Raw genomic sequence first — 115,343 nt, forward strand, 5'->3', positions numbered from 1 at the left:
ACGACTTCCCCAGCGCCGACGTCGCCGACCTCTTACTCACTGACAAAAAGGTCAAAGACGGAAAGGTACGCTTTATCTTACCCACTAAAATCGGTGCCGTGACGATCACAGATCAGGTGCCCAAAGCCGCAATTAAGAAATCCCTGGAGCCAATGCTGTCAGGTGCTTAAAGCCTTTTCTTCTCAAGGATGGAATGATACTAACCCCAGTGCGGCCCTAATTCTAGATCGTGTTTTCTAACCGGCCAACTCAGAACTCAAGTGCTGATCCTGGCGAAGAAACGCCAGCAGCTCACGATTAACGATCCGAGGGGCTTCTTGCTGGATCCAGTGGCCGCATTCCGGCACGAACTTGAGCCGGAACGGCGCTTGAATCAGGCGCTCAAATCCCGTCGCAAAGTTAGGGCTCAACACCGTATCATCTTCACCCCACAGCACTAAAGTCGGGATATTGATCGGCAACAGCGATCGATCTCGCTTCAGCAACGATTCTGGGGCTAGCAATTGCCGGTAGTGATTGATGGCCGAAGACAGGGCACCCGTCTTCTCTAAAGCGGCCTGATAAATCTTCAAGGTCTCACTCGAAAAAGGCGTTTTTCGGATTGCCTGCTTTTGGAACCAATTTTGCAAAAACTGCTGCAGGTTAACCTTAATCAACCATTCCGGCAACCCCGGCACCTGAAAGGCCAGCATGTACCAGCTTCTTCTGAGCTGATCCAAGTTGCTTGACAGCTCCCGAAACAGCTTTTGGGGATGCGGCGTATTCAAGAGCACCAATCGTTTTAGATGCTGCGGAAACTTTTCGGCCAGGTTCCAAGCAATCATGCCGCCGCAATCGTGGCCGACAACGTGAGCACACTGATAGCCCAAATTTTGAATCAGACCTACAATATCTTGGCTGAGGGTATCGATATCGTAGCCATTCTCTGGCTTATCTGAGTCGTTATATCCCCTCAGATCTGGGACCACCACCTTAAAGTGACGAGCTAGGGCCGGAAGCTGATAGCGCCACGAGTACCAGAACTCAGGAAAACCGTGGAGTAAAATAACAAGATCCCCCTCACCTTGGGTGACGTAGTGCAACCGGATCTTATTGGTTTGGATAAATTGATGTTGCCAGCAATCACGAGATTGGAACATAATTTCGGTGTGCGATACCTCGTCGCGTGTAGAAATCCTGGCCTACCCACGTTGGCCAGATTTGTAAATGAGCATCCTTAAATCCCCCGTTCCGTTACTCAGCCTAGCACCCACCGGATAGCGTTGAGCATCTTCGGCTAAAAGTCGCTCTCAGATTCTTCTCTACTTAAGAAAGTCCTAATGACGAGCGGCCGCTAGTTCAGAAGCTGGAACTGTTTTAACCTTGAGCAGGTTTGCCAGCTCCTGCAGCTGGCAAATTGCCTCTGCGCCCTCTAATTTCATGAGTTCTCGGTCATCACGCATTTCAGTCCAGGTAATACCGTAGTCCGAAACTAAAAAGCGAATGAGATGATCTTCCCCTAAGCTGACCATAAAAGAGGCACTTTCCATCTTGCCTCCACAGGTATAGCAAGAGGCCAGGTATCCTCTGCGCTCTAGCACAATCGCTAGAGCCTGCAAATTCATGACCAGATCTTGGACAAATTGGCGATGTTGATCAGCTAATCGAAGAAACACAGGGTCCTCCTAAGTTTCGCACTTAGTATTGTAACGACTTTAAATATATTTAACTTTTGTCGCGTTTACTCCGACAAAGCTGTTGAGAGCGCAACTACAGCTCATAAAAGTTTATTTATTGGTGAAATATAAACTCAAAACTGCAATCAAAGTAGTTTAATCTACTCAACCACAGCGTAGCCTGCAGCACAAACTTAAGATTTAAGGGCGCTGACGACTGAAGGAACAAGCCAAAGTGATGGGGTGGACACCTTTCCTTATGCTGCCCATTGATCAAGCCGAAGTTATCAAATATTGCAGTGACATTGCCATAACTTTATAAAGCGGAACCTATTCCTACAAAAGGAATAGGTTCCATAAGTCTGATTCAGCCTGTAACTTTGGGAGCTGGGAGAATAGAGATGTTGATATCTACTACTTCATCTCTTCTTTTAGGAAGCCACTATAGGCCTCCATGCCATGCTCGCCAATATCTAAGCCGCGCAGCTCTTCTTCTTGAGGCACCCGGATGCCCGCGACAGCCTTGATGATGCTCCAGACAATACCGCTAACAATCAGCGTGAAGGCTGCGACTGCTAGAATCCCAACAATTTGGGGGATGAGCTGCACAGTACCGCCCCCCAAGAACAAACCTGCTGCTGGACCTGCACCATCGCCATAGATTGTTCCATCAGGCCCCTGAGAGAACAGGCCCACAGCCAAGGTTCCCCAAACACCGCAGACACCGTGAACAGAGACAGCACCAACCGGGTCATCAATTCTGAGGCCATCAATGATGGTGACAGAAAAAACAACGATGATGCCCGCGACTAAACCAATCACCGCAGCCCAAGGGATAGAGACAAAGGCACAAGGGGCAGTAATGCCCACAAGTCCGGCTAAGACGCCGTTGATAATCATTGAAAGGTCTGGCTTACCCAGATAGAACCAGGCGGTGAATGTTGCAGAGACTCCACCAAATGCGGCGGCAATATTCGTGGTCGTAGCAATGTGGGCAATATCGCTGGCGGCAACACCCATTGTTGAGCCGGGATTAAAGCCAAACCACCCTAGCCACAGAATCAGACAGCCCAGCGTTGCTAAGCTCATGCTGTGCCCAGGAAGGGCCAGCGGGCCGGATTCAGAATACTTGCCAATCCGTGGGCCGAGGATAACCGCTCCCATTAGAGCAGCCCAGCCGCCCACAGAGTGAACCACGGTAGAACCGGCGAAGTCCCAGAAGTTGAAGCCGCCGAGCCAGCCGCCACCCCAAATCCAATGGCCGGTGATCGGGTACATGATGCCCGTTAGAACAACACTAAAGATAATGAACGAGACAAATTTAATTCGTTCTGCAACTGCACCAGAGACAATCGTCGCCGCTGTACCGGCAAACACGAGCTGGAACAGAAATTTCGCCGTCAAAGGCACACCGGTCCAGTTCAAGGCACTAAAAATACCTTGATAGTCATCTCCGGTGAGTGGGCTATTATCAGCACCCGCGAGAAAGAAGCCACCGGTTCCAAAGATTGGGGTGCCGTCGCCAAACATAAGGCCAAAGCCAATGGCCCAGTAGGCAATTGTGGCTAGGGCGAAGACGACTAGATTTTTCGCTAGAATATTGACAGCATTCTTCTGACGGCAAAATCCGGTCTCTAACATACCGAAGCCTGCGTTCATGAAGAACACGAGAAAGGCACAGAACAACACCCACATGGTGTCAAGTCCCACTCTCAGTTCTGCAGCGACTTCAGCCGCATCAGGAGGAGCATCCTGAGCCGTTGCGGCAAAGCCCCAGAACAAAATAATGATTGCTGCGAAGGGCAGACAGGCCTGCCAAAGAGGCGACAGGCGAATAACTGATTTGAGGTTAGACCTCTTTGGTTTCGGCTTAGACATCACCACTGTAATGTTCCTTAGATAAGCGAAGGACAAAGTAGACGGTAAACAACTACACGATGGCAGTACAACCCACAAAGCTTAAACAGCTATCTATGAGAAGGGCGTCAAGAGTTTACCTTGGTGAGGGACCGAACTGCAGAAAATACAGCTTTAGATGACCTCACAGTCAGGAGTGAACGGTAGTTGAACCGATTCCAGCAGGTCTAGTGCCGCCATTCTGTATCAATTAATACATTTTGTTGAGGGCTGGAGAGTTGATTGTGGTCGGTGATTGTGAAACGCTTAGGGATGGGCTTGAGCTCGTTGATAAGCTGCGCCGCTGGGCGCAGGCTAACCAAGGTACGGCGGCGGAATGACCAAGGTTTGGGAAATTGATTTCTATTCACGGCCCATCTTAGATGAGCAGCAAAAGAAAATTTGGGAACTCCTGGTTTGTGATACCCAACGCTCTTTTGAATACACTCAACAATGCTCAGGAGCTGAAGCGAATGCGCGTTGGCTGCAGAATGCTTTGACTGAGGCGATGGAGCAATGGCGACAGTCTCAGGGGGTGGCCGTATCGGAGCAGCCGGAGAAGATTCGTTTTTTCCGGCGTCAGATGAGCAGCATTATTACCCGTGCCTGCAAGGGGATAGGGATTCCGGCACAGGCCAGCCGCCGGACCTTCGCGATTTATCAATGGCTGCAGGAGCGTTCTTTACAGGTCTATCCACAGCATCCAGGCTATCAGCCGCTGATGGCTCCCCCGGCGCAATTTGATCCGATGCCGCCTCAGTCGCTACCGGATGCGTTGGTGGGTCAGAGCTGGAGTATCGCAACGCTGCCTTTGAGCGCCTTTTCAGAGATGCAGGACTGGGAGATTGCCTTTAACGACCCATTCCCGCTGGAGCTAGTAAAGCTACCGGCAGATACGAATATTCCTGGGCTGATCATTTTTTCAGAGCGGGCGGTCCCTTTGGCGGGCTGGATGTCCGGTTTGGAGCTAGCTTTTCTCAAGTTTTCTCCCACGCCCAAGCCGCAGCTGCTGCTAGAGACTGGGCTAGTGGAACGCTGGGTTCTTTCTAATCTGCAGGATCCGACACTGGCGACTGAAGTTGAGGCGTTTGAGCGGACGAAGCAAGAGGCTCAGCAGCTCCACTTCTTGGCTATTCAGTCTAGCCCGGAGGCGCAGGATTTTGCTGGTTTTTGGCTACTGCAAGAGCTGCTGCCGGATTGAGAAGCACTGACTGTAGCCCTTTGCTAGCGAGGCCAAAAGAGGCTGCCCAATGTCAGGATGATGATGCCGAGGGCAAACCAGACAAAGCCATTGTCTTTGGTTTCAACTTGGCTGGGATCTGCGGGAGGCTGAATCACACGTTTGGGTTGGGGGGGCTTGGCAAGGGGGCGAGCGGTAATCCGGGAGTTGCGATCGCGTTCTTCCACTTGCTCTAAATCAGGAATCTGCGTGAGCCATTCGGGCCGCATCTCCAGCTTGGGCGCTTCCAGAATATACAACAAGCGCTTGCTTTGCTTGCGTGTCTCAGCGTAAGGATGGGTATTGAGCTGCCGACAGAGGGTGAGGGCTTCTTCGCGCTGTCCTGCTGCTTCATAGGCCGTCACGAGAGACATCTGAATCTCGCCGCCGATGCGGGAGTTAGGTAATCCCAGATTGTTGGCTTGACTTAACCACTCAACGGCCTCTCGATACTGACCGCGTTCAAAAAGGGACTGACCGGTCCGGTAAGCCGCCATCATTTTCTGCTGTTTTGGATCTAGTTCTGAGTTCACTGAGCTTGATGTTCTGGCATTCGTATCAAGCATTTTAAATGCTTTTACCGATCAAAGACGATTGCGGGCCTTAAGCAGTAGATAGCTATCAACCAGCCGTTCGCTAATGGTATTGGCTGGGGCATCTAAAACCATGACGCCCTGCTGTTTAAGTCTGGCGAAAGCCACTCTCCGCTGCTGCATTAAATCAAGCGCAACGGACTGCGTGTAGAGTCCCTGGACCTGGTCTGCAAGCCGCTGGTCCGTGGTCGCTAAGGGCTGCTGCGCCAGAGCATCCACTTGGGGATCGCGCAGGGCAACGCAGAAAGGCAAAAAACGGGGAGACAGCCGAGCCATCGCTGCCAGCAGCTCAGAGGAGGCAATATCATCAACGATATCGGTCAGTAAAACCACTAAGGCTCGCCGTGTGTATTGATTGAGAACGCGGCTGACGACGGCCACATAGTCTGATTCCGTCATTACCGGCTCTAGGTTATAGACCTGTCCGAGAATATGAGAGAGATGAGACTGACCGGGCTGCGGTCCAACCCAGGTGTGGATGTCGTTGTCGAAGACGCAGACGCCCACGCGATCGCCTCGACGCAAGCCCGCTAAGGCCAATGATAAAGTGGCATTCAGCGCCCAATCAAATCGTTGAAGGCCCGCGACCTGAGCCGTCATTAATCGACCTCTATCGAGCAAAATAATCAGGGGCTGATCTCGCTCTGGCTCCAGCAGGCGCACAAGGGGACGACCTCGACGGGCAGTAGCTTTCCAGTCCAGCAGTCTAAGGTCGTCACCGACGTTATAGTCTCGCAGCTCTGAGAATTCTGTACCCCCTAGAGCATGACGCCGCCGTCGTAGGCTTCCGCTCGCTTCAAGGCTAAGGCGCACCGACAGCAGCCGGAGGCCAATTAGATCAGGATAAACGTCAACGTCTGTATGCACGGGAAGTCGCCAAGAACGACAGAGAAGCCCCCAAGGGCTATCCTGTCGCAGGGCGATGCCTGTCCATTTGTAGGCTCCTCTCCGGGGGGGGAAGACGTGATAGGTCAGCTCGGTCAGGGTATGTGTTCCGATCGGAACGGTGAGGGTTTCCTGATCGGCTCGAAAGTCTTGCGGATACAGGTCGCGGATTTGGAGCTGGCTTTTGGGGCTGTTTTTGGGTCCGCTGCCCACTGTGATTTTGAGGTGAATGGGATTCTCGCGACCAATGGAAAGGCGGGGGTCACAGCTACGCTCAATCTGGATCTGCCAGCGAGCCGTGCGGCGGTGATCTAGGGTTGCGATCGCAACCACCAAAACATCATACAAAAACACCAAAACCCAAGACACCCACAGCGGCAAACTCGGCATCAGCGCCATCACCAGCGGAATCAGCAACCCCAACAGCAAAAGCAGATAGAACCGTCCAGTCGGGATCGGACGCACTTTATGCGCTTTCATGGGCCTGGGGGCCTCAGGTCCAGCCATGATAGGGTTTGTTGAAGCAGCAGCCGTCATCGCGGTACCGGAATACGAGTTAATAGATTCTGAATCACTTGATCAATCGAAACCCCATCAAGCTGCGCCTCTGGCTTCAAGATCAAGCGATGCTGCAGCAACGGCAGCGCCATCGACTTCACATCATCAGGGGTGACAAAATCTCGATCGGTCAGCCAAGCCTGGGCCTGGGCGGCTCGCAGCCATCCCACTGCCGAACGCGGCGACGCACCCAGGAGTAGCTCGGGCTGTTGCCGACTGGCACTTACTAACGCCAAGAGGTAATCCACCAAGTTCTCTTCGACGCGTACCTGACGCATCAACTGACGGGCCTGCAGCACTTCATCCACCGTAATCACCGGCTGCAAATTCATCTGCTTTAGATCACGGTGCTCAAAGCCGCCCAAAACATTCTGCAGCATTTGCTTCTCCGCCTTGGCCTCAGGGTAAGTGACCACCAGCTTGAACAGAAATCGGTCAAGCTGCGCCTCCGGAAGTGGATAGGTGCCCTCAAACTCCAAAGGGTTTTGGGTGGCAATCGTCCAAAACAGCGGCGACAGCGGCATCGTTGTGCCGTCCAGCGTTACCTGGCGCTCCTCCATCGCCTCCAGCAGAGCCGCCTGCGTTTTAGGAGGGGTGCGGTTAATCTCATCTGCCAGCAAAATCTGCGTGAAAATGGGCCCTTTTCGCAGGGAAAAACTGCGGCTGTTGAAGTCAAAAATACTGGTGCCCAAAACATCCGCAGGCAGCACATCCGGCGTCAACTGGACCCGCCGAAACTCAGCCTGCATCAAATTGGCTAAAAGCCGTACCAAGAGTGTCTTGGCCGTACCCGGCACCCCTTCTAGAATGACGTGACCTTCCGCCAGTAACGCAATCAGCAAGCCTTTGATCACGGCGTCTTGACCAATTACGATCTGGCTTAGCTGTTGATGGAGGCGTTCGAATGCTGTACTCAAGGTAGTTCTCGCAGTAGGGATTCAACATTTGCAACCCAGGCTAGCAGTTCTCGGTCACTTCGCACATTCGGCTCTAGTAACTTTAATAACTCCGGTGCTGAGCGCCCCGTCGCCTCGGCCCAGTGGTCCGAGAGCCGCTCCGCGTCAGGAAGATTATGGCTGTAGGGAGAGATCAGCCCCAATTGAGTCGCTAAAGTCCTGCGGAACTGCTGCCCCAGTGCTTGAGTTGCAAACTTTGTCTGTCTAGCCGCATTCATTGTGCTGGCTAACGCCTGGATGTATTGTTCACTGGTATCTTGTCTTTCAGGTTTAAGCTTCACTAAATTGCCAAAGCGATGATTGTGGCCCCAGATGAGCAGCAACAACACAAAGCCAAGCTGAGCGGCCATAATTGCCACCGGGGTACGCATTAGGTACTCCACAAAATCTTGCGGCTTCGATGCCGCGGCCTTCGCCTCTGGTGAGGGATCGCGATAGCCATGAATCCATTCATCGATCCAGATGGTTCCTCCCTGACGCTGGGATAAAGTCGCGAGAAAGCGATAGTTATCCGCCTGGTCCGCCAGAGCATTCGAGGCCAGCCAAGGGTAGGCACAGCTAATCAGCATCCCCTTGCCCACTGGCTGAGACCAAACAACTGACCCAAACCGATCCTGTAGTTCCACTGCTACGTCATCGGAAGCATCTGCGCGCGATGACCCCGATGATGTTCCCTGATTGGTGTAGCGTCGCGTCGTTTCAATCTTGACTTGATCCGTACCGGCTTTTAGACGAGAGGTAAAGGGAGCCTCGGTAACGCTGCCCTGCTGCTGCAGCTTGATTAGGGTATTGCCGTTCGCCAGCCAAGTTTGGATTCCTTCTTCTCGGGAAGAAGCGCTCACATCGATACCAAAAGCAGACTGGCCACCAACCTGAATCAAGGTTTGCCCTGTACCGCTGAGCTGATCGTAACTTTTCCGCCATCGCTTCACGGGCTGCTGTTGCTGCTCCATGTAGTCATACCAGCCTCGGTAACCCGTTAGCGCTCTTGAGTAGCTCGACCCTTTCTGGGCACCAGGTGCCGCCAACAGAATCAAGCCAAAGAGCACCAGCACTGCTAGCAATATCGCCACAATCCAAACCGGAGGCCGACGGCGACGGGAAGGATCAGCGCTTTGTACGCCAGGAGAAGTATTGACCATTACGGCACCACCGGACGACAGGGCGCCAATTCAGAGGCTAGTCGCTGATAAGCTTGCTGACAGCGTTGAAACCGCTCAAGTGATGCATCTTGAGCACCGTAGCAAATCAGCTCGTGGGTTTGAAAAAGCTGACTCCAGGCTTGAGGTAGCTCTGCGGCCTGAGGATATAGGACCCAAAGCGAGTCTAATCGGCGGAGATATTCTTGATCCGTTAGGGCTGGATTCTGAGCAAGCCACTCCGTCTTTTCGAGCTGAACCAAAAGGGCCATGTAGAGGGCACGGCAAGCAGTGGCGTAATCTTGCTGTGATTGGGCTGCTGCCGCTTGCGCGAGCCAATCTTGCAGCGTTTGAGTTTCTATTGAGGTCTGCTGAGTTGCGGTGATAGAGGACTGCCGACGCCTTCGTCGATTGAATAGACTGATAACGGCCTTAATGCCCCAGTAAAGAAGACTGCAGACGATTACAACTGCAGCCGCTCGAAGGAGCCACATTAGTAACGGGCCTAGCCAGTCAGGTGCGTCTTGAAACGTTGAATCTGAACCTTGCAGCCAATCCAATAGCCGCCTGAGTTGTAGCTCACCTCTTTCTGCGATTTGTCGCCTAAGACTTTTAAACTGCCATCTTGACCGTTCAATGGGAGTGAGGGCACCGAGAATGATCGACATTAATTGCATAGGGGCTTAACCCAGTGATATAGCGGTACATGTGTTGATTAGGATATGAAAAGGGCTGAAACCTGCCTGTACCTAAAGAAGGGGTGCCCTAACTCAGCCAAGTACTGCTACATAGACTTCGACCTATTGATTAGGATATTAGGGCAATTGAAACGCCCGTCGAAGTAGTGCTGCCCTAACTCAGCTAGCGCCGGCTATCGAAGCACTGTGTTTGAGTGTAGGGGGTTAGTCCCCACTGGGCCGTAATTTTCACAAAAACCCAAAAATGTTAAGCTTTTTTTAGTCATTAAGGCTTCTATGCAGCGTACCCTCCTCGCCACCAAGATTCACAACTGCACCCTCACGGCAGCTAATATTGCCTACGTTGGCAGCATTAGCATTGATTCCGTGCTGCTAGAGGCCGCGGGAATGGTGCCCTATGAACAAGTGCATGTCGTCAACGTTAATAACGGTGAGCGGCTGATTACCTATACGATTCCGGCTGTTGCTCATTCAGGTGCCATTGAGCTAAATGGAGCTGCAGCTCGCCTCGGTGCCCCTGGCGATCGCATCATTATTATGGCCTATGCTCAGTTCTCGACCCAAGAGCTAGACGGATTTAGCCCTACAGTCGTTTTTGTCGATCATGACAATCAAATTACTGAGGTGCGGCCTGCCCAGCATGAACGGTCTAAAGCCCTTTGTGCGACCTAGCATTTTCCTGTTGTTCTACATATTAGCGATCCTCAATCTATGAAATCTTCGAACGTTGTTTGGCACGAAAGTACCATTACCCGGCAGCAGCGGGAAGCGCTCAATAATCACCAGAGCACCATCCTTTGGTTTACTGGACTATCAGGTGCGGGGAAATCGACGCTAGCCCATGCAGTGGAAGCCAAGCTGCATGAGCGGGGGTGTCGCACTTTTGTTGTAGATGGCGACAATGTCCGCCACGGTCTCTGCGCAGATTTAGGGTTTTCAGACGAGGACCGAGAAGAGAATATTCGTCGGGTCGGAGAAATTGCCAAGCTATTCAACGAAGCCGGTATTATTACGCTGACGGCCTTTATCTCACCCTTTCGGGCCGATCGCGAAAAGGTGAGACAGCTTGTACCAGAGGGAGATTTTATCGAGGTCTATTGTCAGGCCAGTTTAGATGTTTGCGAAGAGCGGGACGTCAAAGGTCTCTATAAAAAAGCCAGATCGGGGGAAATTGCCCATTTCACCGGCATTTCGTCCCCCTACGAAGCACCGGAAAAGGCAGAGCTTGAGGTTGATACGGGCAGCAAATCTTTAGAGGATTGCGCGGCTCAGGTTATCGACTATCTATCGACTAAAGGCGTGTTGAAGTAGGCGAGTCCCAACGAGCCACAGGCAAAATATTAAAAAAGCATCGGGCATAGCCTTTCTCAATTTCTTCGGGGTTTTATGTTCTGTCAGTCGATGTATTTGCTTTGACTGCAATCTCTGAGTCCATTGGTCGCAGATGGTTTGGCGTATTTATAGCAATACCTAAAATGTCGTTTTTTCACCGCTAGAAGCGGCCCTCTTTTAAGGTAGTGTTATGAGTGTGGGCCTATTAAAGACGGTAGAGAGCAGGCATGAAGATTGTTGTTTTGGGTGGTGATGGTTTTTGCGGTTGGCCGACGGCGCTGCATCTATCAAACCTTGGACACGACATTGTCATTGTCGATAACTTGTCGAGACGCAACATCGACAACGAGTTAGAAGTTTACTCTCTAACCCCCATTAGCTCTATGACAGTGCGCCTGCAGGCTTGGAAAGAGGTCTCAGGCAAAACACTGGAGTTTCGGAATTTTGATATTGCTAAGGAGTACGATCAGCTCCTGAATCTGTTTACGACTGAGCGACCTGATGCGGTGGTGCATTTTGCCGAACAACGAGCGGCTCCCTACTCCATGAAGTCGTCTAAGCACAAGCGCTATACCGTTGATAATAATCTCAATGCCACAAATAACGTTCTCTGTGCGGTGGTGGAGTCAGGACTCGATATCCATGTGGTTCATCTGGGTACGATGGGGGTCTACGGCTACGGCACGGCGGGGATGAAGATTCCCGAAGGCTATCTCGATATTCAGGTGGTGACGGATACTGGAGCGGTGATTACAAAGGAGATTCTGCATCCGGCGAATCCAGGCAGTATTTACCACATGACCAAAACTCAGGATCAGCTTTTCTTTGCTTACTACAATAAGAATGATCAGGTTCGCGTCACGGATCTGCATCAGGGTATTGTTTGGGGCACGAATACGGCTGAAACGAAGAAGGATGAGCGGCTGGTTAATCGATTTGACTATGATGGCGATTATGGAACAGTCCTCAATCGCTTTTTGATGCAGGCGGCGATTGGTTACCCTTTGACCGTTCACGGCACTGGGGGACAAACCCGTGCTTTTATTCACATTCAAGATACGGTGCGGTGCGTGCAGTTGGCGATTGAGAATCCGCCGCCGGTTGGGGATCGGGTCCAGATTCTAAATCAGATGACGGAGACTCACCGGGTCCGGGCTTTGGCTGAGCTTGTTTCTAAGATTACCGGAGCTGAGATTGAGTATTTAGAGAATCCTAGAAATGAAGCGGCTGAGAATGAGCTGTATGTAGATAATCAGTGCTTTTTAGATCTAGGGCTAGAGCCCACGAAGCTTAATGAAGGGCTGCTTAAAGAAGTAACTGAGGTGGCGGCGAAGTATGTGGATCGTTGCGATCGCAACAAGATCCTCTGCACCTCAAAATGGCGTCAGAAGAAGTAGGCTAAACAATCATCTCTTCTAAAGACGTCTGCAGTTCTCGCGTCAGCGCTTCAACTTCTTGACGGGCGTGGCGACGGTCTTTTTGATAGGTCGGGAATCGTTCTGTCACCGATAGCGGTTTACCCACCGTAATGCGTAGTGACTTGAGACCCAAATCTGGCGGACTGTGGGGATCGCCACCCTTTAGATGTTCAACAATCTTCCAGACAATTAGAATGGTCTCTGCAAACCGATCAATGCTGGGCTTCTGCAAAATATAGTGGCCCGTAACCGAAGACAGTCGCTCCACAATTCTCATGTGGTTGAGCTTGAGGCTGGCCTCCTCTGCTGTCCAGTCCGCTAAGCCCTGCTCCAAGGGTGAAAGTTCCTCGATATCTCGATAAATGTGTGACCAACCGGCCTGCTCAATCTTTCGGCAGCGATCAGATAGGCTACCTTTAGGCTCTAGCCCAAAGTACTCTTCCGCGACCTGTAGCACCACCTCTAAACGAGATTTTAGACGCTTCGTCAAATACTGATTGCGATGGCAGCCGTTCACTTCTGGCTCAGCCGTCGCTATCTCAGGGAAGGTGCGATGGTAGTAGCGGGCATAGAAGCCCTCCATGATCTCTAAGAGATGATCGCTTAAGCGCAACAACCGACCATAAAGTGCATCCGCCTGCGCATCGGCAAGATGTCCCTTCGGTATGCTCATCTCTGGAGAAATACCTGCTGTCGTCTCCATTTCAGTCAGCAGATCTTCGAGTGGTGACCAGGACAGATCCCGATAGGAATACTGAATCCCGATTGGGACAACGTAGACAGACTCAGGCCGGTTTGCCTTGTGCAAATCATCCGCACACCAAAACCCAAGCTGAGCGGCACCAGGCTCTAGCGAGCCTACCATCTCACTATGCTCATTTGCGCCGCCCTCGGGCGCTAATGAAAGCGGAATCACGCCGTTGGCCATTAAATCTCTCGCCGCCTTCAATCCCTGGCGATCGGCCTTACCCCGAAAAATGGGGGTGCCGCCCAGCCGAGGGAACAGCCAAGTCACAAATTCCCCCGCCCACAGAGGAATCCCTCGGTCGTACATGAAATGACTACGGACCGGTTCTTTAAACTTGACGCCCATTCGCCTTGCTGCTTTGGGGACCGCATACCACAGCAAATAAGCCATCACAAACGGATCTGCCGTACCCGGATGCCGAAACGTTAGCAGCATCCTGACCTTATCGGCCTGAAATTTCTGATAAAGCTCTACTAAGACTTCAGTATTCTCTGTCTGAATTGAGGCAATGGAGAGCTTGTATCGCATCCATGCCGGGAGCAAGAACTTAACGACCCTAATGACCAGCGGATCCAGCCTTTGCGGCAGAAATTTGAGAGGCGGCTGAACTTTACGGACGGGCTGCGGCAAAATCTGACGGCTCCGGGCATTTGTGGTTATCTTTAAGTTTAATGAATCACTTGCTAGCTTAACGACCCCACTGGTGCGCTTTATGAACCGTCCGCTCCTTGATCGACCCTACGCAACCGTTGTCTTTGCCATGAGTGCCGATGGCAAGATTGCCGCTGACGATGCCCAGCCGTCTTTCGGCTCGGATGCTGACTATAAACATCTCGAATGTCAGGTGGCAGCGGCTGATGCCGTTTTAGTCGGTGCTGGCACGATGCGAGCGGGTGGCTCTGCCATGCGAGTGCAGGATTCTGAACTGATTCAGGCTCGACAGCAAGAGGGTAAATCAGAGCAGCCTGCGCAAATTGTCTGCACTCGCTCAGGCAAGATTGATTCTGACTTGCCATTTTTTAGCCAAGCCGTTCCTCGTTGGCTGCTGACGACACAGAAGGGCGCTCAGAAATGGCAAGAAAACTCTCATTTTGATCAAGTTCTGATCCACGAGACTTCAGAACAGTCGGTGGATTGGCAACCTGCTTTCAAGCAACTTAAGGCGCTGGGTGTCGAGAAATTAGCGGTTCTAGGTGGCGGCGCAATTGTGGCAGCCCTGCTAAAAGCCGGACTGATTGACGAATTTCATCTAACCGTTTGCCCTTTGTTCTTAGGTGGGGCAGAGCGGCCTACACCTGTCGGAGGGCCAGGTTTTTCAGAGGACGATGCGCCTAAATTGACGCTACTGAAGCTACAGCAGGTTGAGCAGGAGATTTTCTTGCATTACAAAGTAGAACATTGACATCTGTGTTCCTAAGAGATTCTATGCAGCATTGACACAGTACTAAGGAAGTAGAGATCTCTCACAGGCATCAGTTCTATGGCTTTAAAGCTCAGAAAATCCTTTGTTCTCATGGGTTCCGCCAGCATTTGGCTGATGATTGTTGGCGTTGCTCGGCCCGTGAGTGGAGAACAGAAACCAGGCACAGATGGCTCTCAGGTTGTTCAGTCTACATCGCGCCAAAATTCTGATTCATCCATTGCTGTTGAGTGGTTAAGAATCAAGGTTGATCCGGCACGGCGGCAGGAGTATTTACAGAAAGATGCTGAGATCTGGACGCCAGCGCTCAAGCGTTATCCAGGATTTATCGATAAAACGGTCTGGCTCAATCCCGATAACAATGCGGAGATTATCATCGTGGTGCGCTGGGCATCGCGGGAGCAGTGGTTTTCAATCCCCAAGGCTGATTTGGAAGCTATTCAGGCGCAGTTTGATCAAGCCTTCCCCTTTGAACACCGCATCAAGGAAGTGCAGGAATATCAGGCTTTATAGGTTGCAGGCTGGCACAACGCTGGCATTTTCTCTGGTCTGAAAAAATTTTGACTGCATTATTGGAACAGATGATTTACCTTAAAAAGAGTTTTCGGGTCTGGCAATGGTCAATCAAGTGCAGCTCTCTCTGGCCTGGGTCGATAAGATCCGTGATATTTCGCAGGCAGAATGGGATGCGCTGGCGCTGCCTCTGGCGACTCCGTTTCTGGAGTGGCAGTGGCTCAATAATTTAGAAACGTCCGGTAGTGCGACGTCGAAGACCGGCTGGCTACCGAATCACCTAACCGTGTGGCGAGACCGCAACCTGATCGCGGCGGCCCCGCTTTATATCAAGGGCCACAGCTATGGCGAATTTGTTTTCGATCATCAATGGGCGGATCTATCGCATCGGTTAGGGGTCAATTACTATCCCAAGCTTTTGGGCATGACACCCTTCACTCCGGCAGAGGGCTATCGGTTTTTAATCGCGCCGGGTGAAGATGAGGAGCTACTAACGGGGCTGATGGTGGAGGCGATTGATCAGTTTTGCGATCGCAACCAGCTCTCCGGCTGCAATTTTCTCTTTGTTGACCCGGAGTGGCGTCCTGTCATCGAACGCCACGGTTTTACAAGCTGGCTCCACCACAGCTATATCTGGCAGAATCAAGACTTTGGCTGCTTTGACGATTATCTAGGGGTTTTCAACGCCAACCAACGCCGCAACATTAAACGAGAGCGTAAAGCCGTTAGTAAGGCCGAACTCAAGCTCCAGACCTTTACTGGAGATGCGATACCCACAGAGCTTTATAAGCTCATGCACCACTTTTATCGCGATACCTGCGAGAAGTTTATGTGGGGCAGCAAGTATCTGACACAACGCTTTTTTGAACAGCTTGAAGAGAGTTATCGCGATCGCATCCTCTTCGTTGCTGCTTACGATATACAAGGTATACAACAACAGCCAGTGGGCATGTCCTTTTGTTTAACTAAGGGCGATCAGCTCTATGGCCGCTACTGGGGGGCCTTTCAAGATATTGACTGCCTCCATTTTGATGCCTGCTACTATACGCCGATTGAATGGGCGATTGACAACGGCATTCGTCGATTTGATCCAGGGGCGGGGGGACGCCACAAAAAGCGACGGGGGTTCAAAGCTACACCCAATCACAGCGTCCATAAGTTCTACAATCCTCGGCTACAGCGGATTTTGCTGAACTATATTGGCGAAGTGAATGAAATGGAGCAGCAAGAGATTGATCACATCAACCAAGATCTGCCGCTCAAGTCGTAGCTTTCGCGTCGATGGTCATGGTTCCCCGCCCGGAACCTCCGTAAAATTACGCAAATAAGTGAGTGGATCTGCGGTCTTGATGGGCATCCTGGCGATAAGCAGGCTCCTATGTCAGTCTATGTCCTGCAATGCAGTGATTGAATAAGCCCTCAGTACAGGGTTTGGATCACAGTGCCTTCAGGATCAAAAAACTAAGCTAGAGCTAGCCAACAATCGATTCAATGGGTGTAGACATGACGACTTGGTATTTCAGTTACGGTGCAGACCGGATTGGCCCTCTAGAAGAGCAGCAAGCCATTGCTCAAGCCCAACAAAATCCCAACGGCCACTGCTGGAAACAGGGATTCACCGACTGGCTCCCCATTGGGCAAGTGCCTGAACTTAATCCGAGCGCACGCGCGATGCCCTCGACTCCGCCGCCGCCGACCCCAGGGACGGATCATGAAATTGACTACAAGCTCTACGGCGAAGATATGCAGTTCGTTGAGATTGAGTTAGACCCGGGGGAAAGTGCGATCGCAGAAGCCGGAGCCATGATGTATAAAGATGCATCGGTTCAGCTTGAGACGATCTTTGGTGACGGCTCCAACAAAGCAGCAGGCGGTGGCTTAATGGATAAGCTCGTCGGAGCCGGTAAGCGCCTCGTCACTGGTGAGAGTCTATTCACCACCGTCTTTACCCACACAGGTCGAGGCAAAGCCCACGTTGCGTTCGCTGCACCCTACCCCGGAACCATTATCCCAGCGAAGCTCAGCGACTATGGCGGACGGCTGATCTGTCAAAAAGACAGCTTTCTTTGTGCAGCTAAAGGTGTCCAGATTGGCATCCATTTTCAGAAAAAGATTCTCACGGGCTTGTTCGGCGGCGAGGGCTTCATCATGCAAAAGCTTGAGGGCAATGGCATGACGTTCTTACATGCAGGCGGCACTATCGTTGAACGAGAGTTGAAAGCCGGTGAAACGCTCCACGTCGATACCGGCTGTCTTGTGGCCCTGACCGATTCAGTGAACTACACCATCGAGCAGGTGGGCAGTATCAAGTCAGCGCTTTTTGCTGGAGAAGGCTTATTCTTAGTCCATCTCACCGGACCGGGCAAAATCTGGCTACAGTCTTTGCCCTTCTCGCGGATGGCAGGCCGGATGTTAGCCGCATCGCCGGAGCGCGGTGGCCGCCGTGGCGAAGGATCAGAGCTGGGGGCTATTGGGGCGCTGGGAGCCTTGGGCAATCTCTTAGACGGAGATTAATCAAGCTGCATTCTAACGGCGGACGCAGAATCTAAGACTCTCTTCTTTTTCTGTGGCTATACCGTCTCCCAAAAGAGGCGGTATACTGTCTTAGTGCTGAAAAGCACGTTTAGGGCATGTAGCTCAGATGGATAGAGCATCAGATTCCGGTTCTGAGGGTCGGGGGTTCGAATCCCTCCATGCTCGTTAGAGGCAAAGGCTTCAAATAGTTATCACAATAGGAATGTCTGTATTCTTGGAAATCCTTATGCTGACCTGAAATTTTGGGCTGTCGAGACACCCATCGGGTGAGACAATACGATATGTGTCGGATACGCACGACCCTCAATAACCAGGTAAGGAATAAATGTTTAAACGGATTGCTGCGATCGCAATAGTCATGCTCATGCTGACGGGCTGTGTCAGTCCCGATGCGGGTTTGAAAAGTTTTTCAGACAACATTGACGGCTACAACTTTCTCTACCCCAATGGCTGGGTGTCAGTGCAGGTGTCAGGAGGGGCTGATGTTGTCTATCGTGATCTCATTGAAGAGACAGAGAATGTCAGCGTCGTCGTTAGTCCGGTTTCTGGAGAGCGCAACTTAACCGATTTGGGTGACCCTACTGCAGTCGCTAACGGTATTCTGAATGCCGTCATCGCTCCACCCGATTCAGGTGTTAAAGCCTCTCTGGTCTCAGCAGCCTCTCGCGAAGAGGAAGACAAGACTTATTACAAGCTGGATTACAAGGTAGAGCTACCCATCGGCAATCGCCATAACCTATCGAGCGTTGTCGTGCGTCGGGGTAAGCTATTCACCCTGAATATCTCAGCTCCAGAGGCGCGTTGGGAAACAGTGGAACCTCTCTTTCAGGAAGTGGTCGATTCATTCTCGGTGTACTAATATTTGGCTAGGGTCCCAACTCGGGACCCTTTTATCCTTGTATATGGCATCTCTGTATATTTAGGGGAATTAGCTCAGCTGGTAGAGTGCTGCGATCGCACCGCAGAGGTCAGGGGTTCGAATCCCCTATTCTCCATTTTCCTAGAAGAACGAACCTCGGTTTTACAAAATCAGAGATTCCATCACGAAAGGCTTGAGCTAAGTTAGGCGAGTGAGCGGCCCATGTAGACTTGAATGATTGCAATCCAGCCCCCCGCCTGCAAATGGATTCTCACGATCAATCCCTATCCCCCACGAAACGAGCGCTCCAGGCGATCCAACTTTTACAGGCCAAGGTGGAGGCGTTGGAAAAAGCTAGGGATCAGCCTATTGCTGTTATTGGTCTTGGCTGCCGCTTCCCCGGAGCCAGTAATCCTTCTGAATTCTGGGAACTCCTTCAAGGTGGCAAGGATGCCATTTCAGAAATTCCCCGCGATCGATGGGATATCAATCGCTACTACAGTCCTGATCCCGGCAGCCCTGGCAAAATGACCACCCGTTATGGTGGGTTTGTCTCAGATCTCTTGGACTTCGACGCCAAGTTCTTCCGGGTTTCCCCCCGAGAAGCAATGAGTTTAGACCCCCAGCAGCGACTGCTCCTAGAAGTCAGTTGGGAAGCTCTAGAGAATGCGGGATTGGCGCCCGACTCACTGGCAGACCGTCAGGTCGGTGTCTTTGTTGGCATCAGCGCTATTGACTACTGGCACCAGCTTCTCAAGCGCGATGCTGACGATATTGATGCTTATTTAATTACCGGCAATACCCATAGCGTGGCCTCCGGTCGCATTTCTTATCTCCTAGGGCTGACGGGACCGAGTTTGTCTGTTGATACGGCCTGCTCCTCTTCGCTGAGCGCGATGCATCTGGCTTGTCAAAGCCTACGTCATGACGAGTGCAGCGTTGCGATTGCGGGTGGGGTGAATGGCATTCTCAATCCAGAGGCCACGATCAACTTTTCCAAGGCCCAAATGTTGTCCGCCGATGGGCGCTGTAAGTCTTTTGATCAAGCGGCGGATGGTTTTGGTCGGGCTGAGGGATGTGGTGTCGTAGTGCTCAGGCGACTCAGCGATGCCGTTGCCGATGGCGACAATATCCGGGCGGTGATTTTAGGATCAGCGCTCAACCATACGGGGCGCACCAGTGGTTTGACGGTGCCCAAGGGACCGGCTCAGCAACAGGTGATTAGAGATGCGATCGCAACCACTAAACTCACCCCCAGCCAGATCAGCTACATTGAAGCCCACGGCACCGGCACTGCTCTGGGCGACCCCATCGAACTCGGAGCCTTGCGCGAAGTCTTTGGTCCGCATCGCAGTGAACCGCTCCTCGTTGGATCGGTCAAGACCAACATTGGCCATCTCGAAGCCGCCTCCGGTATGGCCGGATTGATTAAGGTGGTTCTGTCCCTGCAGCACAGCGCGATTCCCGCCAACCTTCACTTCAAAACGCCGACCCCTCACTTTGACTGGAGCCAGCCGCTGCAGGTACCTACGCAGTTGACCCCCTGGCCCTCTTCCGACTCGCCACGGACTGCCGGAGTGAGTGCCTTTGGCTTCAACGGTACCAATGCCCATCTGATCGTCTCCGAGCCACCCGATATCTCCATCTCCCAGGTGCCTCCTCTTCCCTATCAGCTCCTCACCCTCTCTGCCCGCAGCGCCCTTGCCCTACAGCAGCTTATCAATCGCTATATCAACTTTCTCAAGCATCGACCCCAGCTTTCCTCGCTGGGTGAATTGTGCTGGACCGCGAATACCGGACGATCTCATTTTCCCCACCGCTTAGCTGTCATTGCCGCCTCAGTCTCAGAGCTGCAAAAGCATTTGCTGGCCGTCAGTCAAGGCACAACTCCCACGGGCGTGATTCAGGGACAGGGGAACAATGCGAGCACTTCCACAGTCCAATTGAGCCATCAACAGATCCAAGTCTCTGGACTCTCAAACAAGGTGCAGAAGATTCCACTACCGCCGCCCTCTGAGCAGTGGTTGCTTGTTTTGAAGGCTCTTGCTGAGCAGTATGTGATGGGTGCTTCTATCCATTGGCAGACGTCAGGGTTTCAACCGTATCGTAAAATTGAGTTGCCGACCTATCCCTTTCAGAGACAGCATTACGGCCTGTGAAGATAGCTGTTAAGAGCGTTTATTCCCTTGCTATAATTGGAGAAGTTTGTAATGACAAACCCCATGCCTAAATCTATGATTGCCGACTCGTTAAAAACTGGACAACGCCTAACTGCTGGCCTCCTCGGACTAGGGTTAGTGTTAGGGGCCAGTCAAGCGCTTGCGGCCAAGACTCATCCATTCGATGCTCAATCAGGTGAGCGGTTTTCGTCAACTGCAGCTCAGCAGTTAGTCGCAGTTCAGCCGGGTCAAGTTTCAGTAACCGGTCAAAATGGGCAGTACAGGGGAGAGGTCTTGGTGCAGGCGCCCGCCGATATGGCTTGGAAGGTGCTGACGGACTATGAGAACTTTAAAAACTTTCTGCCTAATGTGTCTGAAAGTCGCGTGATCTCCGCTGAAGGCAATCAAAAAGTCTTTGAGCAGGTCAACGTTTTCCGGGTCCTTACTTTTACGAAACAGGCTCGGGTCAAGATGGCTTCTACAGAGAGCTATCCCAAGCAGGTCTCTTTTCAAGTCATGGAAGGCGATGTCAAAGATCTGAAGGGAACCTGGACGATTTCATCGCCTGCGCCGAATCAAGTCCTGATCAGCCATGAGGTGACCGTTGTTCCCAAGGATTCAGACAACAAGACGATGTTTTTTGGCATCTATAAAAATTCACTAAAGAAGACGATCGCAGCCGTGGGCAAAGAGGTTGAGCGTCGCGCACAGTAGTCCCTTACCCAGCGATACCCACGCCATTATTACCGGTGGCTCAAGCGGTATTGGTCGAGCCACGGCAGCGGTGCTCGCCCAGCAGGGTGCGAGTCTAACGCTGATTGCCCGCACCGCATCAAAATTAGAGGAGACCCGTCAAGCTATTGAACGGCAGGGCCTGCAGAACTCGCAGCAGGTTTTGACGCTCACGGCGGATGTGTCAGATCGCGCCCAGGTAGAGAAGGCGATTGGAGATGCGATCGCAACCCTAGGTCCGCCCGATCTATTAATTACCTGTGCTGGCATCGCCCACTGCGACTACTTTCAGAACCTATCCCTCGAAATGTGTGAGCAGGCGATGGCCGTCAACTATTTCGGGTCGCTGTACTGCATTCGCGCTGTCTTACCGGCGATGGAACAGCGGCGTCAGGGTCACATTGTCGTAGTTTCCTCCGGCGTGGGCTTGATTGGACTGTACGGATACAGCGCCTACAGCCCGACCAAATTTGCTCTGCGGGGACTGGCTGAATCCCTGAGAGGGGAGCTTAAACCTTTAGGGATTGGCATCTCTATTGTCTATCCCCCCGATACCGATACGCCCCAACTCGCCCAAGAGAATCTGACTAAGCCTTTAGAAACGCAGCGCATTAGCAGCACCGCCAAAACTTGGACGGCAGAACAGGTAGCCCACACCATTCTTTCCGGTCTCAAAAACAAAAAATTTATGATTGCTCCCGGTCAAGAGATGACGGTACTCGCGCGATTACACAGTCTCATTTCTCCTTTGCTGCATCGCTACTTTGACGGCATCGTGGCTAAAACGCGCCGAGAACGGCAGTCCCATGACTAGTTGGCAGCATTTTCTTGATCGAAGCCAGCGCCTGTTTACGCCCAATAACCGCACCTTCTGGTTCCGGCTTAGTTTTATCGCTCCCCTTTACTTTGGCTTGATTGCCCTTGGCTACCAGATGTTGGGGCCTGAATATGTTGTTCAAGACGATGCCCGCCAGCATGTGGTGTGGATGCAGCGGTTTGTTGACCCGCAGGTGTTTGCAGGAGATGCGATCGCAAACTACTATCTCGCCATTGCTCCCCCTGGCTATAAAGGTTTCTATTGGATACTTGCTCAGCTCGGCATTGAACCCCTGCTCACGGCCAAATTTCTGCCCCTGATTTTGGCGCTGATCACCACATATTTTGCCTATAAACTGGCCCTGAAAATCTTGCCGGTTCACCTCTGCGGCTTCTTGACCACCCTCATTCTCAATCAACAAATTTGGCTAGATGATGAACTGATCTCAGCCACACCCCGCGCTTTCTACTATCCGCTATTCACGACTTTTCTCTACTGTGTGACCCAGCGCGCGCTGATCCCTTGTCTTGCCATTATTGCCTTGCAGGGACTTTTTTACGCTCCGGTAATGCTGCTCAGCGTTGCGATCTTGAGCCTCCGGCTATTGACCTGGAGACAGCGCTGGCCCCGATTGACGCAGGATCGGAGCCGCTATCTTTTCTGGTTCGCAGGTTGCTCAGTCGCCGCCCTGGTTATTCTTTTCCTACTCCGTAGTCAGGGTGTCGGTCCCACCGTGACCGCTTTGCAAATGAGAGATCTGCCTGAGTTTGGCCTCCACGGACGCCACGAATATTTTGACGTCAACCCCCTCTACTTTTTGTTTCAAGGTAGAAGCGGCCTCAACATTTCTTGGTTTCCCGCCAGTATTCTCATGGGCTTGGCGCTGCCCTTCCTCGCCATCGGTCGCTTCACTCAAAAAATGACGCCTAATGTTGCCGTCATTTACCAGTCCTTTGCTGCCGCTCTCGGCCTGTATATCCTGGCTCATTTACTGTTGTTTAAGCTCTACTACCCTAGCCGATATACCTACCACAGCCTCCGGGTAATCCTCGCGCTCGCTGCTGGCATCGCACTGACGATCCTGCTAGAAGCTGGCTGGTCTTGGATGCAGCACAAACGGCAAACGCAGGCTCCCTTCCACCGTCGAGAGCAGCTTTTGATTACATTCATTGGTTTATTGATCGCCATTGAATTGCTTGTCCCGGCCCTGCCACCGGTCTTTTTAGCAATGGAAGTCTGGATTGAGGGCCAAGCACCCGAACTTTACACCTTTCTTGCCCAGCAGCCACGCGATACGGTTGTCGCCACCCTCGCTCCAGAAAGTGATAATTTGGGTGCCTTTGCCCAGCGATCGACGCTCATGGGCCATGAATTCGCCCTCGCCTTGCATCCTCAATTCCACCGGGTTGTGCAGCAGCGGATTGCTGCTTTGCTGGACGCACAGTACAGCTCAGATCCAGCCGTTGTGCAGCAAATTATTGATCAATACAGCATTGATTTCTTTTTGGTTGAGCATTCTGCCTTTACCCCCGAGTATCTCCTGAGTCAGGATTGGCTTGTTAATCGCTCAGACACGGCTTCAGTCACGAAAGCGATTCAGCAGATGCGCACAAAGCCTACGAGTTTGCTCTTTCCCAAGGCCCTCACGCCCTGTGGTATTCGTTCGACCCAAGACTGGACTTTACTGGAAACGCAGTGTCTCAGCCGGTTTCTTGCGACATCTCCGATTACGGACCGCAGCGGGAGAGAAACAGATGATCCACGGGCTAGCTAGGCTGGAAAGATCGATGCTTCTGCAGCTTTTGTCGTTTCTCGTAGAGATGACGTTCTGCAAACTCCAAGATGGTCAGATTAGAGTCATCCAAGTACAAGTTGTAAAAAATTGAGTCATAAAGGACGACTCCCGATAGATCCATGTGGCAAAAATCCTTTTGACCTGCAAGGTATTTCTCCCAAAACTGCAGGGTTTTCCCAGAGCCAACATGTTCTTTAGAGGTAGATATTGTGGGTCGCTATCAAAAGGAAACAGAAAGAATCGTCGTTATAAACGGACGGTCACTTTAGCAAAACAATAAGCATTGCTAAAGTGACCGCCTGAACTATACCCCCCGAATAATCAGTACAGGTCTTTATCAAATCTGCACTGATATACAGTTCCTAAGCGTCAACGTGAGTGAGGTCAACTTACGACTCAGTATTTATTCCTAAGAAGTAATTTTCAAGAACTGCATGTGTCTTTATGATTCACTAATTTTGGGGTTGATTAACTCCTCCAGGTGGGTGGTATTGCCCCTATCTTCTGGGTGATACTTTCGGTTAAGTTAGTGTCAGAGCACTGTACTGGCTTCATCTGTCACTTTGGTTGAATGGCTTTTGTTAGCGAGGTTTTATTCGCTCTGAAATGGAGACTGGGTACACTTCTCCTTACTTTTTTGATTGCTCTCTAAGGTGCTAAGTATTTTGCTATGAGTAAAGCTATTCAGCTCCCTAAGTGGCGTGTATTAATCGTCGAAGATGATCCACTGGTACAGCTTGGTCTTGAACAGGCACTGGTAGACTACGTCGAGCTAACAGTTGTGGGACTGGTTGATGATGGCTATTTGGCGGTAGAGGCAATTTTGGAAAAACGACCTGATTTGGTCTTAATGGATCTCGGACTGCCGGGCTTAGATGGTATTGAAATCACTCAGCGCGTCAAGGAAAAACTGCCTGATTTAAAGGTCGTCATTCTAACGTCGCACACCTCTGATGAAGAGGTATTTGCGGCTCTCTCTAGCGGTGCAGATGCCTACTGTGTGAAAGGCGGGGGGATTGAGCTGTTACTCACTGCGATCGCATCTGTTTCTCAGGGTTCTTTATACTTAGACGTTAAGATTGCCCATACCATTCTGCAAGAGATGCGTTCAAGCCCCACCGTAAAGCTTGAACATCCCTTAACTGAGCGAGAGTTTGATGTTTTGAGGCTGTTGGTCGAAGGGTTAAACAACACAGAGATTGCGGGTCGTCTTTACATCAGCCCCAACACCGTCAAGTCCCATATGCGCGGTCTGATGAGTAAATTGGCGGTGAGCGATCGCGTTCAGGTGGCGGTGAAAGCTTTACGGGCTGGCTTAGTCTGATGCTGCCGATCGCACAAGCAAAAACGACAGTCGAGGCGTTTCTCAACCCTCCCTTGAGAAGGGGTACAGGAAACAGGGTTTGGCAAAGACGGCCCGACTTATTTGGGGCGCAAACCCTCCATCTATAACGGTACAAGCGAACAAATTGTCCCTATGATTAACAGCACTGTTCTGAAACTAGGCAATCTCGACCCGATGGTTTTCGCCCAGGACCGGGGGGAAGGTAAGCAGGCAGGGGCGGCTTGGAAAATTATGCTAGTGGATGATGATGTCTCCATTCATCAAGCCACGAAGGTCGCGCTCAAGTTTTTTACCTTTGAAGGCCGATCGCTACACTTTGTCTCAGCCTACTCAGCTCAGGAAGCCAAGAGCTTAATTCAGTCACATCCTGATACGGCCTTGATTTTGCTCGATGTGATTATGGAAAGTCAGGACGCGGGACTGCAGGTCGCTCAATATATTCGCGAGGTTGCTCAAAACTCGATTGTGCGGATTATTCTGCGGACCGGGCAGCCTGGGCAGGTTCCGGAGGAGTCGGTGGTGGTGGAGTATGACATCAATGACTATAAAACTAAGCTAGAGTTAACGCAGCAAAAGCTCTTTACGACACTGGTTTCAAGTCTGCGATCCTATCGCGATCTGCTGGCGCTCCAGGAGAGCCAGAATGAGCTGGCCCAGCTTAATCTTGAGCTGCAGCGTTTTAATCAAAACCTAGAGCAGCTTGTTTCTGAGCGGACCCAAGCGCTGGAGCAAAAAAATGATCAGCTCACCCACGAAGTGCAGGAGCGGCAAAAGGCAGAAGACGCTCTGCGTATTTACCTGCATGCTCTCACCCACGACTTGCGCAACCCGGTAACGGGAATGATGAATGTCGTGGGCAGCTTACTGAAGCGGCCGACCACGGGTGATGATTCCGCCCCTCAAATACAGATCCCGAGCTCGGTGATCACGCGGATGAAGGCAGGGTGTGATCGTCAGCTAAAAATGATCAACTCACTGATTGAAACACATGAAATAGAGGTTTGGGGAATCGCACTCCGGCAGCAGCCCTTTGCCCTGGAAACAATGCTACAGGGGTTGGCAGAGGAATGGGAGCCTAGCTTCAGCAAAAAGCGAATGACGGCAGCTTATCAAATTGAGCCAGGTTTACCTCTGGTCTATGGTGATCGCAATCAAATCTGGCGCGTCTTTGAAAATCTGCTGGCCAACGTCATTAAATACAACCCGCCGGGGATTGCCGTATCGGTCACGGTTACGGTAGATGCTGACCCTGCTCGACTTCGCTGCGCCGTGACCGATACGGGGACGGGCATCGACGCCAACCAAATCCCGGATTTATTTAAGCTATACCAGCGGGGAAGTACGCGACCCACCCGGGGGTTAGGCATCGGTCTCTATATTTGTCGCTGCATTGTAGAAGCCCACTGTGGCACGATTGGCATTAATAGTGAGCTTGGTGCAGGCTCTGAATTTTGGTTCACCTTGCCAACGATGAGAGAAGACTGCTCATAATTTTCGAGTCCGCTTCTGATGCGCAACCTTCAGCTTCTAATGCCCCAAGTGTTTAGAAAATCTCCCCTATCTCCCCTACGGCGGATTCTGATTTTGGGTTTTGTGCTGCCCCTTGTGGGGACCGTGGGCTTAGTGGAGTATCTGGCCTGGAAGGATGGGGAGCAGGCCGTCGAGCAGCTTGTTGGACAGCTTCAGCAGCGCGTGGGCGATCGCATCGAAGAACGCCTGCAGCACTATACCGAAGCCCCGGTCCAGGTGACGGAGATTTTAGATCGCGCCCTGAAGCGAGGTGACCTAGATATTAATCAACTACAGGATTGGGGACCATACCTCTTCGATCAAGGGCAAATTTTTCAGTCGCTCCCCTTTCTTTACTTTGGCAATCAAGCTGGGGACTTTGTCATGCTAACCCAGGCTCCAAGGAGCAGCGATCAGGTGACATGGAGGGAGGGCAAACGACCAACCACCTTAAAATACCTTGGCGACCCTCTCCGTCAGACTATCCAGGAGGAACCAACGACTCCGTTCGATCCGAGGACACGCCCTTGGTATAAACTTGCGGCAGCCGGTAAAGCGCAGTGGACCGATGTCTATGAATTTGTAAATCCCCCCGATACGCTAGGGAGCGGCTTTGTCCGTCCCTACTTCAGTGCGGATGGCAAAACGCTGTTGGGGGTGATGGGGGCAGACGTGACGCTAATTGATATCAATCGTTTTCTAACGAATTTGACAGTGAGTGAGTCAGGAGAAGCATTTGTTCTGGATCGAGAGGGGACGCTCATCGGGAGTACGGCGAAGGAGGCTCCCCTTAGCGGTAAGAACCAGCCGCGACGGATCAATGAGACTCGAAATCCGTTAATTCAAGCGACAGGGCAATACCTGCAGCAGCAGTTCAGTGACTTTGGCCAGGTCACGAAAACCCAGTCCCTGAGCTTCAGCAAAGGGGGCAAACGCCAGCTGGTCCAGATTCGACCCTTCAGTGATGACTTTGGACTGGACTGGCTGGTGGTGGTGGTGGTGCCCGAGTCAGACTTTACCGGATCCATTCGGGACAACGCTCGGATGACACTCTTGCTGTCACTGGGGATTCTGGGACTGGTGATTGCGTTAGCAGTGGTCTTAGCTCAAAAAATCAGCACGGCGATGTCGAGACTGAGTCAAGCCAGCCAAGAGATTGCCCTGGGCAATCTGAAGCAGATGATTTCAGGCTCCAGTATCAAAGAGCTGGATGTAATGGCTCAGACTTTTAACCACATGAGTCAAGAACTGCAGCAGTCTTACGCTCAGCTTGAGGACTATTCACGCTCTTTAGAAACCAAGGTGCAGGAGCGAACTCAGGAGCTAGAGCAGGAGGTTTGCGATCGCAAGCTCAGCGAACAGCGGTTTAGAACCCTCGTTGCCAATATCCCAGGTGCCGTCTATCGGTGCAGGCTAGACGAGAACTGGACGATGTTGTTCATCAGTGCCGCGATTGTTGATATCAGCGGTTACCCGGCTTCAGACTTTATTCAAAATCAACCCAGAGCCTTTGGTGACATCATTGTGCCGGAGGACTTGGAGCGAGTTGCAGCCTCGATTGAGCAAGCACTCCAGGATCGCCAGCCCTATGTTTTGCAATACCGCATCCGGCATGCCGATGGTGAGATCCATTGGGTTTATGAAAAAGGGCAGGGGGTGTTCGCCCCTGATAGCGATCGGGTTCTTTGTTTAGATGGTGCCATCTTCGATATCACTTCTCAGAAGCAGGCTGAAGCGGACCTGATCCGCTCAGAGCAGAAGTACCGAACCCTGAATGACGCGACTCAAGATGCCGTTATGCTGCTAGATGGGCAGTCGTTTCTTGACTGCAATCCGGCCACGCTCAGAATTTTTGGTTGCCGCAGCACAGAGGATTTTTGTGGCAAAGGTCCGGTTGATTTTTCTCCCCCTTATCAACCTGACGGTCGCTCATCACAGCAGGGCGCACAGGAAACAATTGCCGCTGCTCTGCAGTCAGGTACTCATAACTTTGAATGGCTCCACCAGCGGCAAGATGGGACACAATTCCCCGCAGATGTCTGGCTGACCTCAATGGAGATTGAGGGCAAAAAAGTCGTTCAGGCTGTTGTTAGAGATATTAGCGATCGCAAACGGGCTGAAGAGGCCATGCAACATAGTGCCGCGATCGATAGTTTGCTCAGTGAAATCTCCCAAACGCTATTAGATCAAGACCTTGATACCGCGATTGGGTTTGCGCTGCAGCAGGTGGGTGAGTTTGTGGGTTGCGATCGCAGCTGCATCTATGCCTTCTCTGACTCACATCAACTTAGCATTACCCACGAATGGTGTGCCGACGGCGTCCCCTCACTCTCGGCACAACGTCAAAGTTTGAATGCGGATGCCTACCCTTGGTTTGCTGACCACTTACTCAAAGGCAAAACACTTCAGGTCAAGGATGTCGCCAATCTCCCACCCGAAGCCGCGTCAGAAAAAGTAGAGCTTGAGCATCAGTTGATTCAGGCTTTACTCAATGTACCGATGGTTCATGCCGATCAGGTCGTTGGTTCTATCAGCTTAGAAACGATAAAAATCATCAAAAACTGGCAAGACACCGACATCAATCTGCTCAATCGAGTCGGTGAGATGATCGCCCTCTCTCAAGCGAGACATGCAGCAGAAGTGGCGCTGCAGCAGGCCAAAGAAATCGCAGAAATGGCCAATAAAACCAAGAGCGAATTTCTCGCCAACATGAGCCACGAGCTGCGCTCTCCCCTCAACTCCATTTTGGGCTTTTCTCAACTGATGACCCGCAGCAATACCCTGTCATCAGAACATCAGGACAACGTGGGCATCATTAGCCGCAGCGGCGAACATTTGCTCGATCTGATTAACGATGTGCTTGATATGTCTAAGATCGAAGCCGGTCGCACGACTCTCAATCTCGTTGATTTTGATCTTCACGTCCTGCTTGACGACCTTCAGGCAATGTTCTTACTCCGGGCAGAAGAGAAGCAGCTCCAGTTTGAGTGTGACCGTTCCCCCGACCTCCCCCAATATATTCATGCCGATCAGGGTAAGCTGCGCCAGATACTCATCAATTTGTTGAGTAATGCGATCAAATTCACTCAAGTCGGACGCATTACACTGCGAACGCATGCAGAGCAGGCAAACCATCTACAAGAGAACCTGACCCTCCACTTTGAAGTGGAAGATACAGGGCTGGGGATTGCGGTTGATGAGCTAAAGCAAGTTTTTGAACCCTTTGTTCAATCACAATCCGGTCAAGATATTCAGGAGGGAACGGGATTAGGCTTACCCATCAGCCGTGAATTTGTCCGGTTAATGGGGGGAGAGATGCTGCTCAACAGTCGATGTGCTCCAGCGTTGGAAAGTCACAATCAGGCCGCTGTGCCAGAAGATGCTCAATTCGAACATGGCACGATCGCAACCTTCCATATTCAAGCCAGGGCTGCGGCTGCGGTTCAGAGCATTCGCCCCGATCGACGGATCCTGGCTCTGGCCGCTGGACAACCTAGCTATCGCATCCTGGTGGTGGATGATAAAGCCGACAACCGTAGACTGCTGGTGAAGCTGTTGGAACCGCTGGGATTTGAGCTGCGGGAAGCAAGCAACGGTCAGGTTGCCGTCCAGCTTGGCCACGTCTGGCAGCCCCACCTGATCTGGATGGATATGCGGATGCCCATGATGGATGGTCTGGAAGCGACCCGACGCATTCGAGTAGACGTGACATCCGATGCACCTCCCCCCAAAATTATTGTGCTCTCAGCCAGCAACTTGCCAGAAGATCAGGCCGCAGCCTACGCCGCTGGATGCGATGACTTTATTCAAAAGCCTTTTCATGAGGCCCAGGTTCTTGAAGCGATGGGCCAGCATATTGGGGTGCGCTATATATATGATGACGAAATCTACGACGATGGGCCATCACTTGACACTCCTGACGGTCAATTGAACGGTTCCTTAGCCCAGCTATCGCCGCAGCTTTTGGCGGAATTAGAAGCTGCAACGCTTCGTCTGCAGTGGGATCAGCTCCTAGCGCTGATTGGCAATATTCATGAGCAAGACAAGGCGCTCGCCGACCGACTCACCCGAACCGTCCATAACTTCCAATACACACAGATTTTGCAGGCGATTCAAGCCGTGAAGGAGGAGCAATGACGGTTCCTGTGCCTACCGCAGATATTCTGGTGGTTGATGATACTCCGGCCAATCTGCGGCTGCTGATGAAGCTCCTCACCGATCAGGGGTATGGTGTTCGCCCTGTTGCCGAGGGGGCTTTGGCCTTGACCGCAGCCCAGCTTGTCCCCCCTGATTTGATTTTGCTTGATATCAAAATGCCGGGGATGGATGGCTATGAAGTCTGCAGACAGCTCAAGGCCGACGCGCGCACCCGCGAGGTACCCGTCATTTTTCTCACGGTGTTGGATGAAGCCGTCGATATTGTCAAAGGGTTTGCCCTGGGTGGGGTCGATTACATTACGAAACCTGTGAGAGCGGGGGAGCTAATGGCTCGGATTAATAGTCAAGTGCAGTTGCGATTTCTCCAAAAGCAGCTTGCAGAAAAAAATCAAGTGCAGGAGTATCTCCTAGAGCAGTATGAGACCACGGCCCTAGCCTTAAAGGAATCAGAGGAGAAATTCTCTAAAGCATTTGAAAGAAGCCCTGTTCCACTGTCTTTGGCCGCTCTCCCCGCAGGACATTTTCTAGATGTGAATCAGGAATTCGTCATACAAACGGGTTATTCTCGACAAGAAATTTTAGGTCACACCGTTTTAGAACTCGACTTTTGGGTTGATTTATCTGAGCGCTCCCAACTCTTGGAGCGGTTGCAGATTCAAGGATCTGTTCATGATTTTGAAACTCGCCTACGTGCCAAATCCGGTGAGATCAGAGACGTTCTCATGTCTGTGGAGATTATCAATCTCAATAATAATCCCCATTTTTTGGCTGCGGTGAAAGATGTCACAGAGCGGAATGTGGCCGAAAGAAGGCTGGCGGCACGGACAAAAGAACTGTCTCAAGCTCTGGAAACGCTGAAAGATGCCCAAAATCAGCTTGTTGAATCTGCAAAAATGGCGGCTTTGGGGAATTTAGTTGCAGGGGTTGCCCATGAAATCAATACGCCAGTGGGAACCGCAATCATGATGGCTTCAACTTTGGAGAATGCAACCCGGATGATCGCAAAGGACACCGCTCAGGGACGGCTTACTCAGTCTGCTTTTCACGACTATTTGGAGGTCGCAACAGACGCCAGCCAGCTCATTCTAGATAACCTCAAGCGAGCCGGAGACCTGGTACAGAGCTTCAAGCAAGTGGCCGTTGATCAAACAAGCCTGAGAGAGCGCACGTTCAAGGTGAAACCCTACCTGCAGGAAGTGATTAGCAATCTACATCCTCAGTTGAAACAGACGCCTCATTCCGTCACGATTGCAGGGGATGCAACACTTACGCTCCACAGCCATCCAGGGGCCTTGTCTCAGATCATTACAAACTTAGTGGTGAATTCTATCGACCACGGATTCTGCGACAATCGCGCTGGGCAAATTCACATTGACATACAGCAGCGAGACGCTCAGTGTTTGCTCACCTACAGCGACAATGGTATAGGTATTCAGCCAGAGAATCTGGAACGAATTTTTGAACCCTTTTTTACGACCACTCATCACAAAGGCGGCAGTGGTTTGGGGCTTCATCTGGTCTACAACTTAGTGACGCAAAGTCTTCAGGGCTTGATCACGGTTACGAGTACTGTGGGAAGCGGTACGACTTTCACGATTACGATGCCCCAAAAGTTGAAGGATAAAAAGCAGTAGTTTCTGTCTTCCACGGTGACTTCCAAATACTTCTATGAAAATTGCCCTCATTAGTTCAGGATTTTTACCGGTTGTTGATGGTGTATCTGTTGCGATCGCAAACCGTCTACAGCAGCTCAGTCGCCAAGGTCATTCTGTCTTATTACTGGTTCCCGATTACGCGGCTCTGGGGCAGACTTATCCCGATTGGCAAACCCACGTGGGTTCAATTCTGCCCAATGTGAAAGTGGTGCCTTTAGAAAGTAATCCGGCCCTGGGCCTCGCCTTTGAGCGAGATGTCAAACCCAAAGCCTATCGAACTGTGCTCGCTGAGCTGGGGGCTTTTGCACCTGACATCATCCATGTCGATGAACCCGAAAGGCTCTCTTTTTGCTTGCTTAAAAAGCCAGGAATTGCCTATGCACGCCAGCACAATATTCCCTGTGTGGGCTTTTTTCATACCCACTATATTGACTACATCGATGACTATGTAACCTGCCCTAAGATTTTTACTGCAGGTATCCAAGCACTCTTCAAAGTTCTGTTCGCTTGGATATATAACAGCTATGATGCCACTCTGGTTGCCAGCCCTACAACCTACCAAGCCGTCTGCCGGATGGGGATTCGCAATGCGGTGCAGGATGATTTTTTAGGGTTCGATGCTCCTAGCTTTTGGGCCGTTCAACGTCAGCCTCATTTTTTTGAGCAAACCTATGGGCTCAAGAATCTTGAAAACACCGTCAGGCTGGTATTCGTGGGTCGCCTCACACCGGATAAAGGCTGGGGCTTTACCTGCCACGCCGCTCGACAGCTAATCAAGGCAGTGAATCCTGCTGATGTTTCCCTAATCATTGTCGGCGACGGTCCACTTAGAGAATCTCTTGAACAGGATTTAGGCTCACTTTTCACTCACGTTCATCTTCTGGGGCGCATTCCACCCCAGCAGATGCCTGCACTACTGGCGAATAGCGATATCCACGTGACTGCCTCAGCGAAAGAAACGACGGGGTTAACGGTTCTAGAGGCGAGTGCATCTGGAATCCCGATACTGGCACCCCGAGCAGGCGGCGTTGTTGACTATATCTACGATGGTCAAACAGGTTTCTTGTTCAATCCACAGGACCCAGAAGACTTTGTGCAAAAGCTTCGGTTTCTGATTGAGAATATGACTGTTCGGCAGGCGATGGGAGCCGCTGGCAAAGATCATGTCATCCCATACAGTTGGGAGCAGGCCGTCGAGAGATTATTGATATTTTGGCAAACAAAAATTTCTGAGCGTACACGAGAGAAGTTCCAGACCACTCTGCATTCGCCCCCCCAGCCCCCTGAGTCTGGAGGGAGTTAGCGATACGCTAGCGAATGGCGGCGTTTAAGAAGGGTGGAATAGGGCAGCCGAGGGCAATCACAGTCCCTCGCAGTAGCTCTGCTTCTTCTACGGTGACGGTTCCGTCTAGCATCACGGTATAGGAACAGGCATCCACTAAGGCTTTTTTCAGTTGTGGTGTGGTGTGGGCTAGCCGCTTGAGGCTTTCAATAAATTGCCTAAAGTTGTTGGGCTTGAGCTGATCAGGGATAGTGTGCTGATTGGCACCGGGGAGTCGGAACAAACCACAGCGGAGGGCATAGGTACAGGTATCGGGAATGTCATGACCGGCGCTGGCTAGGTGGGAAAGCACGGTGACGCTATCTGCCCAAATTTGATCGAGGGTGGTGTAGAGAACGGACGAATCGGGAGCTGCACCGAAGTGAGGCTGGAGTCGTCGCTCTAAAATGATCTGCAGGACGCTCTCTGATAAAGAAAGATGACCGTCGGCCTGCGTGAGCTGCTGGACCTGTTGGCAAAATTTTGTCCACTCTGAGTTTGTGCTGCGGCGAAGGGCTGGGATCGTGAGTTCAATTAGGGGCAGGTGGGTTCTGGGATCTAGAGTTGCGATCGCATCCCCATACTCAGTCACAGCTTTCACCACATCTGCAGGCTCAGTTTGTCGTAGTCCCTGGAGCTGCTGCTCACGCACCGCACTGTCTTCATCTAGCAGCAGGGCATAAACAATAGCCGCTGAGAGATGCTGGTACTTCACAGCTTTCTTGAGGTTGCGGGGGAGTTTTTCTAAGAGCGATTGAGTATAGGCCAAATGCTCTGGCGCTGCCGTCCCGACCTGCTCTACCACCTGCTCTGGTGCCATCTTGATTGCAGGCTGCCCCTGCTGAAAGCCCATAACTGCCTCTGAAGCGACTGCTGCCTGGGTAGAAGATGGAGCTGATCTGCGACGGGATGGCGTCTCGACCGCTATCCCTAATCGTTGAATGCGAATGTCTAGAGGAGGATGCGTTGCCAACATCTCAGACAGCGAGACACGACCCACAGAGTTACTAAAGAACATATGGCTCGCAGCTTCCGCCTGAGGCGACCTTAATCGAGAGGTAGAGTCACTGATTTTGAGCAGAGCATTACCAATTCCCTGGGGATCTCGGGTGAACTGGACGGCAGAAGCATCTGCTAAGAATTCGCGCTGACGGGAAACCGCACTCTTAATCAAGCGGCCCATCAGTAGCCCAATGCTGCCCACTGCCATCAGCGCGAATCCCAACATTCCACCTGCATTTTTAGAATGGCTGGAGTAACTTTCGGCTCGTAGCAGCACCCGACCACTCAGATAGATGATCAGAATGCCATGCAGAATGCCCATGAGCCTGATATTTAGACGCATGTCTCCATTGAGAATATGGCTAAACTCATGGGCAATGACGCCCTGTAGCTCATCTCGGGAGAGTTCGTCTACGCAACCCCGCGTCACGCCAATTACAGCATCATTGACGGTTTTGCCTGCCGCAAAGGCATTGATACCCCGCTCTCTGTGCAAAAGATAGACCGACGGTACTGATATACCCGATGCGATCGCCATCTCTTCAACGACGTGCAGTAACTTTTGCTCGCCGGGGTCAGTCGTACGCGGTAGAACCAAGACGCCTCCCAAACCCTCAGCGACAACCTGACCACCCTGCCGTAGCTCCAAAGTCTTCTTAAGACTGCCAAAGCCAATCATCCCGATCACCCCGCAGGAGACAATGCTAAGAACGAGTGGTGACCATAGCGCTAGCTTAAATATGGCAATAATCGCCAGGTAAAGAGCCGCAATCATCGCTAATATCGCAAAGATATACAGCACCAATAGCCGCTGGGTAATGCGGCGAGCCTGGTCTTGGTTCTCGAAGAAATTCATGGGGGCTTAGAACGAAATTTGAGGTGCGTTCTGCATTTCTGGCGTAGCGATATCTAGCAGCTGAGCCGCCTGAAAGTTAAAGGTGTTCGCAATCAGACTACTTGGGAACACTTCGCGCTGTGTGTTGTAGAGTGTCACGCCGTCATTAAAAGCCTGTCGCGCGAAGGAAATGCGATTTTCCGTCGAGCGTAACTCCTCTGAGAGTTCAGACATCGATTTCTCCGCCTTTAGATCAGGGTAGGCTTCTGAAAGGGCAAAGAGCTTGCCTAGCGTACCGCCTAACGCCGCCTCTGCAGCCCCTAGCTGCGCCATTGCCTGCGGATCACCGGGTGCCTGAGCCGCCTGACGACTCGCGCTCATGGCTGAATTGCGGGCCTGAATGACAGCCTCTAGCGTCTCCCGCTCATGCTTCATGTATCCCTTAACCGTTTCCACGAGGTTAGGAATTAGGTCATAGCGACGTCTAAGCTGGACATCAATTTGGGCATAGGCGTTTTGGTAGCGATTCCGCAGTGTCACCAAACGGTTGTAAGCGTTGATCACAATCATGATCAACACTGCCGCAAAAACAACAAGAATAATCAGAATACCCATAGCAAGGATTAAAAACCGGACAAATTGAGGACATCTACTGCTATATAGTTCCCGCATTCTGTCTTCAAATCACTTTTGAATCCAGTCTTCTTTGGCTAATAGGGAAAGAGAAGAGGCAGAAATAACATCAAAGTCTCTGTCTAAAAAGCTCAGGCGTTTGTTCTACTAAATTCTATGAATTTCCACTTGTCATATTCCCCGAGTCCCTAATTTTGCCCCTACTTTGACGGGGTGATTGGACTGACATGCTGGGTGAGCGTGATTAAGCTTGGAAATGAGACAAGTAAGAGTCTTGCGTGCACAGGCAAGTTGACCAAGACACCTACAAAGCCAGCTTTGGTCTATCGTCTCTAACCCGACTGTTGGAGAAAGAACCCATGAAACCCAACCTTGTAAGAACAACCGCACTCATTATCGGATTTGGAGTCATTAGCGCCATTTCCCCAGCTAAAGCTAGTCTTTCTCCTCAAAGTCTTGAAAACCAAGAGGAAAAAGCTTCGCTAGTGGTGGCACAGGCCACTAAAAAGCTTTCACCTGAACAGAAGAAGCGAAGAGCAGAGAAGCTCCGACGGCAGCGTCAAAAGAAGGCCAATGCACGCAAGCAGCAATCTCGGCAAAGACGACAACAGAATGCGAGTCAACGCCAGTCCAAGCGCCAAGCAGCGCAAAACCGTAGACAGCAACAAAATGCTGCAGAACGTCAGCGGAAGCTAAAGGCAATTCAAAAGCGACGACAGCAGCAAAATGTAGCTGAACGCCAGCAAAAGTTAAAGGCGATTCAAAAAAAGAAAGCCATAGAGCTGCAAAAAAAACAGAAGCAAAACGCGATTGAGCGTCAGCGGAAGCTAAAGGCGGTCCAGAAGCGGCGGCAGCAGCAAAATGCAGCTCAACGCCAGCAAAAGTTAAAGGCGGCTCAAAGACAGAAGACTATAGAGCTGCAAAAAAAGCAGAAGCAAAACGCGATTGAGCGTCAGCGGAAGCTAAAGGCGGCTCAAAAGCGTCGGCAGCAGCAAAATGTAGCTGAACGCCAGCGAAAGCTAAAGGCGATTCAAAAAAAGAAGGCCATAGAGCTGCAAAAAAAGCAGAAGCAAAACGCGATTGAGCGTCAGCAGAAGTTAAAGGCGGTCCAGAAGAAACAGCCGCTTAATACCGTTAAACGCCGACCCAAGCGCAAAGGTATTAAGGTGCAGCAGGCACGCCAACGGAAGCTACAGACAATCAAGAAAAACAACAAAAATCGGAAGCAGCTTCAGCCTGAGCGTGCATATAAACAACGGGCGATTCAAAAGCAACACCAGGATGCTCTTTGGAAGCAGCAGCGAAAGCATAAGGCCCACAGGCATTACAAGCGCTTGCAGGCCCAACGACGGAAGCAGCTTGCGTATCGCAAATATAAGCAAGACCATTATGATCGCCAGCTTACTCAGCAGCGATTAGCGTGGCAGCGAAAGCGTAGGCGCTATCACCAGAGATGGCTAAAACAACAGAGACGAATTGAACAGGAACGTCGGCTAGATCGCATTGAAGCTCGACAGCGTAGAATCTACCGCAACTACGTCAGCAACTATAATCGCGATTATTGGAGGGACGCCACTTGGCGCAACCGTGACTACTGGGGCAATCGCGATTACTGGAGAGAGTCGGGCTATTGGCACGAGCGCGACTACTGGCGGCAGCGTGGATATGTTTGGGACGATGTGTTGGCGAGACTCCTGCCTCGGTTAGTGGTTGGGTTGGTACAGGGAAACGTCAGCTCTGGTAACTCTCCCTATCAATCAGCTGGCACTCTGTACAATCAGGGACCAGATATTCTCTCTTACAACGATTTGAGTCAGGCTTCTTGTGAACCGGGCAATGTTGTTATCTTGTTGCCCAATCAGCAGGTCATGTGTGCTTATCCCACAGATTCCTATGTGCCTGGAACCTATCAAACAGCCGATTCTGACCTAGGCTTGATTCCTGCTGATGTTGAATATTAATTAGCATCAGCGCGATATTAAGAACGGGGGCTGCGATCAGCGAAAGATATTCTTAGAAGGTGATCTGACTTTTCTGAATATCTAACCATGCTAGGGTGTGGACAACGCATGGGGATCAATTCGCAATGGTGTCGCAACCCCCAATACTTATATTCGAGTGAGGTGGACTCTCCCGTGAGTGATGGGCAACTGATGGCCGATAGCACCCTCCAGTTTCGCTGGATTGTCACGCTCAAGGAAAATTTAGAGATTCTGTTCGCCCAGCAATCTGACGTCTTTATTGCCGGAGATCTTTTATGGTATCCCGTAGAAGGCGATCATGAGCGTTGCCAAGCGCCAGATACGATGGTGGTTTTTGGTCGGCCCAAGGGTGAGCGCCGCGCTTATGAACAATGGGAAGAAATGGATATGCCGCCTCAGGTGGTGTTTGAGATTTATTCCTACAGCAATACTGTCAAAGAGATGACTCGTAAGCTCTTGTTCTATCAAGAGTTTGGGGTAGAAGAGTATTACGTGTACGACCCAGAGAAAAATGAACTCATGGGTGCAATTCGCAAAGAAAATACTTTGACAGAAATCGTACAGATGCAGGGCTGGACCAGTCCTCGTTTAGGGATTCATTTTGAGATTACACCAGAGGCATTGGAAGTCTATACACCCAACGGAGAGAGATTCCTGACGCCCGTTGAGTTGGCCAGTCAGCGGGACCAAGAACGTCAGCGGGCTGATCAAGAGCATGATCGAGCGGAACGTTTAGCTAAGCGTCTGCAGGAAATGGGCGTAGATCCAAGCTCAATCTGAGATCGGTCTCGCTTAAACGTGGCTCAACTATCTCTGTATATAGAGAGCAGGGCTGGCGTCAGAGGTGCGCACCAAAATATTTAAAGAGCTATTGTGGGGCTTAAAATGAGAGTCTTGTGCGTGGCTAGGCGACGTTACGTTCGCTGTCCTGAGTGTTGATCGATACCGAGTGCCTGCTTCAGTGCCTCATCAGTTTTATTCTCCCAGTCTGGATCCGAGATTTTGATTGTTACTTCGGGCGATCGGGTTCTAATCGGTTCATCTTGCTAGCTGGTGTAGTGTTCTGCTAGTTGTATCCAGAAACAGAATGATTGATCACCTGAGCTATCATGGCTTGCCACTTCTGACTCGATTTGCGTTCGCAGATCCTTGTTTGCTACGGACCATGCATCAATTAGAACCATTCCATTTGATTCGTAGGTTTTACCTACCACGATTGTTCCATCGCTGTGGAGTTTGACTACGGCCTCAATGACAGCATTGATACTGTCTGACTCGATTCGAGCTGGGTTCTGTAATCTCGCGATCTGTACCATCCAGCCAAAATAGAGAATGTCATCTTCCATTTGACTTTTGATTTCATCGATGAGTTGTTGATCAATGTTCATGAATACTTCGATCTTTCAACATCAAGCCAGATAATGTCTAAATTAGGCGATGCCACACAACTCGCTATGCATTGATGTGTAGTCGTTCTATAACCCTCAAGGCATACTGGTTGTAAGTTAGCTCATTAATTTTGCCTTAATGCCGATCACCTGGACAACTGAACAAGTCCTTGCGCTTTCTCCAGATGCAAACTCGACCAAAAACGGTAAGAGTCTTGCTAATCTCAGCAAATGGCAAACCCTTGGCTGCACTGACAATGTCACCTGGGGCGAATGCAAAGGCAGCGGCAAGAAGCCCTACCGTACCCAAATTGACCTGACAGAACCCGCCTTCCGCTGTAGCTGCCCGAGTCGAAAGTTCCCTTGCAAACACGCCTTGGCTCTCTTTCTGTTACTGGCAGGACAAGTGGACTCCTTTACAGAGCATAGTCCCCCCGACTGGGTGCAAGAGTGGTTAGGGAAAAGATCTCAAACCACCCAAAAGAAACAAGAAAAACAAACTGCTACTCTTACCGACCCCGCTGCCCGAGCCAAGCGAGCGGAAAAGCGAGAAGCAAAGATCCAGGCGGGACTCGTTGATCTTGATCTGTGGTTGCGAGACCTAATTCGTCAAGGGCTCGCAACCGCTCAGAGTCAGCCCTACAGTTTTTGGGATCAGCCTGCAGCCCGAATGGTAGATGCCCAAGCCCCAGCGCTTGCCCGCCGCCTGCGAGAGATGGCAAGCCTGCCCCACGGCAGTACCAGTTGGCCCAGTCGATTGTTGGCGGAACTCGGTCAACTACATCTCTTGATTCAGGGCTATCAGCGGCAAGAGACTTTGCCCGAGGTTGTTGTGGAAGAGTTGCGATCGCAACTCGGCTGGACTCAAAAACAAGAGGAGCTGCTAGCGACTGCAAAACAACCCAAATCAGGCATTGAAACTGTTCGCGATACCTGGTCAGTCCTGGGGCTACGAACCTTTGAAGAAGATAACTTGAGGGTGCAGCGAGTTTGGCTACAGGGGAGTCAGGGGCGATCTGCCTTAATCCTCAGCTTTGCCTATGGCTCCAATCCCATAGATGTCAGCTTGATTCCAGGTACGGCGCTAAAGGCCGATCTGGTTTTTTATCCGGGACTGTATCCTTTACGAGCGCTGGTACAAAATCGCGGTGAAGCAAAATCCTTTTCGACGGGGCACGGTGCTACCGTTGCCGACGCGATGACGGCCTACGGCAGTGCGATGGCTCAAAACCCTTGGTTGCTAGAGTTCCCGTTGCTGTTGCAAGATGTTGTCCCTTGTCTCCAGGACTCTGAATTATATCTACGAGATCTCGATGGGCATCAGCTTTCCGTGAGCTCGTCCTTCACCAAACAATGGGAAATGCTCGCCTTCAGTGGTGGACATCCCCTTACGCTCATGGGGGAGTGGAATGGACAAACGTTATTTCCTTTGAGCGTGTGGGCTGAAGATCGCTTTATGGCATTGGGGGCGCAATGACTGGACCCTGGGAAACGTTAGTGGCCACGGCTTTGATGGGAACCGATCGCCCAACCCCTGACCTGTCTGGTTTTGACGGGGCATTGGGGCAGTTTTTGGAAAAGCTCGATGCCAGTGATGCTGAAGGTTTGATGCTGAGTATGGGAGGTGCGATCGCAACCTATACCCAAGCCGGTATTCAAGCCGCCAAGCACAGTGGGCCGATACCAGAACCCTGTGGCCCAGAAGTCTTACCGCGCTGTAGCAGCCTCAGTCGCCAGCACCTACAGCAAATCCTCAACGGTCCTCGTCAGCGAATCTTGCCCGAATTTCTGGCGTATTTGCACACAGCAGGACAGCGCATTCCAGAAGAGCATCTGCCATCACTGCTGAATCTTGGACGCCAGCAGTCTCATCTTCGAGATGCGATTCAATCGGTGATCGGCAAGCGGGGACGTTGGCTGGCGGCTCATAACCCAGACTGGCGCTACGTCAGTGAAGAGGTTGCCGTCGCAGATCTAGAAACCCTGCAAGAAAGTTGGGACACCGGCACCCTTGCTACTCGACTCACGGTTCTCCGCACGTTGAGAGAAACGTCACCTATCCAAGGACAAACCCTTTTAGAATTATCCTGGAAGCAGGAGAAAGCCAAGGATCGCACTGAATTCCTGAAGCTGTTCTTCACGGGTCTTAGCCCAGAAGATGAGCCATTTTTAGAAGCTGCTCTCGACGATCGCAGTAAAGACGTGCGGACTGTCGCCGCCGCCTTACTCACTCGTCTACCCGATTCTCAGCTTTGCCAAAGGATGATCGAGCGCATCAAACCGCTCATCGATATTCAATCATCTGCCGAAGATCTAACGCTAAAAATCAAACTCCCTGAAGATCCTGACCCTGCAGCGATTCGGGACGGCATTGTTGCCACTAAAATGTACCGATTGGGGCAGCGAGCCAGCCTTTTGATGCAGCTTATCGGCGCAGTGCCGCTCCAGTTCTGGTCAGATCAAGCCCCTGTGGAGCAATTGATTCAGGCGGCGGGTCAACACAAATGGCAGGCTGGATTACTCAAGGGATGGGAGATTGCAGCCCAACGGCAGAACAATGCTCAATGGGGCCAATCGCTCATTCATCACGCTCTCACTCAGGAGACCACCGTAGAGCAAGACTTGACCGATCTGTTAGCCATCCTGCCGATCTCAGAACGGGAAGCCTTGATGGTGCAGTGGCTCAATCAGCTTTGGTCTTCGGCCAAGCGCGAAGTTTGGCGAACAACCGTCGCTACGATTGCTCGGTCTGACCACTCTCCCACACTGGGCTTTAGTCGCTTCCTGTTTGCTGGCTTACAGGCTGATTTTATTGAGATGCAGTCATCATCTCAGGCGAAGGATTATCCTTATCAGTTGCGTGCCTACATTAGCGATCTGGCCTACTACCTTGACCCGCAGGTGGTCACTGAGTCTGACCTGCTGAAGGCGGCTCTGGAAGCTGACGATATCCATGCCTACCGCCGGGAGATTATCGATGACTGGCTAGAGATCATTAACTTCCGCTTTGCCGTTCAACAAGCCTTTGCCCATCCTGATTCTTGACCGGAGACTAAATCCACGATGCCCGCCAAAACCAAAAAGCAAGCCACCGATGCGGTTTTACGCCAACATGCTGAACAGCAGTTTGCCCATGAACTTGAAGAGCTAGCGAAGGCCGATACGCGCCAGCGACCGCCAAACTGGAAGCTTTCCCCCTGGGCGGTGGCAACTTATCTGCTGGGCGGAACCTTAGAGAATGGGTTTGAGGTGAGTCCGAAATACATTGGTAATCGGAGGCTGATGGAGATTGCGATCGCAACTCTAACCACCGACCGCGCCCTTCTTTTGTACGGCGTCCCCGGCACCGCTAAATCCTGGGTCTCTGAGCACTTAGCGGCAGCGATAACAGGCGACTCCACACTGTTAATTCAAGGCACCGCAGGCACCAGCGAAGAAGCAATCCGCTACGGCTGGAACTATGCTCAACTGCTTGCCAAAGGCCCATCGCCTGCCGCCGTGGTTCCCAGCCCCTTGATGAACGCAATGGAGCTAGGCAAGATCGCCAGGGTCGAAGAGCTGACCCGCATCCCTGCCGAAGTGCAGGACACGCTGATTACTGTTCTGTCGGAGAAGGCCCTCCCCATCCCTGAACTAGGCACCGAAGTCCAAGGGAATCAGGGCTTCAATGTAATCGCCACCGCCAACAACCGCGACAAAGGCGTCAATGATTTATCCAGCGCCCTCAAGCGTCGCTTTAACACCGTTATCTTGCCCGTTCCCGGCACCGCCGCCGAAGAAGTCAATATCGTTCAGCAGCGAGTGGCATCGCTGGGGAAAGCTCTTGATTTACCGCCAGAAGCTCCAGCATTAGAAGAAATTCGGCGGGTGGTCACGATCTTCAGAGAACTACGGAACGGTGCCACCGAAGACGGTAAGACGAAGCTTAAGTCTCCCAGCAGCACCCTCAGCCCCGCAGAGGCCATTTCAGTGGTCAATAGTGGTGTGGCTCTGGCGGTCCACTTTGGCGATGGCGCATTGCAGGCCAGCGATATGATGGCCGGTTTGGTTGGTGCCGTAGTCAAAGACCCGGTGCAGGACCAAGTGGTCTGGAAAGAGTACCTTGAAACCGTCGTCAAAGAACGAGAAGGCTGGAAAGATCTGTACCGAGCCAGTCGTGAAGTGCTGTGATGGCGGACGGGCTTCATGAAGCCAAGATCAAATCTCCAATGCTAGGTTCATTTTCGCCTCAGGCAGGACCTTTATTCTAAAAACACTGAGGTTAGAGAAGTTGCACATCTTCAGTGTTTGAAAGGCTCACAACTGATTCATTGCTCTTGGTGTGCATGTTGTCTGTCCCTGCTATTTGTTTAACAGATAGATATTGAGTTCAGGTAAATATTATGGCCACTCGTATTAATCAAGCAACCGAAAAGTCCAACCCAGTTGCGCTAGAGAAGCAGGCTAACAGCGATCCTAAGGTTGAATATTGGGATCAGTATTGCGGGCTACACGCTGAAAATGATGCCTGCCGTGTCTATGACGTTTAATGCTTTGCGTAGTGCAGATTAGGATGCAAGATTCTTCTGGTCTGCGCTGCTTCAAATGATTCGCTAACTCAAAGACCCTCAATACTGAAGGTCTTTTTTTTGCATCAGACTGATGCCGATCTACAAAAAGTGCTCTAGGAAGCTTACGTAAATTTTGACTCTATTCCTAGTTATGGCTTTTTACGACTGTTTCAAGACGAATGAGGTAAGCCCACTCGATCCATAAAAGCGATCATCGCAGCATTGCTTTTTTCCCAAGCCTGGGGGTCGGTACTGGGGTCGTAGCGTCTACCCTCTGCAGCGCGACGCTTGAATTCTTCATAGAACAGCGGATCTTGGTGGCAATATCCTTCCTCAAGCATTTCCCAGAATTCTTTCTCGGACAGATGTGTATAGTTGATGGCTTCAGACATAGAACTGCCTCTCTAAAAATTCACCGTCAGAGTAAATGGTGTACCAGTAACGCCATTCGGGGTTTGTCCCTTGCTCAAATATAACGACTAGTTCCCCCCCTGGCAAAACGTCTATGAATCTCGCTTTCCATTGCTGAGGTAGCCGATATTGAAGAATCTCAAACAGCCGCTGGAGCTGAATGTTATTGGGTTGCATAGCAAAAATAGTGCAGTCTTGTGATGTCTCTGTGAGATTGATAGCTACAATGTCACATTTAGTGCAATTTCCTTGCGGAAGAGCCACCCGATGCAGAAGATGTCCTTTAATTATTGGGGTATCCTACCTTGACTCTGCTGAGGCCATAATTTTAAAAACTTTCGGAATTCAGATCTCACTAGAAGATTTACTGCCTGAAGCGCAGTCAGAACTCACGGTAAGCTAGACCCTGATGACTGTTTATCGGAGATGCGATCGCAAGTGGCTACAATTCGGTGCCAAGACCAGAGCTTTACTGATATTGAAGCCGTTATTTTTGACAAAGACGGAACCCTTGCAGATGTAGCATCTTTTCTTAAAAGTTTGGCCCAGAAGCGCTCTCGCTTAACCGATGCTCAGGTTCCTGGTGTGCAGGAGCCGCTGTTGTTGGCCTTCGGTGTCGAAGAAGGACAGCTCAATCCAGCCGGACTGCAGGCTGTGGGCAGTCGGCGTGAGAATGAAATCGCTGCTGCCGCCTACATTGCAGAAACAGGAAAAAATTGGAACGCAGCCCTTGATATTGCTCAATCAGCCTTTGCTGAAGCTGACAGCTATCTTAAGCGTAAGGCTGACCATACCCCTCTGTTTCCAGGAACCCGTGAGGTTCTTCAGGCGTTGACTGCGGCGAAAGTCAAAATCGGCATTCTTTCAGCCGATATCCCCAAAAATATTGGTGATTTTATTGATTGCTACGAGCTAACATGCATTGACGCCTATCAAGGTGTAGAGGGCACAATCAGTAAGCCTGATCCACAACTCTATGAGCAATTGTGTACGCAACTAAAGGTTGCACCCGAGCGAACGCTGATGATTGGAGATGCTCAAGTCGATATGATTATGGCTCAATCAGCAGAAGCGGCGGGCTGTATTCAAGTCACCTGGGGCTGGCCTAACGCTAAATCTTATCCAGAAGCCCATGCTGTCATTGACCAGTGGCAGCATTTTCAGCTCGTGGCCTGAACCAAATGACTTGATTGTCGTCACGGTATCCTCAGTGGCGCAGTATCTGGATGCTATAATCGCTTGAATTTAGTGCCGTCTGCTGACTCGACCTACATGGAGGGTGAATACCTTGTCGAAACGTTATCTCTTCACTTCAGAATCTGTCACGGAAGGCCATCCTGATAAGGTCTGCGATCAAATTTCTGACACAATTTTAGATGCACTGCTCGCTCAGGATCCGATGAGCCGAGTCGCAGCGGAAACGGTGGTGAACACAGGTTTAGTTTTAGTCACCGGGGAAGTCACAACCAAAGCTGACGTCAACTTCGTTAAGTTAGTGCGTGAGAAGATCACTGAAATTGGCTACACCGACTCAGACAACGGCTTTGCCGCCAATAGCTGTTCTGTTTTAATTGCGCTTGATGAGCAGTCCCCAGATATCGCCCAGGGGGTCGATGCAGCGCAAGAAACCCGCGAACAGAAAAGCGACGAAGAGCTTGATTCCATCGGTGCAGGCGACCAGGGGCTCATGTTTGGCTATGCCTGTAATGAAACACCAGAATTGATGCCGTTGCCCATCAGCTTAGCCCACCGCATTACGCGCCAATTAGCGGCTGTTCGCAAGCAAGGCAAGCTTCCCTACTTACGTCCTGATGGCAAGTCTCAAGTGAGCGTCGCTTACGAAGATGGACAGCCCGTCGGAATTGATACGATTCTCATTTCGACTCAGCATGACGCCACAATTGAAGAGATTCGTGAACCCAGCGCAGTGCGAGATCGCATCCAGGCTGATCTTTGGGAGCATGTGGTGCTGCCGATTTTTGCTGATCTAGATCTAAAGCCTGATGACGATACCCGCTACCTTGTCAATCCCACCGGCCAGTTCGTGATTGGCGGTCCCCAAGGAGATGCGGGACTCACCGGGCGCAAAATTATTGTGGATACTTACGGCGGCTACTCTCGCCACGGCGGCGGTGCCTTCTCCGGCAAAGATCCCACGAAGGTTGATCGCAGTGCCGCCTACGCCAGTCGCTATGTCGCTAAAAATATTGTCGCGGCCGGGTTGGCCGATAAGTGTGAAGTGCAGGTGAGCTACGCCATCGGAGTTGCTCGTCCTACCAGTATTCTGATTGAAACTTTTGGCACTGGCAAGGTGGATGAAGAACGGCTGCTAGAGGTTGTGCAAACGCATTTTGACCTCCGGCCTGCGGGGTTAATTCAGGCGTTTGATTTAACCCATCTTCCTCAGGAACGAGGGGGACGGTTCTATCAAGATGTTGCGGCCTATGGTCACTTCGGTCGCGCCGACCTTGATTTACCTTGGGAGAAAACAGATAAAGCTGACGCTTTGAAGCAGGCTCTCAGTCCAGCGATGGCAGGGGCTGCAGGGTAAGTCGCCTTAGCTTCTCTTCAGTTCGAGGCAGATTCCTTCTTTCTTTAATGTGAAGTGAGGTAGGTTTGCCATAATGTAAATGTTGGCTCTGAAGAGAGGCTACAGCATGACCTCGCTAGTTATACCAAAGTTTGAGGCCAAGCAAGTGGGGCAAGTCATTGCCACAATCAAGGTTGCAAACCGGATTGATCAAGTTATGGCTGAGCGAGGGTTTATCTCTACAGCCGAGGTTCGTTCATTCGTTTTGAATGATGTTCTGGTCGATACTGGAGCGACATTGCTCGGCCTACCAACCCCCGTTATTGAATCACTGGGACTCGTTCGGGGTAGCTCTACTGGTGTTGAAACAACCGCCGGAATTCAGCAGGGTTGGATTTTTCGAGATGTTGATCTAGAAATTTCAGGTCGTCGAGGAACCTTTGATTGTCTAGAACTCACAAATGTTAACTATGCTCTTTTGGGTGTTACGCCGATGGAAATTTTGGGATTGGAGCCAGATTTCCAAAACCAGAAGCTGCGAGTGTTGCCGATGACTTCTGAGCAGACTTACCTCAGTGTTCTGTAGGTAATGTCTCTTGTTTTCACGCGACGGCTATCGGCTAGAGAACGTAAGGCTGATTTAGTCCTGTCGCTCACGGCAGAAGAGCGGATGCGATCGCGTTTTCCCTTTGCAACAGATGACGGAACTCAACTCCACCTCCAGCTCCCTAGGGGAACCGTGTTGAGAGATGGCGATCTACTAGAAGCTGAGGCAGACGGAACTGTGCTGCAGATTTTGGCTAAGTCTGAATCAGTTTTGGTTGTCCGAGCCAATAGTCCTCATGAATTACTACAGGCTGCCTATCATTTAGGGAACCGGCATGTCGCCCTTGAAATTACTCCCACCTGCCTACGGCTGTTACCCGACCCGGTTCTACAGAAGATGTTGAACCGGCTGCAGCTAGATGTCACGCTAGAGAATCGTCCCTTTCAGCCAGAGACCGGAGCCTACAGCCATCATCATTAGCAGCGATGGTGCAACAAAATGGGCACTCTATAAATATCCCTAGAACACCAACTTTCATCAAGCCTTCTTGGCTTGTGGCTGAGGCTCAGCTGTATATGGACTGCGGCCCTCTGCATAGGTCAATGAACCACCCTGGCCTAAGCGACTCAATCAGCCTTCACCTACGACAATTCAGTCCAATAGCGAGACCGCTCCTGCTTCTCCGTTAAGAGATGCGGGTCGATTAAAGACGCCTCTTCACGGGATGTTGAAGAATCTGATGACTCAGGTCATAGATGCCTAAGTCAAAGTGCATTCGCTGGTCAAAATAGCAATATCCGGCTGAGTTAGGACAACCTTACCGTGAGTGAGTTTTAGCCACTTTCGTGCCCTAATCAATCCGTATGTCGCTGTATACATAGACCTGTGCTGTCGTCAGAGTCAAACACTATGGATATTTTTGTGAACGTCATTAGCAGTGCACAGTCAATACCAGCTGATCGTATCGAATATGGATATCTACCGACATATATACAAGATATTCAGCGAGCTTGGCGACTGGCGGAACAGCCGTATGATAAAGATCCCAAGGGTGCCGTTGACGTAGCTCCTATTCCGGGTTGTGAGAAGCCAGCAGCTATTGCACTTCAGGTTCGATATGCCGCAACCCTCTCAGTCCTCAATAGCCTTGTTAGTCAAATTCCTGCGCCATTGATAGCAGCTCTCGTGACTCAGCGAATCTGGACATTAGAGCAAGCCTGGACTCTCATGGAGCATTCTTCACCAAGAAAGCAGGTGGAGATTTTCGAATGCTTAGTAAATCATCTATCTGATGCTGAACAACACCCGGCACTGGCTGCTGTTCTGTCCGTTCATGACGAATCGGCACGCGCTCGTATGTTGAGTTTGCTAGCCCCGGTTCTGTCTGAAGCACTGTTGATCCAAGTATTAGAACACCTAGGGGAGCTGACATCGGAGCACTACCGTTCTCTGGTCCTCTGTCGTCTGAGCTGCTATCTCCCTTCTAGTCTTGTTCCACGGGTTATTAATCTCACCTATGAGATTAATAACCCGATTGACCGGCTGACTGTGTTGAGTTGTTGGGTACAGCGCCAAATATCACTGTTGCCTAAGATCTTCGCTGCTCTGAAGTTGATTCAAGAACCTCAGGTCTTGAGTCAGGTCCTCGCGACTATTGCTCCCCATCTGCCTGCTCACTTCGTACCTATCGCTATTCAGATGGCTCGAAGCGTTGATGAGCCAGAGGAGCGGTATGACATTCTAAGCGCACTAGCCATCCATCATTCACCTTTGCAATCTGAAGTGCTAGAGCTGTCTAGCTATCTGGAAGATGAGTTCACACTCGCCAATTCTCTTGCGAGCCTAGCGGCTGACGGTGCTTTTGAGACCAGTGAGGAGATATTAACGAGGATCAGTCAGATTGAAAATGAAGCCGCTCGAACCCTGGGCTTGAGCCTGGTTGCCCCACACCTGGCAAACGTGATTATGGCCGAGCTATTACAGGAGATACAGCGCCTGCAATCTGAACACCATCGCGTCCAGGTTTTCAAGAACATTCCTCTGTCAGCCTCGATTATCCCGCAGGTGCTGCAAATGACTGCAGGTTTCAAGAATGCTGGAGCGCTTGCTACAGCTCTCAGTACTCTGGTGCCGGTTAAGCCCACCCTCATGCCAGAAGCACTGCAGGCAGCTCAACAGATTGAAGATTTACGCGTTCGAGCTAATGTCCTTGGGGAGATCGCGATTCATCAACCGACCCTCTGGCCCACTGTCTTGGATGCCATTCGACAAATCCCTAGTGAGTTATCACGTGCGACAGTACTTCGACATCTGGCTCCCCACTTACCAGAGCTATCTATGGCATCTGCGCTCGATCTAGTTGCTGAAATATCAGAGTTGCCTGTGCGCGGTCAAGCTCTTAGCGGCTTGGCGATGTATCTACCCCAGCATCTCTTGGGGAGAGCGCTGACTCATGTTCTGGAGATTCCAGATTTGTCGGTCTTCGCTTCGATTGCACAACAGTTTGAGCCGACTCAAGTCGTGGCCCATCGCTGTATCGATAGAGTTTCTGTGCTTAATGCATTAGCCTCCTATGTACCTGAAGAACTGCTAACGGAAAACGTTCAGATAACTGAGCAGATTGACGATCCAAAACTCCGTGCCCAAGCTTTAAGTGGACTACTGCCCCAACTCAATCTGAAACCAATCGATGCTGCTAAGCTAAGTGAGCGGCTGCACTGTCTAGCCTCTCGCTGCCACCAAGATTTCTTGGCGGATCTATTGAGGTTGGGACCAGCAATCGCCCATCTTGGTGGACCTGAGTGTTTATCGGAAATTGCTCAGCATCTGCAAACCCTAGAATCTCAGTGGGTGCAACGTTCTCTCTTGAGGCCTCAATTAAAATAAGTCTTATACTTTTTGTAGAGCTTAAGGCCAGGAATCGGCTGCTTAAAGGTCTTAGGGTAACGATACCTGCGGTCCATATATTCCTCTTGCAGGTGACGAATCGCTAGATAATTCTCGTACCATTGCTCAAGAAGAACGACAAGAGCCTGAAATTTTGGATAAGCTAACTTGTACTTTTCACTTAGGGCAGCGTACTGCAGTAAAATGCCGTAGGCTTTTGTACTGTGGAGAGTGGTCGGTAGCGCAATAACCTGCGCCATTTTTTCAAAGGTCTCGTAGTTTGCGATAACTTCGCCATTCAAGTATGCGCGATCTAATAAATCAGTTCTCTGGAGCTGGTCAATAATGGCAGAGATTGTTCTCAATATAGAGAAATCGGTTAGCTGGTGCTGCTTGAATGAGCATAGCAGTTGAAAGCTGAGGGGATGGTTTGCAACAACTCTCAAGTGCTTGAAATAGGACTGTAAAGCTGTTTTGCCTTCAGACGTCCGCATTTGGGTGATTGTCTGGCCATATTGTTGCTGTACTGAATCGATAAATTCAATGGGCGATAAATGGGCTGGATAAAGGGATTCAATAAACCGATAAAACTCGGACTGTTTAGTGCTGTGATGCCCAAATTCAATACTTTCAATGCCCAGGAAAGCAGTTTTCGCCTTGATCCCAGCCATTAATAGGTCGATATAGGCGTCTAAATTCTCATAACTCGAATTTCCTACAGCGAGATCTCGCTTCATGCGCACAAATGCAAGAAACTCTTGATTTCCGAATTTGTCTCGATCGATGGCGTTGGCTCGAACTAGCAATGCTTCAATATTTCTGAAATGCCGATCGTATAGGTGAATTGCATTCTCTGGAACAGCTTCCTTCTGAAAGCTTTTGTAGAAGGCTGATATCTGTTCGACCATGCTTTGATTGCCAATGAGTGGCCGATTCCACCAAGGCTTTTTCTGCTTTAGGTTTTGTAAGACTGCCATACTCTACATCGCAATATCGCTAGCTCTCCCCAATATTACTTTGAAGGGTCGGCTAGAAACTGGGGAGAAGGCTTATATTTTACCTCGAAAGAATCAATATGATACGGATCATGTGTTCTAGCAACTGACCTTAGTTGGATGCTCTTTTTGTTTGGTGTCTATTTGTTTCGATTGATTGAATATTTATTTATGGCAGAAAATAGCTCGGGGAGCAAATTGTAGATAAAGTCGCTCTTGGCTTATAAAGAGGAGGCTGCTTTGTGATTCCAGGAAGGAAGAATTTTAGACTTAAAACTTTACAGGAATAAGTTCATATTTGTATAGAAATAAGCCTTCAAAGATAGACTTTTCCCTGCAAAAAAAACTGCCCCGTTTGATCTTTTATCGCCGCAGTGCTGATGAAGCCTCTTTGCTTGAACCTTGGAGCACTGTTGGAGGCTGAAGTGTTTGTAGTGTAAGGCTTTGAAAGACAACCGTTTACTGGATTTTCAAAGAATGGATTTTTCTAGAGAGGGGAAGACTCATTTTGGGCCGATGTACTGCAGCGCTTGAGCCAAGATCCTTCTGACTTCCAGGCTTGTTCTTGATAGAGCAGAGCAGTGAGGTGAGTGATGGAGAGCAAAATAGCTGCGATCGCAAGTACATAGCTATGCAGCGCATACATGTGCTGGAGCGTTAGGCTGCTGATTCCGGCTCCTCCGGTCAAGAAGGCTCTTAGCCCAGGGCCAACCAGCGGAATAGAGGCGATAGTCCCCATTTCAATCTTGAAGCGCCAGAACCCTGCCTGGTCCCAATTGAGAACGACGGCAGTCCAGCTTAGGCCGATGGCTGAAACGGTCAAGAGCAATCCGCTAATCCAGGCTGTGAACCAGGGCAGCAAAAACTGACGTCCCAAGTACATCACTACAATCTGAATGAGAGCTAAGACAATTAGGCCATTGCCCGCAATGTTGTGCAGACTGAGGATGAGAGTGCCGCAGGAAATTTGGGTTGCGATCGCAACCAACGATTGATGGGCCCCCATTGCAGAGGGTTCATAATAAAATGCCAGCATAATACCCGTAAAAGCCGCCACGCCGCAGAGTGTAAGCTCTGCCACAGCTAAGAGCGTCGCCAGCCGTTGGAGGACAAAGAAATACTGGCTAGTGAATGGGTTTTTATCTTGATCCAAATCTAGAGGTTGGGCAGTGGTTTTTCTGCGGGGCAAGAAGCGCTGTAGCTGATGAATGACAATGATGCTGCCAACGTAAATGACAAAATAGAGCAGTCGCCAGCGAAAGATTAACGTGGCTTGCCAGTCTCGATAACGGGCTTGCAAGGCTGGATACGAAGCTGTGATGTCTCGCAACCAGTCCTGGTAAGTTAGCCATTCCTCTGGGAAACGGCTGATGAGTTTGCCGATAGCGCCTGCTCGTTCAATATCCTTTGCACTCATGTCATGCTCCCTTAGGTTCTGGGGTCCAATGCGCGATACTTTTTAGCAGTAATTGTTTGGTCTCAAGAGCCTCGGCTCCTGTACCGGTTATGCGGTAGTACTTTCGTCTTGCTCCGGTATGTTTTTCAGGGGCTTCTTCTCCCCACTCAGATTTGACAAAGCCTTTCTGCTCAAGCTTTTTGAGGTTGGGATAAAGCGAGTTAAACCCAATTTGCTTACCACCACTTTGCTCAATCGCCTGTAATATCTCTAGCCCGTAGCGTCTCTTGAATTGAAGTGCAGCCAGAATAATCTCCTGGTTGGGTGTTAGACGCAAATCTTGAGTACTCATATTGATCGCAAAAGACTATCACTAAGATATATCTACGGAAATAAGACTATATCTATTATTTAGATATACAGTATCTGTGAAAGTCATGCAATGCTTATTGCCCTATAAATGTTTAGAATCCCTGTGGTGTTTGTCGATCTCCGATGATGCTGTCGAGTTGAGTTGCGATCGCAAACAGATCCCCTTCCCTCCACCGCTTACCAACAATCTGCAGTCCCACAGGCAATCCTTCCAGAGTTTGCCCTACAGGAATCACCACCGCCGGATGTCCGCTCAAATTAAAGGGCATCGTATAGGCCCCATTCGCCACCCCATGCGGATAGGCACGACCGTCAACATCAATCGCAGTCCATGAGGGACGATGGGTAAACGCTGGAGTAACCGCCACCGGGCACAGCCAAGCATCCCACGGCTCAAGAATCGAATCGATGTGAGCCGTGAAGCGATCGCGTTCTGTCAGGGTTTCAAAATATCCCTTTAGGCTGGGGTTGAGTAACTCAGGCAAAAAGCGACTGAAGTTTCCTAACCGTCGCAGCTCCTTATCTCCCTGGGTAGCTGTCCGCCACAACAGCTTTACGCTATGGCGAATCGTGTGGCGATTCACCGGCTGGGCGTATTTATTGACGTAGGCCGCCATCCGTCCATAGAGTTCAAACATTTTTGAAAAGTCAAAGGAAGCCGGTTCCTCCATCCGGATGCCTGCATCCGTTAGTTTGCGGAGAACGCCTTGCAGAATCTGCTGTGTTTCAGCACTAATGGGAACCTCGGGCCACTCCTCTGTCCAGGCTAGTTTAAGAGACTGCAGAGACTTCTCTGACGGAGAATTGAGCGGAATGGGTGGCACCTCTGGGCGACGTGAATCAGCACCCGCAATTAGAGAAAAGCCAAGCTTGAGATCCTGTAGTGATCGCGCCAGGATCCCCACCGTCATCATTTGACGTAGGCAAACCGGCAGCCCAGGCACCTCTGGAATTGTCCCGGCAGTGGAAATTCGTCGATCCGTAGGCTTCAACCCGTAGATACCGCAGAAATGAGCGGGCTGTCGTACCGATCCAGCGATGTCGTTGCCAAAATCTAGGGCTGATAGTCCTGCCGCCACCGCAGCCGCACTCCCACCAGAGCTGCCGCCGGGAGTATAGTTCAAATTCCAAGGATTGTTGACCTGCGGGAAAAGAGAATTGGTGCTTTGAAAATCACCGCCCAGCTCGGCTAAATTGCTTTTGCCCATGATGATCGCTCCAGCCGCCCGCAGTCGAGCAACAACAGTGGCATCCTGTTGAGGAATATAGTCTTTGAGCGGCATATAACCGGCAGTGGTCTTGAGTCCTGCGGTTTCAAAAATATCCTTGAGGGTGATTGGAACACCGTGCAGTGGCCCCCAATTTTCTCCCTTTGCCAGGGCAGCATCTGCCTGCTTTGCTCTATTGCGAGCGCTGTCTTCATCTAAGGTACAAATTGCGTTGAGTTTGGGATTGTGCTGAGCAATCTGCACCAGATAGGCGTCGAGGAGTTCGGTGGCGGAGAGGGTGCGATCGCAAATCATTCCCGCCAACTCGCAGGCCGATCGAAAAACTAAATCAGTCATGAGGGGACTCTATGCCGCAGACTTAATGGAGTTCATTATATACCTATTTAGTTAACGGCATTAACTAAAATAAATTATGGGTCGCCCCACAAAAGAAAATTCACTTTCTCGTCAGGATGTCATCAACGCAGCGGTCGAATGCATCGATCAGGAGGGGGCATCTGCATTGGGAGTCAGTCGAGTGGCGCGTCGTCTGGGTATTAAGCCACCTGCTATCTATAGACACTTAGAAAATGGTACCCATCTACAGCAGGCGACAGCTATCGAGATTTGGCAGCGGTACCTTTCTGATTGCGAGCAGACACTGGCGGGTAAAGATATTACGCTGAGCTTGCTCAAGCAGCTCGGTTTTTTCATTCGGGACTTTGCCAAAAGCTATCCTGGGCGCTACCAGGTCATGATGCATGTGCAGCTCCAGCCGAACGACCCAGATGCCGCCACTGTTATCAACCGCAGCCTTGACTTTCTGCGTCAAGCTCTCTGTGCCTATGACCTAACAGAGACGCAGCTTATTGATGTGATGCGGATGCTGAATGCCGCTATCTATGGTTTTATCTCCGTGGAGCAGTCAGGTTTGATGACGTTAGAGCGACCTGCTGACCAGAGCTATGGCGTTATGCTAGAGGCACTGATCGCTGCAGTTAAATATGTTGAGGGACAATAGATGTTGCGATCGCAAAGTCTTGTCCAACGATCATTCGCCGACTTCTAAGGTGAGAATCACCCCTGTTGCCGATAGAGCCTGACCTGGAGAGCTTAAAACTCCTTCAGAGCCGTACCTTCAACGCAGGTGTCGTCCAGAATTGTGCCCTGCAAAGCTGCATGGTCAATTTGGGCACACAGCAGGTTTGCCTGCGACAAATTAGCACCCCGCAGGACTGCGCCGCTAAGATTGGCTTCCTCTAGGTTTGCCTGGGAAAGATCGGCCCCCGCTAGGTTTGCATTACTGAGGTCAGCACGATGCAGGATGGCACCCGTTAACGTTGCCCCTCGCAAATCGGCCCCCCGTAGATCCGTATCTGCTAAGTCCAGTTGGCTCAAAACAGCACCGGCCATAAATGCGCCGGCAAAGCTCGTTTGCCTGATGTTGGCTTCTAAAAGTGATGCACCCCGTAGGTCTGCATTGCGAAAGTCTGCATCTCTGAGGTCTGCCCCGGCCAAATCAGCACCTCGGAAGTTGGCTCGTGCTGTTGCCTGCTGTAGGTTTGCGCCACTTAATGCCGCCCCAGCAAGATTTGCCTGTGAAAGATTTGCCTGCGATAGCTGGGCCCCGGCTAAATCAGCGCCCGCGAGGAAAGCATGAACCAAATCTTTGAGCGTACCCTTCCGGATCGCCTCTACGTTAATGGATGTATTCATAAAGCTGTTTCAGAAGTAGAGGGTTCAGCGTTAGACATATCTTCGAGCCAAACCTTCGGAACCTGGCTTGGCTGGCTGGGGAGCTGCATTAGCCCCATTTCAGTTAAGCGTACAACGTTCCCGAGGGTTTCCACTAAAGAAGGCTCGTAACGATCACCGCTGTGTACTTGGCATTTATCCAAGGCTTCGCTGAGGCTCAAGGCTGACCGGCTGCTTCTAGCCTGCGTCAGCTCTTGAAACCGAGCAACCAGACCCAAAATCCTTGCTTCAATCGGAATCTCTTCCCCCTGAAGACCGTCTGGACGACCACTACCATCCCAATGTTCACGCTGATGGCGAATAATCTTAGCAATGGGTTCTAATTCTGGCATTGCACCCAGTAGTTGTGCACCGAGAATCGTGCGTCCACGCCAGAGATCTTTGGTCGAGTCCTTCAAGTCACTAGAAAGATGCGTAAACACCTCGGCAGGAGCCTCAGATAGACCGACACGGAACAGCAGGCCCGCAAGACGTAATCGTCTCAACTTGATTGTGGGTAGGTCTAGCATCTGGCCTAAGGTCTCTGAGAGCGCAGAAACCTGAAGTGATGCAATAGGATTAGCCGGATCTCGCTCGTCAACCCGTTGAGCCATCCTTAGAAAAGCCTGTAGTTTGTTGGCCGCAAGATTTCGATTAAGGCGCAGCGCTTGCCCTTCGAGTTCCCAGAACTCTCGCGTTTGACGGCTGACAGTTACGAGCTGCTCTTGGCTACTCTGCAAGTAAGAGACAACGCGAGAGACAACGCCACTCAGATCCACCGGCGCAACGTCACCACGGCTTTGAATTTGCTGGCACTGCTCTAACAATCGATCTGCTAATTCTGAATTATAAGGACGCATCCTCTCGATCAGAATTTCTGCTGTCTTCTCAACCTGGCCCCTCTCAAAGGTCCAGAGTCCATAAAACTTGCGCTCAATGTCTTCCCCTGGCTGGTTCTGAGTCTGATAGTCTGCCTCAGATAGCTCATGACAGAGCACCATTGACGCGTAGCCCGGAGCGACAATCACGAGGTTCCACTCATTGACGAGAGAGTCTTTGGGATTGAGGTGCACAAGGGAAACGTTATCAAGCTGACCTGCTTTATGGTTGGCAAAACCACTGTCAGGGACAGCCGCAACTGCAATGTGACTGGAGCAGCGCGCAATATCGAGATACCGCTCAGCTTCTTGCAGGTACCACTTACCCTGCTGAAAAGTCACTAGAACAAGAGGTTGCTGGGCCGGATCATCACTGCAGTTTTGCAGAATATGGTCTTCCAGAGCGTGACAGAGGGCCACCAGCGTGTTCTTAAAGTACACGCCATAGCTTGATGGCAGTTCGCCCGATGGAAGCGATTCCCGAAGCTGGTTAAGAGTCGACTCTGGATGCATGGATATTATAAGGATATCTATTCTATAGCTTAACTTATGTTTATATTTTAAGAAAATTTTCTCATCTTCGCAGACTTCAACTGAGAAATAATTTTTTACGGCTGCTTACGGCTAGTCCAGTCTCTACAATGCACACAGGCTTATTGATCGTTGATGTTGGGCGATTACCTAACTCAACAGATTTTTGCTGGTCAACTTGCTTACTCACCTTTCGGTGCAGGTTCACTTTGTAGCCCAAGATACTTTTGTTGGCTACGACACACTGAAGTTTAGAGACATACTCTCCCGATCGGTTCAGTGCCAACGAAAATCTAGAATTCCTGATCCCTTCTATGTCGGCAGCTTCTAGCTATTTTTAACCGTTTTGTGAACTTGATAGCCCCTGTTTGTTCCAGCCTGTTGGAGAGATGGGGTGCTGCTCTGCTTGCTGATGACATGCGATCGCATCTAGCTTTACCCGTTTGCAGATAAATAGATGTTGCTGTCCATATGATTCAGCTGCAGTATTTTCTGCTGACTGAAGTTTATGGGCGATGAGGGATTCGAACCCCCGACATCTTCGGTGTAAACGAAGCGCTCTACCAGCTGAGCTAATCGCCCTAATGTCATAAACATTCGCGAACAGTATTGTAGCAGACAAATAACGATCAGCAACAGGATTGATAATCTCCGCTTAGACCAAGGCCACGCTACGTTACTGTGAATGCGGTAAAAAATTTCGAGGTCAAATGTCTTCTGGTCGGACGCATGATCAAATTACGTTCATTTGTTTGCCTTGGGTCGGTGCTTTGACCTTGCTCGTGACTTTCAATCTTGGCGTTTCGCTTTGCCTTTGTGGTGGCTTCTTGTTCAGCGGTCTGATGTTTGGCCCGGATCTAGATATCTACTCTAAGCAATACCAACGCTGGGGGCTGCTGAAATTTATCTGGTTGCCCTATCAAAAAGTATTGAGCCATCGTTCGTTGCTATCCCATGGCCCGGTCATTGGGACTTTGCTGCGTCTTTTGTATCTTGGTCTCTGGATTATTCTTGCTTTGACGGCCTGTGAAGTGATTTCACGGTTATGGCATTTGTCTTGGCAGATGCCGCCGTTAAAGACGGTACTTGAGCAAATGTGGATCCAGTCTCCTCATAGCTGTATCGCTTTACTGCTCGGGCTAGAGGCGGGAGCGATGAGTCACTCGATTAGTGATGGCATTAGCTCAGGACGCAAGGCATTCCTCAAGCGCTGGAAAAGGCGGTCGTAGAGATTATTGCTCACGATGCCAATATCGTCGAGCAATTGTTAACTGGAACTTGTTTTGCAGTCAAAATGTCGCATCATGGGAAGAATCTACGCAATGTTAATCCCATGCAAAGTCCCCCCGGAGATGCAAAGCTCCAAATTGTGACGGTTTCAGATGCGCTGACCCAAGGGGTACAGTTGAGTGTGCCGGTTCTGATCACGCAAATCGATTCTGCTGCAACGCTGCAAACGCTGAAGGCGGCTCTGCAGGCTAGATTCCCTGATGAGTATCCGGTGACTTTGATGGGGGATTTAGGTGATACGGATGTACAGTCAGCCCAACTCACGCTTGAGCAACTTGACGATCAAATGCGAGTGGCTTATCCCATCAATGTGTATGTGCCAGTGCAGGTCTCTGAGCTTGCGATCGCACTTCAGCAATTTACAGGCATTGTGGCCCAGCTCCGAGATCCTGAAGATGGCTGCCCCTGGGATTTGGCCCAAACGCCCCAGAGTTTAACGCCGTATATTCTTGAAGAAGCCTACGAGGCCGTTGATGCTATTAATCAGGGGGATCGAGATGCGATCGCCGAAGAACTGGGCGATCTGCTTCTGCAGGTTGTCCTGCAGGCCCAATTAGCCAGCGAAGAACAGGACTTCACCCTCAAAGACGTGACCCAGGGCATTGCCGAAAAAATGATGCGTCGTCATCCCCATGTTTTTGGTGATACCAAAGCAGCCAGCATCGAAGAAGTTCGCAGTAACTGGGAAGACATTAAAGCCGCTGAAAAGCAGCAAGACTCTGAAGAACCAGAGGTGTTTAGTCAAAAATTGCAGCAATATACTCGCAGTCTGCCGCCACTAATGGCCGGAGCAAAACTTTCTGAGAAAGCTGCTGCTGCTGGTTTAGAGTGGCAAGATATCGAGGGCGTGTGGGCCAAGTTTTATGAAGAACTCGCAGAATTTCAAGAGTCTTTGCTCAGCACTGATGTTGAGCACCAAACCTCTGAACTTGGCGATTTGCTGTTTACCCTCATCAACATCGCTCGCTGGTGTCAGCTAGACTCAGTGGCAGCCCTCAGAAGCACAAATATAAAACTCGTTGATCGCATCAAAAGTATCGAAGCCAATACTTCTAAGCCATTGATAGAACATACGCTGGATGAATTAGAGGCGCTGTGGCAGCAGGCTAAGCATGAGCTGGCTCAACCGCTAGAGCCAGCCGCAGACTCGCTATCGATGCCGGCTAATTCTCGTTCTCCTGAGAGTGAATCGCTCTGAGGTAAAACTTAATGTGTAGGGCTTGGGGATGACTTCTGTTGGCCTAGAAATAACCTGTAGGTGGGATTCTGGCTTTCATCCCAGTATCGATAACCCAGGGTATCTAAAAAGGCATTAAAATCCTGCATCTCGTGGGGTGGGACCTGCATTCCTACCGCAATGCGACCATAGTCTGCACCATGATTGCGGTAGTGAAAGAGGCTGATGTTCCAGTTGGGACTCATGCAGCTCAAAAATTTCATCAAAGCGCCAGGACGTTCAGGAAACTCAAACCGATAGAGCAGTTCATTCTCTGCTAGTGGAGAACGGCCACCCACCATATAGCGCAGGTGGAGCTTGGCGAGCTCGTCATCGGTGAGGTCTAAGGTCCGAAATCCCTGCTCTTCTAAATTTGAAACGATAGCTGTAGCATCAGCCCGGTTTTGAATTTTGACGCCCACAAAGATATGGGCCTCTTGCTCATCTGTAATCCGGTAGCTGAATTCAGTAATGCCGTGCTTGCCCATGCAGCGACACAATCGCAGAAAGCTACCCCGCTCTTCGGGAATTGTGACTGCAAGGATAGCTTCTCGCCGTTCTCCTAATTCAGCCCGCTCGGCGACGAATCGGAGACGATCAAAGTTCATGTTGGCACCGCAAGCCACTGCGACCAAAGTTTGATCGGTGATTTGCTCCCGCTCGACGTAGGCTTTTGCACCTGCGATCGCAAGTGCCCCTGCCGGTTCCAAAATAGAGCGAGTGTCTTCAAACACATCCTTAATGGCCGCACAGGTATCGTCCGTACTCACTAAGAGAATTTCATCAACGTATTGCTGACAGAGTCGGAACGTTTCTTCCCCTACCTCGCGCACCGCGACTCCATCGGCAAATAGACCCACCTGATCCAATCGGACTCGCTCTCCCACCTTCAGTGACTGGTGCATCGCGTCAGCATCAATAGGTTCAACCCCAATCACTCGAATCTCTGGACGCAGTCGCTTGAGGTAGGCCGCAATCCCAGAAATCAAGCCACCGCCGCCGATGGCGACAAAGACAGCGTGGATCGGCTTTTGATATTGACGCAGAATCTCCATTCCAATCGTCCCTTGGCCCGCAATCACATCGGGGTCGTCAAAGGGGTGAACAAACGCTAGCTCCTGCACATTGGATAGCTCTCGAGCATGGGCATAGGCATCGTCATAGGTATCGCCATGCAATACCACCGCACCTCCCCGTGCAGCCACCGCATCAATTTTGACTTGGGGGGTTGTCACTGGCATCACGATTGTGGCGGTTGTTCCCAGTTCCTTGGCCCCCAGCGCAACGCCTTGGGCATGGTTGCCCGCTGAAGCTGTAATAACGCCCTTTTCCAGAGCTTCTGCAGGAAGCTGAGCCATCTTGTTGTAAGCTCCACGCAGCTTGAAGGAAAAGACAGACTGCATATCTTCCCGCTTCAGCAAAATCTTATTCTGCAGCCGACTGGAAAGTCGCGGTGCTGCTTCAAGGGGAGTTTCTTGGGCCACGTCGTAGACACGGGCCTTCAAAATGCGCTCAAGATAGTCTGGATGGCTCACGGTGGGCAGTATTGAACAGAATATCTCTCACTTTACGGGTTCATGGGAAGCCAGAATGTCTCTTTCCTGAAGATCTTGGCTGGATCAATGTCATCCCAGAAGCGCTCCATTTTGAACGCTGAGTGTATTGAACTTACTCAAAATTCATCATGCATGTTTTATTGCCAATGTTCCTTAGAGCAATGGATTCCGAAAGCCTAGAGATGATCTCTTTGCAATTCAAAATGGGTAGGCTAGATTGGAGTGACTTTGCTAGGGCTAACTGCAGTATTGAATCTCACAAATCAATCCGCAGATTGAGTTTGAGTCAGAGCACTTGGGACAAGGGGGGTAGCAAATCCATCAACATACTTAAATCATTGGGGGAGCTACTTTAAGCATGAACAAGAATCGATTGACACAACGGCTGATTGCGACCGCTGGAATGACCCTGATCGGGCTAGCTTCATTTGGACTAGTTTCCAAGGCTGGGGCTGTTGGGATTACGGGCGGCAGCTACACCCTTGACAATCACCCTGATGGATCAGCCAGTTCTCCGTTCTACGGCTTACGTTTAGACGGGCTGTTATCAGGGAAGTCTAAAGATATTTACACCTTCAATTTCACAGAAGGTGGGGCAAGCGTGGCCCTCGATTACGACGACACAAGCAACACCATCAACATTTCAGGGACAGCTTACGGCGGGCTTGACCAGGGTGATTCGTACTCGGCTCCTGAGCTGTTCTCGATTAACTTCACCTATCGCAATGTCCAGCAGGTTGCGGGCGATGATGACCTATGGGTTGACGGCAGTCAGGCCGGAAGCAGCACAGGTACAATTACGCGTCAAACCTCTGGTGATGTCTATAATCTGGCCGATTTTTCAGGTGCAAATGCCTATAGCTTCCGGTTAGGGGACGGTGACAATAATCAAGGTCATCGGGGCCATCAGGGTATTTCTGGGTGGGGTTGGCTCAATCATGCCCCCGCAGATCAGGATCCAAGCCTCAGCCCCCATCTCTACTCTTCTGATTGGCTGTTTACAGCTCAATCCAAACCTGCGGCTGTACCTGAATCACCCTTAACAGCAGGGGCATTGGCTCTACTTGTGGGTGGATTCATTGCGCTAAAGCGGAAGCAGCGTATTGCTTAGGGGGCTGCTATCGTTGCATAAGTTGTTGCCGCACTGGAGCTGCTGCGACCCATGCAATCAGAGTCTATAAAATTACGATTTTTAGATGCTGCCTTACTACCCGCTGCTGTGGAGCTGGATCGGCGGGCTTTAGGCGGCATCTGGACTCTGGACGGCTATCGCCAAGAATTTGAAAGGTCCAGCAGTGCTTTGGTTGGACTGGTCAAGTATCAAGGCCAAGATATTAATTTGCTGGGGATGGGCTGCCTGTGGGGAATTGACGACGAGGCCCACATCATCTTGCTGGCCGTTGATCCGGTCTACCATCGGCAAGGGTTTGGGCAATTGTTGCTCTGGGGAATGCTTGCGATCGCATCTCAACGCAATCTAACTCGCGCTACCCTCGAAGTCAGAGCCTCAAACCAAGCTGCACTCTCTCTTTATCAAAAATTTGAGTTTCAAATCGCAGGACAACGGAAGGGCTATTACTCAGAAACCGACGAAGATGCCCTAATTCTGTGGCTAGGCAAAATACAAACCCCAGCATTTCAGCAGAATCTCAAAGACCAGCAGTGCGACATTAAAAAACGAATGGAGTCGTACGGGTTCAACCTATCTTTTGACATCAAAAGTTGAGCTAATTTCCTCTAGAAAGGGTGAAATTCCCGTACCTAATCGCCGGAAAAAGTTTCCCCTGCTGCTATGACAAAACCGTAGAATGGTTGAGAGGAGACCAAGCTACATTCTAAATCGTGATTCAGCGTCCCTGATCGGGTCAATGCAAAACAGGTAGGAATGTAGTTAAACTCTCTCATAAAGCCACATTGACAAGATTTGTCTATGTTAAGATTGGCTTTACCAGCAGCAGGTACGGGAAGACGCGATGTTTGAACGCTTTACAGAAAAAGCCATCAAAGTGATTATGCTGGCCCAAGAAGAAGCCCGCCGCTTGGGACACAACTTTGTCGGTACAGAACAGATCCTTTTGGGCTTAATTGGCGAAGGGACTGGCGTAGCGGCCAAAGTCCTTAAGTCCATGGGCGTCAATCTCAAAGATGCTCGGGTCGAAGTTGAAAAAATTATTGGTCGCGGTTCTGGGTTTGTAGCCGTGGAGATTCCCTTCACGCCTCGAGCCAAGCGCGTACTAGAGCTATCGCTGGAAGAGGCCCGTCAGCTCGGCCACAACTACATTGGTACAGAGCACCTGCTCCTCGGATTAATCAGAGAGGGTGAAGGTGTTGCGGCTCGCGTTCTAGAAAACTTAGGCGTTGACCTCGGCAAAGTTCGCACCCAAGTGATTCGGATGCTGGGTGAAACAGCCGAAGTAACCGCTGGCGGAAGCTCAGGACGCACTAAGACACCAACACTAGACGAGTTTGGCTCTAACCTGACTCAGCTTGCTGCTGATGGAAAGCTAGACCCTGTTGTCGGTCGTCAGAAAGAAATTGAGCGCGTCATTCAGATCCTCGGTCGCCGCACCAAGAACAATCCAGTACTTATTGGCGAACCGGGCGTGGGTAAAACCGCCATTGCAGAGGGCTTAGCCCAGCGAATTACCAACGCAGATATCCCCGACATTCTCGAAGAGAAGCGGGTCGTAACGCTAGATATTGGCCTGCTGGTTGCCGGTACCAAGTATCGAGGCGAATTTGAAGAGCGCCTCAAGAAAATCATGGATGAGATTCGGCAGGCGTCGAACGTCATCTTGGTGATTGACGAGGTTCATACCCTGATTGGTGCCGGTGCTGCTGAAGGCGCGATTGATGCCGCTAATATCCTCAAGCCAGCTTTGGCTCGGGGTGAGCTGCAGTGCATTGGAGCCACGACCCTTGATGAGTATCGCAAGCACATCGAAAGAGATGCCGCTCTAGAGCGACGCTTCCAGCCTGTGATGGTGGGCGAGCCTTCTGTCGATGAGACCATTGAAATTCTCTATGGCTTGCGAGAGCGCTATGAGCAGCACCACAAGCTGAAGATTTTAGATGAGTCTTTAGAGGCTGCTGCCAAGCTATCCGATCGCTATATCTCAGATCGCTATCTTCCAGACAAGGCCATTGACTTGATCGACGAAGCCGGTTCTCGGGTTCGTTTGATTAACTCTCAGCTTCCACCAGCCGCCAAAGAGCTGGATAAGGAACTGCGTCAAGTTCTTAAGGACAAGGACGATGCCGTTCGCTCCCAGGACTTTGACAAGGCTGGGGGACTGCGCGATCGCGAAATGGAGATCAAGTCAGAGATCAAGACCATTGCTCAAGCCAAGCGCGATGAAGGCTCTGAGAGCGGTGGCGATGAGTCACCCAAGGTTACCGAAGAGGATATCGCCCACATCGTGGCTTCCTGGACTGGGGTACCTGTGAACAAGCTGACGGAGACTGAATCCGACAAGCTGATGCACATGGAAGACACCCTTCACCAGCGCCTAATCGGTCAGGAAGAAGCCGTCAAGGCGATCTCTCGTGCCATTCGACGGGCTCGCGTGGGTCTTAAGAACCCTAACAGGCCCATTGCTAGCTTTATCTTCTCTGGTCCGACTGGCGTGGGTAAAACGGAGCTAACCAAGGCACTCGCAACCTACTTCTTCGGCTCTGAAGACGCGATGGTGCGCTTAGATATGTCGGAGTACATGGAACGCCATACGGTTTCTAAGCTGATTGGTTCTCCTCCTGGCTATGTTGGCTACAACGAAGGTGGTCAGCTTACCGAGGCCGTGCGCCGGCGTCCTTACACCGTCGTGCTGTTTGACGAGATTGAGAAGGCGCACCCAGATGTCTTTAACATGCTGCTGCAGATTCTTGAAGATGGTCGACTGACTGACGCCAAGGGACGCACTGTGGACTTCAAGAACACGATGCTGATCATGACCTCTAACATCGGGTCTAAGGTTATTGAGAAGGGAGGCGGTGGCCTCGGCTTTGACTTTGCTGAAGATCAGGTTGATTCTCAGTACAACCGGATTCGGTCTTTGGTCAACGAAGAGCTGAAGCAGTACTTCCGGCCTGAGTTCTTGAACCGCTTGGATGAGATCATTGTCTTCCGTCAGCTCACGAAGGACGAGGTGAAGGATATCTCTGAGATCTTACTCAAAGAGGTCTTTGCCCGTTTGGAAGAGAAGGAGATCTCCCTTCAAATTACAGAGCGCTTCAAGGAGCTGCTTATTGAAGAGGGTTACAATCCCAGCTATGGTGCGCGACCGCTCCGTCGAGCGATTATGCGCCTGCTAGAGGATACGCTGGCTGAGGAGATTCTCTCGGGCCGCGTTAAGGCTGGCGATACGGCAGTTGTTGACGTTAATGAAGAAGGCAAGGTTCATGTCGAACCGAGCGAGCGGCGAGAGCTGCTGCCGCAAGCGGTTGAATAATAGTTTCAGCTCTAAAACCTAAGCAGCCAGCCTCCTGTATCTTCGGGAGGCTGGTTATTTTTTAGCACTTTGAACCTCCAGCCTGATTCGCAAACGATGAAAGTTCTGATTTTAGGATGTGGCTATACAGGGCAACGCCTGGCCCATTGGCTGCTTGACAGAAAAATTCCGGTACAGATTACGACTCGGACGGGGGCATCTCAACTAGGTCTAGAGGTGCCAACTTATGCCTTTGCCTATGGCGATCAGACGCAGCCATTAGTCTCTGAGGCGTTGGCAGGAGTGACCCATATTCTCAGCAGCATTCCGCCCGCAAAGGATGGGGTTGATCCGGTGGTGGCGTTGTTGCTGCACACGCTGCCGTCGCTGGATTTACGGTGGTTTGGCTACCTGTCTACGACCGGTGTATACGGAGATACCCAGGGGGCTTGGGTAGATGAGACGAGTGAATTAAAGCCGAGCAATGTGCGATCGCAACATCGGGTCAACATCGAAGCCAAATTCTTAGCAGCCAATTTACCCACTCACATCTTCAGGCTGCCAGGAATCTACGGCCCAGGCCGCAGTATCTTCGAACGTTTACAATCTGGCAAAGTGAGGCACATTGACAAACCTGGGCATGTCTTTAGCCGCATTCATGTAGATGATATTGTCCAAACCGTAGGGACATCCATCTTGAACCCCAATCCAATAAATATCTACAACGTAGGCGATGACGAACCTTCAGAACCCAGCACTTTAATTATCGAAGCTCATCGACTGATGGGCAGCACCCCTCCGCCAGCCAATTCCTTTGATTCCGCTCAGATGAGTCCAATGGCGGCTTCTTTTTGGAAGGACTGTCGCCGAGTCAGCAACCAAAAAATTAAGGAAAAGCTGGGAATCAAGCTCCTGTATCCCACCTATCGAGAAGGGCTGCAGACTATTTGGAATGCTTCTCAGTAAGATACAGCGGATCGCAGCTTGGTGGGGTACAGCCTGGAGCTGAAAATCTCTGCTCAGCTTCCAGGATTTCAGGTGTCTTTTATCTAACTGAAGACCGCTGTAAGAGGTGACAAGCAGATCTCACGTTCACAAGCATGAAATTCTCCACCAGTGGAGAATTGAAAAGGTAAGTGGCTAAGACGCTGAATACCCTTCCGTCTTAAAACTCGCTTTTTTCGATCTGATCGCGAATAGCATTTAAGTCTATGTATCGATCGGTTGCGTTTCGCAATTCTCTCGCGATCATTCCTTCTGTTGAGACCACGGTAATGTGCGTATTTTTGGATCGTAAAAGCTCAATTGCACGCTCAAAGTCACCATCACCACTAAATAGGATAACGCGATCATATTGCTCAACTGTGTTGAACATATCGATCACAATTTCAATGTCTAAATTAGCTTTTTGTGAATATCGGCCTGATGAATCATCGTAGTATTCTTTCAGTATTTTGTAGCGAACGGTATAGCCTAAACTGATGAGGGCATCTCTGAACCCTCTTTGATCTTGGGCGTCCTTGAGACCAGTGTACCAAAAGGCATTACAGAGTTTAACTCCAGGCTCATTCGTGAAATAACTTAAGATACGACGCGGATCAAAAAACCAACCATTCTTCTGCTGAGCATAAAACATATTGTTTCCATCAATAAAGATGGAAATGCGCTCTGACAAAGCTTTCATAGAGTAGCAAAATTACTATTTTTGATAGAAGTAGAAGATTATTTAAAAAATCTCATAAATATGTCTTAACTATAGCTCAATCTGAGAATGGCGTTTTCTGATTACTGGTATTTCCTAATCGATATCTTCGTAAATTGTCATGATTTCAGGGTCAAGGACTCGTAAGACTCGTTTTGCATCTTGAATCAATCGCTGAGATCCCTTCACAATGACGAGATATTTCCCATTTTCTAGACGTTTAGCATAAGGAATGAGATCTTTATCAAGATAGAGCTGTGCACCGCCACCATAGGCGAAACTGCCCATTGCTGCAGCACCTAACCCGAATAAGCCGCCAATAAAGCCATCGCCAATATTTCCGAGGCCAGGAATAATAGTGAGCTGGGTGATTTGGTTGAAGGTCACCCCTGCAAAGAATCCGAAGGGAAGCAGCCAGAGCATCATTCGCTTCATGCTTTGCCACTTCAAAAGTGTGGGATCGAATAGAGAGTCAGTATCAGGCATTTTGAAGCCTTGCCCGAAAACGCTGATCTGTGCAGTGGGTAGACCTGCTGTTTCTAGATTTTTGGCGGCGGTTTCGGCCTGGGTGCGCTCGCCGAGCGTCACAACAATGTAGTCAGACATAAAGTGCCCAAGTCCTGAGGTATCCTCTATACTCTTACCGCAGAGGTATAGCTTTTGGGTAACCTTCTTTGAAGTTTTTGGCTCAACTGCGGGTTTGGTTTGTCGGCGTAAGAGCGATTGCGATCCCCGAAGGGGGGCGGCGGGTTATCGTGAGTAGTCTTCCTCCAATCATCGCCGGTATAGCTGCAACAGCTTTAATTTTAGGCTTTCGTCATATCGGTAGCCTTCAGCTCCTAGAACTCACGGCCTACGACCAGTTGATGCAGTCTCGGCCTGACTTGGGGGCCGATCCGCGTCTGTTAGTGGTCGGTATTACCGAACAAGATATTCAAAATCAAGGTCAGTTTCCCCTGCCTGATGCCGTTCTGGTGAAGCTGTTGAAAAGGCTCAAATCTTACCAGCCACGAGTGATGGGCCTAGATATGTGGCGGGGCGATATCTTAGTGCAGCCTGGTGCTGCTGCCGAGGTTGATCGGGCCGCCCTTGTCGAGCAACTGAAGCAGTCTGATCGCATGATTGCGATCACCTTCCTCGGCGATGAAGCCAAGCGAACTGTGCCGCCACCGCCAGGTTTGCCGGAGGACCAGATTGGTTTCAACGACGTTACGGTTGATTCTGGTCGTGTTCTGCGGCGCAACTTACTTTACGTAGATGACTATTTCCCTTCTTTCTCGCTTCGGGTGGCCCTACGGTATCTGCGGGATGATGGTATTGAAGATCGGCCCAGTGATGCTGATGAAAATATTTTGCAGATTGGCTCTACAGTTTTTCCGCCCCTGAAGTCTGATGATGGCGGCTACACCCGCATTGATGCAGCTAATACCTACCAGATTTTGCTGAACTATCGCTCGGCTCAGCGCAGTGTTGAGCAGGTGAGCTTAACGCAGGTACTGGAAGGTCAGGTGGACTCTCAACAAATTGAAGATCGGATTGTTTTAATTGGGACAACTGGGGCCAGCGGCGGTGACTTTTATCTGACCCCCTATAATTTTGGCGCTAACGATCAGCCTCAGATGCCAGGTGTCGTGATCCATGCTCAAATGGTCAGTCAGTTCCTGGATGCGGCCTATGGTAAGCGACCCCTGATTCGCGTTTGGTCTGAGCCGCTGGAAATGGTCTGGATCTTGTTCTGGTCTCTAATCGGAGGACTACTGTTTTGGATGGTTCGCCGTCCCCTGGGGTTAGTCGTCGGGAGTGGTGCGGCGATTGGCTTGTTGTTTATCCTTTGCCAAGGATTTTTTCTGCGGTCGCTGTGGGTGCCGCTGGTACCGCCCTTCTTGACTTTCTTAGGGGCTGGCGGTGGCGTAGTTGCCTACCGTGCCCAGCAGGCACAGCGTCAGCAACAGATGGTGATGCGGCTGCTGGGGCAAAGTTCTTCACCCGAGATTGCGAAAACTTTATGGCAGCGGCGGGATGAGCTGCTTCAAGACGGGAAGCTGCCGGGGCAGGCACTCACTGCCACGCTGATGTTTACCGACCTTAAGGGATTTAGCTCAATTTCTGAGCGGCTATCACCGGAGCAGCTTCTAAACTGGCTGAATGAATATTTTGAAGTGATGACGGATGTGGTAGTAGATCACCACGGCGTAATTAATAAGTTCACCGGCGATGGTCTAATGGCGGCGTTTGGGGTGCCGATTCCGCGAGCAGATTGGAATGCGATCGCAACCGATGCTCAGAGAGCCGTTGCTTGTGCGTTGAAGATGGGGGAGTCTCTTGAACTCCTCAATCAGCGGTGGCAGTTGCAGGGTTTACCAAAGGTCCAGATGCGGGTAGGAATCTTCACGGGGCCTGTGGTCGTGGGCAGTCTCGGAAGTAAATCGAGATTAGAGTACGGCATCATTGGCGATGGTGTTAACACAGCTTCTCGGCTCGAAAGTGTTGATAAGCACCGGCAGTCTTCGGCCTGCCGCATCCTGATTGCCCAAGCCACGCTGGACTATCTTCAGGATAATTACGAGGTTGAAGCTTGGGGCGCTCTAACGCTGAAAGGTAAAGCTGAACAGGTTGAGGCCTTTCGGGTAATCCGTGTTGCTGAAAGGGGTGATCAGGAAGCTTAAATATTCACCGCTGTTAGGCAGGATAAATCCGCAGACGACGATTGGGTTCTTCTCCAAAGCTGCGGGACTGGAGCCGATAGTGTTCGATCAGCTCATGCTGCATTTTTCTAACCAACGCTGAGCGGGGTAGCAGCTCCACCGGCTGTCCTTTGGGAATCACGATTTGTTCAACGGCGAGTCTTGCTTCTTCCAGCGCCTCCATTTCATCATCGCTTTCGTCGCCCATAAACATCCGCAGGTCCACGACCTCAGGGGTACCGGGTTCGTCCATATTCAGCAGCCGTCGCAGCCCTCGCGCAATTTGGGGAATGGTGCTGGCTTTGATGGTGTGGACGGGGAGCTGGCGACTCTTGGCAAGCTGCTTGAGCTTGGAGTGATGTTTGACGTGCGATCGCAACCCTAGAACCACATCAGCATTGTCAATATCCTTTGTCAGAATAATGGGTAGATTCAGCGTCCGAATCACCTGATCGAGCTGCGACCGACTGACGCCATAGGGATAAATATGGAGCGGCAGATCTTCGCCATTGGGACCGGCCCAGGCAATCTCGTTACCGTACCGGTCTTGGCGATCCATTGACGCATCCAAGAGCGTCTGAAACATATTCGAATCTGGTGAAACAGGGATCTGTTCCTTGAGTGGCACAACCGGAATTTGACTAGAGGAACGCCAGCTTTTCTGAGCTGTAGGCTCTGGCGTTTCGATTAGCTTCGGTAGCTCGTGAGTGATTGCCACCTTCCCGGCGTCATTGACAGTGCGAATTTGGGGGTTGGGTACTCTTCCTCGCAAGAGTTGATCAACGGTCACGGAAACTTCATCGTGAACCACCCAGCGGCTGCGTTCCAGCATCTCTACTGCGACATCGAATGTGGGCGGTGCTTTGCGCTCTAGGACACTTTTTTGGCTGCCGCGCCGACGGGCCTCATCATCCCCAAGAGTCACAGACTGAATCCCCCCCACAAGGTCAGAGAGAGTCGGGTTCTTCATCAGGTTCTCGATCTGGTTGCCGTGGGCGGTACCGATTAGCTGAACGCCGCGCTCAGCAATAGTGCGGGCTGCGAGGGCTTCTAGTTCGGTGCCGATTTCATCAATCACGATCACTTCCGGCATGTGATTTTCTACCGCCTCAATCATCACCTGATGCTGCAGTTCGGGGCGGGCCACCTGCATCCGACGGGCGCGGCCAATCGCGGGGTGCGGGACATCGCCATCTCCGGCAATTTCGTTTGAGGTATCAATAATGACGACGCGCTTTAGCAGATCGTCGGCCAAGACGCGCGCAATTTCCCGCAGTGCCGTGGTTTTGCCAACGCCAGGACGCCCCAGTAGCAAAATAGATTTACCGCTTTCCACCAGATCTTGAATCATGGTGATCGTGCCGTAGACGGCTCGACCGACCCGGCAGGTGAGACCAATGATTTCGCCCTGACGGTTGCGCATGGCGCTGATCCGATGGAGCGTACGCTCAATTCCGGCGCGGTTGTCGCCGCTAAAGTGGCCGACGCGCTGAATGCAGTAGTCTAAGTCGGTGCGAGTCACAACCTGCTCGGTCAAAAACTCAGCCTTCTCTGGAAAGCGGGCTTCCGGTTGGCGGCCAATGTCGAGCACCACTTCGATCAAAGAGTCGAGCTGAGCGTGGGCTTGGAGTTGCGATCGCAACGGTGCTGGCAAAATACTGAGCAGCTGCTCCAGGTTATCTGTAATCAGCCTACGATTTTGGGTTGTAGATTCAGCCATAGTCAAATTCGGATCTCTATCCTGAGTCCGTTAATACATTAAGGTTCCCCTATTGGCCTTGAGTGGCCCCACGAGCGCTTCCGCTCGGTCAACAGCTTGCCTAAGTCTCGAAAGATCCTGCTCCAGCGGCTCAGCGTCAGGCAACAGCGAATCGAGCAACCGGCGAGCATAGCTGCCGTAGGCGACCCCTGCAATGTGGGCAGATTGACTCATTTCATTATTCAAGAGGCCATTGGCTTTGAGTTTAACAACTGTATGACCATTTGTACCTCCTGCAAGCTGGACATAGCCTGGCAATTGAGCCTCTAGCACTTTTTTACCCAATCGCACCGCAGCCCTTGTTGTCCCATCGCCAATATCGCCACTCATGGGTCGCCCATCCGTTTGCCAGATCAGCGGGCAGGGCAGCGGGGCAATGTGTTCATAGAGTGCACGCAAATACTCTATATGTCCTTCACCATCCGGGCAGCTAATGGCTAGAACCTTCAGCCGATGCATATAGGGCCTTACTTGGTGCCACAAGCGAGCGAAAGCTGGTCGATGGGTTGGATGGGTATGAATCTCTAGAGCATCCACCTGATGAGACACGAGTAATGGAACAACTGCGTCGAGAGAGGCACGATGGGTCTCAGCCGTGATTTGATCGATCGGACAGATGGGTAAGCAGCGGCCACAGCCGTAGCAGCGGTCGCCCATCACCCCACTCTCCCCCTCTGAGAAGAGGATCGCCTGAGCGGGGCAGATCGTCACGCAGGGGCGAGGACAGTCTACCGGGCAGCGAGCTGGATCGAGAACCGCCTTACGGAAATGTGGATCTTCGCCATCATTAAGACTCACCATGAGCCAGGGGCGGGTGGGGGCATTCCCCAGGCTGGAAGCAACCTCAATCGCTGCATTTATGCCGTCAGTGGCAGCCGCTATAACCGCAGGATCGGCGGCAACATCAATACAGTCTGCACCGGCTAGAGTGTAGGCCAGCGACAGATTGCGCACAGCTGGTAAATGCTGGAAACTCGCGCCACAGATTAGCTTGAACCAATGGCCCTGCTCCAGAGACTGTAAGGGTTTCTGTATCACCCGAATAAGCGCTATTTCTAGTAAGGTTTAGGCGGCTGTAAGTACCTGCGTCAGAGGCTGCCAGCGGAAATTGCGGCTACCCCCTAACTCGACCACAATCTTCACCTGAGCATTAGATTGAGTCAAATCACAGAGATAGGCCAATTCTTGCTGCGATAATCGCTTACCGTCATAGAGCCATAGCACGAGTCCCTCTGCACCGGGCGGCAGCATTTCAAGGTGGTACGTCACAAAGGGCGGTAAGTAATAGGTGTGAATTTCTCTTTTACCCAGGTGAGGTGGACGCACGCCATGCACATTTGTGAAATACGCCGCCAAGTCACCAACGCCCGGAGCAGAGACAAACTGGGTTGCATAGCCCGCAGCCCGCAGCCGTCGCTTGAACCGTCCTTCGAAACCACCCTCTGAGGGAACATAGACGCCCACTGCGCCATCCCTTTCGACCTCTTTAATAAACTTTTTCCCGGTGATGATCAATGCCATGACGGATGCTAGTAGATGGTTGTGGCTCATTTACAAACTACACGACTTTACCCCTGCCTGTCACAGATTTAACGCTTGGCCCTATACCAATCCGCCCGTAGAGGAGAAAGAATCACGCAATCTGCAATATTGGGCTTGACAGCCGAGGGAAGCAAGCTGCTAATATGATCGAGCTTGAATCAATTGGGTTCTCAGCAATGGGGCGTCGCCAAGCGGTAAGGCACCTGGTTTTGGTCCAGGCATTCGGAGGTTCGAATCCTTCCGCCCCAGTTTTAAAATTGAGCTTTATTGAATTTTGGGAAATCACTTTTTTGTGTTCTGCTGCTAGTCTTGGCTACGCAGCCTTCGGTGTGAATTGAGTCAGTGAAAACTCCCCAAACGTTAGCGCTAGATTTCGACGGCATTATTTGTAACGGTCTCCAAGAGTATTTTCAGACAACCTGGCGTGCCTACTGCCAAGTCTGGTCAACGTCATCAGGAACTGCTCCTGAGACCTTGGCCCAGCAGTTTTATCATCTACGGCCTGTTGTCGAAACAGGGTGGGAAATGCCGGTGCTGCTGCGGGCTATTCTCAAAGGATTCTCTGAAGAGGCTATTCTTCAGAACTGGCCTAATATCCGAGATCGCGTTGTTGTTGAAGACGATCTCAACCCCAAGATGTTGGCGACTCAAGTTGATGCCGTGCGCGATCGCTGGCTAAACAGTGATTTAGAGTCTTGGCTGGCACTGCACACCTTTTATGAGGGAGTCATTCCAAAGCTCCAGGCACTGAGCGAACAGCTCCCTATTGTCATTATTACGACCAAGGAAAGCCGGTTTGTGAAGGCTCTCCTCCAGCAAGCGGGCCTTCAGATCCCTGACGACCGACTATTTGGTAAGGACTGTCGCCGTCCTAAAGCAGAGACGCTGCGACAGCTCAAGACGACAAGCCCGACTCCCATCTGGTTTATTGAGGACCGGTTGGCAACGCTCCAAACGATTAAGCAGCAGCGTGATCTCACAGACATTGCTCTTTTTCTCGGTGACTGGGGCTATAACACCCAGCAGCAGCAGCAAGCTGCGAACCGCGACCCTCGCATTCACCGACTATCGCTCGCTCAATTCGGACAGGAATTTTCAGGCTGGCTACAAAGCTAGGGCAAAGCACTTGACCAGGGAAAAATCCAGCCATGGTCAAGTTCTGCGGGGTGCCGGAGATTCAAATTTCTCTGTGTCTGACACCTTGATAAGTATATGTACCGGCGTAAATCTATAATATACTTATAAACCTAAAATATTTTGTTAAAAAAGTTTTTAATATCCATGCTTATAATCTTTACAGGAACATTTAAGGATTAAAGCCAAGATTTTTATGGATTTTCGCTCTATTTCTCTAAAATCCTTTGCCTGTACTATCTGAGCCGTTTGAATGAAGCCACGGATACTTGTAATTGATGATGATCCTGCGATCGCAGAACTGGTCGCCATTAACTTAGAGATGGCGGGTTATGACGTCACTCAGGCAACCGATGGCATGAAAGGTCAGGCTTTGGCGGTGCAACTTTTGCCAGATCTAATTTTGCTAGATCTCATGCTGCCAAAGGTTGATGGATTTACGATCTGTCAGCGGTTACGCCGTGATCAGAGAACCGCCGATATCCCGGTGTTGATGCTGACGGCTCTCAGTCAAACCCGAGATAAGGTTGAGGGCTTCAATGCTGGGGCCGATGACTATTTGACGAAGCCTTTTGAGCTGGAGGAGATGTTGGCGCGGGTAAGGGCGCTGCTGCGGCGCACCGACCGACTGCCTCAGGCCGCTAAGCATTCAGAGATTTTGAGCTATGGGCCGTTAACGCTAGTGCCTGAACGGTTTGAAGTGCTGTGGCTGGAGAAGGTGATTAAGCTGACGCGGTTAGAGTTTGAGCTGCTCCACTGTCTGCTGCAGCGTCATGGTCAAACTGTTTCTCCTAGTGAGATTTTACAAGAGGTTTGGGGATATGACCCCAATGACGATATCGAGACCATTCGAGTTCATGTGCGCCACCTGCGGACAAAGCTGGAGCCAGATCCACGCCATCCGCAGTTTATTAAGACGGTTTATGGGGCGGGCTACTGTCTAGAGCTGCCGCAGACAAGGGCAGAGCTAGAAGAAGAGGAAGTTGTAGGCTGAGCGCCCACTAAGAAAGCCATTGACTAAGGAGTCCTGTGGGGCTGCTGAGCAGAGAGATAATGATGCCAAGAGCTGAACCCGCAATGACTTGAATAGGCGTGTGGCCCAGCAGTTCTTTGAGGCGGTCTTCGTTGAATTCTGGGTTTTCTTGAAACATTTCGTCTACGATCTGGTTGAGAATCCGGGCTTGTTTGCCAGCGGCCTGTCGGACTCCGGCGGCGTCGTACATGACGATGATGGCGAAGATGGTTGCGATCGCAAACTCAACGCTATCCCAGCCTTTGACCTGGCCGACCCCCGTCGCTAGAGCCGTCACTAGAGCCGAATGGGCGCTGGGCATGCCTCCCGTTTCGACAATGACGCGAAAATTAATCTTGCGGTTAATGGCGAACTCAACAACGAGCTTGAGAACCTGAGCTATTAAGCTGGCGGCAAAGGACACCAGTAGAACCCAGTTGTGAACAACATCGCCAAAATTCTGCATAAATATCTGATCTCACAGATCATGAACGGGACGGTCAGTGAGAGAAATATGATTTCCCTGGGTGACTTAAGATTGACGGGCAGTGATAAAATCTGCGATCGCCATCAGCGGTAGCGCCTGTTCGCCGTAGTCGGCCAACGCTGCTTTCGCTTCATCGACGAGGCGCTGCGCCTGCTGCTTGGATTCTTCAATGCCCCACAGGCTCGGGTAGGTGGCCTTCTGAGACTGTAGGTCTTTGCCTGCGGTTTTCCCCAACTGTTCGCGAGTGGCCGTCACATCTAAAACATCATCGACGATCTGGAATGCCAGTCCAATATTGCGAGCGTACTGACTCAGGTGCTCCAGCATCTTTTTCGGCGCATCTGCTAACTCTGCCCCAGACAGCACCGAAGCTTCCAGTAGCGCCCCCGTTTTGTGGAGATGAATAAAATCTAGCGTTGATAGCGTGATATCTTCAGCGCCTTCGGACTCAAGATCGACAACTTGTCCGCCGACCAGTCCCGTTGCTGCCACTGCATGGCCTAGTCGAGCCACCACCTTCAGCAATCGAGCCGGTGCAACGTCCTGAGTCTGCATCGTTAGGAATTCAAAGGCGTAGGCCAGTAGGCCATCCCCAGCCAAAATGGCGATGTCTTCGCCATACACTTTGTGGTTTGTCAGCTTGCCGCGCCGGTAGTCATCATTGTCCATCGCCGGCAAATCATCATGGATCAGCGACATGGTATGAACCATTTCTAGAGCGCAAGCCGTTGGCAAGGCCATCTCAACCGTGCCCCCCGCCAATTCGCAGGTGGCAAGACACAGAATCGGCCGTAGACGCTTGCCCCCAGCCAGTAGGGAATAGCGCATCGCCTCATAAATTTTTTCAGGATAGACCACTGATATTGAGGCATCAAGAGCCTCCACCACAACCTGTTGACGCTGGCTCAGATAGTCTGGTAGCAAAAAGCCATCTGGCGCATCTTTGACGAGTGAGGGTGTTTGAGGATTCTCAGCAGAAATCATCCTTTAATCCTTCCTGATCTTGACGATGAAGAGATCTCCCTCTCGCTTGACCTCAATTAAGTACCCTGCTGAGCATTCAATTAAAGGTAGAGGGAACCTCGATTTTGCTTGAGGTTCAACTATTGTATGATGCTTTGCTGCCTTGGCTGTAACTCCACACCGTATTGTACAGAAGCATGGCAACCGTCATTGGACCGATCCCACCCGGTACCGGTGTAATCAGACTCGCTTTTTGTTCAACATTGGCAAAGTCAACATCACCCACCAAGCGGGCTTTTCCCGCCGGTCCCTCCACTCGATTAATACCGACATCCACCACCACAGCACCGGATTTAACCATCTCAGCGGTGACGTAGCTGGGGCGTCCTACTGCGGCAACCAAGATATCCGCTGACTGGGTGAGCTGAGCTAGGTTCTGGGTTTTAGAATGGGCAACTGTGACCGTGGCATTGGCCTCTAATAACATCAGGGCCATTGGTTTACCCACGAGAATGCTACGGCCTAGAACAACGGCTTGCTTTCCTTCTAACTTAACGTCGTAGGTGGTGAGAAGACGCATAACGCCAGCGGGAGTGCAGCTTCGTAGTCCGGCTTCTCCTCGTACTAATCGCCCCAGGTTAATGGGATGGAGGCCGTCGGCATCTTTCTTAGGGGCAATTTCGTACAGCAATGCCTCGGCGTTGAGGTGGGGCGGCAGCGGCAGCTGCACCAAAATTCCGTCAACGTTAGGATCTTGGTTCAGTCGATGAATCACCTGTGTCAGCTCAGCCTGACCTGTGTCAGCGGCGAAGTGTTCACCATAGGAGGCGATGCCGACGCGGGCGCAGGCCCGTTCTTTGTTGCGAACGTAGGCGGCGCTGGCGGGATTGTCTCCCACCATCAACACAGCTAAGCCGGGAGGACGACCGATGTGGGGCTGCAGCGCTTCGACTTGCGCTTTTAGTTCAAGCTGCATCTTCTGGGAGAGCGCTTTACCGTCTAGAAGGGTAGAAGAAGGTGGCATCAGTGTTGGGAGGCAGCGAAAAACCCTTTGATTGTATCGGTAAGACGGTGTATGGATGAAGCACAGCGTAGAATATCACGGTGAACCGGTACAAAACGTTTAGGCGCAGTCACGATCCTATGTCTGAGAATGCTTCTGATTTTGCAGTGGGCGATCGCATCCGAGTCATCGCCCTGCCCAGCTATGTTAAAACCGCAGAGCCGATGCCAATGCTGCGCCCGCCTTCCGTGATTGCCATCGGCGAAGAAGGTACCATCCTGAGTCGGGAACCTGGCGAATACTGGGGGATTCGGTTCAAAAAGGGAGCGTTTCTATTGGAAAAACAGTATTTTGAGTCTGCTACAGTCCCAGCTCTCTCAAATAGAGAGAGCGAAGATAATGGAGTTGAAAATAACCAGGAAACTTAGGCTCAACGTCTATGAGGGACTTGATGTAAGTCTACTAATGCGGGCAACAAAGATGTCTATGCAGTGTCTCTAATGCTGGAAGCAATAACGACGTATCTCTCAGTCATGATCGGTCGTGTCGTTATCCTGCTGTTTTGTACAATAATCTTCGGATTACCCAGTAGTCTTGCTGTAGCTGGCATTGGCACGCTACTAACGTTATCTATGTATAAACAGCCGAAAGCTGTATATCGTCGGCTTTTTTATTGGGCTGTCAAAGGATCTGCGATCGCAGGCTTTTCGTCCAGTCTGTTACTGTTCCTATCTCTTATCGCCAAGACCTCTAGCAGCCGTAACGGATTATCTGTCGTGTCTGCATTCTCTGAAAATGATGTATTTAACCTTCTCGCTGTACTTGCACTGATTATTGTGGTTCCTGCTGGAGCCATTGTGGGTGGTTTGATGAAACTCAGCTCGCTCAATCTCCCGCGTCGCAAGAAAGCGGTGAAATAATTGGAGCGGTTCATCCTGCGATGGTTAGGTCGCCGACCATACCCGCTTCAGTGTGACCCGGAATTGTGCAGCGAAGCTGATAGCTACCGGCCTTAACGGGGACAAAAACCCACTCGGCCTCGGTATTGGGACGTAGCTCTAGCTCATGGATGGCCCCCTTGATCTCGACATTCCCGGCATCGACTTTCTGCGACCAGACGGCATCGGCAAAGTCTTTCGCCGTAAAGTAATGTTTCTGAGGGCTAATGTTGCTCAAGATTAGCTTGTAGCGCTTGCCAGATAGGAACTGAAGCTGTTCAGGGAAGAACTTTAATGCCCCCTCTTTATTGCTAAGGCTTATGTTTATTTCAACCGGCTTCTGGAGCGCTAGATTGTTCGCGAAGGCTGGTTGAGACCCGCTCAATACGAAGCTGATCACCAAAATCAAACCCATAGATAGCCAATATCTGAGTTGTCCCATCGGCTTTATCCTCAATCCTGTGCCCCCTAATTCTCCCATGAACGTATGAGCAGGGACTGTGCTAATGTGGCACTCAGCATTGATTCGGTTTTGGTGGGGAGCAGCCACCAAAGGTAACGGGGAAAGAACGGTGTAAGTCCGATGCTGTCCCGCAGCTGTAAGCCGGTTTAGAGCATCTTACGTTGAAGCTAGGTCTCCATAGAGATTGGTTTTTGCGCCTTAGCTCTAAGCCCGTAAGCCAGAATGCCCGCCGATGTTATGTCGATTTTTTAGCGCATCTGCGAGGTACAGGTCGTGATTATTTTTAACGAAACTCTTTCTCCCGCTTGGCTGACAAAGAAACGCAGTCTCTCGATGGCTGGGTTATTGCTATTAATGGGCTCTTTGATCTCTGCGAAGCCAGCATTTGCCCACCACCCCTTTGGCGGAGAGACGCCGGATACAGCGTTGGCTGGGTTTCTCTCTGGCTTAGGTCACCCTGTCATTGGGTTTGATCACTTTGTTTTTGTGATTGCCGTCGGTCTACTCGCGGCCCTACAGCGTCGCGGTATGGTCGTTCCAGCGGCATTTATCTTAATGTCTCTAGCCGGAACTGGGATTCACTTGATGGGCGTTGACCTGCCTGCCCCGGAGCTTGTTATCTCAGCTTCAGTGCTTCTGTTTGGTGCACTCCTAGCCCTCAAGGACCGCCTGAATGAGATTTTGGTGATTGGCTTAGGTGCGATCGCAGGTATCTTCCATGGTTATGCCTATGGCGAAGCGATTGTGGGCGCTGAAATGACGTCCTTAATGGCTTACCTGGTTGGCTTCTCTCTGATTCAACTGATGATCTCCCTGTCGGCCTATTTCCTGGGACGGCGCGTCACAGAAAACGGAAAGGCTCGGACTTTACCGCTTCGGTTTGCAGGCTTTGCGATCTGCGGCATCGGTATTGCTCTCCTCAACGGCCTTATCACGGGGTAATCGCCTCAATCTCTCAATTTAGATCTTTGTTCTAGGCATTACCATGCATAAAATTCCCGTTACGGTTGTCACCGGGTTCCTTGGTGCTGGGAAAACTACCCTTGTGCGCCACCTGCTGCAAAATAACCAGGGGCGGCGCATTGCGGTCCTCGTGAATGAATTTGGCGAAATCGGTATCGATGCTGAGCTGCTGCGCTCCTGTCAGATCTGTGATGAAGACGAAGCCGATGGCAATATCGTTGAGCTGACCAACGGCTGCCTCTGCTGTACGGTTCAAGAAGAATTCTTGCCGACTATGCAGGCTCTACTCCAGCGTCGAGACCAAATTGACTGCATTATTGTCGAAACCTCCGGCTTAGCCTTGCCCAAACCCTTGGTGCAGGCGTTTCGCTGGCCAGAAATTCGCACGAGCGCCACCGTCGATGGCGTCATTACTGTGGTTGACTGCGAAGCTCTGTCCGCCGGTCAGCTCGTTGGCGATCTAGATGCTCTAAATGCCCAGCGTCGGGCTGACGATAGCCTCGATCATGAGACCCCTATCGAAGAACTCTTTGAAGATCAGTTAGCCTGTGCTGATTTAGTGCTGCTCACAAAGGTCGATCAGCTTGACCCATCAGAGCTGGATAAGGTGCAAACCTGGCTGCAGGGTGAGTTACCTCAGGGAACGAAGATGATTCCCTGCCATAACGGTCAGATTAATCCAGAGATCTTGCTCGGCTTCAATGCGGCGGTGGAAGATGACTTAGATCAGCGGCACAGCCACCACGACCACGAAGAAGAACATGAGCATGACGATCATATCAATTCAGTGCAGGTCCTTGTGGAGTACACGGCTGACTCTGAGCAGTTGCTAGAGCAGCTCAAGGAACTGGTTGCCAGATACGAAATCTATCGGATCAAGGGATTCGTCAACGTTCAGGATAAGCCAATGCGACTGGTCCTGCAGGGGGTCGGGGACCGATTTGACACCTTTTATGATCGTCCTTGGCAAGCTTCTGAAGTTCGCCAGACAAAGCTTGTCTTCATCGGGCAAGATTTGCAGCAGGCTGATATCGCAGCAGCGCTGACTCAGGAAACAGCCGTAATTGTGTAGCTCTTAAACTACTCATACAGACTTCTAGCCATTTGCGGTCACAAGACCGTTCACTGCTAGTGCTTAGGCTCCTGATAGTAAGGGCTTTCTCTCTTGAAGGCGAATCTCTTGTGCGCTTCAAATCTTTAAAGGTAAGGAAATCTGTTGGCAGTCTTCTTGTGTCAGAGCATTTTCGTGCTGTAGCAACCATCGTTTTCGCTCTATTCCACCAGCATATCCAGTTAACTGGGCATTAGCGCCCACGACTCGATGGCAGGGCACTACGATTGCGATGGGATTGCGACTGTTTGCTAGCCCCACAGCACGGCTGGCGTTGGGATTCCCTAGCTGAGTGGCAAGTGTTCCGTAGGTGAGAGTTGTGCCTGCAGGAATCTCCCGGAGGGTGGACCAGACCCGTTGCTGAAATGGCGTACCGCCTGGACTCACGGTAATGGGAGTCAGGCTGTTAAAGTCGCCCGCAAAGTAAGACTGGATGCGATCGCAAATCCCCAATGTATCCTGGGCTTGAACAAGGGAGAATGCCCCGTAGCGGGCCTGCAGAAACTTCTGCATTCGTGGTTCGTGGTCCGCAAATTCCAGGGCGCATAAATTCTGCCCTTCCGTGACCACTAAAATCTGGCCCATGGGAGAGTCTAAGCGATTGAGGTTGAGATACGTCTTTGTTGGAGCGACCATAGCCAATTTAAGACCCGCTAATTTGCAAGAGGACTGCCGTGGTGATGGACCAAATACCATTTGTCGCCCATCTGCTCAAAAATATTCGTGGCCATTGAGCGAGCTTCAAGACGCTGTCGTTGTGCCACCTGCAGCACCTTCTCAATCAAGATTACGTAGGCTAGGGTGCCACTTATTTCGGTCGTAATAATGGTGGTGTCTATTTCAAGGTAGGCCGTATTATGAAAAATTTTCTGCCAAGAAGGTCGGATATTTTCCCAGCCTCGCAGGGCTTCGCGGCCAGGATGAATACAGATACTGCTCGTCCCTTGAGACCAAATCGAGGCCATCGCCTCTGCGTCTTTTTTCTCGAAGGCGCGATAAAAGGCTGCGTTACTGATGAGAACGTCTTGTTCAGCGCTCATGCTTTCTCTCTTTGATGATAGCTCTATTAGATGATGCCGCCTGAAACAAATGTGCGGCATTTGGCTTCTTAGGATACGACATGGGCTAAGTCCGTGGCGTTAAGTTTTTAGGGCGAGGGAGGCACAATAGAAAAGTAATGCCCGGCCCCCAGACGATTCAAGAGGAATAATAAAAATCCATGGTGGACTACAAATTTTTACTACTGCTGCTGAGTACGGTCTCTTTAACGGTGGCAACGCCTCACTTAGTTCGAGGACAGGAACTTGCCCAGATATCCCCTTCAGGAGCGCCATCGGCACCGCTTGAGGCCCCGGCAGAGTCCTCACCCCCCGCAGAGCCTGCTCAGCAGCAGGCTGAAATGGATCCAGAACAGGCCGCTTTCCTTGATGCCCTGAAGCTGACGAATGAGCAGAAAAGTCAGTTCCAAGCGATTCAAAAGCTGCTTCAGGCACAGGCTAAAAGTATTTTGACGCCTGCGCAAGTGCAGCAGGTACAAAAGTTATCGGCTGCCGGTCAAGAGCCAGATTTTCGGACGCTTAACCTTTCCGCTGATCAGACAGCTAAGCTACAAGAGGCTGAGGGACTTGCTAACTATCGATTCTCTCTTTTGCTGACGCCAGAGCAAAAAAAGGTGCTGAGCAAATTGATTAGCAAGTAAGTAAGTTGCTTCTCATTGCCGCCGATTTTGTCTCGCACGAGAATCGCCTTGAGCCTTAACTTCATATCTGTCGATCAGCCCATCAGGATTGAGTTTACGTCCTTTACGGCTCGTGAGTCGCACATTAAAGCGATACGGATCGAGGTTTTCCATCAAGAGCAGAAAATCGACCCTGCTTTAGATTTTGATGGCTTAGATGAAGAGGCGATTCAAGTGGTTGCCTATATTGGCGATCAGCCGGTAGGAACGACGAGAATACGCCAGCTTGCGGCAGCCACAAAAATTGAGCGTGTTGCTGTGCTATCGCCCTATCGAAAGCAAGGGGTTGGCACAGCAATGATGCTTGAAATCTTGACTTATCTGAGCGACCGATCGAGCACAGACATTATCCTCAGCGCCCAATGCACGTCGGAATCGTTCTACCGGAAGTTAGGATTTATGCCGCACGGGGAAGTCTTTCGAGAGGCCGGAATCGAACATATTCACATGCGCTATCGTCCACGTAAGGGTAGATGACGCTAGAGATGAGAGCGCAACGGCTTAGGAGGCAGAGTGCAGAGATTTGGGTTGCTGATCGGATTAATCGTCTTAGGGGCAGGCGCTGGAGGACTTTGGGTTTGGCGTCAGGCGACCTATCTGCCGAACTGGTATACGCAACCGGTCATTCAGCCTGAAGCTGCGCCCGTGTTGTCTGGCTCAGATGTCGCTCAAGCCGATGAACGCCAATCACTGAAGTTAAAGCTGGTCCGCCAAGTGGTTCCGAGGCCAGCCCGCCACTCCACATCTTTAGGGACTCCGTCTGACTCAGCTCAGTTGTCACCTGAGTCACAGGTAACCCACGAGGTAAACCTTGATCCCAAAACTTTTGGTGAATTCGTCGTCAGCTCTATTCCGCAAACGCCTGAAAGCGAGGTGATTTTTCCCGCAATTAAGGCTATAAATACTGAAATTGATGCGGGACAGTTGAAGATTGGATTAGTTGTCAATACGGCTGAGCTACCGATGGAAGAGCTGCCGAAAGAGATGCGATCGCATCTTCAACAAACTCTCACCACCTTTCCGTTCTTTAAAGATCGGAACATCTATCTAGGCGCTGTAGGCCAACCTCGCCTAGAGTCTGGACAAGTGGTCTTAGGAACAGATGCCAAAATCCAAATTGGAAGCTTGAAGATGAACCTGACCGATGTTTCGGAAAGGATTGGCGTTCCTGTTGAGGACTTGGAGCAAAGAATTAACCTGCAGCTAGGTCAACTGAGCGTGCAGGATATTGACTTCATTCAAAATACTGCAGTCCTGAGCGGTTCCATTAACTAGCTGCCAACTCTTCCCCACTGTAAGCACCTTGGTTTTAGGTGAGCGAATACCTATCTCTATAGCGGTACACGTATTGATTCGGATGTAAGAATGGCTGAAACCCATCTGTGCTGAGGAAGAGCTGTCCTAGCTCTATAGAAGGTGAATCGTAGGCAATACGCTGCTTAGGCATCAAGGTAACAATGCTTACAGTGATCCGGCAAATCATGCGTAACATGGCACGTTCGAAAGTCTTGGTACTTGTCGTTATTCCAAATTTCACTGAAGCTCTGTTCATGTATGTTGCCCATCTTGACAGTATCGGAGTCTGCCAAAATCGCACAAGGCACAACATCACCATTTGTGCAGATATATGCAGATTTCCAGGGCCATGAACATTTCCGCGCCCTACTATAAAAGTCTCCATCGAAAACTTTGAGGTTGACCCCTTGCTCTAGAGCTGTTTCTTGAGCTGTTTCTAAGGCTGAATGAATCTTTTTCGAGGAGACCAGATCCGGCGACAGCTTGATCTCATTGATATGCTGTCCCATCTCGTCTTTTCCCCAATCATTAAGAAAGGGTTGGATTGTTAAAGCCCCAAGGCCTAGCTCCTTAACCAGCTTGATGACATCCTCTACTTCATGTAGATTTTGCTTCGTTAAGACCATCCATGCACTGAGCTTCTGTCTGTCTTCAACATCAATTAAGTCAGTGAACTCTTTAATATTTTTGCAAACGACATCAAAACGGCTGCCAACCCTTATCTTTTCAAATACTTCTGCAGATGCCCCATCAATACTAAGGTGAATTGATGTATTCTTCAGCTTGGATATTCTATGGGCAAGCTTTCCCTTCAGAAGTGAGCCATTTGTTGTAAAGCTCATCCGAATGTTTTTCTGCTCACCAAACTCAAGCATGGGAATAAGTTCTTTGTTGAGTAACGGCTCACCCATCCCCTGCAGCTTTATCCAAACAAGGTTGGGCAATTGCTCGATCAACGTCTCAAATGCAGATTTCTGAAGGTGGACAACCTCTTTATCCCAGTAGGTGACTTGACAATGAGGACAGCTAAAGTTGCAGTTGTTGACAGGTTCGATATCTAAGCTTGACGGTAAGCAAGGAACTTGTCTTAACTTCAATAAGTACGAGATGCGCATTCCAAAGTCATTAAAAAGCTTAGCTGGAGATTTAATCTGACTCAACAATACTGAAGCATTTGATTTCGAGAGCTTAAACATACTGAATTTCCATATGAGCGCTGCATTCTTTGATTGGGTAAGTTTCTCGCTACTCAAAGCGAAGGAGTCAACCCACAATTCAAACTGTAATTTCAGAAATATGCCTTCTTTAGTCTCTGTCTGCTTACAGATAGGGGAGTTGATTTGAACCTAAACGTTTAGAACAATCAGATTCTCTCTGAATGAAAATGAAATAGGCACCCGATAGGGTGTATCTGCTAGGCAGTAAGACGATTTTTTATCTAGTCGATTCGCAGCCTTTAGGGAGGTACAGGAGTCTGGCCGTCTTGCAGAACCGCACGAAGAATACACGAGGCATTGATATGTCGCTTGAAAGTATACATAAGGTCTCTCAATGAAGATGCTAACCGTGAGCTGTAGACATCTCTCAGACTGTGGCTTTTCTAGAAGTTGTGATTTAGAAAAGCGACACTGTAATACTGATGAAATTGCCTAGCTATTGACGGAAACACCCTGATTCTTTTGATCTTACTCAAATGCCCACCTTTGCTCTAGCTAGCTAAGTGTTTTGAACTCATCATCCCGTATAGGACTAAAGCTACACTTAAAACTAATTAGAACCCTATTTTATTCTAGCGCGTAATAATGAAAGTTTGGAGAAGAGGCCAGAACCTATAGTCTTATCTTCTGAAGACTTGCGATAGTTTTTTGAACGCCAGTATCTACTACATGTTACGTCCAACAAAGTACTTGTTTATAGGGTGTGATCACTCGTTGCTATCAAGAAACTTTGGGGCCGAGAAAATTAGTAAAAAATGTAGCGAGGTATACTGGATTGTGCGAGAGCTACTGATTTTTCTTTTTAGGATTGATTCCGAGCTGCTCCGCAATAGTGGATTGTTAGGGAGGCCATCATACGGCGTTTTACTCTACTGGGATCTTCTCTGGATGCAGAATATCTGAAGAATGAGGGGCAATTTGACCTAAGCAAATTGCATCAGAGCCCTCTTCGCCCAGCATAGAGCCGAAGCGCATCTGATTTCAAAAGCCGCTATATAAAGCTAGGGGAATTGATTCTAGAATGACTTCTCGGATGAAAGCATATTGCCAGTGGAAAGTTCAAGTAGACAAATAGCTCTCTATCAACTTTTTTAGGTAAAGAAGTAGAGGTATGAAGATAAAAAGTAGAACTGTCGTAGTGGTGAGCTCACTTGATTGTCGCTGAGCTAGCTATGTCCCAGAGATTAGGGTTTTGACTCTAGCCTAGGGAACGACTAAGACGGGACAGGGAGCTAAATTAATAACGCGATTGCTGACGCTTTCTGCCATTCCCTCGTCTGTGAGGCCCACGCCGCGACAGCCCATCACGATCACATCAGCGTCAAGTTCATCTGCGACATCACAGATACAAAAGGCGGGTTGTCCCTCTTTATGCAAAGTTTCTGCTTCAATTCCCCACTCAGCGAAGGCTGATTTTGCGGTTTGGAGCAACTGGTCAATCATGTCAGGGGCAGGATTGGCTTCCTCTGCACCTGCCTTGTCCTCTACCTGTACTGAGAGGATAAACAGGCGTCCATCACAGAACTTGACCAGTTTGGCGACGGTCTCGGCCGCATCTTGTGACTCGCGGCTTTGGTCCACAGGGAACAAAATAGTCTTAAACATTTGCGCTACTCCAGGGTACGGACTCCGGTAAAATTGGGGACGGCACGGAATCAGTTTACGCACCTAGCTGATCGGTGCTGCTGTGGTCAATCCCAACTCTGATCATTACAGTAACCGGTCCCTCAACTCAATTCGTGAGTCATAACTTTCAATAGACGCTTTTAGGAGATCTGTCACTGTGGCAAAAAAAACATTAGCAAGCCTTTCCTCTGCCGATGTATCCGGCAAACGTGTTCTCGTTCGTGCTGACTTTAACGTTCCTCTCGATGGGGATCATAAAATTACCGACGATACGCGGATACGTGCGGCGCTGCCGACGATCCAAGATCTGACCTCTAAGGGGGCCAAGGTCATTCTCTCTAGCCACTTCGGTCGTCCTAAGGGAGAAGTCAAGGAAGAAATGCGCCTAACGCCTGTGGCAACCCGTTTATCTGAGCTGCTGGGGCAACCAGTCATTAAGTGTGATGACTGTATTGGTGACGAAGTTGCAGCCAAAATTGGCTCAATGCAGAACGGCCAGGTGGCGCTACTTGAGAACGTTCGCTTTCATGCTGAAGAAGAGAAAAACGATCCGGCGTTTGCGGAGAAGTTAGCTGCAAATGCAGATTTATACGTTAACGATGCCTTCGGAACAGCCCACCGTGCCCATGCTTCGACAGAAGGCGTCACTAAGTATCTCAGCCCATCGGTGGCGGGCTATTTAATTGAAAAGGAGCTGCAGTATTTGCAGGCTGCTATTGAAAAGCCTCAACGTCCTTTGGCGGCAATTGTGGGCGGCTCCAAGGTTTCTAGTAAGATTGGCGTTATTGAAACGCTGCTCGATAAGGTGGACAAAATCTTAATCGGCGGCGGTATGATTTTCACCTTCTACAAGGCGCGTGGCCTCAGCGTTGGTAAGTCTTTGGTTGAAGAAGATAAGCTAGATTTGGCCCGTGAGCTAGAGGCGAAGGCTAAAGAGAAGGGCGTCGCGTTCTTGTTACCGACGGATGTGATTGTGGCTGATAATTTCGCCCCCGATGCTAATGCTCAAACTGTCAGCATTGAGAATATTCCCGAAGGTTGGATGGGACTTGATATTGGTCCTGATTCGGTGAAGGTCTTCCAAGAGGCGCTCTCAGATTGTAAGAGCGTGATTTGGAACGGTCCGATGGGGGTGTTTGAGTTTGATAAGTTTGCGGCGGGGACAGATGCGATCGCACATACTCTAGCAAGCCTCACCGGCACAGGAGCATCCACTATCATTGGTGGCGGTGATTCTGTTGCTGCTGTTGAGAAGGTTGGCGTGGCTGATAAGATGAGCCATATTTCGACGGGTGGTGGTGCCAGCCTAGAGCTACTGGAAGGCAAAACTTTGCCCGGTATTGCAGCACTAGATGATGCTTAGTGCACCTTTGTGATTTTAATTGAACCTTAAAAGCACGGGGGCTAGATTATCTAGCCCCCGTGACGTGTATTAAAGATGAAAAGTCTGGCTCTAGACAAAATAAAGTGAGGCATTAGGATAAAATCTTGAAGTTAGCAGAGGTAGGGGAAGTTTTTGCCATGAAGTTAGACTCTGTACATCATTTATTTATGCTTGTCATGGGCAGTACGGCTCTGGCTCTAGGAAATGTCAACCCTGCCGCTGCGGTCAGCATTACCTTTGAAGGCAGTCTTACCAATGGGGAAACGGTAACCGGCGAAGTTTCTTCTGAAAATAGCATCGAGATTCCTGCTAACTGGGATTTTTGGACCTTTGAGGGGACTGCAGGCAGTAGTGAGCGATTCACGGCTCGTCGGACGTCAACAGCGTTAGATCCTGCGTTTGGTATTTGGTTTGGTACAGAGGTGGATACAGATAGCTACAGCAGCTTATTTGGCGATAGCCTTAATACTTCCTTAGTGGTTTCAGCTGATGATGAGATCAATACTCCAGGCCCCTTTGGTGACCCGACAGTCCGATTTACGCTACCGGATACAGGTACTTACACTGTTGCAGTGGCTTCGTTCATATCAGATTCTAGTGATGAGCCGTTGGGATATACCCTGAGGGTGCCGTTTTCTGATTCTGCAACGATTCTTGGCTCTGGTTTGGTGCTCGGCTTGGGCATGCTTTTGAAGCGTAGATTCTCAAATTTTACTTAGGGCTGGGGCTATCGAGAGGTGAATGTTAGCGAATCGCTATTACGCCTCTTTGCCCCCTGGCTGGAAGTCATGTTTTGTTCTTTCTGTACCCCCTTCTTGTGACAAGAGAGCACTCACTGCTGCGTTTGCTTCAGCTCGCTAGTCCTGCTTTACCCGTGGGAGCTTATAGCTACTCTGAAGGACTGGAGGGGGTTATTCACGATCAGGTGGTCAGTTGCAAAGCAGACCTAGCCAGCTGGCTGGTACAGGAGTTGACCTATGGCTCAATCCATCTAGAGGCGGCGATATTGGTACGCAGCTACTGCGCCACAGCAAACCAGCAATGGGACCAGTTGCAGTATTGGAATGCTTGGCTGACGGCGGCTCGGGAAACAGAGGAGTTGCGATCGCAAAGTCTCCAGATGGGCCAATCGCTGCTGCGGCTTTTCCGGGATATTGAACTGGGTTGCGAAGAATCGCTGCGACCCTTTGATGTTGATTTACTCCAGCAACTCAAACAGGAAGGCTGTAACTTTGCTGTTATATTCGGCTTGGCTGCGGCTCATTGGCAGATTGAATCAGTAGATGCTTTGTTGGGCTACTTACAAAGCTGGGCCACTAACCTTATTAACGCTGGTATTAAGCTGATTCCGATTGGGCAAACTGCCGGACAGTTGATGCTGTTTCAGCTTCAGCCTACTCTAGAACAGGCGGCCCAAAATATTCTCAATTTAGAGGATGATGATCTCAAGAGCTGTGGGTGGGGATTGGCGCTTGCGAGCATGGCTCATGAAACCCAGTACAGTCGTTTGTTTCGGAGTTAGGCAATGAGTACGCTTCGGGTCGGGATTGCAGGTCCAGTCGGTTCAGGTAAAACGGCTCTGGTTGATGCCCTGTGTAAAGCCATGCGATCGATGTATAACTTGGCTGTGGTCACCAACGATATTTATACACAGGAAGATGCTCAGTTTTTGGTGCGGAGTCAGGCACTGGAGTGCGATCGCATCTTGGGTGTAGAGACTGGCGGCTGTCCCCACACCGCCATCCGGGAAGATGCCTCCATCAACATCAACGCCATTGAAGAACTAGAGCAGCGCTTTGACGATCTTGATATTGTCTTTGTTGAAAGCGGTGGTGACAACCTCGCCGCCACCTTCAGCCCCGAACTTGTAGATGTGACCATATACGTCATTGATGTGGCCGGGGGCGACAAAATACCGCGCAAAGGTGGCCCTGGAATTACCAAATCAGATCTGCTGGTCATCAACAAAATTGACCTAGCACCCTACGTCGGTGCAGATCTAGAGATTATGGACCACGACACCCGCAAAATGCGAGGTCAAAAGCCCTTTGTGTTTACAAACTTGAAAACGCAGACAGATCTAGCTGCCATTGTCGATTTTATTTGCCACCACCTTCCATCTGCTTAACGCTGTACAGATAGAGTCGTAAATATCAGGGCATTCGAGGATATTAGACCCCCTACGCTTCAATACTCTTGGTAAATATTTCCTAAGGGGTGATTCGCATTACCCCAACTCGATGCATCCTTAGTTAAGTTAAGGATAGGTTAAAGAGCGTCAGATCATGATTTTAGATGATTTTTTATATCCCCATCATCAAAACGAAAGTCAAGCAGACCCCATTGCCAGGGCCTTTGACGAGAAGTTAGAGGACTTTGCCCAACAGGTTAGCTACACCTGCAATTTAGAAGTGGGTGGTAAGCTGTCACCGAAAGATGCCTATGAACGCTTAGGGAATTTGTGGCAGCAGCTGCAGGCCCAGAAAGAAGAGTTAGGGATTTAATAGCCCACTCTCGACAGCAGCTAGTCGTTTTGTTGAGTGGACGAGCGACCCACCAGTTTTTCGCGGAGTTGTTTGATGCGATCTCGATATTTTGCCGCTTCTTCAAACTCAAGATTCTTGGCAGCCTCTTTCATCTGTGCTTCGAGCTGCACGATCAAATCAGGGACATTCTCGAGGGGTAAATCATCAACCTGCTCATAGACCTCCTCTAGTTCCTGAGCATTCAGCCGCCTCGAAACTTCCAGAAATGCCAGAATTGAGTTGCTATAGCGCTTCACTACCGATTTAGGGGTGATACCGTGCTTTTCGTTGTGGGCAATCTGAATGGTTCGCCGCCGTTCGGTTTCTTCGATTGCCTGCGCCATGCTGTTGGTGAGATTATCGGCGTATAAAATTGCCTGTCCCCGTACATGACGGGCGGCGCGTCCCATCGTTTGGATTAGCGATCTTGTTGCCCGCAAAAAGCCTTCCTTATCGGCATCCATAATGGCGACAAGAGAAACCTCCGGTAGGTCTAGTCCCTCCCGCAGCAGATTGACGCCGACCAATACATCGAAAACGCCCTTCTGTAAGTCCTGTAGAATCTCAATCCGTTGAATTGCATTGATTTCAGAGTGGAGGTAGCGCACGCGAATGCCGCGCTCCTCCAAGTACTCCGTCAAATCTTCAGACATCCGCTTTGTCAGAGTTGTAATTAACGTGCGCTCCTTGCGCTCGACTCGCTCCTTTACCTCCCCAAGCAAATCATCAATTTGCCCTTCGGTGGGGCGGACAAAAATCTCAGGATCAATGACCCCCGTGGGCCGAATCACCTGCTCCACAACCCGGCTTTCAGATAGCTCCATTTCCCAATCGCCAGGGGTTGCTGAGACAAACACACATTGCCCCACCTTGCCCCAAAACTCCTCTGCCTTGAGCGGGCGATTATCGGCAGCGCTGGGCAGTCGAAATCCGTGATTGATCAAGACCTTTTTGCGCGACTGGTCTCCGTTGTACATCGCCCGAGACTGAGGAACCGTGACGTGGGATTCATCTACTACCAACAACCAATCCTTCGGAAAATAGTCCACTAAACATTCAGGTGGATCCCCAGCCTGTCGCCCAGCAAGATGCCGAGAGTAGTTCTCTACACCGTTGCAAAAGCCAACCTCTCGCAGCATTTCCAAATCATATCGAGTGCGCTGCTCTAGCCGTTGTGCCTCCAGTAGCTTGCCCTCAGACTGCAAAACTTCAAGCTGTTGCTCCAGCTCTGTCGCAATATCAGCCACCGCTATCTCTAAGCGCTCCTGCGGTGTCACGAAGTGACGGGCAGGATAGATGCGTAAACTCTCTAGGCTTTGAATCGTGGACCCCGTGACCGGATCAATATAGCGAATTGCGTCAATCTGATCCCCAAAAAACTCCAGCCGAATGATCCGATCTTCGTAGGCTGGGCCAATCTCTAGAACGTCTCCCTTGACCCGAAATCTTCCTCGCCCAAGCTCAATATCGTTGCGGGTATACTGGATTTTCACTAAATCTCTGAGAAGCTGACGCTGCTCAACCTCGTCACCGACCTGCAGCGGCACAGATGCCTTGAGGTACTCCGACGGAATCCCAAGGCCATAAATGCAGCTAATAGAGGCCACCACAATTACATCTCGGCGCTCAAACAGCGATCGCGTCGCTGAGTGGCGCAGCATATCAATCTCTTCGTTGATAGCCGCTGTTTTTTCAATATAGGTATCCGTCACCGGAATATAGGCTTCCGGCTGATAATAATCGTAATAGCTAATAAAATATTCCACCGCATTCTGCGGGAAAAATGACCGCAGCTCGTTGCAGAGTTGAGCCGCGAGGGTTTTATTGTGGGCCAAGACTAGAGTGGGCTTGCCCACATTCTCAATCACCTTGGACATCGTGAAGGTTTTGCCGGTACCGGTGGCTCCCAGCAATGTCTGGTAACGATGGCCTGCGTTGAGATTCTTCGTGATCTGTGCGATCGCCTTGGGCTGATCTCCAGTGGGCTCAAAAGGAGAGCGTGTTTGAAACGATGTCATGGGCATCAATATCAGTCAGCAAAGACCGGAGTTAAAGGTATAGTCCACCTATATTTTGACGTGAAACTTGTCTCTTTGCTGTAGAAACGCCCTCAATATCAGCCATGACCCCTTACTTAGGGTGAACCTTCGCTAGCCTAGGCCAATCAGAATAACCTAGGCTAGCGAATCACAGACTGAAGCAGTTTTCAGAAAGTGATCGTGTTTACTTAAACCACTTAGATGTATCAGGAATAAAGCTAGGACGCTCTCTTCCTTCCCAGCCAGCAGGACGCTCGGAGTTATACCAAGCAATTGAGCCGATGGTGACCGCCGCGACAAAGCCGAGCACACCGACTCCAATTAGCACCGTCATTGCTGGGAAAGATGTTTCTGCAACAGCTAATAATAGAGGCATTGATTTGAACTCCTTAGTTATTCTATGGGTTAGGGAAACTTGTGTGACTCTGCAACAACTCATCGTAATCCGGCCGGTAGTGAAGGTACTTCAGCGCCGTTCGACGGAAGTGGAGCATCAGGTATTGCGTTGGGGAAATTTTTCGATGTGGGCAATGCCATAGAGCGTCAGTTGCTTGTTCCGTAGCCGCAGTTGATCCACTCGCAGCTGCATTCCATCAAGCGAGAACTGATCGAGATCAAGCAAATTGTTCACGTGGGCTGTCAATACCTGTCCGAGTTCTACTGCTTGGGCATCCCCACCGTAGACAACGTCCACAAACTGGAGCTTACGCCGGTCTTCAACATCTAGGTGAGCAGTGATATCAACCTCGATGACTTGATCCGCTCGCCCTTGCCGAACGGAACTCTGCATTCGCAAAGACCGATCGTCATTGATCGTAATCTGTGTTCGTTCGAACGTAAGCGGCTGCCCTTCATGGGACAGTTGCTGAAGCTTCTCAATCAAAAACGGCGTATTGAAAGAAGCCGTCAAATCATCCTCTGTTAGCACAACCCGCATTGAGGCCTGCGTTGGCTGGCGCAGTTTAACTTTGCCCCTAAAGATTGCACCAAAGTCAATGGAAACCGCTTGGACATACAGCTCCATCACCTCAACCCTGAGGCCGCTATGCATCAGCATACCGCGGCCCACAAAGTCGAAACCGTCAACGCTTCCCTGAAAGAGCTTTGCGACAGGTTCAGCTTTAACCTTGACGTCTAATTCTTCTGTTTGCTTGAGCAGTGCAGAAATTGCAGCAGTGACCGCTTTGCTGACGAGCTGATCGCCCCCCTGCCCTGCAGATGCTCTTGGAAAAGGTAGATTACCTAACACAAATATGGGGCCTAACTAATCTGGTATTAATATATCGTATTATGAACAAATGTAACAGCAGGGTGTAAAGTAATAATTAAGTTTGTAGCTAATGCCAGTTTTTCTGCAGGTTAGTGTGTTCTGATTGCTGACACGATTTCAAACGAGTATGGCTACAGATTTTTTTCACTTGTAACCGTAGACCTGATGCCTTTTTGTGCATCTTAATCAGCACAGGTGCGAGAACTCTCACTGCATGGGCCGGTTGATTGATGCTAAACAAAAGATCCTTTCGTTTCTACACAACGCTACGTGGATCTTGAGCTTGAAGAGTCAAAGACATTGGTTTGATGATTGCGCAATAGGAAACCTGCCTGTTCTATGAAAATACTTTAATTCTGCTTCTACGGTCGTGAACAAACCCATCATTGGGTTATGACGGCACTTATGCTCCCGACAGAGCACCGGCAGTGAATATCGCTTAGCCCTTTATTAAAGAGAATGATGGCTCCAAACCAAGCAGACGCTTCTAGCTCAATTATTGAGCAGCTTAGCCGCAGGGCTTCAAGCTTTACCAACATAAGCTTGAGTTTACCTCAGCACCTTGAGGGCACTCTAACTCGCTTGGAGCAGGGTGATCTCAAAATGCGAGTCAATTCCGTAGAAGCCAACCGAGAGCTGCGTCAGTTGAATCGTCTTGTACGGTGCTTAATCTATACAATTTTATTCAGTACCTTTTTCCTCTCTGCGACGCAGTTTGTACTCGCAGATTCGCTACGTGTGGCCGCTTGTTTTTTTTGTATTGCCCTCTTTGCATTATTCTTTGTCCTTCGACAGCTTTTTACTCAGTCAAAGCCTGCTGCCAGATAAACCTATTAGATGTATCTCTCGTGTGCCTTCCCCTTTGATATTTTGTTTCTAAGCTAGAGCAGCTATATCGGAGCACATATGACTCCGGTGCTGACTTGCGTTCTGTAGATCTATGAAATGTCCAAATTTTGGATGAAAAACTAGACGGAGTAAGATTTACTAGTGCCAACAACTGGCAACAACGATTAGGACCATTTACGCGAAATGTCACATCGCTCAACATACTTCAGCGTGAATTTGTTCCTCTATGTCTTAGGCTCTTGCAAATCTGCACCTTCGAGGCTCTCCATCAAAAACTATCGCGTCAATATCTGGTGCCTCTTGTTCATCTTTCTTGCCTCCACTACTTTTGTTTATGCATGTTGCTAAGGTGTCCATCTGAACAAATCAGCGCTGGACTCTAGCTCGCTCATGGCTGGCTTTTTCCTGTGGTTTATTTCTGCATCACTGATCTCGTTGCATAGATTTGCGCTGGTCGCTGGGGAACTTTTTTGCTAGGCTCTTTATGAGGCAAGTTGTTCACAGACAAACTCTTGATTAAGGCTGTGGCATATGAGGTAAGAACCCTGGGATTAAGCTGGACTTGTTTTTAGCTTCTAAGGGCCTATCTTGGATAATCGATAAGGTTATTGCCTGAAAATGGGGGATGGTAAATTTCTAAGTCTTAATGTGGCGGTTTTGCAGGGGCTCCAACTAAGATAGGTATGTTGGCGAGTTCAAACTCGTGAGCGCATAGTTATCTGTCTTGATATAGCATCAATCTTTAATTTTTAAGTCTACCCATCATTCCACTTGCTTATGGAATCGTCGATGGCAAACGGGCTTGAAAAAATATTCCTAAGAACTATTCTTTTTGCTCAGGCCAACCGAGCTTTATATTAGAACGAAAATGAATCAATATTTAAGGCAACTCCGTTCTAGATCTCAAGATAATAATAACGATATGCAGGGTGAGGTAATCTCACTCCCCTATGCAAGTTCCTTCGCTAGCGAGAGTAATGAAGGCGGGTTGGAACTGGGTCAACTTCTGGGCACGATACGGCGCAGATGGTTGCTAATCGTTGGTACAACTGCTGTTGTTACCGTCGGTACTTTTTTTTGGAGCATCACGCGCCCGGCACAATATCAGGGACAGTTTCAGATACTGGTAGAACCGGTAACGGCAGAATCTGAGGTTGTATCACGTGCCACAGGCGATCAAAAGAGCGTTACCGATCAAGACTTGGGTGAAACGCAACAGGCTAGCACGCTGCTTGATTATTCCACTCAGATTGAAGTGCTTTACAGTCGTAAGTTGCTCGACCCCGTTGTCAATAGGTTGCAGGATACGTTCCCCGAAATCACCTATGACATACTGCGCCGAAAATTGCAGATCTCTCGTCAGAGCGGTAGCTCGCAGGGCCAGGGGCGAGGTGAGGGTGCCGATACAACTAAGATTTTGCTTTTTGAGTATCAATCCCCGAACCCTGAGGAAGTTAAACAAGTTTCACAGGACTTATCTCAGACCTATGTTAAGTACAGCTTGCAGGAGCGGCAAACAAACCTTCGGCGTGCGATTCAATTCACAGATAAGCAACTGCCTCTACTGAAAGCTCAGGTCAATCAGCTAGAACTACAGCTCCAGCAGTTTCGAGAACGCAACCGACTTGTTGACCCTGAGCAGTTGAGTCAGCAAGTCACCAGTGAACTCGGGAGTTTCCAGCAGCAGTTGATGAGTACGCAACTGGAGCTGTTGCAAAAGAAGCGCCTATATGCATCTCTACAGGAACAGCTACAGCTTCAGCCTGACGGTGTTGAGGCAAGTTCTGTTCTGAGTCAAGCTCCTGACTATCGCAAGCTGGTTGAGCAGCTCCAAGAACTGGAGACACAGCTTGAAATTGAGTCTGCTCAATTGACGGCAGATCACCCTGTCATCATTGATCTCAAATCACAGCGAGATCGTCTCTTGCCACTGGTCGCGCAGAGGGCAAAAAGCACCTTGGGATCCAATCTATATGAGAAGTTCGGGGATGCAACTTCTTTGCCCTATCAAAATGAACTGCGGCAGGCGTTGGGGCAACAATTGGTGGACACGGCTCTAGAAGTCCAGGCCTTGGAGGCGCGGGCGCGAGGAACGGAAGAACTGACGAAAACCCTAGAAACGCGTGTTGTACAGCTGCCAAAAATAGCGCGTGAGCATGAAGCTTTAGAGCGGCAGTTGGCTATTGCCACCGATAATCTTCAGGGTTTTATGAAAACGCGTGAAGAACTCTTGATTAGCGCTGCGAGACAGGAAGTTCCCTGGGAGCTGATTGAGCCTCCCACGCAGCCGGGAGAGGTGGCTCTCGCCGATCTCCCTCGTGATTTATCGTTGGGAAGCTTCTTGGGACTGATTTTGGGACTCGGCCTATCTATCTTGATTGACAAGGCGAGTAAGACAATTCATGGCGTTGATGAGCTGCGATCGATTGCGGAGCTACCTATCCTGGGTAAAATTCCCCTCAATGGCAACCTGGATGAGTCAGTTGTTGAGCTAGGGCATCCTGTTGAGCAGCTAGAGGTGCAGGGGCTGTCTGTTTCTGAAGAAGAGTACCCGCTAGAGGGAATAGGGTACGGCGTCTCGCCGTTTTTAGAAGCCTTCCGCTCGCTCAGCATTCAGCTCCAGATGTTGAGGCCGGATTCACCGATCCGATCGCTGGTTGTTAGTTCCTCTATGCCTGAGGAAGGTAAATCAACGGTTGCTTCACATTTGGCTAAAACCGCAGCGTCGATGGGTAAAAGGGTCTTGCTGGTAGACGCTGATTTACGGGTTCCCTCAGTCCATTCTCTGTTCTCAATGGAGCAGCGGCCCGGATTAAGTGAGTTGACGACGATGGATTTTGATCTAGAAACGGTTATCCAGCCCAGTCCCCACGAAGAAGGTCTTTTTGTGCTGACCTCTGGTACTCAACCGTCAGATCCGACCCGCTTTCTTGCGTCTCAAAAGATGCACGCGCTCATGGATAGCTTTCTAGATATGTTTGATCTAGTTATTTACGATACGCCGCCATTGGGGCTTTCTGAGACGGTTCTGATGAGTACGCTCGTGGATGGCTTGTTACTGGTTACAAAGCTGGGTCTGGCTAAGCACTCTGATCTCAAAGAAACCTTGGATAAGCTCAGGCAGTCTCGGGTATCGGTCCTTGGCTTCGTCGCCAATGGGGTGAAGACTCAGGCTTCAGCTAGCAGCGCCTACGGGAAATATATGAATGGATAGCCCGTACCATATCTGCAAAAGTGGTTAGTACAGGAGCAAGACTAAGAATTAGGGTAAGCGATCTCTGAAACACTTATACGGCAGTGTTTCTAGGATGATACGATACTGCCTTGAAATTGAGTGCTGACGCTGCACTGGTCATCAGTGCTTATCTTGCTTAAGCAACGGTCTGGATAATTTTAAATTTTGAGCCTGAAATCCATAACACTCAGTAGATAGCAGAGGACTGGCCGAGGGGTAAAACCTGCATCCCACTGTTGGCCATCAAAAGTTGTCCGGGGTGTTGTTAAGAAGAGTTTGATAGTAAGTGTAAGTCTCTAGCCGCTTTTTTCTCCTGTTCTTCGTGCCAGCGAATGCTCAACAGGCAGGCAATCGTGATCATTTGTCCAGGTTCTTCCATTTGGGTCAAGATGCATCCTAAGACGGCTGTAGACAGCAGCATAAATTTCCCAAGGTCGTCTACGCAGACTCTTCTCCAAACAATGGAGCAGAGATAGATGTAGGCGGATAGGCCAACAACGCCAGTGTCTCCCCAAATGCCTGCCCAGGTATATAGAGGGAAATAGACCGTTGACTCCCGTGGCAGATAGCTAATGGTGACGATATCGAAAATTCGCTGCGATGCTGGATGAATGGTGGCCCCCAGGGGAACAAGCATTGATTTGTAGTCCCGCATGACCCAGCCACCGAGACGGGTAACGGTATGTCCTGGTCCTAAACCGATAAGCCAGTTGAGGGGAGATGTAAAGTAGGAGGGAATAATGCGGAATGCGGCAAATTTGGTGCGAGCCGCTAATCCGTCGAATCCCCAGATATCTCGATTAATCCAGTTTTGGTAGGGCTGTAAAATCTCTAGCTTGAGATTTAAAAGTGCCCAGCCACAAACGACGGTCACTGCGGCGATAGAGACGAGGTAGATGCAAAGCTTTAAGGGATCCTTGACCTTTGTGAGCAGTAAAAGACCGTAGCCAGCTGCGAGGGCCATGAAAATTTGCTTGGAGTCGGAAACTTGAATTTGATAGCAGGCGGCTAGCAACAGTCCTCCCCGAATCCAGCGGGGCACAAATTTATAGTTGAGAAAGAAATATAGGGCGAAGTAGAAAGAGACGGTACAAGAGACGTAGTTCGCTGCGCTGCCGCCGCCGCCGCCGAAGACGCCTGTGATATTGTCCTGGATTGTGCCACCTGAGGGTTTAGGGTAGATGCCGATGGGGAGGAGAACGGATTGGGCGAGTGCCAATACGAGGTTGCACAGGGCAAATTTGAGGACGTATTCTTTGAGCCTGAGAAAAGATACCCCGGCGAGGGGGACGGCCAGCATTGCGGCCAGAAAAAGAAAGGCCTCTGTTTGGAAAAGGTACTGGAGGGCAATGTTGACAATACCAGCCTGGTTAACGACGGCACTGAACACGGTAACCAGTAGGACTACGATCATCCCCACTAAAATATCCCAGACGAGATTAATTTGTGATCGCCTTTTGGTCCGAATCGTAAATAATATAAAAACAGAAATAGCCGGAACAAATATGAAGTGGAGAAAGTTGATAATATCTGGAGCGCCGAAGGACGTTAAGAAACGCGGAAAGAAGACGATTGCATAGGCAATCAAAATCAATGATGAGTTACTGATGAGTCCTTTCTTGCTGGAATTTATCATTTTGGTGCTACGTATATCTCCAAGAAGGAGGCTGGAAGCTCAAACGTCAATTTACTCGTTTTATCTGATGGATGTATAGAGTTCTAGAAGCGTTTGGGCCGTATTTTGTTTAGAAAATGTCTGGGTTTTGGAGAGCGGATCTGGAGAAGGGGACATTAGAGAGGTTGCGATCGCATCCCTCAACCCAGCCCTTGGCTCATCGTTGAGCGGAAAATAGACACAATTCTCAGACCCCACTTCTCGAAAAATAGGAATATCAGAGCAAACAACCCTACACCCCCAAGACAAAGCCTCCACTAACGGCAGACAAAAGCCTTCGGTAGAAGAGGGAATGGCAAATAGACTGCACGCTTGATACAGCCAGCAAAGCTCTTCATCCGTTAAAGCAGAGAGAAATATAACTTTGTCCTGTAAAGCCAGTGATTGAATCAGATCGTGGAGCGCATCTGTCTCAGGACCAGCGCTACCCACTAAGATAAGCTGCATATCCTCAGCGATGGCCTTCTTCTTTAAGAGATCAGCATAGGCTTGGATCAATAAATCAAGATTCTTATTCTTCCGATGCTGGGCCACACAAAGGATAAAGTTTGAGACAGCGCCATCAGTCAGTTTTTGGGGCGCTTTGATTTTAATATCGCTAAAGTCTACGTAGTTGTAGACAACCGCTCTCTGCTGCGTAGGTCGCTCAGAGAAGAAAGCGTTGAGGGACTGCAGGGTCACCTGAGACACGCAGGCAAGTCCATCACTGCCTTGGACACACTGCTTTAAGAACCCGCGATTAAACCACACCTGCGGGTAGCCAAAGTTCTCTGGACATTCATAGGGGTAGAGATCATGGATGCTGGAGACAATCGGCACCTCAAACCACTGGCGAATGAAGGGGAACGGAAAAGATAAATGGAGAAGGTCGGGCTTGATCTGGCGAACAAGCTTAGGTAGACCGAAGACAAACCATCGATTTCGGGAGAGAGACGTATTGTTGATATCAACGGTCACCAGGCTAATTTTAGGGGACTGAAGATTAAAAGACGCCTCAAAATAATCCTGCTGCCATGCCCCAATAAGCACGGTCACCTGGCTGACCTGCTCAGTATCAGCTAAGCATTGAGCTAAGTTCGCTGCGTGTCGGCAAACGCCTGTGGGCTTGACCGGTCGGTGGAGGGCCGGAATGAGGACATGCATCTTTAATCTGACCTCGCTTCTGTCAGTAAAAGACCGCCGCCATCAGGCACTGAAGTCATATTCGCTAGCCTATGCAATGACGGGCGCTGCCTCATCTACTGTTGTTTGATAGAGGTCACCTAAACGCTTACCCACAACGTTCCAGCTAAAGTTCTCCTGGACAAGCTGGCGGCCTGCCATTCCCATCTGCACCCGCAGCTCGGCATCTTGAGCTAACTTTTGCATTGCTACGGCCATATCCTGAATCACCTGCTCCGGCGCGTGACCGGGGACTTTAATGCCCGTCTGATCGGTCACCTGAATGGCAGGACCGCCGAGGTCGAGGCAAATCACCGGACGACCAGAGGCCATCGCTTCAATGCATACCCACCCGCCTGAATCGTGCAGGCTGGGGTGAACGAGAACGTGGCTTTCCCCTAGGCGTTCTAGGGTATCTTCACGGGACAAACGCCCCCAAAATTTGACTCGATCGCCAACGCCACAGTCCTCGGCAAGGCGCTGTAGATTCTCTAATTCTGGTCCTTCTCCCGCTAACCAGTACTCTGCCTCTGGCAGATTGGCAGCGGCAAAAGCCTGGATCCCCAGGTGGAAGCCTTTCCAGTGAAGTAGGCGGCCCATGCTGATAAACCGAACCGGCTCCGAGGCCGGCAGAGGATAGGCGTTGAGGACCGCAATCTCTTCGTCTAGCAAACCCACCTCAGGTACGATCTGCACTTGAGAAGCGCCCATTCGATACAGCCGCTTGGCGGTATCATCGGTCGTCGCTCGTACGACAGCCGTATTGCGAATGGTGAGACCGACTAGCGGGTCTCGCTGACCGATATTGCGGACGAGATCTCTGGCTAGTTCATAGAAGCGCGCCCGGAAACTAAAGTCTTTCCAGAACTTTGGCGGAGCAGATTCGCCACCGCCGACGGGCCCCCAAATGAAGGGCACGGGTAAAAAGGCAACGGGGCTGGGAGCCGAGTATTTGACGAAGGTAACGTGGTGGATCACGTCCAGCCCGATTTCTTCGTGCAGGCGTCGAGCCACAAAGTAAGCCTGAATTTGCCACAGATAGTAGTGAACCTGCATGGCTCCAGACTGCCCCCACCGCATACTGTCTTTCCAGAAGGGCAGGGTGAAGTAAACAAATTTGAGATTGGGATTGGGATGGGCCGCTAGCTCCGCTTCGATGGCCTCTTTGCTTTCATCGGGTCGGGTTAACACCCAAACCTGGTGGTGTTTTGCAATTTCGCAGGCGACATTCCAGCCGACCCCTCGCTCTGATCCTCTGCCAGGTTCACAGGAATAGGCAGATATGAGTACTTTCATTATGCGTTTGCCTCGTCTCAGATCAGGAGCGTTAAGAAGTTTTGACTGGAACACGGTCCACAGATGTTGATGGCGAAGCCGTTCCCTGTGTGGAAGGATTACCGCTGGCTTTGATGCGCTCGATCACCTTCAAGAAGGCATTGACTTCGCAGTACAGGTTCTGCTCACTGAAGACCTCTGTGGATCGCTCGCTATACCGTTGACGGACTTCCGTGTCGGCCATTTCCAAAATAGCCTCGGTTAAGGCTGCAGGCTTACCGCAGGGATAGACGAGGCCGTTATAGCGATGACGGACGGTGTCGTTGTAGCCCCAGTTGCCGCAGTGATCGCTGAGGATCGGAGGGGTTCCAGAGGCCATGGCTTCGGAGACCACGAGGGGATGGGGATCAATCCAGGATGTGACGACAAAGGTATCTAAGGCTGCAAAGTAGAGGGGAATCTTCGCCTGGTTGACGAAGCCGTAGTTGATGACTTCGCCGTCGAGTTCTGCAAGGCGTTTGTCAATGGCTGGCTCTAGATCACCACCGCCAAATAGAACGCCCCGGATTCTAGAATCTTGTTGATGGGCAGATGCGATCGCATCTATAAACTCGAACGGATTTTTACGTTCAATATACTTACCCATGAAGCCATAGAGGATCGTATTTTCATCCCAGGCTAGCTCTCGGCGAATGCGCTGCAGCTCATCGGGCTGAGCCGCGATGGTTTGCTCAAAGCGATCGCCGTCGATGGGGTGGCAGCCGCGCACAATTTTGGCATCGTCAACGCCATAGTGCCGTAGGTGAATCTCGTTGTGATCGCCGCAGGAGAGCCAGTAGTCGGCCAGATTATTCATCCAGGGATAAAGGACCGACATCACAATTAATCGCTGCCGACTGTAGCGAGCATCGGACATCATGCTGGCGTCGTTTTGCATAATCAACGGCACCCCGCGCAGCTTGCATAGAAATGCGGTGAGCCGATAGGAATAATTGACGAAGCTCTGCATAAACACGGCATCGCATCGCTCAGGGTGAATGTAATCAAGGAGCCCTGGACTAATAACAGTGCTCTTACGCTGCGTCGGCACCTTACCCGAGAGATCTTTAAGATACTCGTGGTCGTAGCCGCTGGTGAGGTCAACATCCCAGGGTTGAGCGGCCTCCCCTAAAAAGCTGTCACCACTTTGTTGATTCTCGTCCGACAGGTAAAGAACCTTCAGCTCAAGGTCAGGATTTTCGCTCAGCTTACGCCAGAGAGGGCCATGATGCTGAGTAGGATGCGTAAACACAACGCATAGACGAAATTTCTCGCTCATGATTGACCCTTGATCATAAAATTTAGAACTTAAGAAATGAAATATAAAAGTCGAAAGAAGGCTATCGGCTTACTTTTGTTAATAAATAGCATTCTAGGAGTTGAGTCGCTCGAAACTGGGCTGAAGCTCGGCACTATATTGAGCTATTTAAGATGAAATTACCAATTCGAGTTCTCTTCATAGTCTAATTTAACCAGGAGGTCTCCAGCAACCTTTTTGAATTCAACTTTATGCTCCTCCTTGAACAGATTCTGCCAGCCGCCGATGCTGCCTTTCCCCCCTTTCTTAAAGGTGTGGGATTCAGAGGGGTTGAGTGTATAGGAAGCAAATTTTTCCGTCACCTGATCTGCAGGCATAGAAATAGAGAGGTGATCTAGAATTTGCTGCACAATATCAATCCGTTTAGCTTCTGAGCCACCGCCCCGTTCACCCACGAGATCTTCAAATTTAACCGCAAGCGTTCCGGAGTCTTCGACCCAACCATTCCAGCGGAGAAAATCTGAGCCGATATCAGGCTGAGATACGTTGGAGCCAAAGGGACTGCCAACAGGTACGCCTTTAATGGAGCTCATGAGCTGCTCATCAAAACTAGCCTGCTCAAGATAGAGATCGTGCAAAAAGATCCGCTCTTCTTTGGTCACCCAACGCGCATGGGAAACGGCAACATCTCTCAGGTCTCGATAGATAAATAGCGGCTTGCAGTTAAATTCCTTGAGAATCTCGACAATTTCGTCGCAGTACATCAGGTGGCTTCTCACAATGGAGAGATCGGGGGCTGAGCCAACTTTCCAGCGAATGTGATCGGCTGTGTTCATGACGCCACAAAGCGCCTGCACGGATACGATGTCGTCCCACTTTTGTAAGCCCGGTATGGAGTAGAGAATTTGGTAGAGTAAATGTGTTCCACTCTTGGGATAGGAGTTGCAGAGAATTAAAGACTTGGGAGGACTGCCTTTAAGCTGGTTGAAGAGCCTATCTTTCCAGTATCGAGTTGCAAAAACAAAGTCTCTACCGTGTAGTCGAGAAATATCTTTTAACTGATAACTCATAAACTTATCTTTTTAAAATATAGAAGTATTAATATCCATCGGTTCTCCCGCCAATGGCTCCCCTTTTTCTATCGCAAAACTTGTTCATAGATATTAGCCACCTGCTCGGCGGTTTTCTCCCAGGTAAACTGCTTAACGCGTTTCAACCCCCGCTCAATGAGGACTTTTCGATGCGCGGAATTATCGGAGAGGTCTTGAATTGCAGTTGCGATCGCATCTACATCCATCGGATCGATCAAAACCCCTGCGTCACCGACTACCTCCGGCATTGCGGTTACATTGGCTGCCACCACAGCCGTTCCGCAGGCCATTGCCTCTAGCAATGTCAGGCCAAAGCCCTCGTAAAGGGAAGGAGCCACCAGTATATCTGCCGCATTATAAATCTGCACTAACTTGTCCTCGTCTGGCTGTCCTAGATAGGTCGTTAAGTCTTCTAATTGATGCCTCTTAATATATGTCTGCTGTTCTAGATCGAAATCTGCGCCCACTTTCCAAAAGTGAGCAGAGAGACCCTGATCTTTTAGGGATGCTAAAACCTTTAATATTGTCAGGACATTCTTGCGGGCATTGTTAGAGCCGACATTGAGTAAACATAGGGTTCCCCGATCAAGACCCATTTGCTCTCGAAATGAGTCCGTTTGATCGGTGGATAGGAGACGAAAGGTAGGATCGACGGCGTTGGGGACCACCGTGATTTTTTGAGATGCGATCGCAAGGTGTTCAACCGTATCTTTTTTCGTATGTGCAGAAACCGCAATCACATGATCTGCAGTCTGCATCCCCTGAACGGCAAACTTCCAAGCCGATAAGCTGATCACAGGAAAGCGAGCTCTCCCCTTAAAACTCTCAGGCTGAGTTAGATTAATCAAATCATGACAGGTCACGACATTCTTCTTTTTGTAAAAATTCAGCCAGTAGCCTAGATAGCCATCACTATGGTCGATAACGTGAAAAATATCAGCATCTAACCGCTGAAGCGAACGCGGATAGCGCCAGTATCGCTCATAGTACTTTCTCCCCCCAGCCAACAAATTGGACTGTCTAGAGCTAGCCTTGCCTAGAACTGGCGATTGTTCCATAATCTCCCAGTCAGGTCGAACAGCTTTCAAGCCTTTGACCAAGCTATCGGCATAGACATCCATGCTGAAAGACGCTCTCGGCGCTCTCCGTAAAATTGCAACACGCATAGGCCCCATCATTGAACGTCCCTATTTAGCTACTCACTAGCGTCCGTAGTCTGGTCAGCGTCTTATCCACGACTTTGGGGCGCAAATGAGGCGCATAGAGCCACGTCAGTCCCTGTTTAGCAAGAGGGACAGGCATTAAACTCACCCATGCAAATAAAACACTGTAGATAATTCTCTTCGGAAAGTTGTGGCTAGAAAACTGCCAGAGGGCCTGCAATCCCCATAGCATTAGCTGGAAAGCACTATCTGACGGCACCGGATGCTCCTGAGGCTCCAGGCGTAGAGAGGCTAAGCGAGACCAAATCCGCCCCATTGAGCGTCGTTCCAAATCATCGGGCACCTCCAAATCTTTCTCTTTAGCCCTTTGCTGCAGGAGTTCAAAATTCTGGAGATCATGAGTGACAAATCGCCGAAATCGGCTGCCCGATACAGTCGTCAACGCCCACTGATTATCACTATGAACCCGATAAGCCCCCATCGGATCGTTAATACTCGCCAGCTTCCCTGCGTAAAAGGGCGTTGACATCATCAAATAATCATCGGCAGTTGTCCTATAGGCATCAGGAATCGGAAACACAGGTATGAGCGTTTTACGCCGATAGGCATTGCCACTCATCGGCGCACTGACATAGCTACTGGTTTCCAAAAGTTTGCGCCAGACCTCTCCAGAAGACAGCTCCATACCAGCAGATGGGATAGAGTAATCCAGCGATTGACTGCTGCCGTCAACGACCTGCAACCGAAAGTGAACCTTACCCACTCCAGATTCAAAAGCTTCAACAATCTGATTAACGGCGTCAGGCAGCAGATAGTCATCCGCATCTAAAAATAGAATAATGTCACCTTTGCTAGCCGAGAACCCTGTATTAAGAGCCGCAGCCTGCTTTCCATTCGGCTGAAAGATCGCGTGGATGCGATCGCCATACTCTGCAATAACAGCAGCAGAATCATCCGTAGAGCCATCATCAACAACAATGACCTCTACATCCTGCCTATCCTGATTGAGGGCACTATCAATCGCCTGCCGCAGAAACTGTGCGTAGTTATAGTTATCAATAACAATGCTGATTAAAGGCTGATTATCCATAGAGAGCCAACTTCTACTGAGGGTGGTGTTTCGGAGAAACCCGTGCAGCGCAAGGATCTGATGCTTTTACTTAGCTAAAAAGAACTTCTGTTCCCGGTATATGGCCGAACAATTGAGTTGCATACTCCCTTACCCCATCTGTCTTAAACAGTTCCTGATATCGAGGATTGTCGGCGAAAAGCTTCCATCGGTTTAGAACATCCATTTTGTGAGCTTCGCCAGCATACTTATCCCCATCAAAAGAACTGCCGCGACCAGAGACCGAAATATCATTTAAGCCATCGTCTGTAAACTTCACCTGAAGCTGAGCTGAGAGCTCCTTTCGATAGTCGATGTCAAAAAACCACTTATTGTAGTTAACGAATAACTTATTGTTTTTCAAAAAAGAGGTCTCATCTAAGCACTCTTTAGCATAAGAAACCCATAGCTCAGGCAGGCTGTAGCGGCGCGAGTAGACTTCCAACATACTAAAGTTGGGTCGATCTTCACGAGGTTTAGACTGTAGCCGACTCGCGAACAAGTTAAAAGGGTCACGCATTACAATAATATCGAATCGCTTGTCACTCTTCCCTAGATACAGATCGTGCTTCCGCTCAAATGAAGCCTTTGTAACCTTTTCAATCTCTTGATCTTCATAACTATAGAGTAAGCAATCTTTGACAGAGAAATCACCTTCCTTTTCACTCTTCCACCAGTTAGGCTCCCTATAGTTCCATAGTGACTCATCAAGCTTACGCCCCAATATGACTTGGCTTTCATACTGATCGCGATAAGGATTTTCTAGTGGTTTAACATGATTGATGAACATTACCTCGCCCTGGACTTGCTTCGCGATCCAGTTGATAATGGCGTGATTACCTGAGCGCCGTAATCCCAGGACTCTGATCTCTTTTCTGTTTACAACTGCATGGGGATCCGAGTTCTTTGATACAACCCGTGCATAATCTTCAAAGACATGCGATACCTTTTGATTGACTCGCTTAAGCAAGTAGCTGACTCTTTTTTTAGAGATCTCCATGACTTTGACTCATTAAGGTTGCACTATTTAGAACGCAAGCAGGGGGAATTTGCATTAACTATGCTTAGTCTGCACCCGTATGAACTGTAGATAAAGTGAATCTCTACGTGCGGACGTTTTCCACTACTTCCTTATAATTCCCCGATTTCACAACTTCTCCAGCATCTAGCATATAAATCTTGTCACAATTTTTGATGGTTGTTAGTCGGTGTGCAATTGTAATCAGCGTGAGCCTGCTACTTGAAGATAAGGATGCAATAGAGTCCGTCACTAACTTTTCCGTTTCATTGTCCAATGCTGCCGTGGCTTCATCAAGTACCAAAATTTGCCGGTCATGATAAATCGCTCTAGCGATACCAACACGCTGCCTCTGTCCACCCGACAACAAAATGCCTCGCTCGCCAACTAAGGTACTCAAGCCATTCGGTAAAGCATTGATAACTTCGGTAAGCTGAGCAACTTCAATCGCTTCAGAAATTTTCTTGCGATCGATTAGATGCTCAGGAACGCCAAAAGCGATATTCTTCTCAATAGATTCATCTGTCAGAAATATGCTTTGTGGAATATAGGCAATTAAATCTTTCCAAGCACGAAGATTTTGATAGATAGAGTCATTGTCGACCATCAAATCTCCACTCTGGGGAATCAATAGGCCCAAGAGAATATCAACAAGTGTTGTTTTTCCTGCACCTGACTTACCTATAAAAGCGATTGAGTCTCCTTTGCTAATTGTCAGCGACAGATCAGAAATCACTGGCTTGTCAGAATTAGGATAATGATAGGTAATCCCTTCTAATCTAATCTGTTTGTCAAAACGGAAGGTATTTGAAACTCCTGCTTCCTGAATCGTATTTAAGCCAGCATTAAACTTGGTGTCAGGCATGGGCTTTCGCTCCAAAACAGATGCTTTTTGTTGCCTGTCAGCCTCTGTTCTGTATCTAAGTGAATCCAACTCAGATAGTTCATAATGAATCTGATTGAGCGTAAAGCTAGATGCTCTGATCTGGGTAATACTGATAACAATATTGTTGATGGCTGGCAGTAGGCGTAATGCAGCTAGAGTGAAGATCCCTAGCACTGACGTAGTTTCGGCAATCCCCTCTTCATTAATCAGAACAGAAAAGCATATGATTGCCACCACAATGATGACAAGGATGCTTTCCATAAAGAATCGCGGTAAAAGCTTGAAGGCAACAAAAGTACGCTGAACCTTCTCAAGCTTTTCAGCTTGATAGATAATCTGATTTTCAAAATAGTTCTCACAGCCAATAACTTTCGTCTCCTTAACGCTGCCGAAAGCGTGGTTCACAATTTGAATAATATCTGCTTTGCTTTCGCGCATCTGCCTTCCCCATCCTCTAACTTTAGATGCGAGGGAGTTGAAGAACAGTAAGATTGGTAAAAGAGTCGCTAGTAGCGCAATTACCATCGGCAAACTTGTAAAACAAAGTAAGCAGAATAAAGCAATGAACAAGAACGTATTTGCCAATGCAATAAGCAAAGGCATAAAAACTAGCGTTGAAAATGTATTCGCAATCTCAATGAGCCTATCTATAATTGCTGAAGTATTTTTACTGATGTGGTAGATATAGGGAGCTTCAAGATAACCACGAGCCATTTTAATAATCAGAGCTCTTTGCTGCTGGTTACTAAACCTCGCGATGAATATTTGGGTGCCCCCAACAATTAAAGTTCTTAATAAGAAAATAAGCACAGCCATTAGCCCAACTAGAGCTACAAAGTGACTTTCTTGAGCAATCCCAAGTGAGTCGCGTAACTGACTAAGCAAAGGCGTACGCTCGATCATGTCAAAGTCACTTGCCAAAGCAATGAATGGGCCTAGGATACCTATTCCTAAAGCTTCGACACCTGACGTTAATATAAAGACAAAGGCAGCCAACAAGAGATGAAAGTTGCTTGCTGGCAAGACGTACAAAATTTTCTTGAGGTACCCTAGCATATGTTTGTGAGTATCAATAAATAATTTGAGTTAACAGATTTTCAGTACTTACTTCAATAGATCAATTACATTCTCCCCAATCCAGGACTTTAGTGCATCAGCCAGCTAGATAAATCCTTCTGAATGTATTCTTGAAGTCTGAGTATATCTTCCTCATAGGTTTTTACCAATGTCTCCCGCAGGTCATCAGGCAAATCAGGCTTAGACTTTCTGTTTTTTTCTCGAATATTTCGCAGTATTATTTTCCATTGATCGGGGAGGTACGGCTTTAGAAAAGAAATTGGTGAACTAGGGACAAGCATCTTGTTGATGAGCAGGTTTTGAGGTACTGAAGATACGTTCTTCCGAGACAAGTCAGGAACGAATCCTGAGTCAACTTCAAGAAATTTGAATATGTTTTTCAATGTGTCTAGCGGATTCTGGTTTAACTCTTCGTAGAGAAATATCTTGAGCTGCTGAGGTGAAAAAAGCTCAGAGTATCTAGATATTTGTTCATAATAGAATCCTGCTTCTTTATATCGCCAGCCCGGTCTCCAGTCTTCTTTAGAACGCTTTTCCTCTTCCTCAAGCGCTTCTTTGAAAGTTAAATTTTCAGCACCGTCCCTGCGCTGATAGCAGTAGGCTGAAAATGCACGATCGCAAGGGTTTCTAAGGACAGTAATTAACTTGGCTTGTGGTATGAGTTCCTTGATTCTGTTAGGAGATTTTGGGAAAAACATATACTCAGTGGAGGCTTCTCCAATTGCCTTCTCTGTTGTAACGCCTCTGAATAGACTTTTATACTCTTGGAGTCCCATCTGTTTTCTTCTTGCTCCTTTACGAACCAGACTATTCGGAGGGGTCGCATAAAACTCTGGCGCAAAAAAACGTGGTTCTTTAGCTGGACTGATATAAATTTCAGGATGCTGCCCTAGGTAGTGACACAGCGAAGTTGTGCCACATTTAGCAGGGCCTATTATTATAAAATTAGGTAGTGTCATAAACTGGACTCCGTTAAGTATTTAGACTTGCAAGCTCTATCGATAGAGATATCTCTTGCAACAACGTAACTTTCCCCTGTTCTGAACTACCCCACCCATTTCTATGACTCTTCGTTGCGTTTTCCTGCGTGTAGATACAAGTTTCTTACTCTGGCGCAATAGATGCTGCTCGTATCATCTGTCATTCGGGCTTTAGGCTCAGGATGTATTTGAGCCTATATCTTGTCAGTCTAACCAACGAGAAAGGTCTCGCTCAATAAGATTCTGAAGGCTGAGTATATCTTCCCTATAATCTTTAGTTAACTGTTCTTTAATATCTGCAGGCATAGCTGAAAACTTCTTTGAATTCCAGCTTCTGACTTTATTGGCAACGCTGACCCTGAGTTGTTCGGGCACAACCTGCTTGGCAAAGGATCGTAGCGAGTTGCGCTCGCTTAGGATGTTCTGCAAAATTTTGACCTTAGGGTTGTTCGACACGTTCTTGTGAGTTAATTCTGGCGTGAAGGTATCATCAACCTCCAAAAACGAGAATAGATCTCGGATGACATCTAAGGGGCTAGCAATTAAGTCATCAAACAAATAAATTTTTAGTTGACTGCGATCAAATCGTTCGAAGTAGGGTTTGAGCTGTGCGTAGTAATATCCCCCCTGCCGATAATGCCAAAGGTGAGCCCAGTTTTGATGAATTCGCTTATCTTCTGCCTGTAGAGCCTCTGCGAACGAAAGAGACTCCTGAGCAATCAAATGCTTGTAGCAGGAATAAGCCCTATCAACTGGGTTCCGAAGGACTGCAATCAGTTTTGTGTCAGGGACGTAGTGGGCAATGCGATCAACCGCTTTTGCACTATAAAGGTATAGCGGTGAAGCCTCCCCGATTGCTGTTTCATGGGTAACGCCATCGAATAGTTTGTGATATTCAGATAAAGTCGTTACTGAAGTGTGATTGATGGATTGATCAGGATTTTGAAAGTTCAACTCTTCATCTTCTAGAGCAAAAAAGCGAGGCTCCTTCAATGGGCTCATATAGATTTGAGGGTGCTGATCAAGGTAGTAGTAGAGAGAGGTTGTTCCTCCTTTCGCTGCACCAATGATCAAGAAGTTAGGTAGTCGATCCATTTTTTAATCTAAGCGTTAGAAATATTGATGGGTTATACTTCGGGCTATTTAATTTCTGTTGTGCTAGTGATGCATCAATTTACTAGAAACAAAAACGTTTTTCTCCAAAGAGTAGGCAGGCTTTTATTCTGTTTTGCGTAAGCTTTGATCTAGGTTTCTTTGTATTTTTTTCGATAAGATTTGAACGTATGGCTCATGAACCATGGTGTTATGGTGCCCAGGAATCTCTTGAGTATTTACTTCTTTCTTTGTGACGGCTTCCCATCCGAGAGAAAGATTGTCTCGGATGGTCGTTGGACGCTCGACAGACCGATATAGATTTATCTTTCCTGAGTAGCAGAAATCTGGATGGTAGGAGTTAAATGCTTCGTAGTTAGCTAACTTTATTTCACGATAAATAGGAAGGTTCTCATAGATCTCAGGAAGCTCGTTGTGCAGCGTATCATTAATCAAAAATGCTGTCTTATCAATTCTCTCCCAAATGAAACTAGGAATGACACCCTTAAGTCGTTCAAGTATATAACCTACTTTGCGTCTTGGATTAACACGCGAAAGATTAAAAAAGTGAATATATATTTGATAGGTCAGGGAAGGCATATGAATGCGAGGGCGAGGTTGATGCCCGGGTGCAAATGTGTCAATCATGCCAACAAATGCCACATCATGACCTTTTTCTTCAAGCTGTCTGGCAACTTCGTAAGCGACTAATCCGCCCCCTGAATGTCCGATTAAAGAATAGGGACCCTTTGGCTGCAGCGTTTGTATCTCTCGAATAAAATGAGCTGCCATATCTTCGATCTGGCTAAAAACAAGATTTTCCTTCCCACCTAGTGCGGGGGGCTGAAGCCCGTAGAATGGCTGCTCTTTATCGAGATAGGTCGCAATGTTGTGATAATGTAAAATACTGGGCTCAACTGAGTGCATGCAAAAAAGTGCAGGTTTAGAACCTTCTGGCTTAATGGCGACAAGTGAATTCCACTCAGATGAATTTTCTTCAGTTAGAAGAGCGGCGAGCTTCTCAATACTGGGGGCTTGAAAAATTTTACTGAAGGGAAGCTTCTTATCAAACGTCTCTTCAATTTGAGAGAACAGTTCAATGGCCGCTAGAGATTTTCCGCCGAGTTCAAAAAAGTTGTCTTGAACTCCAATCTGCTCTAGGTTTAAGACAGTCTGCCAAATCTTTGTCAGCTGTAATTCTGCAGGATTTCGAGGTGCCAGATAATTCTTGTTGTTGTCTGTATCTAGTGAGCGATTGAGAGCGTCGAGCTTATCTTTTAATTGTTTTTGCTCAACGGTCCCTAGTGGTCTAATATCAGCTAGCGTTGCTTCGGGTTGTGCAATCGCTCGCTCCAGTAGAATCATCCAGTGCTGAAACAGGCTTTTCAGGGTTGCCTTATCAAACAGATCTGTTTTGTATTGGATGTACCCACCCATATCATCGCCATCGGGCTCAACGAATATCGCTAGATCAAAGTCAGCTGTGTCTATTGCCATCTCTTCTTTGCTCAAGGCTTGAGCTGTCATTTGGCCGAGTTCAAGAGGCTGTTGTGGGCCATTCTGCTGACTTTGAAGAACAAATAGTGCGCGGGATAGAGGAACACCTGCTAATGATGGAAAGCCCGCAATTTGCTGCAGGGGCACGTCGGGGTAATCGTAGATGGCTGTGATCGTCTGTTGTTCCTGATTCATTAGTTCTCGGAACGTCAATTCACTCGTGACCCGCGTACGCAGGGGCAGAATATTGTTGAAATATCCAATCAGTTTTTGCGTATCACTGCGGCTGCGTCCTGCTACTGGTGAGCAAACAATGAGATCAGTCTGCCCGCTGTAGCAGTGCAATAATGCTTTGAATGACGCGAGAAGAACAGTGAACTGAGACTTACCCTCCTGCTGGCAAAAATCAGTGAAGGCACGGCAGAGAGGACGCTCTATCCTGAAAGACTGACAGCGTCCCTGCATGCTTTGATTGTTTGAGTAGGCCCGATCGAGGGGCAGCTTCAAGGCCTCGGGAGTCTCATCGAAGACCTGCTGCCAATACTCTACTTGGGGTTTGAGAGCATCTCCTGAAAGCCACTCCTGATGCCAAGCCGCAAAGTCGACATACTGAAAAGGCAGCTCTGGTAATGCGGAGGATATATTTGATCCTCCTGCATTGTATAGAGAAGATAGCTCTGAAATAATTAAGCCCAAAGACCAGCCGTCTGCCACCATGTGATGGACCACAATAACCAGTAAGTATTCCTGTGACGATATCTGGAGCAAGGTGTAGTTGATCAGCGGTCCCTTGTCTAGCTC

General features: G+C 49.9%; 103 protein-coding genes, 4 tRNA genes and 1 riboswitch (2 of these 108 cut by a window edge). Of the genes, 57 read left to right on the plus strand and 50 right to left on the minus strand.

Annotation, left to right across the window (positions count from 1 at the left end):
* On the plus strand, window positions 1-170 hold the 3' portion of the coding sequence (gene aroB / locus C1752_RS11360) for a 3-dehydroquinate synthase (RefSeq protein WP_110986190.1). Its footprint begins 949 nt before the window's first position; the window shows 170 of its 1,119 coding nt (coding positions 950-1,119); its start codon lies beyond the left edge, outside the window; the stop codon is at window positions 168-170.
* Window positions 171-236: 66 nt separating this feature from the next.
* On the opposite strand, the gene C1752_RS11365 is transcribed toward aroB, so the two are convergent.
* From C1752_RS11365 to C1752_RS11375, 3 genes are all read right to left on the minus strand, one after another.
* Window positions 237-1,139, minus strand: coding sequence for an alpha/beta fold hydrolase (locus C1752_RS11365; RefSeq protein ID WP_110986191.1), 903 nt, complete (start codon window positions 1,137-1,139; stop codon window positions 237-239).
* A gap of 177 nt (window positions 1,140-1,316) precedes the next feature.
* Complete coding sequence (locus C1752_RS11370) at window positions 1,317-1,655, minus strand: DUF1815 family protein (protein WP_110986192.1); 339 nt, start codon at window positions 1,653-1,655, stop codon at window positions 1,317-1,319.
* A 414-nt stretch (window positions 1,656-2,069) separates the two neighbouring features.
* Window positions 2,070-3,533 (minus strand): ammonium transporter, encoded by a 1,464-nt coding sequence (locus C1752_RS11375; RefSeq protein WP_110986193.1) that lies wholly within the window; start codon window positions 3,531-3,533, stop codon window positions 2,070-2,072.
* Window positions 3,534-3,888: 355 nt separating this feature from the next.
* On the opposite strand from C1752_RS11375, the gene C1752_RS11380 reads away from it, so the two are divergent.
* On the plus strand, window positions 3,889-4,752 hold the full coding sequence (locus C1752_RS11380; protein ID WP_110986194.1) for a Tab2/Atab2 family RNA-binding protein: 864 nt from the start codon (window positions 3,889-3,891) through the stop codon (window positions 4,750-4,752).
* A 23-nt stretch (window positions 4,753-4,775) separates the two neighbouring features.
* Here C1752_RS11380 and C1752_RS11385 read toward each other — a convergent pair whose 3' ends face one another.
* Genes C1752_RS11385 through C1752_RS11405 form a run of 5 tightly spaced genes read right to left on the minus strand, consistent with a single transcriptional unit; the run spans window position 4,776 to window position 9,578 of the window.
* Complete coding sequence (locus C1752_RS11385) at window positions 4,776-5,336, minus strand: hypothetical protein (protein WP_233501536.1); 561 nt, start codon at window positions 5,334-5,336, stop codon at window positions 4,776-4,778.
* A gap of 18 nt (window positions 5,337-5,354) precedes the next feature.
* On the minus strand, window positions 5,355-6,728 hold the full coding sequence (locus C1752_RS11390) for a DUF58 domain-containing protein (RefSeq protein WP_233501539.1): 1,374 nt from the start codon (window positions 6,726-6,728) through the stop codon (window positions 5,355-5,357).
* Between the two features lie 53 nt (window positions 6,729-6,781).
* Window positions 6,782-7,723 carry an AAA family ATPase gene (locus C1752_RS11395; RefSeq protein ID WP_110986195.1) on the minus strand — a complete coding sequence of 314 codons (942 nt, stop codon included), beginning with the start codon at window positions 7,721-7,723 and terminating at the stop codon, window positions 6,782-6,784.
* On the minus strand, window positions 7,720-8,904 hold the full coding sequence (locus tag C1752_RS11400; protein ID WP_110986196.1) for a DUF4350 domain-containing protein: 1,185 nt from the start codon (window positions 8,902-8,904) through the stop codon (window positions 7,720-7,722). The genes C1752_RS11395 and C1752_RS11400 overlap by 4 nt, the downstream gene beginning before the upstream one ends.
* Complete coding sequence (locus tag C1752_RS11405; protein WP_110986197.1) at window positions 8,904-9,578, minus strand: DUF4129 domain-containing protein; 675 nt, start codon at window positions 9,576-9,578, stop codon at window positions 8,904-8,906. The genes C1752_RS11400 and C1752_RS11405 overlap by 1 nt, the downstream gene beginning before the upstream one ends.
* A gap of 297 nt (window positions 9,579-9,875) precedes the next feature.
* Between C1752_RS11405 and panD the strand changes: the two genes are divergently transcribed.
* The 3 genes from panD to C1752_RS11420 all read left to right on the plus strand — a co-directional run bounded on the left by panD (window position 9,876) and on the right by C1752_RS11420 (window position 12,328).
* On the plus strand, window positions 9,876-10,271 hold the full coding sequence (gene panD / locus C1752_RS11410; RefSeq protein ID WP_110986198.1) for an aspartate 1-decarboxylase: 396 nt from the start codon (window positions 9,876-9,878) through the stop codon (window positions 10,269-10,271).
* 39 nt (window positions 10,272-10,310) lie between these two features.
* Entirely contained in the window at window positions 10,311-10,910 is a 600-nt protein-coding gene (cysC, locus tag C1752_RS11415; protein WP_110986199.1) for an adenylyl-sulfate kinase, read from the plus strand.
* Window positions 10,911-11,158: 248 nt separating this feature from the next.
* The gene (locus C1752_RS11420) at window positions 11,159-12,328 is read left to right on the plus strand and encodes an NAD-dependent epimerase/dehydratase family protein (RefSeq protein ID WP_110986200.1); all 1,170 of its coding nucleotides are present in this window, start codon (window positions 11,159-11,161) and stop codon (window positions 12,326-12,328) included.
* 1 nt (window position 12,329) lies between these two features.
* Here C1752_RS11420 and C1752_RS11425 read toward each other — a convergent pair whose 3' ends face one another.
* Complete coding sequence (locus C1752_RS11425) at window positions 12,330-13,727, minus strand: lysophospholipid acyltransferase family protein (RefSeq protein ID WP_110986201.1); 1,398 nt, start codon at window positions 13,725-13,727, stop codon at window positions 12,330-12,332.
* A gap of 82 nt (window positions 13,728-13,809) precedes the next feature.
* Here C1752_RS11425 and C1752_RS11430 point away from each other — a divergent pair, with 82 nt between their 5' ends.
* The 16 genes from C1752_RS11430 to C1752_RS11505 all read left to right on the plus strand — a co-directional run bounded on the left by C1752_RS11430 (window position 13,810) and on the right by C1752_RS11505 (window position 33,897).
* Window positions 13,810-14,499, plus strand: coding sequence for a RibD family protein (locus tag C1752_RS11430; RefSeq protein ID WP_110986373.1), 690 nt, complete (start codon window positions 13,810-13,812; stop codon window positions 14,497-14,499).
* A 78-nt stretch (window positions 14,500-14,577) separates the two neighbouring features.
* The gene (locus C1752_RS29280; protein WP_233501540.1) at window positions 14,578-15,030 is read left to right on the plus strand and encodes a TIGR03792 family protein; all 453 of its coding nucleotides are present in this window, start codon (window positions 14,578-14,580) and stop codon (window positions 15,028-15,030) included.
* Window positions 15,031-15,133: 103 nt separating this feature from the next.
* The gene (locus C1752_RS11440; RefSeq protein WP_110986202.1) at window positions 15,134-16,300 is read left to right on the plus strand and encodes a GNAT family N-acetyltransferase; all 1,167 of its coding nucleotides are present in this window, start codon (window positions 15,134-15,136) and stop codon (window positions 16,298-16,300) included.
* A gap of 233 nt (window positions 16,301-16,533) precedes the next feature.
* Window positions 16,534-17,544 carry a TIGR00266 family protein gene (locus C1752_RS11445; protein ID WP_110986375.1) on the plus strand — a complete coding sequence of 337 codons (1,011 nt, stop codon included), beginning with the start codon at window positions 16,534-16,536 and terminating at the stop codon, window positions 17,542-17,544.
* A gap of 112 nt (window positions 17,545-17,656) precedes the next feature.
* Window positions 17,657-17,730: transfer RNA gene (locus tag C1752_RS11450), tRNA-Arg, on the plus strand.
* 160 nt (window positions 17,731-17,890) lie between these two features.
* Window positions 17,891-18,424: a photosystem II reaction center PsbP gene (psbP, locus tag C1752_RS11455; protein ID WP_110986203.1), complete on the plus strand. Its 534-nt coding sequence runs from the start codon at window positions 17,891-17,893 to the stop codon at window positions 18,422-18,424.
* A gap of 63 nt (window positions 18,425-18,487) precedes the next feature.
* Window positions 18,488-18,560: transfer RNA gene (locus C1752_RS11460), tRNA-Ala, on the plus strand.
* A gap of 127 nt (window positions 18,561-18,687) precedes the next feature.
* Window positions 18,688-20,583: a type I polyketide synthase gene (locus C1752_RS11465; protein WP_110986204.1), complete on the plus strand. Its 1,896-nt coding sequence runs from the start codon at window positions 18,688-18,690 to the stop codon at window positions 20,581-20,583.
* A gap of 51 nt (window positions 20,584-20,634) precedes the next feature.
* On the plus strand, window positions 20,635-21,297 hold the full coding sequence (locus C1752_RS11470; RefSeq protein WP_110986205.1) for an SRPBCC family protein: 663 nt from the start codon (window positions 20,635-20,637) through the stop codon (window positions 21,295-21,297).
* Window positions 21,278-22,129, plus strand: a complete 852-nt coding sequence (locus C1752_RS11475) for an SDR family oxidoreductase (protein ID WP_110986206.1) — start codon at window positions 21,278-21,280, stop codon at window positions 22,127-22,129. The genes C1752_RS11470 and C1752_RS11475 overlap by 20 nt, the downstream gene beginning before the upstream one ends.
* Complete coding sequence (locus C1752_RS11480; RefSeq protein ID WP_110986207.1) at window positions 22,122-23,906, plus strand: hypothetical protein; 1,785 nt, start codon at window positions 22,122-22,124, stop codon at window positions 23,904-23,906. Before C1752_RS11475 ends, C1752_RS11480 begins: the two co-directional genes overlap by 8 nt.
* Window positions 23,907-24,597: 691 nt before the next feature.
* Window positions 24,598-25,251, plus strand: coding sequence for a response regulator (locus C1752_RS11485; RefSeq protein ID WP_110986208.1), 654 nt, complete (start codon window positions 24,598-24,600; stop codon window positions 25,249-25,251).
* Between the two features lie 153 nt (window positions 25,252-25,404).
* Complete coding sequence (locus tag C1752_RS11490; RefSeq protein ID WP_110986209.1) at window positions 25,405-26,763, plus strand: ATP-binding response regulator; 1,359 nt, start codon at window positions 25,405-25,407, stop codon at window positions 26,761-26,763.
* Between the two features lie 39 nt (window positions 26,764-26,802).
* Window positions 26,803-30,918: a PAS domain S-box protein gene (locus C1752_RS11495; RefSeq protein WP_158535073.1), complete on the plus strand. Its 4,116-nt coding sequence runs from the start codon at window positions 26,803-26,805 to the stop codon at window positions 30,916-30,918.
* The gene (locus C1752_RS11500; RefSeq protein ID WP_110986211.1) at window positions 30,915-32,573 is read left to right on the plus strand and encodes a hybrid sensor histidine kinase/response regulator; all 1,659 of its coding nucleotides are present in this window, start codon (window positions 30,915-30,917) and stop codon (window positions 32,571-32,573) included. Before C1752_RS11495 ends, C1752_RS11500 begins: the two co-directional genes overlap by 4 nt.
* Window positions 32,574-32,607: 34 nt before the next feature.
* Window positions 32,608-33,897, plus strand: a complete 1,290-nt coding sequence (locus tag C1752_RS11505; RefSeq protein WP_110986212.1) for a glycosyltransferase — start codon at window positions 32,608-32,610, stop codon at window positions 33,895-33,897.
* Window positions 33,898-33,904: 7 nt separating this feature from the next.
* Here C1752_RS11505 and C1752_RS11510 read toward each other — a convergent pair whose 3' ends face one another.
* Together C1752_RS11510 and C1752_RS11515 are read right to left on the minus strand one after the other, a co-directional pair.
* A complete protein-coding gene (locus C1752_RS11510; RefSeq protein WP_110986213.1) occupies window positions 33,905-35,773 on the minus strand; it encodes a M48 family metallopeptidase in 1,869 nt (622 codons plus the stop codon).
* A 6-nt stretch (window positions 35,774-35,779) separates the two neighbouring features.
* The gene (locus C1752_RS11515) at window positions 35,780-36,367 is read right to left on the minus strand and encodes a LemA family protein (protein ID WP_110986214.1); all 588 of its coding nucleotides are present in this window, start codon (window positions 36,365-36,367) and stop codon (window positions 35,780-35,782) included.
* A gap of 377 nt (window positions 36,368-36,744) precedes the next feature.
* Here C1752_RS11515 and C1752_RS11520 point away from each other — a divergent pair, with 377 nt between their 5' ends.
* Window positions 36,745-38,346: a hypothetical protein gene (locus C1752_RS11520; RefSeq protein WP_158535074.1), complete on the plus strand. Its 1,602-nt coding sequence runs from the start codon at window positions 36,745-36,747 to the stop codon at window positions 38,344-38,346.
* A 108-nt stretch (window positions 38,347-38,454) separates the two neighbouring features.
* Entirely contained in the window at window positions 38,455-39,147 is a 693-nt protein-coding gene (locus tag C1752_RS11525) for a Uma2 family endonuclease (protein WP_110986216.1), read from the plus strand.
* 266 nt (window positions 39,148-39,413) lie between these two features.
* Here C1752_RS11525 and C1752_RS11530 read toward each other — a convergent pair whose 3' ends face one another.
* A complete protein-coding gene (locus tag C1752_RS11530; RefSeq protein ID WP_110986217.1) occupies window positions 39,414-39,755 on the minus strand; it encodes a hypothetical protein in 342 nt (113 codons plus the stop codon).
* Window positions 39,756-39,894: 139 nt separating this feature from the next.
* Between C1752_RS11530 and C1752_RS11535 the strand changes: the two genes are divergently transcribed.
* The 4 genes from C1752_RS11535 to C1752_RS28415 all read left to right on the plus strand — a co-directional run bounded on the left by C1752_RS11535 (window position 39,895) and on the right by C1752_RS28415 (window position 44,284).
* Window positions 39,895-41,232: an SWIM zinc finger family protein gene (locus tag C1752_RS11535; RefSeq protein ID WP_110986218.1), complete on the plus strand. Its 1,338-nt coding sequence runs from the start codon at window positions 39,895-39,897 to the stop codon at window positions 41,230-41,232.
* On the plus strand, window positions 41,229-42,800 hold the full coding sequence (locus C1752_RS11540) for a DUF5691 domain-containing protein (protein WP_110986219.1): 1,572 nt from the start codon (window positions 41,229-41,231) through the stop codon (window positions 42,798-42,800). The genes C1752_RS11535 and C1752_RS11540 overlap by 4 nt, the downstream gene beginning before the upstream one ends.
* An 18-nt stretch (window positions 42,801-42,818) precedes the next feature.
* Window positions 42,819-43,925, plus strand: coding sequence for an ATP-binding protein (locus tag C1752_RS11545; RefSeq protein WP_110986220.1), 1,107 nt, complete (start codon window positions 42,819-42,821; stop codon window positions 43,923-43,925).
* Between the two features lie 212 nt (window positions 43,926-44,137).
* Window positions 44,138-44,284 (plus strand): hypothetical protein, encoded by a 147-nt coding sequence (locus tag C1752_RS28415; RefSeq protein ID WP_158535075.1) that lies wholly within the window; start codon window positions 44,138-44,140, stop codon window positions 44,282-44,284.
* Window positions 44,285-44,475: 191 nt separating this feature from the next.
* On the opposite strand, the gene C1752_RS11550 is transcribed toward C1752_RS28415, so the two are convergent.
* A complete protein-coding gene (locus tag C1752_RS11550; RefSeq protein WP_110986221.1) occupies window positions 44,476-44,697 on the minus strand; it encodes a hypothetical protein in 222 nt (73 codons plus the stop codon).
* Window positions 44,690-44,893 carry a hypothetical protein gene (locus tag C1752_RS11555; protein WP_110986222.1) on the minus strand — a complete coding sequence of 68 codons (204 nt, stop codon included), beginning with the start codon at window positions 44,891-44,893 and terminating at the stop codon, window positions 44,690-44,692. The genes C1752_RS11550 and C1752_RS11555 overlap by 8 nt, the downstream gene beginning before the upstream one ends.
* 261 nt (window positions 44,894-45,154) lie before the next feature.
* Here C1752_RS11555 and C1752_RS11560 point away from each other — a divergent pair, with 261 nt between their 5' ends.
* The 5 genes from C1752_RS11560 to C1752_RS11580 all read left to right on the plus strand — a co-directional run bounded on the left by C1752_RS11560 (window position 45,155) and on the right by C1752_RS11580 (window position 50,679).
* A complete protein-coding gene (locus C1752_RS11560; protein ID WP_110986223.1) occupies window positions 45,155-45,892 on the plus strand; it encodes an HAD family hydrolase in 738 nt (245 codons plus the stop codon).
* 112 nt (window positions 45,893-46,004) lie between these two features.
* Window positions 46,005-47,267: a methionine adenosyltransferase gene (gene metK, locus C1752_RS11565; protein WP_110986224.1), complete on the plus strand. Its 1,263-nt coding sequence runs from the start codon at window positions 46,005-46,007 to the stop codon at window positions 47,265-47,267.
* A gap of 106 nt (window positions 47,268-47,373) precedes the next feature.
* Window positions 47,374-47,832, plus strand: coding sequence for a pepsin/retropepsin-like aspartic protease family protein (locus tag C1752_RS29285; RefSeq protein WP_110986376.1), 459 nt, complete (start codon window positions 47,374-47,376; stop codon window positions 47,830-47,832).
* Between the two features lie 3 nt (window positions 47,833-47,835).
* Window positions 47,836-48,273: an urease accessory protein UreE gene (gene ureE, locus C1752_RS11575; protein ID WP_110986225.1), complete on the plus strand. Its 438-nt coding sequence runs from the start codon at window positions 47,836-47,838 to the stop codon at window positions 48,271-48,273.
* A 429-nt stretch (window positions 48,274-48,702) separates the two neighbouring features.
* Window positions 48,703-50,679 (plus strand): hypothetical protein, encoded by a 1,977-nt coding sequence (locus C1752_RS11580; protein WP_110986226.1) that lies wholly within the window; start codon window positions 48,703-48,705, stop codon window positions 50,677-50,679.
* Here C1752_RS11580 and C1752_RS11585 read toward each other — a convergent pair.
* The 4 genes from C1752_RS11585 to C1752_RS11600 form a co-directional block, all read right to left on the minus strand.
* Window positions 50,667-51,656 carry a hypothetical protein gene (locus tag C1752_RS11585; protein WP_110986227.1) on the minus strand — a complete coding sequence of 330 codons (990 nt, stop codon included), beginning with the start codon at window positions 51,654-51,656 and terminating at the stop codon, window positions 50,667-50,669. The two genes, C1752_RS11580 and C1752_RS11585, sit on opposite strands and share 13 nt — an antisense overlap.
* A 505-nt stretch (window positions 51,657-52,161) precedes the next feature.
* Window positions 52,162-53,091 carry a cytochrome b N-terminal domain-containing protein gene (locus tag C1752_RS11590; RefSeq protein ID WP_110986228.1) on the minus strand — a complete coding sequence of 310 codons (930 nt, stop codon included), beginning with the start codon at window positions 53,089-53,091 and terminating at the stop codon, window positions 52,162-52,164.
* Window position 53,092: 1 nt separating this feature from the next.
* A complete protein-coding gene (locus C1752_RS11595; RefSeq protein WP_110986229.1) occupies window positions 53,093-53,422 on the minus strand; it encodes a PadR family transcriptional regulator in 330 nt (109 codons plus the stop codon).
* Between the two features lie 112 nt (window positions 53,423-53,534).
* Window positions 53,535-55,007 carry an amidase gene (locus C1752_RS11600; protein WP_110986230.1) on the minus strand — a complete coding sequence of 491 codons (1,473 nt, stop codon included), beginning with the start codon at window positions 55,005-55,007 and terminating at the stop codon, window positions 53,535-53,537.
* Window positions 55,008-55,083: 76 nt separating this feature from the next.
* On the opposite strand from C1752_RS11600, the gene C1752_RS11605 reads away from it, so the two are divergent.
* On the plus strand, window positions 55,084-55,671 hold the full coding sequence (locus C1752_RS11605) for a TetR/AcrR family transcriptional regulator (protein ID WP_110986231.1): 588 nt from the start codon (window positions 55,084-55,086) through the stop codon (window positions 55,669-55,671).
* A 92-nt stretch (window positions 55,672-55,763) separates the two neighbouring features.
* On the opposite strand, the gene C1752_RS11610 is transcribed toward C1752_RS11605, so the two are convergent.
* From C1752_RS11610 to C1752_RS11620, 3 genes are all read right to left on the minus strand, one after another.
* A complete protein-coding gene (locus C1752_RS11610; protein ID WP_110986232.1) occupies window positions 55,764-56,366 on the minus strand; it encodes a pentapeptide repeat-containing protein in 603 nt (200 codons plus the stop codon).
* The gene (locus C1752_RS11615; protein WP_110986233.1) at window positions 56,363-57,775 is read right to left on the minus strand and encodes an HD domain-containing phosphohydrolase; all 1,413 of its coding nucleotides are present in this window, start codon (window positions 57,773-57,775) and stop codon (window positions 56,363-56,365) included. Before C1752_RS11615 ends, C1752_RS11610 begins: the two co-directional genes overlap by 4 nt.
* A gap of 527 nt (window positions 57,776-58,302) precedes the next feature.
* Window positions 58,303-58,375, minus strand: a tRNA-Val gene (locus C1752_RS11620).
* Window positions 58,376-58,503: 128 nt separating this feature from the next.
* Here C1752_RS11620 and C1752_RS11625 point away from each other — a divergent pair.
* Window positions 58,504-59,022 (plus strand): metal-binding protein, encoded by a 519-nt coding sequence (locus C1752_RS11625; RefSeq protein WP_110986234.1) that lies wholly within the window; start codon window positions 58,504-58,506, stop codon window positions 59,020-59,022.
* 104 nt (window positions 59,023-59,126) lie between these two features.
* Window positions 59,127-60,281 (plus strand): nucleoside triphosphate pyrophosphohydrolase, encoded by a 1,155-nt coding sequence (gene mazG, locus C1752_RS11630; protein WP_110986235.1) that lies wholly within the window; start codon window positions 59,127-59,129, stop codon window positions 60,279-60,281.
* Window positions 60,282-60,289: 8 nt separating this feature from the next.
* On the opposite strand, the gene ilvA is transcribed toward mazG, so the two are convergent.
* Entirely contained in the window at window positions 60,290-61,834 is a 1,545-nt protein-coding gene (ilvA, locus tag C1752_RS11635) for a threonine ammonia-lyase, biosynthetic (RefSeq protein WP_110986236.1), read from the minus strand.
* A 379-nt stretch (window positions 61,835-62,213) separates the two neighbouring features.
* Between ilvA and C1752_RS11645 the strand changes: the two genes are divergently transcribed.
* From C1752_RS11645 to C1752_RS11660, 4 genes are all read left to right on the plus strand, one after another.
* The gene (locus C1752_RS11645; RefSeq protein ID WP_110986238.1) at window positions 62,214-62,966 is read left to right on the plus strand and encodes a hypothetical protein; all 753 of its coding nucleotides are present in this window, start codon (window positions 62,214-62,216) and stop codon (window positions 62,964-62,966) included.
* A 51-nt stretch (window positions 62,967-63,017) separates the two neighbouring features.
* The gene (gene rimI / locus C1752_RS11650; RefSeq protein ID WP_110986239.1) at window positions 63,018-63,581 is read left to right on the plus strand and encodes a ribosomal protein S18-alanine N-acetyltransferase; all 564 of its coding nucleotides are present in this window, start codon (window positions 63,018-63,020) and stop codon (window positions 63,579-63,581) included.
* Between the two features lie 247 nt (window positions 63,582-63,828).
* Entirely contained in the window at window positions 63,829-66,303 is a 2,475-nt protein-coding gene (locus tag C1752_RS11655) for an ATP-dependent Clp protease ATP-binding subunit (protein ID WP_110986240.1), read from the plus strand.
* Window positions 66,304-66,399: 96 nt separating this feature from the next.
* Complete coding sequence (locus tag C1752_RS11660; RefSeq protein WP_110986241.1) at window positions 66,400-67,248, plus strand: SDR family oxidoreductase; 849 nt, start codon at window positions 66,400-66,402, stop codon at window positions 67,246-67,248.
* A 199-nt stretch (window positions 67,249-67,447) separates the two neighbouring features.
* Here C1752_RS11660 and C1752_RS11665 read toward each other — a convergent pair whose 3' ends face one another.
* The gene (locus tag C1752_RS11665; RefSeq protein WP_110986242.1) at window positions 67,448-67,966 is read right to left on the minus strand and encodes a LabA-like NYN domain-containing protein; all 519 of its coding nucleotides are present in this window, start codon (window positions 67,964-67,966) and stop codon (window positions 67,448-67,450) included.
* A 114-nt stretch (window positions 67,967-68,080) separates the two neighbouring features.
* On the minus strand, window positions 68,081-68,590 hold the full coding sequence (locus C1752_RS11670; protein ID WP_110986243.1) for a hypothetical protein: 510 nt from the start codon (window positions 68,588-68,590) through the stop codon (window positions 68,081-68,083).
* Between the two features lie 68 nt (window positions 68,591-68,658).
* Between C1752_RS11670 and C1752_RS11675 the strand changes: the two genes are divergently transcribed.
* A complete protein-coding gene (locus C1752_RS11675; protein WP_110986244.1) occupies window positions 68,659-70,650 on the plus strand; it encodes a CHASE2 domain-containing protein in 1,992 nt (663 codons plus the stop codon).
* A gap of 13 nt (window positions 70,651-70,663) precedes the next feature.
* On the opposite strand, the gene C1752_RS11680 is transcribed toward C1752_RS11675, so the two are convergent.
* The 3 genes from C1752_RS11680 to C1752_RS11690 are packed head-to-tail and all read right to left on the minus strand — an operon-like array spanning window position 70,664 to window position 73,948.
* Entirely contained in the window at window positions 70,664-72,388 is a 1,725-nt protein-coding gene (locus C1752_RS11680; protein ID WP_110986245.1) for a R3H domain-containing nucleic acid-binding protein, read from the minus strand.
* A 30-nt stretch (window positions 72,389-72,418) separates the two neighbouring features.
* A complete protein-coding gene (gene ldpA, locus C1752_RS11685) occupies window positions 72,419-73,471 on the minus strand; it encodes a circadian clock protein LdpA (protein WP_110986246.1) in 1,053 nt (350 codons plus the stop codon).
* A gap of 21 nt (window positions 73,472-73,492) precedes the next feature.
* Window positions 73,493-73,948, minus strand: a complete 456-nt coding sequence (locus C1752_RS11690) for an NAD(P)H-quinone oxidoreductase subunit N (RefSeq protein WP_110986247.1) — start codon at window positions 73,946-73,948, stop codon at window positions 73,493-73,495.
* A gap of 198 nt (window positions 73,949-74,146) precedes the next feature.
* On the opposite strand from C1752_RS11690, the gene C1752_RS11695 reads away from it, so the two are divergent.
* The 3 genes from C1752_RS11695 to rpaA all read left to right on the plus strand — a co-directional run bounded on the left by C1752_RS11695 (window position 74,147) and on the right by rpaA (window position 76,097).
* Window positions 74,147-74,218 (plus strand) — tRNA-Gln (locus C1752_RS11695).
* A 93-nt stretch (window positions 74,219-74,311) separates the two neighbouring features.
* Window positions 74,312-75,085, plus strand: a complete 774-nt coding sequence (locus C1752_RS11700; RefSeq protein ID WP_110986248.1) for an HAD family hydrolase — start codon at window positions 74,312-74,314, stop codon at window positions 75,083-75,085.
* A gap of 271 nt (window positions 75,086-75,356) precedes the next feature.
* The gene (gene rpaA / locus C1752_RS11705; RefSeq protein ID WP_110986249.1) at window positions 75,357-76,097 is read left to right on the plus strand and encodes a two component system response regulator RpaA; all 741 of its coding nucleotides are present in this window, start codon (window positions 75,357-75,359) and stop codon (window positions 76,095-76,097) included.
* 7 nt (window positions 76,098-76,104) lie between these two features.
* On the opposite strand, the gene C1752_RS11710 is transcribed toward rpaA, so the two are convergent.
* From C1752_RS11710 to folD, 3 genes are all read right to left on the minus strand, one after another.
* Complete coding sequence (locus C1752_RS11710; protein ID WP_110986250.1) at window positions 76,105-76,581, minus strand: divergent PAP2 family protein; 477 nt, start codon at window positions 76,579-76,581, stop codon at window positions 76,105-76,107.
* Window positions 76,582-76,647: 66 nt separating this feature from the next.
* Complete coding sequence (gene crtE / locus C1752_RS11715; RefSeq protein ID WP_110986251.1) at window positions 76,648-77,586, minus strand: geranylgeranyl diphosphate synthase CrtE; 939 nt, start codon at window positions 77,584-77,586, stop codon at window positions 76,648-76,650.
* Between the two features lie 115 nt (window positions 77,587-77,701).
* A complete protein-coding gene (folD, locus tag C1752_RS11720; protein WP_110986252.1) occupies window positions 77,702-78,589 on the minus strand; it encodes a bifunctional methylenetetrahydrofolate dehydrogenase/methenyltetrahydrofolate cyclohydrolase FolD in 888 nt (295 codons plus the stop codon).
* Between the two features lie 119 nt (window positions 78,590-78,708).
* Here folD and sipA point away from each other — a divergent pair, with 119 nt between their 5' ends.
* Window positions 78,709-78,996 carry a regulatory protein SipA gene (gene sipA, locus C1752_RS11725; protein ID WP_110986253.1) on the plus strand — a complete coding sequence of 96 codons (288 nt, stop codon included), beginning with the start codon at window positions 78,709-78,711 and terminating at the stop codon, window positions 78,994-78,996.
* A 204-nt stretch (window positions 78,997-79,200) separates the two neighbouring features.
* Window positions 79,201-79,488: a hypothetical protein gene (locus C1752_RS11730; RefSeq protein WP_233501541.1), complete on the plus strand. Its 288-nt coding sequence runs from the start codon at window positions 79,201-79,203 to the stop codon at window positions 79,486-79,488.
* A 10-nt stretch (window positions 79,489-79,498) separates the two neighbouring features.
* On the opposite strand, the gene C1752_RS11735 is transcribed toward C1752_RS11730, so the two are convergent.
* Complete coding sequence (locus C1752_RS11735) at window positions 79,499-79,921, minus strand: plastocyanin/azurin family copper-binding protein (protein ID WP_110986377.1); 423 nt, start codon at window positions 79,919-79,921, stop codon at window positions 79,499-79,501.
* Window positions 79,922-80,016: 95 nt separating this feature from the next.
* Window positions 80,017-80,217: riboswitch (cobalamin riboswitch) on the plus strand.
* 25 nt (window positions 80,218-80,242) lie between these two features.
* Between C1752_RS11735 and C1752_RS11740 the strand changes: the two genes are divergently transcribed.
* Both C1752_RS11740 and cobW read left to right on the plus strand, forming a co-directional pair.
* Window positions 80,243-80,911: a HupE/UreJ family protein gene (locus tag C1752_RS11740; protein WP_233501542.1), complete on the plus strand. Its 669-nt coding sequence runs from the start codon at window positions 80,243-80,245 to the stop codon at window positions 80,909-80,911.
* 43 nt (window positions 80,912-80,954) lie between these two features.
* Window positions 80,955-82,004, plus strand: coding sequence for a cobalamin biosynthesis protein CobW (cobW, locus tag C1752_RS11745; protein ID WP_110986256.1), 1,050 nt, complete (start codon window positions 80,955-80,957; stop codon window positions 82,002-82,004).
* A gap of 117 nt (window positions 82,005-82,121) precedes the next feature.
* On the opposite strand, the gene C1752_RS11750 is transcribed toward cobW, so the two are convergent.
* Window positions 82,122-82,679, minus strand: coding sequence for a methylated-DNA--[protein]-cysteine S-methyltransferase (locus tag C1752_RS11750; protein WP_110986257.1), 558 nt, complete (start codon window positions 82,677-82,679; stop codon window positions 82,122-82,124).
* Window positions 82,680-82,696: 17 nt separating this feature from the next.
* Window positions 82,697-83,083, minus strand: a complete 387-nt coding sequence (locus C1752_RS11755; RefSeq protein ID WP_110986258.1) for a nuclear transport factor 2 family protein — start codon at window positions 83,081-83,083, stop codon at window positions 82,697-82,699.
* Window positions 83,084-83,262: 179 nt separating this feature from the next.
* Here C1752_RS11755 and C1752_RS11760 point away from each other — a divergent pair, with 179 nt between their 5' ends.
* Genes C1752_RS11760 through C1752_RS11770 form a run of 3 tightly spaced genes read left to right on the plus strand, consistent with a single transcriptional unit; the run spans window position 83,263 to window position 85,056 of the window.
* Window positions 83,263-83,742, plus strand: a complete 480-nt coding sequence (locus C1752_RS11760) for a hypothetical protein (protein WP_110986259.1) — start codon at window positions 83,263-83,265, stop codon at window positions 83,740-83,742.
* 48 nt (window positions 83,743-83,790) lie between these two features.
* Window positions 83,791-84,258: a GNAT family N-acetyltransferase gene (locus tag C1752_RS11765; RefSeq protein ID WP_158535077.1), complete on the plus strand. Its 468-nt coding sequence runs from the start codon at window positions 83,791-83,793 to the stop codon at window positions 84,256-84,258.
* Between the two features lie 51 nt (window positions 84,259-84,309).
* The gene (locus C1752_RS11770; RefSeq protein ID WP_146242328.1) at window positions 84,310-85,056 is read left to right on the plus strand and encodes a hypothetical protein; all 747 of its coding nucleotides are present in this window, start codon (window positions 84,310-84,312) and stop codon (window positions 85,054-85,056) included.
* A 164-nt stretch (window positions 85,057-85,220) separates the two neighbouring features.
* On the opposite strand, the gene C1752_RS11775 is transcribed toward C1752_RS11770, so the two are convergent.
* Window positions 85,221-86,273, minus strand: a complete 1,053-nt coding sequence (locus C1752_RS11775) for a radical SAM/SPASM domain-containing protein (RefSeq protein WP_146242329.1) — start codon at window positions 86,271-86,273, stop codon at window positions 85,221-85,223.
* Window positions 86,274-87,497: 1,224 nt separating this feature from the next.
* Window positions 87,498-87,899 carry a universal stress protein gene (locus C1752_RS11780; RefSeq protein WP_110986263.1) on the minus strand — a complete coding sequence of 134 codons (402 nt, stop codon included), beginning with the start codon at window positions 87,897-87,899 and terminating at the stop codon, window positions 87,498-87,500.
* 178 nt (window positions 87,900-88,077) lie between these two features.
* Here C1752_RS11780 and C1752_RS11785 point away from each other — a divergent pair, with 178 nt between their 5' ends.
* The 5 genes from C1752_RS11785 (at window position 88,078) to C1752_RS11805 (ending at window position 91,808) form a co-directional block, all read left to right on the plus strand.
* Window positions 88,078-89,283 (plus strand): phosphoglycerate kinase, encoded by a 1,206-nt coding sequence (locus tag C1752_RS11785; RefSeq protein ID WP_110986264.1) that lies wholly within the window; start codon window positions 88,078-88,080, stop codon window positions 89,281-89,283.
* 158 nt (window positions 89,284-89,441) lie between these two features.
* Window positions 89,442-90,023 carry a PEP-CTERM sorting domain-containing protein gene (locus C1752_RS11790; protein ID WP_146242330.1) on the plus strand — a complete coding sequence of 194 codons (582 nt, stop codon included), beginning with the start codon at window positions 89,442-89,444 and terminating at the stop codon, window positions 90,021-90,023.
* 98 nt (window positions 90,024-90,121) lie between these two features.
* On the plus strand, window positions 90,122-90,826 hold the full coding sequence (locus tag C1752_RS11795) for an urease accessory protein UreF (RefSeq protein ID WP_110986266.1): 705 nt from the start codon (window positions 90,122-90,124) through the stop codon (window positions 90,824-90,826).
* A 3-nt stretch (window positions 90,827-90,829) separates the two neighbouring features.
* The gene (gene ureG, locus C1752_RS11800) at window positions 90,830-91,432 is read left to right on the plus strand and encodes an urease accessory protein UreG (RefSeq protein WP_110986267.1); all 603 of its coding nucleotides are present in this window, start codon (window positions 90,830-90,832) and stop codon (window positions 91,430-91,432) included.
* Window positions 91,433-91,589: 157 nt separating this feature from the next.
* Entirely contained in the window at window positions 91,590-91,808 is a 219-nt protein-coding gene (locus tag C1752_RS11805; RefSeq protein WP_110986268.1) for a DUF7219 family protein, read from the plus strand.
* Window positions 91,809-91,828: 20 nt separating this feature from the next.
* On the opposite strand, the gene uvrB is transcribed toward C1752_RS11805, so the two are convergent.
* From uvrB to C1752_RS11820, 3 genes are all read right to left on the minus strand, one after another.
* Window positions 91,829-93,847, minus strand: coding sequence for an excinuclease ABC subunit UvrB (uvrB, locus tag C1752_RS11810; RefSeq protein ID WP_110986378.1), 2,019 nt, complete (start codon window positions 93,845-93,847; stop codon window positions 91,829-91,831).
* 205 nt (window positions 93,848-94,052) lie between these two features.
* Entirely contained in the window at window positions 94,053-94,244 is a 192-nt protein-coding gene (gene psb35 / locus C1752_RS11815; protein WP_110986269.1) for a photosystem II assembly protein Psb35, read from the minus strand.
* Window positions 94,245-94,361: 117 nt separating this feature from the next.
* The gene (locus C1752_RS11820; protein ID WP_110986270.1) at window positions 94,362-95,117 is read right to left on the minus strand and encodes an LmeA family phospholipid-binding protein; all 756 of its coding nucleotides are present in this window, start codon (window positions 95,115-95,117) and stop codon (window positions 94,362-94,364) included.
* Window positions 95,118-95,600: 483 nt separating this feature from the next.
* Between C1752_RS11820 and C1752_RS28420 the strand changes: the two genes are divergently transcribed.
* Both C1752_RS28420 and C1752_RS11830 read left to right on the plus strand, forming a co-directional pair.
* Window positions 95,601-95,966 carry a hypothetical protein gene (locus C1752_RS28420; protein ID WP_158535078.1) on the plus strand — a complete coding sequence of 122 codons (366 nt, stop codon included), beginning with the start codon at window positions 95,601-95,603 and terminating at the stop codon, window positions 95,964-95,966.
* A gap of 889 nt (window positions 95,967-96,855) precedes the next feature.
* Window positions 96,856-99,201, plus strand: a complete 2,346-nt coding sequence (locus C1752_RS11830) for a GumC family protein (RefSeq protein WP_110986272.1) — start codon at window positions 96,856-96,858, stop codon at window positions 99,199-99,201.
* 286 nt (window positions 99,202-99,487) lie between these two features.
* Here C1752_RS11830 and C1752_RS11835 read toward each other — a convergent pair whose 3' ends face one another.
* The 12 genes from C1752_RS11835 to C1752_RS11890 all read right to left on the minus strand — a co-directional run.
* Window positions 99,488-100,858, minus strand: a complete 1,371-nt coding sequence (locus C1752_RS11835; protein ID WP_110986273.1) for a hypothetical protein — start codon at window positions 100,856-100,858, stop codon at window positions 99,488-99,490.
* A gap of 60 nt (window positions 100,859-100,918) precedes the next feature.
* Window positions 100,919-102,040, minus strand: a complete 1,122-nt coding sequence (locus C1752_RS11840) for a glycosyltransferase family 4 protein (RefSeq protein ID WP_110986274.1) — start codon at window positions 102,038-102,040, stop codon at window positions 100,919-100,921.
* Between the two features lie 69 nt (window positions 102,041-102,109).
* Complete coding sequence (locus C1752_RS11845) at window positions 102,110-103,354, minus strand: glycosyltransferase family 4 protein (protein WP_110986275.1); 1,245 nt, start codon at window positions 103,352-103,354, stop codon at window positions 102,110-102,112.
* 31 nt (window positions 103,355-103,385) lie between these two features.
* A complete protein-coding gene (locus tag C1752_RS11850) occupies window positions 103,386-104,651 on the minus strand; it encodes a glycosyltransferase family 4 protein (RefSeq protein WP_110986276.1) in 1,266 nt (421 codons plus the stop codon).
* A gap of 158 nt (window positions 104,652-104,809) precedes the next feature.
* Window positions 104,810-105,700: a sulfotransferase domain-containing protein gene (locus C1752_RS11855; RefSeq protein ID WP_110986277.1), complete on the minus strand. Its 891-nt coding sequence runs from the start codon at window positions 105,698-105,700 to the stop codon at window positions 104,810-104,812.
* 68 nt (window positions 105,701-105,768) lie between these two features.
* A complete protein-coding gene (locus C1752_RS11860; RefSeq protein ID WP_110986278.1) occupies window positions 105,769-106,887 on the minus strand; it encodes a glycosyltransferase family 4 protein in 1,119 nt (372 codons plus the stop codon).
* Window positions 106,888-106,912: 25 nt separating this feature from the next.
* The gene (locus tag C1752_RS11865) at window positions 106,913-107,974 is read right to left on the minus strand and encodes a glycosyltransferase family 2 protein (RefSeq protein ID WP_110986279.1); all 1,062 of its coding nucleotides are present in this window, start codon (window positions 107,972-107,974) and stop codon (window positions 106,913-106,915) included.
* A 70-nt stretch (window positions 107,975-108,044) separates the two neighbouring features.
* Window positions 108,045-108,992 carry a hypothetical protein gene (locus C1752_RS11870; RefSeq protein ID WP_110986280.1) on the minus strand — a complete coding sequence of 316 codons (948 nt, stop codon included), beginning with the start codon at window positions 108,990-108,992 and terminating at the stop codon, window positions 108,045-108,047.
* A 103-nt stretch (window positions 108,993-109,095) separates the two neighbouring features.
* Window positions 109,096-110,952 carry an ABC transporter ATP-binding protein gene (locus C1752_RS11875; RefSeq protein ID WP_110986281.1) on the minus strand — a complete coding sequence of 619 codons (1,857 nt, stop codon included), beginning with the start codon at window positions 110,950-110,952 and terminating at the stop codon, window positions 109,096-109,098.
* A gap of 89 nt (window positions 110,953-111,041) precedes the next feature.
* Complete coding sequence (locus C1752_RS11880; RefSeq protein ID WP_110986282.1) at window positions 111,042-111,932, minus strand: sulfotransferase family protein; 891 nt, start codon at window positions 111,930-111,932, stop codon at window positions 111,042-111,044.
* A gap of 225 nt (window positions 111,933-112,157) precedes the next feature.
* Window positions 112,158-113,048 (minus strand): sulfotransferase family protein, encoded by an 891-nt coding sequence (locus tag C1752_RS11885; RefSeq protein WP_110986283.1) that lies wholly within the window; start codon window positions 113,046-113,048, stop codon window positions 112,158-112,160.
* 123 nt (window positions 113,049-113,171) lie between these two features.
* Window positions 113,172-115,343, minus strand: the 3' portion of a protein-coding gene (locus C1752_RS11890; protein WP_110986284.1) for a condensation domain-containing protein. Its footprint extends 540 nt past the window's final position; only the last 2,172 of its 2,712 coding nucleotides appear in the window; its start codon lies beyond the right edge, outside the window; its stop codon occupies window positions 113,172-113,174.

The organism is Acaryochloris thomasi RCC1774 (assembly GCF_003231495.1).
Lineage (GTDB): Bacteria > Cyanobacteriota > Cyanobacteriia > Thermosynechococcales > Thermosynechococcaceae > RCC1774.

Coding starts and splice junctions, on each gene's coding strand:
- C1752_RS11465 (WP_110986204.1), top strand. CDS start 18,688: ATGGATTCTCACGATCAATCCCTATCCCCCACGAAACGAGCGCTCCAG.
- C1752_RS11710 (WP_110986250.1), bottom strand. CDS start 76,581: ATGCAGAATTTTGGCGATGTTGTTCACAACTGGGTTCTACTGGTGTCC.
- C1752_RS11510 (WP_110986213.1), bottom strand. CDS start 35,773: ATGAATTTCTTCGAGAACCAAGACCAGGCTCGCCGCATTACCCAGCGG.
- C1752_RS11735 (WP_110986377.1), bottom strand. CDS start 79,921: ATGGGTTTGATTTTGGTGATCAGCTTCGTATTGAGCGGGTCTCAACCA.
- mazG (WP_110986235.1), top strand. CDS start 59,127: ATGCAAAGTCCCCCCGGAGATGCAAAGCTCCAAATTGTGACGGTTTCA.
- C1752_RS11540 (WP_110986219.1), top strand. CDS start 41,229: ATGACTGGACCCTGGGAAACGTTAGTGGCCACGGCTTTGATGGGAACC.
- folD (WP_110986252.1), bottom strand. CDS start 78,589: ATGCCACCTTCTTCTACCCTTCTAGACGGTAAAGCGCTCTCCCAGAAG.
- C1752_RS11490 (WP_110986209.1), top strand. CDS start 25,405: ATGATTAACAGCACTGTTCTGAAACTAGGCAATCTCGACCCGATGGTT.
- C1752_RS11790 (WP_146242330.1), top strand. CDS start 89,442: ATGAAGTTAGACTCTGTACATCATTTATTTATGCTTGTCATGGGCAGT.
- C1752_RS11625 (WP_110986234.1), top strand. CDS start 58,504: ATGTCTTCTGGTCGGACGCATGATCAAATTACGTTCATTTGTTTGCCT.
- C1752_RS28420 (WP_158535078.1), top strand. CDS start 95,601: ATGGCTCCAAACCAAGCAGACGCTTCTAGCTCAATTATTGAGCAGCTT.
- C1752_RS11530 (WP_110986217.1), bottom strand. CDS start 39,755: ATGAACATTGATCAACAACTCATCGATGAAATCAAAAGTCAAATGGAA.
- C1752_RS11585 (WP_110986227.1), bottom strand. CDS start 51,656: ATGGCAGTCTTACAAAACCTAAAGCAGAAAAAGCCTTGGTGGAATCGG.
- C1752_RS11600 (WP_110986230.1), bottom strand. CDS start 55,007: ATGACTGATTTAGTTTTTCGATCGGCCTGCGAGTTGGCGGGAATGATT.
- C1752_RS11670 (WP_110986243.1), bottom strand. CDS start 68,590: ATGTCTGACTACATTGTTGTGACGCTCGGCGAGCGCACCCAGGCCGAA.
- psbP (WP_110986203.1), top strand. CDS start 17,891: ATGTTTAAACGGATTGCTGCGATCGCAATAGTCATGCTCATGCTGACG.
- ureG (WP_110986267.1), top strand. CDS start 90,830: ATGAGTACGCTTCGGGTCGGGATTGCAGGTCCAGTCGGTTCAGGTAAA.
- C1752_RS11590 (WP_110986228.1), bottom strand. CDS start 53,091: ATGAGTGCAAAGGATATTGAACGAGCAGGCGCTATCGGCAAACTCATC.
- ureE (WP_110986225.1), top strand. CDS start 47,836: ATGTCTCTTGTTTTCACGCGACGGCTATCGGCTAGAGAACGTAAGGCT.
- C1752_RS11850 (WP_110986276.1), bottom strand. CDS start 104,651: ATGAGCGAGAAATTTCGTCTATGCGTTGTGTTTACGCATCCTACTCAG.
- C1752_RS11470 (WP_110986205.1), top strand. CDS start 20,635: ATGACAAACCCCATGCCTAAATCTATGATTGCCGACTCGTTAAAAACT.
- C1752_RS11845 (WP_110986275.1), bottom strand. CDS start 103,354: ATGAAAGTACTCATATCTGCCTATTCCTGTGAACCTGGCAGAGGATCA.
- C1752_RS11390 (WP_233501539.1), bottom strand. CDS start 6,728: ATGAAAGCGCATAAAGTGCGTCCGATCCCGACTGGACGGTTCTATCTG.
- C1752_RS11430 (WP_110986373.1), top strand. CDS start 13,810: ATGAACCGTCCGCTCCTTGATCGACCCTACGCAACCGTTGTCTTTGCC.
- C1752_RS11645 (WP_110986238.1), top strand. CDS start 62,214: ATGAACAAGAATCGATTGACACAACGGCTGATTGCGACCGCTGGAATG.
- C1752_RS29285 (WP_110986376.1), top strand. CDS start 47,374: ATGACCTCGCTAGTTATACCAAAGTTTGAGGCCAAGCAAGTGGGGCAA.
- C1752_RS11690 (WP_110986247.1), bottom strand. CDS start 73,948: ATGGCATTGATCATCACCGGGAAAAAGTTTATTAAAGAGGTCGAAAGG.
- C1752_RS11595 (WP_110986229.1), bottom strand. CDS start 53,422: ATGAGTACTCAAGATTTGCGTCTAACACCCAACCAGGAGATTATTCTG.
- C1752_RS11610 (WP_110986232.1), bottom strand. CDS start 56,366: ATGAATACATCCATTAACGTAGAGGCGATCCGGAAGGGTACGCTCAAA.
- C1752_RS11885 (WP_110986283.1), bottom strand. CDS start 113,048: ATGGATCGACTACCTAACTTCTTGATCATTGGTGCAGCGAAAGGAGGA.
- uvrB (WP_110986378.1), bottom strand. CDS start 93,847: ATGACATCGTTTCAAACACGCTCTCCTTTTGAGCCCACTGGAGATCAG.
- C1752_RS11780 (WP_110986263.1), bottom strand. CDS start 87,899: ATGTTTAAGACTATTTTGTTCCCTGTGGACCAAAGCCGCGAGTCACAA.
- C1752_RS11775 (WP_146242329.1), bottom strand. CDS start 86,273: ATGTTTAAGCTCTCGAAATCAAATGCTTCAGTATTGTTGAGTCAGATT.
- C1752_RS11545 (WP_110986220.1), top strand. CDS start 42,819: ATGCCCGCCAAAACCAAAAAGCAAGCCACCGATGCGGTTTTACGCCAA.
- rpaA (WP_110986249.1), top strand. CDS start 75,357: ATGAAGCCACGGATACTTGTAATTGATGATGATCCTGCGATCGCAGAA.
- C1752_RS11535 (WP_110986218.1), top strand. CDS start 39,895: ATGCCGATCACCTGGACAACTGAACAAGTCCTTGCGCTTTCTCCAGAT.
- C1752_RS11380 (WP_110986194.1), top strand. CDS start 3,889: ATGACCAAGGTTTGGGAAATTGATTTCTATTCACGGCCCATCTTAGAT.
- C1752_RS11445 (WP_110986375.1), top strand. CDS start 16,534: ATGACGACTTGGTATTTCAGTTACGGTGCAGACCGGATTGGCCCTCTA.
- C1752_RS11665 (WP_110986242.1), bottom strand. CDS start 67,966: ATGAAAGCTTTGTCAGAGCGCATTTCCATCTTTATTGATGGAAACAAT.
- cysC (WP_110986199.1), top strand. CDS start 10,311: ATGAAATCTTCGAACGTTGTTTGGCACGAAAGTACCATTACCCGGCAG.
- C1752_RS11730 (WP_233501541.1), top strand. CDS start 79,201: ATGTATAAACAGCCGAAAGCTGTATATCGTCGGCTTTTTTATTGGGCT.
- C1752_RS11520 (WP_158535074.1), top strand. CDS start 36,745: ATGAAACCCAACCTTGTAAGAACAACCGCACTCATTATCGGATTTGGA.
- psb35 (WP_110986269.1), bottom strand. CDS start 94,244: ATGCCTCTATTATTAGCTGTTGCAGAAACATCTTTCCCAGCAATGACG.
- C1752_RS11495 (WP_158535073.1), top strand. CDS start 26,803: ATGCCCCAAGTGTTTAGAAAATCTCCCCTATCTCCCCTACGGCGGATT.
- C1752_RS11440 (WP_110986202.1), top strand. CDS start 15,134: ATGGTCAATCAAGTGCAGCTCTCTCTGGCCTGGGTCGATAAGATCCGT.
- cobW (WP_110986256.1), top strand. CDS start 80,955: ATGCATAAAATTCCCGTTACGGTTGTCACCGGGTTCCTTGGTGCTGGG.
- C1752_RS11580 (WP_110986226.1), top strand. CDS start 48,703: ATGGATATTTTTGTGAACGTCATTAGCAGTGCACAGTCAATACCAGCT.
- C1752_RS11755 (WP_110986258.1), bottom strand. CDS start 83,083: ATGAGCGCTGAACAAGACGTTCTCATCAGTAACGCAGCCTTTTATCGC.
- C1752_RS11830 (WP_110986272.1), top strand. CDS start 96,856: ATGAATCAATATTTAAGGCAACTCCGTTCTAGATCTCAAGATAATAAT.
- C1752_RS11655 (WP_110986240.1), top strand. CDS start 63,829: ATGTTTGAACGCTTTACAGAAAAAGCCATCAAAGTGATTATGCTGGCC.
- C1752_RS11505 (WP_110986212.1), top strand. CDS start 32,608: ATGAAAATTGCCCTCATTAGTTCAGGATTTTTACCGGTTGTTGATGGT.
- C1752_RS11405 (WP_110986197.1), bottom strand. CDS start 9,578: ATGCAATTAATGTCGATCATTCTCGGTGCCCTCACTCCCATTGAACGG.
- C1752_RS11525 (WP_110986216.1), top strand. CDS start 38,455: ATGGGGATCAATTCGCAATGGTGTCGCAACCCCCAATACTTATATTCG.
- C1752_RS11555 (WP_110986222.1), bottom strand. CDS start 44,893: ATGCAACCCAATAACATTCAGCTCCAGCGGCTGTTTGAGATTCTTCAA.
- C1752_RS11805 (WP_110986268.1), top strand. CDS start 91,590: ATGATTTTAGATGATTTTTTATATCCCCATCATCAAAACGAAAGTCAA.
- C1752_RS11750 (WP_110986257.1), bottom strand. CDS start 82,679: ATGGTCGCTCCAACAAAGACGTATCTCAACCTCAATCGCTTAGACTCT.
- C1752_RS11660 (WP_110986241.1), top strand. CDS start 66,400: ATGAAAGTTCTGATTTTAGGATGTGGCTATACAGGGCAACGCCTGGCC.
- sipA (WP_110986253.1), top strand. CDS start 78,709: ATGTCTGAGAATGCTTCTGATTTTGCAGTGGGCGATCGCATCCGAGTC.
- C1752_RS11865 (WP_110986279.1), bottom strand. CDS start 107,974: ATGGATAATCAGCCTTTAATCAGCATTGTTATTGATAACTATAACTAC.
- C1752_RS29280 (WP_233501540.1), top strand. CDS start 14,578: ATGGCTTTAAAGCTCAGAAAATCCTTTGTTCTCATGGGTTCCGCCAGC.
- C1752_RS11420 (WP_110986200.1), top strand. CDS start 11,159: ATGAAGATTGTTGTTTTGGGTGGTGATGGTTTTTGCGGTTGGCCGACG.
- C1752_RS11375 (WP_110986193.1), bottom strand. CDS start 3,533: ATGTCTAAGCCGAAACCAAAGAGGTCTAACCTCAAATCAGTTATTCGC.
- C1752_RS28415 (WP_158535075.1), top strand. CDS start 44,138: ATGGCCACTCGTATTAATCAAGCAACCGAAAAGTCCAACCCAGTTGCG.
- C1752_RS11385 (WP_233501536.1), bottom strand. CDS start 5,336: ATGCTTGATACGAATGCCAGAACATCAAGCTCAGTGAACTCAGAACTA.
- C1752_RS11400 (WP_110986196.1), bottom strand. CDS start 8,904: ATGGTCAATACTTCTCCTGGCGTACAAAGCGCTGATCCTTCCCGTCGC.
- crtE (WP_110986251.1), bottom strand. CDS start 77,586: ATGATTTCTGCTGAGAATCCTCAAACACCCTCACTCGTCAAAGATGCG.
- C1752_RS11365 (WP_110986191.1), bottom strand. CDS start 1,139: ATGTTCCAATCTCGTGATTGCTGGCAACATCAATTTATCCAAACCAAT.
- C1752_RS11875 (WP_110986281.1), bottom strand. CDS start 110,952: ATGCTAGGGTACCTCAAGAAAATTTTGTACGTCTTGCCAGCAAGCAAC.
- C1752_RS11550 (WP_110986221.1), bottom strand. CDS start 44,697: ATGTCTGAAGCCATCAACTATACACATCTGTCCGAGAAAGAATTCTGG.
- C1752_RS11835 (WP_110986273.1), bottom strand. CDS start 100,858: ATGATAAATTCCAGCAAGAAAGGACTCATCAGTAACTCATCATTGATT.
- C1752_RS11485 (WP_110986208.1), top strand. CDS start 24,598: ATGAGTAAAGCTATTCAGCTCCCTAAGTGGCGTGTATTAATCGTCGAA.
- C1752_RS11870 (WP_110986280.1), bottom strand. CDS start 108,992: ATGGAGATCTCTAAAAAAAGAGTCAGCTACTTGCTTAAGCGAGTCAAT.
- C1752_RS11515 (WP_110986214.1), bottom strand. CDS start 36,367: ATGGGTATTCTGATTATTCTTGTTGTTTTTGCGGCAGTGTTGATCATG.
- C1752_RS11860 (WP_110986278.1), bottom strand. CDS start 106,887: ATGCGTGTTGCAATTTTACGGAGAGCGCCGAGAGCGTCTTTCAGCATG.
- C1752_RS11855 (WP_110986277.1), bottom strand. CDS start 105,700: ATGAGTTATCAGTTAAAAGATATTTCTCGACTACACGGTAGAGACTTT.
- C1752_RS11615 (WP_110986233.1), bottom strand. CDS start 57,775: ATGCATCCAGAGTCGACTCTTAACCAGCTTCGGGAATCGCTTCCATCG.
- C1752_RS11480 (WP_110986207.1), top strand. CDS start 22,122: ATGACTAGTTGGCAGCATTTTCTTGATCGAAGCCAGCGCCTGTTTACG.
- C1752_RS11500 (WP_110986211.1), top strand. CDS start 30,915: ATGACGGTTCCTGTGCCTACCGCAGATATTCTGGTGGTTGATGATACT.
- C1752_RS11760 (WP_110986259.1), top strand. CDS start 83,263: ATGGTGGACTACAAATTTTTACTACTGCTGCTGAGTACGGTCTCTTTA.
- panD (WP_110986198.1), top strand. CDS start 9,876: ATGCAGCGTACCCTCCTCGCCACCAAGATTCACAACTGCACCCTCACG.
- C1752_RS11680 (WP_110986245.1), bottom strand. CDS start 72,388: ATGGCTGAATCTACAACCCAAAATCGTAGGCTGATTACAGATAACCTG.
- C1752_RS11840 (WP_110986274.1), bottom strand. CDS start 102,040: ATGCATGTCCTCATTCCGGCCCTCCACCGACCGGTCAAGCCCACAGGC.
- C1752_RS11880 (WP_110986282.1), bottom strand. CDS start 111,932: ATGACACTACCTAATTTTATAATAATAGGCCCTGCTAAATGTGGCACA.
- C1752_RS11605 (WP_110986231.1), top strand. CDS start 55,084: ATGGGTCGCCCCACAAAAGAAAATTCACTTTCTCGTCAGGATGTCATC.
- rimI (WP_110986239.1), top strand. CDS start 63,018: ATGCAATCAGAGTCTATAAAATTACGATTTTTAGATGCTGCCTTACTA.